Annotated in this window: 100 protein-coding genes and 2 pseudogenes (1 of these 102 running past the window's edge); 68 read left to right on the top strand and 34 right to left on the bottom strand. The window is 35.7% G+C overall.

Annotation, left to right across the window (positions count from 1 at the left end):
- The first annotated feature begins 144 nt into the window (after window positions 1–144).
- Genes BOQ64_RS05960 through BOQ64_RS05950 form a run of 3 tightly spaced genes read left to right on the top strand, consistent with a single transcriptional unit; the run spans window position 145 to window position 2,528 of the window.
- On the top strand, window positions 145–1,122 hold the full coding sequence (locus tag BOQ64_RS05960) for an acyltransferase family protein (RefSeq protein ID WP_129054194.1): 978 nt from the start codon (window positions 145–147) through the stop codon (window positions 1,120–1,122).
- A gap of 24 nt (window positions 1,123–1,146) precedes the next feature.
- Entirely contained in the window at window positions 1,147–1,902 is a 756-nt protein-coding gene (locus tag BOQ64_RS05955; RefSeq protein WP_129054192.1) for a glycosyltransferase family 2 protein, read from the top strand.
- A complete protein-coding gene (locus tag BOQ64_RS05950) occupies window positions 1,902–2,528 on the top strand; it encodes a deoxyuridine 5'-triphosphate nucleotidohydrolase (RefSeq protein WP_129054190.1) in 627 nt (208 codons plus the stop codon). Before BOQ64_RS05955 ends, BOQ64_RS05950 begins: the two co-directional genes overlap by 1 nt.
- On the opposite strand, the gene BOQ64_RS05945 is transcribed toward BOQ64_RS05950, so the two are convergent.
- The 6 genes and pseudogenes from BOQ64_RS05945 to BOQ64_RS05925 form a co-directional block, all read right to left on the bottom strand.
- Complete coding sequence (locus BOQ64_RS05945; RefSeq protein WP_129054188.1) at window positions 2,520–3,758, bottom strand: 3-deoxy-D-manno-octulosonic acid transferase; 1,239 nt, start codon at window positions 3,756–3,758, stop codon at window positions 2,520–2,522. The genes BOQ64_RS05950 and BOQ64_RS05945 overlap by 9 nt on opposite strands.
- Before the next feature lie 49 nt (window positions 3,759–3,807).
- Window positions 3,808–4,524 (bottom strand): C40 family peptidase, encoded by a 717-nt coding sequence (locus BOQ64_RS05940; RefSeq protein WP_129054186.1) that lies wholly within the window; start codon window positions 4,522–4,524, stop codon window positions 3,808–3,810.
- 86 nt (window positions 4,525–4,610) lie between these two features.
- Window positions 4,611–5,258, bottom strand: a complete 648-nt coding sequence (locus BOQ64_RS05935) for an O-methyltransferase (RefSeq protein ID WP_129054184.1) — start codon at window positions 5,256–5,258, stop codon at window positions 4,611–4,613.
- Between the two features lie 134 nt (window positions 5,259–5,392).
- Window positions 5,393–5,551 carry a CCPGW family putative bacteriocin gene (locus tag BOQ64_RS24805; RefSeq protein WP_410494430.1) on the bottom strand — a complete coding sequence of 53 codons (159 nt, stop codon included), beginning with the start codon at window positions 5,549–5,551 and terminating at the stop codon, window positions 5,393–5,395.
- Window positions 5,552–6,033: 482 nt separating this feature from the next.
- Window positions 6,034–8,528: pseudogene (locus tag BOQ64_RS05930) on the bottom strand (M1 family metallopeptidase).
- A 213-nt stretch (window positions 8,529–8,741) separates the two neighbouring features.
- Window positions 8,742–9,575 carry an OmpA family protein gene (locus BOQ64_RS05925; RefSeq protein WP_129054182.1) on the bottom strand — a complete coding sequence of 278 codons (834 nt, stop codon included), beginning with the start codon at window positions 9,573–9,575 and terminating at the stop codon, window positions 8,742–8,744.
- Window positions 9,576–9,662: 87 nt separating this feature from the next.
- On the opposite strand from BOQ64_RS05925, the gene tilS (BOQ64_RS05920) reads away from it, so the two are divergent.
- The 8 genes from tilS (BOQ64_RS05920) (at window position 9,663) to BOQ64_RS05890 (ending at window position 18,008) form a co-directional block, all read left to right on the top strand.
- Window positions 9,663–10,568, top strand: coding sequence for a tRNA lysidine(34) synthetase TilS (tilS, locus tag BOQ64_RS05920; protein ID WP_228448235.1), 906 nt, complete (start codon window positions 9,663–9,665; stop codon window positions 10,566–10,568).
- A complete protein-coding gene (gene tilS, locus BOQ64_RS23750) occupies window positions 10,565–11,011 on the top strand; it encodes a tRNA lysidine(34) synthetase TilS (RefSeq protein WP_228448234.1) in 447 nt (148 codons plus the stop codon). Before tilS (BOQ64_RS05920) ends, tilS (BOQ64_RS23750) begins: the two co-directional genes overlap by 4 nt.
- Complete coding sequence (locus tag BOQ64_RS05915; protein ID WP_129054180.1) at window positions 11,001–13,073, top strand: protein-disulfide reductase DsbD family protein; 2,073 nt, start codon at window positions 11,001–11,003, stop codon at window positions 13,071–13,073. The genes tilS (BOQ64_RS23750) and BOQ64_RS05915 overlap by 11 nt, the downstream gene beginning before the upstream one ends.
- A 133-nt stretch (window positions 13,074–13,206) precedes the next feature.
- Complete coding sequence (locus BOQ64_RS05910) at window positions 13,207–14,775, top strand: T9SS type A sorting domain-containing protein (RefSeq protein ID WP_129054178.1); 1,569 nt, start codon at window positions 13,207–13,209, stop codon at window positions 14,773–14,775.
- A 191-nt stretch (window positions 14,776–14,966) separates the two neighbouring features.
- Window positions 14,967–15,485, top strand: coding sequence for a biopolymer transporter ExbD (locus BOQ64_RS05905; RefSeq protein WP_129054176.1), 519 nt, complete (start codon window positions 14,967–14,969; stop codon window positions 15,483–15,485).
- Window positions 15,486–15,557: 72 nt separating this feature from the next.
- A complete protein-coding gene (locus BOQ64_RS05900) occupies window positions 15,558–16,340 on the top strand; it encodes an alpha/beta fold hydrolase (RefSeq protein ID WP_129054174.1) in 783 nt (260 codons plus the stop codon).
- A gap of 4 nt (window positions 16,341–16,344) precedes the next feature.
- Entirely contained in the window at window positions 16,345–17,157 is an 813-nt protein-coding gene (locus BOQ64_RS05895) for a hypothetical protein (protein ID WP_129054172.1), read from the top strand.
- 44 nt (window positions 17,158–17,201) lie between these two features.
- Window positions 17,202–18,008 carry a patatin-like phospholipase family protein gene (locus BOQ64_RS05890; protein ID WP_129054170.1) on the top strand — a complete coding sequence of 269 codons (807 nt, stop codon included), beginning with the start codon at window positions 17,202–17,204 and terminating at the stop codon, window positions 18,006–18,008.
- A 60-nt stretch (window positions 18,009–18,068) separates the two neighbouring features.
- Here BOQ64_RS05890 and BOQ64_RS05885 read toward each other — a convergent pair whose 3' ends face one another.
- Entirely contained in the window at window positions 18,069–19,073 is a 1,005-nt protein-coding gene (locus tag BOQ64_RS05885; protein ID WP_129054168.1) for a DHH family phosphoesterase, read from the bottom strand.
- Window positions 19,074–19,307: 234 nt separating this feature from the next.
- Here BOQ64_RS05885 and rpmH point away from each other — a divergent pair, with 234 nt between their 5' ends.
- Window positions 19,308–19,466: a 50S ribosomal protein L34 gene (gene rpmH / locus BOQ64_RS05880; protein ID WP_039365072.1), complete on the top strand. Its 159-nt coding sequence runs from the start codon at window positions 19,308–19,310 to the stop codon at window positions 19,464–19,466.
- Window positions 19,467–19,620: 154 nt separating this feature from the next.
- A complete protein-coding gene (locus tag BOQ64_RS05875) occupies window positions 19,621–20,331 on the top strand; it encodes a cell division ATP-binding protein FtsE (RefSeq protein WP_129054166.1) in 711 nt (236 codons plus the stop codon).
- Window positions 20,332–20,362: 31 nt separating this feature from the next.
- Here the strand turns inward: BOQ64_RS05875 and BOQ64_RS05870 are convergent, their stop codons facing one another.
- From BOQ64_RS05870 to BOQ64_RS05860, 3 genes are read right to left on the bottom strand one after another with little or no spacing between them, the layout of a single operon-like run.
- Entirely contained in the window at window positions 20,363–21,067 is a 705-nt protein-coding gene (locus tag BOQ64_RS05870) for a tRNA1(Val) (adenine(37)-N6)-methyltransferase (protein ID WP_129054164.1), read from the bottom strand.
- Window positions 21,067–22,521: a sensor histidine kinase gene (locus tag BOQ64_RS05865; RefSeq protein WP_129054162.1), complete on the bottom strand. Its 1,455-nt coding sequence runs from the start codon at window positions 22,519–22,521 to the stop codon at window positions 21,067–21,069. Before BOQ64_RS05865 ends, BOQ64_RS05870 begins: the two co-directional genes overlap by 1 nt.
- A 1-nt stretch (window position 22,522) precedes the next feature.
- Window positions 22,523–23,107, bottom strand: a complete 585-nt coding sequence (locus tag BOQ64_RS05860) for a riboflavin synthase (protein WP_129054160.1) — start codon at window positions 23,105–23,107, stop codon at window positions 22,523–22,525.
- 48 nt (window positions 23,108–23,155) lie between these two features.
- On the opposite strand from BOQ64_RS05860, the gene pdxA reads away from it, so the two are divergent.
- The 8 genes from pdxA to rocD all read left to right on the top strand — a co-directional run bounded on the left by pdxA (window position 23,156) and on the right by rocD (window position 29,732).
- Window positions 23,156–24,247 (top strand): 4-hydroxythreonine-4-phosphate dehydrogenase PdxA, encoded by a 1,092-nt coding sequence (gene pdxA, locus BOQ64_RS05855; protein ID WP_129054158.1) that lies wholly within the window; start codon window positions 23,156–23,158, stop codon window positions 24,245–24,247.
- An 84-nt stretch (window positions 24,248–24,331) separates the two neighbouring features.
- On the top strand, window positions 24,332–24,862 hold the full coding sequence (locus BOQ64_RS05850; protein ID WP_129054156.1) for a YceD family protein: 531 nt from the start codon (window positions 24,332–24,334) through the stop codon (window positions 24,860–24,862).
- 67 nt (window positions 24,863–24,929) lie between these two features.
- Window positions 24,930–25,133: a 50S ribosomal protein L32 gene (gene rpmF, locus BOQ64_RS05845; RefSeq protein ID WP_002976251.1), complete on the top strand. Its 204-nt coding sequence runs from the start codon at window positions 24,930–24,932 to the stop codon at window positions 25,131–25,133.
- A 127-nt stretch (window positions 25,134–25,260) separates the two neighbouring features.
- Complete coding sequence (gene accB / locus BOQ64_RS05840; RefSeq protein WP_129054154.1) at window positions 25,261–25,743, top strand: acetyl-CoA carboxylase biotin carboxyl carrier protein; 483 nt, start codon at window positions 25,261–25,263, stop codon at window positions 25,741–25,743.
- A gap of 98 nt (window positions 25,744–25,841) precedes the next feature.
- Complete coding sequence (accC, locus tag BOQ64_RS05835) at window positions 25,842–27,197, top strand: acetyl-CoA carboxylase biotin carboxylase subunit (protein ID WP_129054152.1); 1,356 nt, start codon at window positions 25,842–25,844, stop codon at window positions 27,195–27,197.
- Between the two features lie 74 nt (window positions 27,198–27,271).
- Window positions 27,272–27,823, top strand: a complete 552-nt coding sequence (locus BOQ64_RS05830; RefSeq protein WP_129054151.1) for a YdcF family protein — start codon at window positions 27,272–27,274, stop codon at window positions 27,821–27,823.
- A 27-nt stretch (window positions 27,824–27,850) separates the two neighbouring features.
- On the top strand, window positions 27,851–28,291 hold the full coding sequence (locus BOQ64_RS05825; protein WP_129054149.1) for a hypothetical protein: 441 nt from the start codon (window positions 27,851–27,853) through the stop codon (window positions 28,289–28,291).
- A gap of 190 nt (window positions 28,292–28,481) precedes the next feature.
- Entirely contained in the window at window positions 28,482–29,732 is a 1,251-nt protein-coding gene (rocD, locus tag BOQ64_RS05820; RefSeq protein ID WP_129054147.1) for an ornithine--oxo-acid transaminase, read from the top strand.
- Here rocD and BOQ64_RS05815 read toward each other — a convergent pair.
- Both BOQ64_RS05815 and BOQ64_RS05810 read right to left on the bottom strand, forming a co-directional pair.
- On the bottom strand, window positions 29,729–30,586 hold the full coding sequence (locus BOQ64_RS05815) for a glycosyltransferase family 4 protein (RefSeq protein ID WP_262708744.1): 858 nt from the start codon (window positions 30,584–30,586) through the stop codon (window positions 29,729–29,731). The two genes, rocD and BOQ64_RS05815, sit on opposite strands and share 4 nt — an antisense overlap.
- A 204-nt stretch (window positions 30,587–30,790) precedes the next feature.
- Window positions 30,791–31,945: a glycosyltransferase gene (locus BOQ64_RS05810; RefSeq protein WP_164975766.1), complete on the bottom strand. Its 1,155-nt coding sequence runs from the start codon at window positions 31,943–31,945 to the stop codon at window positions 30,791–30,793.
- A 39-nt stretch (window positions 31,946–31,984) separates the two neighbouring features.
- On the opposite strand from BOQ64_RS05810, the gene BOQ64_RS05805 reads away from it, so the two are divergent.
- The 6 genes from BOQ64_RS05805 to BOQ64_RS05780 all read left to right on the top strand — a co-directional run bounded on the left by BOQ64_RS05805 (window position 31,985) and on the right by BOQ64_RS05780 (window position 37,312).
- Window positions 31,985–32,281: a glycosyltransferase family 2 protein gene (locus BOQ64_RS05805; RefSeq protein WP_129054145.1), complete on the top strand. Its 297-nt coding sequence runs from the start codon at window positions 31,985–31,987 to the stop codon at window positions 32,279–32,281.
- A complete protein-coding gene (locus tag BOQ64_RS05800; RefSeq protein WP_129054143.1) occupies window positions 32,236–32,886 on the top strand; it encodes a glycosyltransferase family 2 protein in 651 nt (216 codons plus the stop codon). The genes BOQ64_RS05805 and BOQ64_RS05800 overlap by 46 nt, the downstream gene beginning before the upstream one ends.
- Complete coding sequence (locus BOQ64_RS05795; RefSeq protein ID WP_129054141.1) at window positions 32,883–33,713, top strand: glycosyltransferase family 2 protein; 831 nt, start codon at window positions 32,883–32,885, stop codon at window positions 33,711–33,713. Before BOQ64_RS05800 ends, BOQ64_RS05795 begins: the two co-directional genes overlap by 4 nt.
- Before the next feature lie 355 nt (window positions 33,714–34,068).
- The gene (locus BOQ64_RS05790) at window positions 34,069–34,668 is read left to right on the top strand and encodes a hypothetical protein (RefSeq protein ID WP_129054139.1); all 600 of its coding nucleotides are present in this window, start codon (window positions 34,069–34,071) and stop codon (window positions 34,666–34,668) included.
- A gap of 129 nt (window positions 34,669–34,797) precedes the next feature.
- The gene (gltX, locus tag BOQ64_RS05785) at window positions 34,798–36,306 is read left to right on the top strand and encodes a glutamate--tRNA ligase (protein ID WP_129054137.1); all 1,509 of its coding nucleotides are present in this window, start codon (window positions 34,798–34,800) and stop codon (window positions 36,304–36,306) included.
- A gap of 49 nt (window positions 36,307–36,355) precedes the next feature.
- The gene (locus BOQ64_RS05780; protein ID WP_129054135.1) at window positions 36,356–37,312 is read left to right on the top strand and encodes an acetyl-CoA carboxylase carboxyltransferase subunit alpha; all 957 of its coding nucleotides are present in this window, start codon (window positions 36,356–36,358) and stop codon (window positions 37,310–37,312) included.
- Window positions 37,313–37,367: 55 nt separating this feature from the next.
- Here the strand turns inward: BOQ64_RS05780 and BOQ64_RS05775 are convergent, their stop codons facing one another.
- Window positions 37,368–38,144 (bottom strand): DUF6759 domain-containing protein, encoded by a 777-nt coding sequence (locus tag BOQ64_RS05775; protein ID WP_129054133.1) that lies wholly within the window; start codon window positions 38,142–38,144, stop codon window positions 37,368–37,370.
- 143 nt (window positions 38,145–38,287) lie between these two features.
- Here BOQ64_RS05775 and tsf point away from each other — a divergent pair, with 143 nt between their 5' ends.
- From tsf to BOQ64_RS05730, 10 genes are all read left to right on the top strand, one after another.
- Window positions 38,288–39,112 (top strand): translation elongation factor Ts, encoded by an 825-nt coding sequence (tsf, locus tag BOQ64_RS05770; protein WP_129054131.1) that lies wholly within the window; start codon window positions 38,288–38,290, stop codon window positions 39,110–39,112.
- Between the two features lie 250 nt (window positions 39,113–39,362).
- Window positions 39,363–42,650: a gliding motility-associated C-terminal domain-containing protein gene (locus tag BOQ64_RS05765; protein ID WP_164975765.1), complete on the top strand. Its 3,288-nt coding sequence runs from the start codon at window positions 39,363–39,365 to the stop codon at window positions 42,648–42,650.
- Window positions 42,651–42,728: 78 nt separating this feature from the next.
- On the top strand, window positions 42,729–44,156 hold the full coding sequence (locus tag BOQ64_RS23745; RefSeq protein ID WP_228448233.1) for an IgGFc-binding protein: 1,428 nt from the start codon (window positions 42,729–42,731) through the stop codon (window positions 44,154–44,156).
- 110 nt (window positions 44,157–44,266) lie between these two features.
- On the top strand, window positions 44,267–45,544 hold the full coding sequence (locus tag BOQ64_RS23740) for a gliding motility-associated C-terminal domain-containing protein (protein ID WP_228448232.1): 1,278 nt from the start codon (window positions 44,267–44,269) through the stop codon (window positions 45,542–45,544).
- A gap of 113 nt (window positions 45,545–45,657) precedes the next feature.
- Window positions 45,658–49,053: a T9SS type B sorting domain-containing protein gene (locus BOQ64_RS05755; protein ID WP_164975764.1), complete on the top strand. Its 3,396-nt coding sequence runs from the start codon at window positions 45,658–45,660 to the stop codon at window positions 49,051–49,053.
- A gap of 193 nt (window positions 49,054–49,246) precedes the next feature.
- Window positions 49,247–50,098, top strand: a complete 852-nt coding sequence (locus tag BOQ64_RS05750; RefSeq protein WP_129054128.1) for a hypothetical protein — start codon at window positions 49,247–49,249, stop codon at window positions 50,096–50,098.
- Window positions 50,099–50,347: 249 nt separating this feature from the next.
- Window positions 50,348–51,121 (top strand): DUF6759 domain-containing protein, encoded by a 774-nt coding sequence (locus BOQ64_RS05745; protein WP_129054125.1) that lies wholly within the window; start codon window positions 50,348–50,350, stop codon window positions 51,119–51,121.
- Between the two features lie 100 nt (window positions 51,122–51,221).
- Window positions 51,222–51,899 carry a tRNA (guanosine(46)-N7)-methyltransferase TrmB gene (gene trmB / locus BOQ64_RS05740; protein ID WP_129054123.1) on the top strand — a complete coding sequence of 226 codons (678 nt, stop codon included), beginning with the start codon at window positions 51,222–51,224 and terminating at the stop codon, window positions 51,897–51,899.
- 22 nt (window positions 51,900–51,921) lie between these two features.
- Complete coding sequence (locus BOQ64_RS05735) at window positions 51,922–52,608, top strand: DUF6759 domain-containing protein (RefSeq protein WP_228448231.1); 687 nt, start codon at window positions 51,922–51,924, stop codon at window positions 52,606–52,608.
- Between the two features lie 6 nt (window positions 52,609–52,614).
- On the top strand, window positions 52,615–53,052 hold the full coding sequence (locus BOQ64_RS05730; RefSeq protein WP_129054122.1) for a DUF6759 domain-containing protein: 438 nt from the start codon (window positions 52,615–52,617) through the stop codon (window positions 53,050–53,052).
- Window positions 53,053–53,306: 254 nt separating this feature from the next.
- Here the strand turns inward: BOQ64_RS05730 and rpsB are convergent, their stop codons facing one another.
- From rpsB to rplM, 3 genes are all read right to left on the bottom strand, one after another.
- The gene (gene rpsB, locus BOQ64_RS05725) at window positions 53,307–54,068 is read right to left on the bottom strand and encodes a 30S ribosomal protein S2 (RefSeq protein ID WP_034692922.1); all 762 of its coding nucleotides are present in this window, start codon (window positions 54,066–54,068) and stop codon (window positions 53,307–53,309) included.
- Window positions 54,069–54,275: 207 nt separating this feature from the next.
- On the bottom strand, window positions 54,276–54,662 hold the full coding sequence (rpsI, locus tag BOQ64_RS05720; RefSeq protein WP_047373582.1) for a 30S ribosomal protein S9: 387 nt from the start codon (window positions 54,660–54,662) through the stop codon (window positions 54,276–54,278).
- A 6-nt stretch (window positions 54,663–54,668) separates the two neighbouring features.
- Window positions 54,669–55,124: a 50S ribosomal protein L13 gene (gene rplM, locus BOQ64_RS05715; RefSeq protein WP_027375420.1), complete on the bottom strand. Its 456-nt coding sequence runs from the start codon at window positions 55,122–55,124 to the stop codon at window positions 54,669–54,671.
- Between the two features lie 488 nt (window positions 55,125–55,612).
- On the opposite strand from rplM, the gene BOQ64_RS24690 reads away from it, so the two are divergent.
- Both BOQ64_RS24690 and BOQ64_RS24685 read left to right on the top strand, forming a co-directional pair.
- The gene (locus BOQ64_RS24690; protein WP_317127660.1) at window positions 55,613–56,317 is read left to right on the top strand and encodes a DUF3667 domain-containing protein; all 705 of its coding nucleotides are present in this window, start codon (window positions 55,613–55,615) and stop codon (window positions 56,315–56,317) included.
- A 242-nt stretch (window positions 56,318–56,559) separates the two neighbouring features.
- Window positions 56,560–56,736, top strand: a complete 177-nt coding sequence (locus BOQ64_RS24685; RefSeq protein ID WP_317127659.1) for a hypothetical protein — start codon at window positions 56,560–56,562, stop codon at window positions 56,734–56,736.
- A 40-nt stretch (window positions 56,737–56,776) separates the two neighbouring features.
- Here the strand turns inward: BOQ64_RS24685 and BOQ64_RS05705 are convergent, their stop codons facing one another.
- Window positions 56,777–57,109 carry a hypothetical protein gene (locus BOQ64_RS05705; RefSeq protein ID WP_129054119.1) on the bottom strand — a complete coding sequence of 111 codons (333 nt, stop codon included), beginning with the start codon at window positions 57,107–57,109 and terminating at the stop codon, window positions 56,777–56,779.
- 256 nt (window positions 57,110–57,365) lie between these two features.
- Here BOQ64_RS05705 and BOQ64_RS05700 point away from each other — a divergent pair, with 256 nt between their 5' ends.
- Window positions 57,366–60,713: a methylmalonyl-CoA mutase family protein gene (locus BOQ64_RS05700; protein WP_129054117.1), complete on the top strand. Its 3,348-nt coding sequence runs from the start codon at window positions 57,366–57,368 to the stop codon at window positions 60,711–60,713.
- Window positions 60,714–60,852: 139 nt separating this feature from the next.
- A complete protein-coding gene (locus tag BOQ64_RS05695; RefSeq protein ID WP_129054115.1) occupies window positions 60,853–61,293 on the top strand; it encodes a hypothetical protein in 441 nt (146 codons plus the stop codon).
- A 555-nt stretch (window positions 61,294–61,848) separates the two neighbouring features.
- On the opposite strand, the gene BOQ64_RS05690 is transcribed toward BOQ64_RS05695, so the two are convergent.
- Window positions 61,849–64,581 (bottom strand): M16 family metallopeptidase, encoded by a 2,733-nt coding sequence (locus BOQ64_RS05690; RefSeq protein WP_129054113.1) that lies wholly within the window; start codon window positions 64,579–64,581, stop codon window positions 61,849–61,851.
- A gap of 127 nt (window positions 64,582–64,708) precedes the next feature.
- On the opposite strand from BOQ64_RS05690, the gene BOQ64_RS05685 reads away from it, so the two are divergent.
- Window positions 64,709–65,419 carry a diphthine--ammonia ligase gene (locus BOQ64_RS05685; protein WP_129054111.1) on the top strand — a complete coding sequence of 237 codons (711 nt, stop codon included), beginning with the start codon at window positions 64,709–64,711 and terminating at the stop codon, window positions 65,417–65,419.
- 65 nt (window positions 65,420–65,484) lie between these two features.
- Here BOQ64_RS05685 and BOQ64_RS05680 read toward each other — a convergent pair whose 3' ends face one another.
- Window positions 65,485–66,894, bottom strand: a complete 1,410-nt coding sequence (locus tag BOQ64_RS05680) for a pyridoxal phosphate-dependent decarboxylase family protein (protein ID WP_129054110.1) — start codon at window positions 66,892–66,894, stop codon at window positions 65,485–65,487.
- A gap of 177 nt (window positions 66,895–67,071) precedes the next feature.
- Here BOQ64_RS05680 and BOQ64_RS05675 point away from each other — a divergent pair, with 177 nt between their 5' ends.
- The 3 genes and pseudogenes from BOQ64_RS05675 (at window position 67,072) to ruvC (ending at window position 69,418) form a co-directional block, all read left to right on the top strand.
- A complete protein-coding gene (locus BOQ64_RS05675; RefSeq protein ID WP_129054108.1) occupies window positions 67,072–68,184 on the top strand; it encodes a serine hydrolase domain-containing protein in 1,113 nt (370 codons plus the stop codon).
- A gap of 40 nt (window positions 68,185–68,224) precedes the next feature.
- Complete coding sequence (locus BOQ64_RS05670; RefSeq protein ID WP_129054106.1) at window positions 68,225–68,755, top strand: 2'-5' RNA ligase family protein; 531 nt, start codon at window positions 68,225–68,227, stop codon at window positions 68,753–68,755.
- 109 nt (window positions 68,756–68,864) lie between these two features.
- Window positions 68,865–69,418, top strand: a pseudogene (gene ruvC, locus BOQ64_RS05665) (crossover junction endodeoxyribonuclease RuvC).
- A 29-nt stretch (window positions 69,419–69,447) separates the two neighbouring features.
- Here the strand turns inward: ruvC and BOQ64_RS05660 are convergent.
- Both BOQ64_RS05660 and BOQ64_RS05655 read right to left on the bottom strand, forming a co-directional pair.
- On the bottom strand, window positions 69,448–70,104 hold the full coding sequence (locus BOQ64_RS05660; protein WP_129054102.1) for a hypothetical protein: 657 nt from the start codon (window positions 70,102–70,104) through the stop codon (window positions 69,448–69,450).
- Window positions 70,105–70,139: 35 nt separating this feature from the next.
- Window positions 70,140–70,598: a hypothetical protein gene (locus tag BOQ64_RS05655; RefSeq protein ID WP_129054100.1), complete on the bottom strand. Its 459-nt coding sequence runs from the start codon at window positions 70,596–70,598 to the stop codon at window positions 70,140–70,142.
- Window positions 70,599–70,798: 200 nt separating this feature from the next.
- Here BOQ64_RS05655 and BOQ64_RS05650 point away from each other — a divergent pair, with 200 nt between their 5' ends.
- The 4 genes from BOQ64_RS05650 to BOQ64_RS05635 all read left to right on the top strand — a co-directional run bounded on the left by BOQ64_RS05650 (window position 70,799) and on the right by BOQ64_RS05635 (window position 75,161).
- Window positions 70,799–71,869: a DUF4407 domain-containing protein gene (locus BOQ64_RS05650; RefSeq protein WP_129055849.1), complete on the top strand. Its 1,071-nt coding sequence runs from the start codon at window positions 70,799–70,801 to the stop codon at window positions 71,867–71,869.
- 14 nt (window positions 71,870–71,883) lie between these two features.
- Window positions 71,884–73,746, top strand: coding sequence for an AAA family ATPase (locus BOQ64_RS05645; RefSeq protein WP_129055847.1), 1,863 nt, complete (start codon window positions 71,884–71,886; stop codon window positions 73,744–73,746).
- Window positions 73,747–73,851: 105 nt separating this feature from the next.
- A complete protein-coding gene (locus BOQ64_RS05640; protein ID WP_129054098.1) occupies window positions 73,852–74,445 on the top strand; it encodes a phage tail protein in 594 nt (197 codons plus the stop codon).
- A gap of 5 nt (window positions 74,446–74,450) precedes the next feature.
- Window positions 74,451–75,161 carry a T9SS type A sorting domain-containing protein gene (locus tag BOQ64_RS05635; RefSeq protein ID WP_129054096.1) on the top strand — a complete coding sequence of 237 codons (711 nt, stop codon included), beginning with the start codon at window positions 74,451–74,453 and terminating at the stop codon, window positions 75,159–75,161.
- A gap of 50 nt (window positions 75,162–75,211) precedes the next feature.
- On the opposite strand, the gene guaB is transcribed toward BOQ64_RS05635, so the two are convergent.
- The 6 genes from guaB to BOQ64_RS05605 form a co-directional block, all read right to left on the bottom strand.
- A complete protein-coding gene (guaB, locus tag BOQ64_RS05630; RefSeq protein ID WP_129054094.1) occupies window positions 75,212–76,672 on the bottom strand; it encodes an IMP dehydrogenase in 1,461 nt (486 codons plus the stop codon).
- 189 nt (window positions 76,673–76,861) lie between these two features.
- Window positions 76,862–77,566: a hypothetical protein gene (locus BOQ64_RS05625; RefSeq protein WP_129054092.1), complete on the bottom strand. Its 705-nt coding sequence runs from the start codon at window positions 77,564–77,566 to the stop codon at window positions 76,862–76,864.
- A gap of 26 nt (window positions 77,567–77,592) precedes the next feature.
- On the bottom strand, window positions 77,593–78,093 hold the full coding sequence (locus BOQ64_RS05620) for a DUF4252 domain-containing protein (protein WP_129054090.1): 501 nt from the start codon (window positions 78,091–78,093) through the stop codon (window positions 77,593–77,595).
- Between the two features lie 12 nt (window positions 78,094–78,105).
- A complete protein-coding gene (locus BOQ64_RS05615) occupies window positions 78,106–79,386 on the bottom strand; it encodes a DUF4252 domain-containing protein (RefSeq protein WP_129054088.1) in 1,281 nt (426 codons plus the stop codon).
- A 47-nt stretch (window positions 79,387–79,433) separates the two neighbouring features.
- Window positions 79,434–80,105: a hypothetical protein gene (locus tag BOQ64_RS05610; RefSeq protein ID WP_185147065.1), complete on the bottom strand. Its 672-nt coding sequence runs from the start codon at window positions 80,103–80,105 to the stop codon at window positions 79,434–79,436.
- A complete protein-coding gene (locus BOQ64_RS05605; RefSeq protein WP_129054087.1) occupies window positions 80,080–80,589 on the bottom strand; it encodes an RNA polymerase sigma factor in 510 nt (169 codons plus the stop codon). The genes BOQ64_RS05610 and BOQ64_RS05605 overlap by 26 nt, the downstream gene beginning before the upstream one ends.
- 212 nt (window positions 80,590–80,801) lie before the next feature.
- Here BOQ64_RS05605 and BOQ64_RS05600 point away from each other — a divergent pair, with 212 nt between their 5' ends.
- A complete protein-coding gene (locus tag BOQ64_RS05600) occupies window positions 80,802–82,244 on the top strand; it encodes a DUF6794 domain-containing protein (protein ID WP_129059658.1) in 1,443 nt (480 codons plus the stop codon).
- A gap of 35 nt (window positions 82,245–82,279) precedes the next feature.
- Here BOQ64_RS05600 and BOQ64_RS05595 read toward each other — a convergent pair whose 3' ends face one another.
- Window positions 82,280–83,440 (bottom strand): putative sugar nucleotidyl transferase, encoded by a 1,161-nt coding sequence (locus BOQ64_RS05595; RefSeq protein WP_129054083.1) that lies wholly within the window; start codon window positions 83,438–83,440, stop codon window positions 82,280–82,282.
- A gap of 248 nt (window positions 83,441–83,688) precedes the next feature.
- On the bottom strand, window positions 83,689–83,940 hold the full coding sequence (locus BOQ64_RS05590; protein ID WP_027375398.1) for a type B 50S ribosomal protein L31: 252 nt from the start codon (window positions 83,938–83,940) through the stop codon (window positions 83,689–83,691).
- Window positions 83,941–84,122: 182 nt separating this feature from the next.
- Here BOQ64_RS05590 and BOQ64_RS05585 point away from each other — a divergent pair, with 182 nt between their 5' ends.
- From BOQ64_RS05585 to BOQ64_RS23730, 7 genes are all read left to right on the top strand, one after another.
- On the top strand, window positions 84,123–85,532 hold the full coding sequence (locus BOQ64_RS05585) for a hypothetical protein (protein WP_129054081.1): 1,410 nt from the start codon (window positions 84,123–84,125) through the stop codon (window positions 85,530–85,532).
- Window positions 85,532–85,858, top strand: a complete 327-nt coding sequence (locus tag BOQ64_RS05580; protein ID WP_065395382.1) for a nucleotide pyrophosphohydrolase — start codon at window positions 85,532–85,534, stop codon at window positions 85,856–85,858. Before BOQ64_RS05585 ends, BOQ64_RS05580 begins: the two co-directional genes overlap by 1 nt.
- Window positions 85,859–85,932: 74 nt before the next feature.
- Window positions 85,933–87,156, top strand: coding sequence for a 3-phosphoshikimate 1-carboxyvinyltransferase (locus BOQ64_RS05575; protein ID WP_129054079.1), 1,224 nt, complete (start codon window positions 85,933–85,935; stop codon window positions 87,154–87,156).
- An 84-nt stretch (window positions 87,157–87,240) separates the two neighbouring features.
- Entirely contained in the window at window positions 87,241–87,726 is a 486-nt protein-coding gene (locus tag BOQ64_RS05570; protein WP_129054077.1) for a hypothetical protein, read from the top strand.
- Window positions 87,727–87,739: 13 nt separating this feature from the next.
- Window positions 87,740–88,420 carry a hypothetical protein gene (locus BOQ64_RS05565; protein ID WP_129054075.1) on the top strand — a complete coding sequence of 227 codons (681 nt, stop codon included), beginning with the start codon at window positions 87,740–87,742 and terminating at the stop codon, window positions 88,418–88,420.
- Between the two features lie 238 nt (window positions 88,421–88,658).
- Window positions 88,659–89,078, top strand: a complete 420-nt coding sequence (locus BOQ64_RS23735) for a hypothetical protein (RefSeq protein ID WP_228448230.1) — start codon at window positions 88,659–88,661, stop codon at window positions 89,076–89,078.
- Entirely contained in the window at window positions 89,075–89,656 is a 582-nt protein-coding gene (locus BOQ64_RS23730; protein WP_228448228.1) for a hypothetical protein, read from the top strand. Before BOQ64_RS23735 ends, BOQ64_RS23730 begins: the two co-directional genes overlap by 4 nt.
- Before the next feature lie 167 nt (window positions 89,657–89,823).
- On the opposite strand, the gene BOQ64_RS05555 is transcribed toward BOQ64_RS23730, so the two are convergent.
- The 3 genes from BOQ64_RS05555 to BOQ64_RS05545 all read right to left on the bottom strand — a co-directional run bounded on the left by BOQ64_RS05555 (window position 89,824) and on the right by BOQ64_RS05545 (window position 96,191).
- Window positions 89,824–91,650, bottom strand: coding sequence for an alkaline phosphatase (locus BOQ64_RS05555; protein ID WP_129054073.1), 1,827 nt, complete (start codon window positions 91,648–91,650; stop codon window positions 89,824–89,826).
- Between the two features lie 118 nt (window positions 91,651–91,768).
- Entirely contained in the window at window positions 91,769–93,277 is a 1,509-nt protein-coding gene (locus BOQ64_RS05550) for a RagB/SusD family nutrient uptake outer membrane protein (protein ID WP_129054071.1), read from the bottom strand.
- Window positions 93,278–93,302: 25 nt separating this feature from the next.
- Window positions 93,303–96,191, bottom strand: coding sequence for a SusC/RagA family TonB-linked outer membrane protein (locus BOQ64_RS05545; protein ID WP_129054069.1), 2,889 nt, complete (start codon window positions 96,189–96,191; stop codon window positions 93,303–93,305).
- Between the two features lie 404 nt (window positions 96,192–96,595).
- Between BOQ64_RS05545 and BOQ64_RS05540 the strand changes: the two genes are divergently transcribed.
- The 11 genes from BOQ64_RS05540 to BOQ64_RS05495 all read left to right on the top strand — a co-directional run bounded on the left by BOQ64_RS05540 (window position 96,596) and on the right by BOQ64_RS05495 (window position 112,022).
- On the top strand, window positions 96,596–97,390 hold the full coding sequence (locus tag BOQ64_RS05540) for an SDR family oxidoreductase (RefSeq protein WP_129054067.1): 795 nt from the start codon (window positions 96,596–96,598) through the stop codon (window positions 97,388–97,390).
- 99 nt (window positions 97,391–97,489) lie between these two features.
- Window positions 97,490–99,094, top strand: coding sequence for an autotransporter assembly complex protein TamA (locus BOQ64_RS05535; protein WP_129054065.1), 1,605 nt, complete (start codon window positions 97,490–97,492; stop codon window positions 99,092–99,094).
- 281 nt (window positions 99,095–99,375) lie between these two features.
- The gene (locus tag BOQ64_RS05530) at window positions 99,376–102,534 is read left to right on the top strand and encodes a SusC/RagA family TonB-linked outer membrane protein (protein WP_129059657.1); all 3,159 of its coding nucleotides are present in this window, start codon (window positions 99,376–99,378) and stop codon (window positions 102,532–102,534) included.
- Between the two features lie 20 nt (window positions 102,535–102,554).
- Window positions 102,555–104,072, top strand: coding sequence for a SusD/RagB family nutrient-binding outer membrane lipoprotein (locus tag BOQ64_RS05525; protein ID WP_129054063.1), 1,518 nt, complete (start codon window positions 102,555–102,557; stop codon window positions 104,070–104,072).
- A gap of 84 nt (window positions 104,073–104,156) precedes the next feature.
- Window positions 104,157–106,499, top strand: coding sequence for a phosphocholine-specific phospholipase C (locus BOQ64_RS05520; RefSeq protein WP_129059656.1), 2,343 nt, complete (start codon window positions 104,157–104,159; stop codon window positions 106,497–106,499).
- A 186-nt stretch (window positions 106,500–106,685) separates the two neighbouring features.
- Entirely contained in the window at window positions 106,686–107,264 is a 579-nt protein-coding gene (locus tag BOQ64_RS05515; protein WP_129054061.1) for a hypothetical protein, read from the top strand.
- A gap of 171 nt (window positions 107,265–107,435) precedes the next feature.
- The gene (locus BOQ64_RS23725) at window positions 107,436–107,711 is read left to right on the top strand and encodes a hypothetical protein (protein WP_228448226.1); all 276 of its coding nucleotides are present in this window, start codon (window positions 107,436–107,438) and stop codon (window positions 107,709–107,711) included.
- Entirely contained in the window at window positions 107,711–108,169 is a 459-nt protein-coding gene (locus tag BOQ64_RS23720; protein ID WP_228448224.1) for a WxL protein host-binding domain-containing protein, read from the top strand. Before BOQ64_RS23725 ends, BOQ64_RS23720 begins: the two co-directional genes overlap by 1 nt.
- Window positions 108,162–110,912 carry a hypothetical protein gene (locus tag BOQ64_RS05505; RefSeq protein WP_129059655.1) on the top strand — a complete coding sequence of 917 codons (2,751 nt, stop codon included), beginning with the start codon at window positions 108,162–108,164 and terminating at the stop codon, window positions 110,910–110,912. Before BOQ64_RS23720 ends, BOQ64_RS05505 begins: the two co-directional genes overlap by 8 nt.
- Entirely contained in the window at window positions 110,909–111,433 is a 525-nt protein-coding gene (locus BOQ64_RS05500) for a hypothetical protein (protein ID WP_129054059.1), read from the top strand. The genes BOQ64_RS05505 and BOQ64_RS05500 overlap by 4 nt, the downstream gene beginning before the upstream one ends.
- Before the next feature lie 16 nt (window positions 111,434–111,449).
- Window positions 111,450–112,022, top strand: coding sequence for a hypothetical protein (locus tag BOQ64_RS05495; RefSeq protein ID WP_228448222.1), 573 nt, complete (start codon window positions 111,450–111,452; stop codon window positions 112,020–112,022).
- Window positions 112,023–112,135: 113 nt separating this feature from the next.
- On the opposite strand, the gene BOQ64_RS05490 is transcribed toward BOQ64_RS05495, so the two are convergent.
- A complete protein-coding gene (locus BOQ64_RS05490) occupies window positions 112,136–114,031 on the bottom strand; it encodes a SusD/RagB family nutrient-binding outer membrane lipoprotein (protein ID WP_129054055.1) in 1,896 nt (631 codons plus the stop codon).
- Between the two features lie 16 nt (window positions 114,032–114,047).
- Window positions 114,048–115,343, bottom strand: the end of a protein-coding gene (locus tag BOQ64_RS05485; RefSeq protein ID WP_129054053.1) for a SusC/RagA family TonB-linked outer membrane protein. The gene runs 1,611 nt beyond the window's last position; only the last 1,296 of its 2,907 coding nucleotides appear in the window; its start codon lies off the right edge, out of view; the stop codon is at window positions 114,048–114,050.

The following is a 115,343-nucleotide window of genomic DNA, read 5'->3' as shown; positions in this document are numbered from 1 at the left end:
TTTTGTGAAAAATTATTTCTTCAGCTTTTATTTATACATATTTTAAAACAGTAAGAGGTCATATTGCCTTTATTTAACAAATATTGAACATCCGAAAATCCCTCTGTTTTATTAAAAAAGTTATTTTTGTAGGAAAGAAAAAAAATGCAAAATATAACGAAAAACAATTTTGACTTCATCCGTGTTCTCCTTGCTTTTATTGTCTTTGTGGGACACTTGGGTGCTTTAAGTGCTTCTGAAAAGCTTTCATTTTTAACCCATAGCCCCGTTGAAGTTGCTGTTTTCTCGTTTTTTATCGTAAGTGGGTTCTTAATTGCAAGAAGCTATGAAAGATCTTCCAGCTTAAAAAGCTATGCTAAAAAAAGATTCAACAGGATTGTTCCCGCTTATCTGCTTGTTGTTTTTCTTTGTGCTACCCTTCTGAGCTTAGTAAGCACTTTACCTTTTTCAGAATATTTCAGCAATACTCAGGTTTATAAATACCTGTTCTGGAATTCAATATTTCTCAACTTTAAAGCCCCGTGGCTTCCGGGTGTATTTGGCAATCAGGCTGTAAATGGAGCTTTATGGACACTTAAGATCGAGATGTGCTTTTATATAGCAGTTCCGCTGATGTTTTTACTGTTTGGAAAAAACAATAAATACCGTACTATCAGCCTGATTGTGTTATATTTTCTGTCTCTGGTTTATCTGAATTATTTTGAACAGACTGGAAAAGCAGCACTTTCAAGACAACTTCCGGGTTCATTATGTTATTTTATTGGTGGGATGCTTCTGTATTTTCATTTTGATAAATTTATTCGATATAAAAACATCCTGTTTATTATTGCCATCATTACGGTTTGGATTGATCTTATTTTTGAAATAAAATTGTTCTCTCCTATAATGATCAGTATTATTGTTCTGTATATTGCTTATTCCTTTAAGTTTCTGAATAACTTTGGGAAATATGGAGACTTCACTTACGGAATTTATATCTTCCACTTCCCTATCATCAGAGTATTTGCCACTTTGGGACTTTTTGCCAACTACAACCCTTATATCATGAGCATTGTATGCATGTTTGTTGTTATTGGTGTAGGAATTGCTTCATGGCATCTCTATGAAAAAAGATTTTTATAATTTTACCGATATTTTACAACACGAATGAAAGACCTGGTCTCCATTATTACTCCCTGCTACAATTCTGCTGATTTCATAGAAGAAACAATACAGTCTGTCCTCAACCAAACCTACGAAAACTGGGAATGGCTGATCACTGATGATCTTTCTAAAGATAACACTGTTGAGATAATCAGGAAATACAATGATCCAAGAATCAAACTTCAGGTTCTGGAGAAAAATGGCGGCGCAGGAAACGCGAGAAACAACAGTCTTGAGAGAGCCCAGGGAAGATATATTGCATTCCTTGATTCTGATGACTTCTGGTATCCTGAATATATTGAAACCATGACAGATTATATGCAGGAACATAATGCAGAACTTGTATACTGCAATTATTCAAGATGTGATGAACAGCTTCAGCCTATTTTAAAAGATTTTCTTGCAGATAAAATCGTTACTTTCTCTAACCTATTGAAAACATGCCGTCTGGCCCCGGTTTCTACAATGTACGACACCAAAAGGGTTGGAAAATTCCTGTTCCCTGTAAAAAGTAAGCGAGAAGATCATGTGATGTGGCTCAATCTTCTGAAAGTAATACCTGAAGGAATGCCCATCAACAAAACAATGGCAAAATACAGAATGCGAGAGAACAGTGTCTCCAGAAAGAAAAAAAATATCATTAAAGATCAATATCTGGTATATAAAGATTTCATGGGGTTTTCCACTTTAAAATCATTGTATTATACAGCAAACTGGGCTGTAAACGGATTCATGAAATATTCAAAAATCTTCAATTAATGGAGTATTCAAAAGAGTTTAAAGCGGCATTGAGTGCTTTTTCCAGCACAGAAAAAGATAAACTTATTTTCAGACTTCTGAGAAAGGACAAATTATTATCCAAGAAACTGTATTTTGAACTTATTGATCCGGAAACCACCGACGATAAGAGAAATGCAATGGAACAAAATGTAGAGGAAAAAATTATTTTAGCCTCAAAATATATTGGCAACACTAAATATTTTCTGACCATTATCCGTAAAATAAGTGCAGAAGTCACTGAGCATATCAAAATAACAACAGACAAATTCGGGGAAGTTTCTCTGAATCTGCTAATGGTGGATAAGATTTTAGATTACAATAATGATCTGAGCAGGCAACGGTTTGATAATGTGTATAAACTTTACATTTACATCATCAACAAGGTATTTAAGTCCCTGGTTTTAATAAAAAAACTGGATGAAGATTACTGGATGGAGTTTAATGATCTTTTAAGAACGATACAGCAAAAGATATCCGAGAATCATTATCTTCAAAAGTTATGCACTAATAATGGACTTGATCTTAACTGGTTTGAATCTGACAGCATTCCTGAGAACATAGATCAGATTATGAAGGATATAAAAAGTCAGGGATTTTTAAGATAGAATCTTCTGCAGAATCATATCTGTAGAATCAGGTTTCTCATTAACGAAATTCTCTGCATTTTCAGACATTTCTGTAAGTTCCTCTTCATTATCCTTGTTGGCAAGAAATAAAACGAATTCTGCTGCTGTATATTCGTCAGAAAAAGATCGTCCACCATTCTTAGAGGTAAGATCGTCGGCTTCAGGATTCTTTTTATAATGATTTCCAAAAACAACCGGAACTCCGAATGTAGCCGCTTCCAGAATATTATGTAATCCTGCATCATGAAACCCACCACCTACAACAGCTATATCAGAATAGGAATACAGTTTTGACAACAAACCTATACTGTCAATAATTAAGATTTGAGAATTAAAATCTAAAGATGGAGCATCTTTGATTTTGCTATAAAGCAAAGCATCAGGAAATATATTTTTCAGATGTTCTACTCTCTTCAGATCATGAGGCGCTATAATGATTTTAACGGTGTTATTTTTACGGGAAACCAATTCTGCTATTTTCTCTTCTCCCTGCCATGAGCTTCCAAAAACAATTGCTTTATGTTCCCCTATAAAATCTGTAATATAATCCACATGATTATCACGACTACGAAGTTGTTTCACCCTATCAAATCTGGTATCTCCTGTTACAGAAGATTTAACAAGACCTACACTTTTAGCCAATGCAAGTGAAAACTGTGTCTGATGAAAGAACCAGTCTACATTCTTCTTAAGCTGTTTTACAAACCACTTTCCATAAGATGTAAAAAATGATTGCCGCTCATAGAACAATGCAGAAATCACGTAAGTCTTTGCTTTGTTCTCTTTAAGCACTTCAAGCAGATTATACCAATAATCATACTTAACCGTAAAAAATAGTTTAACATCAAACAATGATACAAACTCTCTTACTGTATTTTTTTTATCAAATGGCAGATAACATATTACATCTGCAATATGTTTCTTTTTAACCACATTTTCATATCCTGACGGAGAAAAGAATGTTACCAGGATTTTATAATCAGGAAAGTTATCTTTAAGCCTTTCCAATACAGGTAAACCCTGCTCATATTCACCTAAGCTTGCCGCATGCATCCAGATAACTTTATCTGTTTTTGAAAAAGCAGATTTCACCTTATCCAAAGATTCTTTTCTGCCATCAACGCCTTTTTTAGTTTTATCATTAAATAATGAAAAAACCTTCATTCCAAAAATGAGAAGACTGATAAATATATTATAAAGTAAATTCAATGCTGATGAATGTATCCGTTAGACTACAATTAATAATAGGTCGGACTTTTTAGATAACGCTTTTAAGCACTCTAAGCTTGTGAGTATGCTTATTCATTTCTTGATTGAAGATTCCGGTAGAATCTAACGTATCTATTCTCACTTTTCCTGAAGCATGAATAATCTTCTGATTTTCGAGCATAATACCTACATGGATAATCTTTCCTTCAGCATTTTCAAAGAAAGCTAAGTCTCCTGGCTTTGTTTCTTCCACAAAAGTAAGATCTTCCCCTACTTCTGCCTGCTGTGAAGCATCTCTTGGAATTTTAATACCATGAACTTTGTAAACCAATTGAGTAAATCCGGAACAGTCTACTGCAAAAAAGCTTTTACCACCCCATAAATAAGGTACATTAAGGAATTCTTTAGCGGTAAGTGCAACACTTTCTCTCACATCATGACTTCTTCTTGAAGCTACCACAGGAAATTCTACTTCAGAACCCATGGATAGTAAGGTTTTGCCATCATTCATCAATACAGAAGAGAAATCTTCTGTAACTACAGTCACTTTTCTATTGGCCAGTTCTTCATCTGTTACCGTTTTTAGCTGCTTGGTATCCATCCATCCTTCATAGCCGTCATAGTGCATTTTTATTTTAGTCCAGTTCTTACTGACTTCTAAAATATCTGCACTTTCCCCAAACAATATTTCCGTAACAATCTCTGCTCTGTCTGAACCTTCTGCACGAACCGGTGCTACTGTTACGATACAAATTCCTTTATTCATTTTATTCATTTAGAAATTAGGAAAATTAAGAGATTTAGAAATTACATTATTGTTTCATTTCCAAATCTCTTAATCTTTTCATTCAATTACTTCCTGCGTAGGAAGTTGACTCCATCCCGCAAAGGTAAAATAAGATTTTCAAAATCTTCGTCTTTTGCTGCCAAATCATTCAATTCCTGAATAGACTGTGTAGATTTAAGCTTTGGATTTTCTTCCAGCACTTTTCCATACCATAGAACATTATCAAACATCACTACTGATCCAGACTTTGTATGAGGCTTTATCAGTCTGAAGTATTCTGCATAATTTTCTTTATCAGCATCTACAAAGATCAAGTCAAAAAACTCATCTGTTTCTTTTAAATATTCTTTAGCATCCTGAAGTTTAAAATCAATCTGAGCAGCATATTCACTAGATTCAAAATATTTTTTGGGCAGATAAGCCAGATCTTCATTTACATCCAATGTGGTAATTTTACCATCTTTTGCCAATCCTGAAGCCAAACATAGGGTGGCATACCCTGTAAATGTTCCAATTTCAAGGATACTTTTCGGCTGCAGCATTTGAGAGATAATTGTCAACAATCTTCCCTGCTGATAACCGGAAATCATATGAGGTTGTGTAGTTTTCTGATAAGTTTCTCTTCTCAGCTTTTTCAGAATTTCGGATTCTGAGGAAGCGTGTGCTTCCAAATATCTATCCATTTCAGGATTCTTTTCTTCAAAAAAACTCATACCATTTTAATTTAAACAAATTTAAGGATTTTAAAACTTTTCCGAACCTTCGTTTTGTTCAATATAAGATACAAAAAAGAGAGAAATTAATTCCTCTCTTTTTCTTAGGTATATCTAATTTTATATAAAAATCATTATAAGGCTATACAATATTGTCTTATACCGGCACAAACCCATCCTGGGCAACATTTTGTCTGTGGGCTGCTACAAAATATCTGTGGATTACACCCTCTAATAGCAGCACCTTGTACAGTTTTCATTTCTCCTCTTGAAAGCTTTTTTGAATTTTTCATAATTATTTTGTTTAGTATTAATTTCCTACTCTTTTAGATTTTCGGATACCTCTGTTAATATTTCCTTTTATGGAGATTTAAATATACGCATTCTTTTATTAATCAGAATATTATATTTAAAATAAAACTTTTCAAAGAATTTAATAATCTATTACCCGGGAAAAAAACCCATATAAAATACCGTGAAAATACGGATGTTTTTCTTTTAGTATTAATGATAAGTTTGCAAAGAGAACGAAGGGGTAAAAACACTAGAAAACAGATGATTGCAGAAGATCAACCACAAACTAACCATGAGAATCAAAAAAACGCACTTCCGAAAGGGCGCGTACAACCTTCTGCAAAAAAGAACAAGACTGAAATATCCAATCATTTTTTACGACGAATTATTTCCCTTTTAAAAAAAGAAGAATTAATTTGATTAAAAAAATAAATCCCGAAGAAATTCGGGATTTACTTTTTTATTATAGTTTCATTAAGCTCTATTTATATACCTCCAAAATCTGTGTAAGAGCTGCAATCTGTTTATCTATACTGTCTTTCTTCTGTGGATTATTTTTCAAAAGCTCGTTCTTTTTATTCAATCCTGCCTCCAGCATATTATAAATAGCATTTTTTGTCTCGGCATTTTTCAACATTTCAGACTTTGCCTGATTTAAAATTCTGGCAATTCCTTCCGTAGCAACAATATTATCAGACTCCATAATCCTGTTGAATCCTTCTTCTGCAGATTTCCCCAATTCCGGATTATTAGGTTTAACTAATGGATAAAAAGCCACAATAGGAACAATATACCTCATCTGAGAATCTATTTTATTCTCAACTACAATAGGAAGCATTTTAATAAGCATATCCTTGGATGCCCCAGAAAGATCAATCTTATTAATAAGTGATTTTATTTTTGAGGAATCTGTAGTACTGATTGCAATGAGTGAGTTTGCTCTTACAGCATTAGACACCGCATCTATTCCTTTTTCAAATATTGGCAGATATTTTTTATTTTTGGTTTTTGCCAAAGCAGAAATAGCAGCAGCCTGCACCAGTGTTTTTGGATCCTGAACAGCTAATTTTTCAACCTCTGCGGCCAGGCTTTTATTATGATATGTATTGGTGAGATCTAACCTTTCTAATGCCTTAATTCTTATTCTGAAGAAAGAATCCTTTAAAGCTGCAGACAACAACTTAACGGATGCCGGATTATTCAAATCATTTTTAATTCCTGTCAATGCTTTATAGCGGCTTAAAAACTCTTTGGAATAAGTAAACTGTATTAAATTCTGTTCTGCCGTCTTTTTTCTGTAATTTCAGAAAGCAATATTCCGTCTGCATTGATATTGATCAGATCAGGTTGTCCGGAAGTATTAAAAGTGAACGCATTTTTCGTCCTGGCATTTACCCAGACATTATACCGTGTTGGTTTCCCATTATCATACACATCTATTGCCAAAGGAAATTCAAAAGGGATTTCCTGTGATTGATTAATGACTACTTCCACCTGTTTTTTAACAGGTTCAAACGTATATGAATACTCTAATTTGGGATTCCCGCTTCCATAATACCATTGGTTAAAAAACCAATTCAGATCTTTTCCTGATATTTTTTCAAATGACAATCTTAATTGTTGAGCCTCTGCATTTTTATATTCATAAGTCTTTAAGAAATCACTCGTTCCTGCAAAAAAGGCATCATCCCCCAAATAATTTCTCAGCATATGAAGAATACCACCACCTTTCTCATAAGATACCACATCAAAAACATCTTCAGGAGAATCATAGCTAAACCTTACAAGATCTTTTTTAAAATCTGCAGGACTCTTGAAATATTTATTCAGATTAGACATCAAATGATAATCAGCCTGATCTTTTCCATATTTGTATTCATTCCAGAGATATTGAGAATAGTTCGCATAGGATTCATTCAATGTAAGATTACTCCAGCTCTCCGCAGTTACCAGATCCCCAAACCAATGATGAAATAGCTCATGGGCAATATATTCTTCCCATCTATTTTCATCAATTAACTGTCCTGGCTTCTGCAAAACTCCTGTATTATGAAGGGTTGCCGTTGTGTTTTCCATCGCTACACTCGGATAATCTCTTCCGGTAATCTGTGAATATTTAGACCAGGGATAGTCATAGTTTAATTTCTTAGAAAAAAACTCCATCATTTCAGGCGTATTTCCGTAAATCTGTCTGGCATAAGGCTCATATTCCTTTTCCATGTAATAATCTATCGGAATATTTCTCCATTTATCTTTTACAACGCTATATTCTCCTACTCCCATAAAGAAAAGATATACAGCATGTCTTTTATCCATTACCCAATGATCTGTCCTCATATTACCGGACTCTTTCTGAGACTCTTTTAAAATACCATTAGAAAGAGTGATGTATTTATCCGGAACTGTCATATAAATTTCCTGCGTCGTTTTTTGATTGGGTTTATCTATCGTAGGAAACCATACGGATGAATATTCAGATTCACCATCTGTCCAGATCTGAGTGGGTTTACCAGGGTCTTTTCCGTCTGCATTAATGAAATACAGTCCCTTCGCAGGACTTCCCTGCTGCTCCACTATGTTTGGCCGGGAAGTATATTTGATATAAACCGTATACTCCTGATTTTGCCTATATGTTTTGTCAAGATTGATTTTAAGAATATTGTCAGCATAGTGATATTTTAATGGAATACGGTTACCGCCACTATCCATCGCCACGTCATGAATCAGCATTCCTTTTGCATCCAATACCAATGAATCTGATGGATAAAAATAAGGTGATGCTGTGAGCCATTCTTCACCATTCATCTGCTCCTTCTGATAATCAAAATTCACTTTCAGCTTGGTGTGCTTAAGTTCTGTTCTTTTTGTATGAGTTGCCTGATAAACTTTTTCTCTTCCGGAAGTCTCTGTCTGAGCAGTTGCCGTTCCGGATAAAGAGAAAGCTAATAAGCTTACCGATAGAATAATTCTTTTCATATGATTATTATTTTTAAGGGTAAATTCCTGATAAACCATTGCAACCACCTTCTCAGTAAAAAAACACATCTCACTGATTCACAACAGCTATATCCATTTTATTTCAAATAAGTAGAACTATCTCTTTAAAAGTTACATCCAAAACAGAACAATTCACTGCATAAAAAAAGATCCCGAAAAGTCGGGATCTTTTTATACTGTATTACTCAGTAATTATTTCTTTGGAGCAATATCCATTAGTTTCATAAATTCATCCAGCTTAGGCATAATGATGATTTCTGTTCTTCTGTTTTCTGCTCTTCCGGAAACACTCATATTGGTAGCTTTCGGATTGTATTCAGAACGACCTCCTGCTGTAATTCTTGCAGGATCTACTCCAAACTGAGTCTGAAGAACCTTAGCAACAGAAGTTCCTCTTAATGCAGAAAGATCCCAGTTGTCTCTTGGTAGGTTTGGAGAATTTAGTGCAGCATTATCAGTATTCCCTTCAATCAATACTGAATATTTATCATAATCATTGATTACTTTCGCCACTTTACCTAACACTTCCTGAGCTGCAGGTAAGATATTATAATCTCCTGTTTTGTATAACATTTTATCTGAAAGGGAGATCATTACCACTCCTTTCAATACTTTCACCTGTACATCTTCATCCGATACGTTATCTAAAGATCTCTTCAGCTTATTAGACAAAGCAAGATTTAAACTATCGTTTTTAGCATTGCTGGAAATTAACTGCTTGATATACGTGTTAGAAGCATTAATTTCTCCCACAAGTTTATCAATGTTAGCAGAGCTTTTTCCTGTATTGGAAAGACATGCATCCAATGATGATTTTAAAGCATCATGCTGGCTTTTTAATAAATTATTTTCACCTGTTAATGCTGAGTTCTGAGATTTCAAATCCTGGATTTCTCTCTGTCTTTCTCCGATATTCTCAATACACTGCTTATAGTTTGTGCTTAAGGCATCATACTGCTTCTTGCTCACACAAGAAGTCATTCCCAATGCCATTGCAGAAACTGCTACAATTTTTAAAATCTTCATAAATAATCTTTTTTAGATCAATCAAAGTTAGGAAAATTCAATTGAATTATATGGATTATCTTTGTATAAAAGAAATTCTCAACACCTATGTTGGAAAAATCAAACTTCAGAAAACAATTAGAAAATCTTATTTATCAACCTGAAAATCACACATTCCTTTTAGCAGTGAGCGGAGGTGCAGACTCTATGGTTCTAGCCTTTTTATTCAGGGATTTGAGAGATGAAAAACAATATTCAGAATACTCATTCCAGATTGCCCATATTAATTATAAACTTCGTGGAGAGGATTCAGATAGGGATCAAAAAGTAGTACAGAATTTTTGTGAGAAAAATCATATCAGGTTTCATCTGTATGAAGTTTCGGAAAAGGATAAAAAACCGGAAAATTCTATTCAGCTTTGGGCAAGAGAGCTTAGGTATGCTTTTTTTAAGGAAATTCAGGAAAAAGAAAATCTTAAATTCTTGGTTACGGCTCATCATCTGAACGATCAACTGGAAACATTTATTATCAATCTTTCCAAGGCAGCAGGAATTAATGGGCTGAGTGGCATTCCAGCTAATGACAACTTTATTCTTCGCCCTCTTCTGGAATTCTCAAAGCAGGAAATTTATCAATTTGCTGAAGAAAACAATATTGAATTCCGGGAAGATCTTTCCAATAAAAAAAGTGATTATCTGAGAAACAAGATCAGAAATGAAATTGTTCCGAAATTACAGGAAACCAACGATCATTTTCTGGAAAACTTCAAAAAGAGTGCTTCATATCTGAATCAGACCAAAGATTTTGTTCAGAAACAGATTCAGGAAATAGAAAATACGCTTACTGTATTTAACCAAGACCATAAAATCTTATCAAAGGAAAAGCTGGATCAGGAAAGCGATTTTGTTAAGTTTGAGATTTTAAAAAAATACGGGTTTAATCAGGAAGAAGAAATCCCTAAAATTTTTAAGGCAGAAAACAACAGTTCTTTTTTTCGAAAGACTATCAGTTGATTGTAAACAGAGATGAACTAATCTTTATTAATACAAATAAAAAAACTGAAAATATACACGAAATTGTACTGATTGACCGTTTTGATTTCTCGGAAAGCCATATCAGCATCAACCTTCAGGATTCTATTGAAGACATTGATGGAATCAATAAAAATATGGAATGGGATTTTGATGCTGAAAAAATTCAGTTTCCACTGCGTTTGAGAAAACATCAGGATGGTGATGAATTTTATCCTACTGGTTTTTCAGGGAAAAAGAAAGTTTCTAAATTTTTTAGGGACGAAAAATTATCTATTTTAGCGAGGCAAAAAATTTGGATATTGTCTGACAGTAATAATTCTGTACTTGGAATCATTCCTTTCAGACAGGATAGAAGATATGCAAAGGATGAGAAAACAGAACGTATTCTCAAAATTTTTAATGAAACGAAAAATGAAATTTAGAAATTGGTTTTTATTAATTCTACTCTTTTTAGCAACAGGAATTAATGCACAGATTAAAAATCCTGTAAAGTTTAAATTTACCATCAACGACCTGGGTAACAACCAGTATGAAGCGGTTTTGAATGCCACCATGGAAAAAGGATGGCATATCTACTCAAAAGATCTTCCCGAAGATACAGGAATCCCTACTGAGTACAAAGTTTCCGGAAAGAATATTGAGCTGATCGGAAAATTTACGGAAGTAGGAAAGAAACATGAAGAATTTTCTGAAGCATTCGGCGGAACCATTGTTTTTTATTCCAATACAGCGGGTTTCAAACAGAAATTTAAGCTGAAGGATCCTACAAAACCTGCAGATGTTACTTCTGAAATCACTTATCAGACCTGTGATGACAGGGTTTGTCTTGCTCCGAATACTTTAGAATTCAATCAAAAAATGACTCCAAAAGGAGCTACAGAGGAAGCTGCTACTGAAGAAACTACAGAACCTGCAAAAGATTCTGTAAAAGCTGTTGAAACAGTTACTGAAACACCTGCCAAAACTGAGGTTACCATTGCAGAAACCTCAACTCTGGATCCTAAGCAGCTGAAAATTGAGACTCTTGATTTCAAAAAACCATTAACAGATTGTGGAACAGCTTCTACAAAGGTAGATGAAAACTACTGGACTTATTTATTCTTAGGTTTCATCGGTGGATTAATCGCTTTACTGACGCCATGTGTATTCCCTATGATTCCTTTAACGGTTTCATTCTTCACAAAAGGAAGTAAGGACAAGGCTAAAGGAAAAAGAGATGCTTTGATCTATGGTTTTTTCATTCTTCTTATTTTCGTTTTATTGAGTATTCCTTTCCACATTATTGACGGAATTGCAGGAAATATCTTCAATGAGATCTCTACAAGTGTATGGCTGAATATTGCCTTCTTTATCATATTTATCTTCTTTGCCGGAAGTTTCTTCGGGTATTATGATATTACATTACCTAGCTCTATTGCCAATAAGTCTTCAAAAGCTGAGGAAGCAGGAGGTATCATCGGTATCTTCTTTATGGCATTAACGCTGGTTATTGTCTCTTTCTCATGTACAGGTCCTATCCTGGGAAGTTTATTAGGAAGTGCTGTAACCGGTTCTTCTAATGTTCCGATGTTATTAACATTTGCCTTGGCTGGGTTCGGGTTAGCATGGGCTATCATTTTCGGATTATTGGCTTTATTCCCGCAGGCATTACAGAGTCTTCCGAAATCAGGTGGATGGATGAATACGGTAAAAGTAGTGTTAGGTTTCGTAGAACTAGCTCTAGCTTTAAAATTCTTATCAAAAGCAGACCTTGTATCGAAGACTTTCTTCTTAAAAAGAGAGCTTTTCATTGCGATCTGGATCATTGTTGCTTTAGGATTAGCTTTATACTTATTCGGATTAATCAGATTTCCACATGATGATAAAAAGCCTAAAATATCAATCACCAGAAAAATATTAGGGGTATTAGGATTCGGTTTTGTGATCTACCTGATCCAGGGATTAATTCCATCTGACCGTCCAAAACTTCAGTTATTAAGCGGTATTCTGCCTCCATTGAATGTTAGCTATTTTCACGATGAAAAAGATGGAATTTTAGGAATGCATCCTGAACACGATTTCTTTAAAGCGATAGAAATCGCTAAAAAAGAAAACAAACCTATCTTAATTGACTTCACCGGTTACGGTTGTGAAAACTGTAGAAAGATGGAAGAATTTGTATGGAGTGAACCGGATATTTTACCTATCCTTCAAAATGATGTTGTCTTGGCTTCTCTGTATGTAGATGACAAAGAAGAGCTTCCTGAAGATCAAAAAACAAAGATTGATCTTGGAGACGGACAAATCAAAAAGGTTAAAACAATTGGAGACAGATGGAGCTTGTTCCAGCAGGTTAACTTTAATAACAACTCCCAGCCTCACTATGTTTTAATCACTCCTGATGGGAAAGTAATCAATACACCTGTTTCCGGATATATGCCGAAGGAAGACTTCAAGAAGTTCCTGGAATGCGGAGTGAATTACTTCAAAAAAGCAAATAAATAATTTATTAATATAAATAATGAACTCACACTTACATAGTGTGAGTTTTTTATGGTAAAATTAAAATATTAAACAATAGATTATCAAATGCATAAAATTAATTATATTTGAATAACTAATACCAAACCAAATATTTATGAGAAAACTCTACATTATTCTTTCATTCTTCATCACACTCTTACTAACCGCTCAGACAGCTCCTTCAATTCAATGGCAAAGAGCTTATGGAGGCAGTGAAGCAGATCGATTTGAATCTATCCAATCTACTACTGATGGGGGGTATATTTTTGCCGGCTCCACCTTTTCTAAAGATGGAGACATTACAAACAATAACGGAAAACGAAATGCATGGGTGGTAAAAGCAGACCCAAAGGGCATAATACAATGGGAAAAATGTATTGGCGGAAGCCTATATGATTTGGCCTTTTCCATACAGCAAACATCTGATGGTGGCTATATTTTTGTAGGTATGACAACCCCTACAGAGAAAAACCGCGGAGCAACTGACTTCTGGATTGTAAAATTAGATCATAATGGAAATATACAGTGGCAAAAATCCTTAGGTGGAAGCAATGCTGATAATGCATTAGATGTTCAACAAACTTCCGATGGCGGATATATTGTTGCAGGAACAACTTACTCTGTTGATGGAGATGTCTCCGGAAACCATGGATTAAATGATTTTTGGATCGTAAAATTAGATCCTACCGGCAATATACAATGGCAAAAATGTCTGGGCGGAAGCTCAACTGAAGAAGCCAACTCTATTCGGCAAACTTCCGATGGCGGATATATCATTGCAGGAAGCATTGGGGATGCTGCAGATGGAGATATTACACAAACCTATGGATTCTTTGATTGGTGGATCGTAAAATTAGATGCACTTGGAAATATACAATGGCAAAAAACCTTTGGAGGCCCTAATCCTGATGTTGCCAAATCCATACAACAAACTAAGGACGGAGGCTATATTGCTGCAGGGATTTACGGAAAAACTTTTATGGATTCTGATATCTGGATCATAAAGTTAAGCAGCACTGGAGATACACAATGGCAGAAATTCTTTGGAGGAAGCAAGTTGGAAATTGCAAAATCAATCCAACAAACTTCTGATAATGGATACTTCATTGCAGCAACTTCAAATTCTAAAGACCCACAAATAATGGATAATCAAAGTGATTTAAATTATTTGGTTATAAAAACGGATGACATAGGAAATCTCCAATGGCAAAAATCGCTTGGCGGAACAGGAAATGATCTAGTGTTCTCCGCCATACAGACTCAGGATAATGGATATCTTATTGCTGGAGTTTCAGATTCCAATGATGGAGATGTTTCCGGGAACCATGGAACTCAAAGTGGTGACAACGAAAATCCTAACTATCTATACCATGATGCATGGATTGTAAAATTAGGCCCAGATCCATTCAAAAAACCAGAAGAATCTCCTGTAACAAAACCCAAACTCTCTCCTATCTTATACCCTAACCCAGCAAGCGATTTCATCTATGTAGATCGTCTGCCAATAGATTTCCCTACTGAAATTATCATAACAGATATGGCGGGAAGAAAAATTTTTACACAAAAATACCAGGAAGAAAAAATAAGAATAAATACTTCTGCTTTTCCTGGTGAACTCTATCATATACAAGTAAAAATTAAGGAAGAAATGATTTTCTCTGAAAAAATAATTATCAGGAAATAAATAGGATTCAAACAACTTAATAAAAATACAACGTATTAATTTAACATCATTTAAACACAATGACGCAACAAAAACGTTAAATTATTAAATATTTTGAATTTTAGGCATCAACTTTGTATCAACTCTTCAAAATCACGATCGGATTTTCAAAGTTTTCATCAAATACCGTTTAACAATTTAAAATATGAATTATGGCCGAAGTAATCGCACAAGAGAAACAGGGTGGCAAGCAAAAGAAAAAATTAATCAGAGTAGATATGACTCCTATGGTAGACCTTGGATTCTTACTTATCACTTTCTTTATGTTCACTACTAATTTTACAAAACCCAACGTGATGGATCTGGGACTTCCTGCGAATGGAACTCCCCCAACTGGACCCGTTGTAATGAATCAAAAAAACCAGGTCACATTTATCTTGGGAAAAGACAATCGTGTTTTTTATCATCAAAGCAATGCGACGGATTTAAACACTTCAAATCTTAAAGAAACAGATTTCAGTGGTATAAAAATTTCAAAAATCATTTCCGAAGCTTATCAAAATGCTCCAAAACCGGAAATTTTCACAGTAATTATCAAACCTACTGATGAAGCCAACTACAAAAATTTTGTAGATATGCTGGACAACCTGGCGATTGCTAAAAAAGAACGTTATGGAGTGACAGATATCAAACCATGGGAAACAAAGGTTTATAAAGAATTAACTCAATAAAAAAGAAAGGGCATTTTAAAAATGCTCTTTTTTGTTTACATTTGAAAGGTTAACCTCTAAAATTTTGGAATCATGCTGAACTTTGAAAGAAAAGGAAATGGAAAAGAAATGTTGGTACTCCTCCATGGTTTTATGGAAAACCTATCGATTTGGAGTGATATGGAGCCTCATCTTTCCAAGGATTTTTCACTCTTAAAAATTGATCTTCCCGGTCACGGACAATCCGAAATTCTGGGAGAAATTCACACTATGGAATTGATGGCTGATGAAGTGAAAAAAGTATTGGATGATCAGAATGTAGAGAAAGTACATTTATTAGGACACTCTATGGGTGGCTATACTTCTCTGGCTTTTGCAGAAAAATACCCAGACTCACTGAAGAGCTTAACCCTTTTCTTCTCCACTTATTTTCCTGATGATGAAGAGAAGAAACAACAACGCATCAAAAGCTACAGAATCATTAAAGATGCCTTTGCCCACTATGCCAGAGCCGGAATTCCCAATCTGTTCAATCCTAATGAAAGAGACATTCTTGAAGGGAAAATTGAAACAGCACTGGAAACCGCACTTTCTACCAACAATATGGGAGCTCTTGCCTGCGTAAAAGGCATGGTAGAAAGAACAGATAAAAAACATATTATGCAAAATCTGGAAGCTAAAATTCTTGTTCTGGCTGGCAAGCATGACAATGCTGTAAAAACAGATATTACAATCAAAAACCTTCCAGACAGAACGAATATCAAATCCTATGTATTAGACTGTGGCCACAACGGTCACTGGGAAAAACCTGGAATCTGTGCCGAAATCATCAATACGGAACTTCTGCATAATCTTCCTAAAAAATTGGTATTGTAAACCCATGAGAATTGCACTCACTTCTATCCTTCTGCTTTCATTTTTAAGCTGTAAAAAAGATAACCAATCAACTCCTGCCCCTGCAGTAGCGGATTCTGCTCAGGTATCATCTTTAAAAACGGATACAGTAGTCAATGTTCAGCCTAAGCAGGAAATATTTAATTTCGGAACGGAGCTATGTGACAATAAAGGGTATTTCGACAGTAATAAATATTCCAGAAAAGAGCTTGAAGATACTTATAAACTTTGGTTTGAATTGAGCGGGTCCCTACTGGATACTCCTTTCGTCAATAACCTCAAAGATCTTAATGAAATAAGAAACAATAAAGATCAGATTCTTGCAAAACTGGATAAAGATTTTGCAGAAAAGAAAGCTCAGATTATGAATCTGAAAGTAGTCAATACTCCCTACTGGCAACACATTAAACAAAAGAGTTATGAAGAACTTGTTCAATCTTATGAAATGGAAAAAATTCAGATCATAGCTTACTCTGACCCTTCTATCCTTCTCAAAAATAATAATTGCTCTCATTTCTCCAAAGCATTAAATTCAACAGATGAACAGATGTTTTCAGAATGGAAAAAACTCCGTGAAAACATGAGTAAAGGAAATGCCAGCCCGGAACGTATCATGAATGAATTTAACGAACGTCTTAACTCATCAGATAAAAGAGACTTTGCGTTCATTGATCTGATTACCTTCGGTTGGGGAAACTGTGCCAACGATAAAGTCCAGAGAGTTTCCCGCGATGAAAAGATGAATAATGAATTCAACGCACTTTTCATTAAAATTGATTCTGAATGTGATGAGCCATAAACATTAAGAAAATTCCTGTATATTAGTAAGGTATAATTTTCTCAATGGGAATATTCTCGTTCAAAAAAAAGACACCACCGAAGCCGCCACCGGTTATCGGGCTTACACTTTCAGGCGGAGGAATGCGTGGAATTGCACATATTGCTGTTTTAAAAGCTCTGGAAGAATACAATCTTAAACCACACATTATTTCAGGAACCAGCGCAGGTTCTATTATCGCAGCTTTTTATTCGTTTGGGAAAACGCCGGATGAAATGATGGAAATTGTGAAGCAGACTTCATTTTTTTCACGATCAGCACTGAAGTTATCGAAAAATGGAATTTTCAGCTCTAATTTTATTTTAAAACTCTTCAAAGATTATTTCCCGGAAGACAATTTTAACATCCTGAAAATCCCTGTGTATGTAGCCACCACTGAAATGACTCATGGAATTGTGGATTTTTTCTCAGAAGGTGAACTTTTTACTCCACTTTTAGCTTCATCAAGCGTACCGTTCATCCTGCCACCAGTAAGAATAGGTGAAAAGATTTATGTAGATGGCGGTGTTCTTGATAATCTCCCTATAGAACCCATTATGGACAAATGCAATTTCCTGATTGCCTCTCACGTGAACTCAATAAGCTATGATGAATTAAACAAAATGAGTCTGATGAAAGAATTTGACAGAATCCTCCATTTAGCGATTGCAAAATCCGTCTATTCTAAGGTGAAATACTGCAATATTTTTTTAGACCCGCCCAAAATGACGAAATTCAGTCTTTTCAACAAGAAATATATGGACGAAATGTTTCAGCAGGTATACGAATATACTTGTATTGAACTTGAGGAAAAAGGATATAAAAAGGTTTGAGAGTTTAAGAGAGTTCACAAGGTTTAACTGCAATCTCTACAAAACTTTCTTTTACTCTTTCTACAAATTTTCTTCGATTAATCTTGCTTTGAATATTTCTATAGTTCCCGGCAAAGAATCCATTGATTTACCACCTGCAGCATTGATGTGCCCGCCACCGTTAAAGTATTTTCTGGAGAACTGGTTCACATCTACATCATCTTTACTTCTGAATGAAATTTTGATAAAATCTTCATACAAATCTTCCATAAAGAAGGCAGACATTTTCACTCCGGCAATACTTAATCCGTAATTTACGAAACCTTCTGTATCTCCTTTCTGGAAACCAAATTCTTTAAGTTCGTTTCTTGTAAGGCTTAGAATAGCTACTCTTCCATCATTCACCACTTCAATTCTTCCTAAAACTAAAGCCAGTAAATGGAGACGGGAAACTGTATTGGTGTCCCAGGTGTTGGAAGTAATCATCGCCGGATCTGCTCCTTTTTCTATTAAATTAGCGATAATTCTATGGGTAGTTGCACTGGTAGAACGGAAACGGAAACCTCCTGTATCCGTCATAATTCCAGTATACATACATTCTGCCATATCCAGATTCACGAGTTTTTCATCATTCATTGCTTCAATGAAGTGATAAATCATCTGTGAAGTGGCAGGAATTACAGTATCTGAATATACAAAATCAAACGGCTCTGGCTGCTGGTGGTGGTCAATAAGAATTTTCTTTCCCTGCGCCTTTACCAACCAGTCACCTAATAATCCAATTCTTGAAGGAGAATTAAAATCAAGACAGAAAATAACATCGGCAGCCGCAATCATATCAGCAGCCACTTTTCTTTTGTACTCTGCAATAATCACTTTTTTTGCCTCCGGCATCCATTTCAAAAACTTTGGAAAATCGTTCGGTACAATTACCTCTGCAAAGATTCCTTTTGCTCTTAAATAATGTTTCAATCCCAGACTGGAACCAATAGCATCACCATCCGGATTATAGTGAGTAAGAATAACTATTTTGTTTTCAGGTGTTAGTAATGTATTGATCTCTAAAAGTTCTGCTGGTGTAAACATCTTGTGTTTATTTTCGTTAAAATTAAAGTTTTCAAAGATAGAGCTTTTATATAAATCATTTAAATATTATTTTTGCATCCGGAATTTAGTTTCCTATCAGGCTTTGTAAGTATTTGATTAAAAAACATTCCAAATATTTTCAAAAAAAGATTATTAAAGTTTGTATCTTATAAAAATTTCTATATCTTTGCAACCTGAAAATTAATAGATTAATTACGATTTAAACATATAGTAATGAGTAAAAGAACATTCCAGCCATCAGAAAGAAAAAGAAGAAACAAACACGGTTTCAGAGAAAGAATGTCTACGCCAAATGGAAGAAGAGTTTTGGCTGCGAGAAGAGCTAAAGGCAGAAAGAGTTTAACTGTAAGTGCTGCACGCGCTAAGAGATAATCTTTTTATTATCATATACAAAACATGCTTGAAAAGTTCCTTTTCAGGCATTTTTTGTTGTTAAAATTTATTAAAATTAGAGTCAGATAGACTTCTTTTTTCTATTTTTAAAGATTGAAAAAATTTTGTTAGAAATAGCCTTTAAAATTAAATTATGCCACATACAAATATCTCCGGAGACAATATTATAAGTTTACAGCATGCAAAAATTGCCCAAAAAAACTTTACTGTTCTTTCTGATGTAAATCTTAATATTAAAAAAGGTAGATTCTGCTATCTTATTGGAAAAACAGGTTCCGGAAAAAGTTCCCTTCTTAAAACGCTTTATGGGCACATTCCATTAGCTTCAGGACATGGATCTGTGGTAGGATTTGATCTGGCTAAACTAAAACCATCTGACATTCCTAACTTAAGAAGAAAATTAGGAATTGTATTCCAGGATTTCCAGTTACTTTCCGACAGAACAGTTGAAAAGAACCTTAAATTCGTTCTGGAAGCTACAGGATGGAATGACAAAACCAAAATGGAAGACAGAATTAATGAAGTACTGGGAAGTGTGAACATGAAGAGCAAAAAGCACAAAATGCCACACGAACTTTCCGGAGGTGAGCAGCAGCGTATTGCAATCGCAAGAGCCCTTCTTAACCACCCGGATCTTATTCTTGCAGATGAGCCAACGGGAAACCTTGACCCTGAGACTTCCAATGAAATTATGACCTTATTAAAGCAGGTTGCCCTTGAAAACGGTGCTGCTGTAGTAATGGCAACTCACGATTACCATATGATTCAGAACTTCCCTGGTGAAGCTATCAGATGTGAAGATGGAAAAGTATCTGTATTAGATACTGCTGAATTATTTGAATAAGAATAAAGATTAGAAATTACAGACGTTTTTTCTAATCTTCACTCCCTTTAAAAATATGAAACTCCTTGGTGAGTTCAAGATATTGGTCCGAGTATTTTCTCGGACTTTTTTCTATAATAAAATCAGATTCAAGAAGTTCTTTTTCCGTTAAAGAAAACTCCAGAACCAATCTTTTTGTTTTTGAATTTTCAATACCTTGAATATTAACTCTTCTGGCCAGAAATAGATTATTTTCTTCAGCAATTGAAATAAAGGCCTCACCGGCCTCTATCGGAATAATTACTGAAAGAAGGCCATTTTCAGATAAAAAACGAGCAGATTGAGTAATAAGCTGTCTGAAATTCAATTCTACTGTCTGACGCGCAATCTTATCTTTATCAGATCCGGATTCTTCAAAATAAGGCGGGTTAGAAACAATCAGATCAAATCTTTCTTCTGTTTCAAAAGCTTTAAAGTCCTGATGAATATTTTTCAGTCTCGCATGGAAAGGAGCACTTTCAAAATTGAGCTTTGTAAGCGCAACAGCCTCTTCATTAATATCCAACCCTAAAAAATCCGCCTGCAGGTTTCTTTGCGCTAACATCAATGAAATCAATCCTGTCCCTGTACCTACTTCCAAAACACGAAAAGCAGATTCTATATCTGCTAATACCCCAAGCAAAACTCCGTCTGTTCCTATCCGGAAGACTTCTTTGGATTGCTGGATTTTAAATTGCTTAAATGTAAAAGGCTTCACTATAAATTGGTAGGTAATGTAATGATGAATGTAGACCCCTTCCCTACTTCAGATTTCACAGAGATCTCTCCTTTATAATCTTCGATCATTTTTCTCACCATAGATAACCCAAGCCCCATTCCGCTGGTTTTTGACGTAAAATTAGGTTCAAAAATTCTCTCATACATACTTTCAGGAATTCCCACTCCGTTGTCCTGAACAGAGACAATTACTCTTCGCTGATGCTGTTCTACATCAACATTGATAATTAATTTTCTCTCATCACTCTCTGCCTGCTTGGCATTGGTAACAAGGTTGGTAATGATCCTGGACAGATAAATTCTATCCATATTAATCATAATATTACTCTTGTTCGCATGCATAAAGATACTGTCATCATTGAATACACGAAGGATATCTTCAACTTCTGTATTCAGATTGATCACTTCATTATTTTTTTCAGGAAGCTTGGCAAATTCCGAGAATGCAGAAGCTACGGTAGCAATCAGATCGATCTGATCTACCATTGTTTTACTCATCTGCTTTACTCTTTCTTTGATATTCGGATCTTCCGGATCAAATTTTCTTTCAAAATTCTGAATGGTAAGTTTCATAGGAGTAAGCGGATTCTTCACCTCGTGAGCAACCTGTTTCGCCATTTCTCTCCACGCTTCTTCTGAAGCTTTAAATCTTAACCTTTCTTTTTGATCCTGAATCTGCAGGATCATTCTGTTGTAAGCTCTTGCCAGAGCATTCAATTCATCATTTTTATAATATCTGATAGGACGCATTTCATTTTCAAACAATGTAATACGGGTAATCATATCAGAAAACTTCGTAATGGTTTTTGCAAGACTGTTAGAAGTTACCCAGCTTATCCAGATACTGAACAGGATAAGAAATATATCCACTAAAAGAATATATTTTACATATTGGTGCAATACTTCCAGGTAAGCAGATTCGTTATGGTATAAGGGAATATAAACGATACCTATAGGCTCCAGTTCATTATTCTTCAGCAAAAGATAGGAAGAGGTAAGCTTGGCATCTTTGGCAGCATCATATCTGGTCATATCAACTCTTGCATCCGTAGACAGAATTTTGTTGATAATTTCCATAGAAAGTGTTTTCTGATCGATGAGGCTCTCGTCTTTGTTGGAAAGCACATAATTTCCCTTCAGATCATAAATAACAATATCATGCTGGTTAATATCCGCAATCTCAAAGATCTTATTCCCTAAAACCTTAGGCAGATCTTTTGTTTCCACCAATGTGCGGCTTACGGCATAATCCAGATACCTCATTACCGCATTGGTTTTCTCCTGCATATCAATATTACTCTGCTGCAGGGAGTTATTTCTCAATACAAAATAAGGAACCAGTGATGTTGCCACAACACTTAAAAAGCATACCAATAAGAAACCGAAAAACACACGGTTCCTTAAACTATATCCTTTATACTTATTTAACGACATCCTACTTTTTAATTAACCTAGCAATATACTTACCAATGATATCAAATTCCAGGTTCACTTTATCACCAATTTTCAGGTGCTGCATATTGGTAAATTCCCATGTGTAAGGAATAATAGCAACAGAGAACTGAGCATCCTCACTTTTTGCTACGGTTAAACTGATTCCATTTACAGTAATAGAGCCTTGAGGTACAGTTACGAAATTTCCGTCAGCTTCATATTTCATCGTAATAAAATAGCTTCCGTCTTTATTTTCAATTCCTACCACCTCTCCTGTTTTATCAACATGTCCCTGAACGATGTGACCATCCAGTCTTCCATCCATTTTCATGCAACGTTCAAGATTCACAACACTTCCTACTTCCCATTTCCCAAGGTTGGTCTTTTCAAGGGTTTCGTTAATGGCTGTTACTACATATTGGTTGTCTTTAATCTCAACCACAGTAAGGCAGCATCCGTTGTGAGCTAAGCTCTGATCGATTTTAAGTTCGTTTGTAAAAGGGCATGTCAGGGTGAAATCTATGTTGCTTCCTTTCTCTTCAATCTTTTCAATAACACCAACTGCTTCAATAATTCCTGTGAACATATTATTTTTTGCTAAATTTGTAAATTATAATCTTCAAAGATAATCAAAATGAGCCCAAAAAACCATAAAGTACGAGTAGGAATTTCAATCGGTGATTTCAACGGCATCGGTCCGGAGATCATTATGAAGTCTCTGAAAGACAAAACCATTACAGATTTTTTCACTCCTGTAATTTTTGGTTCGGGAAAATTATTCACTTATCAGAAAAACATTTTCAAGTTGAATCTTAATTTCAACTACGTAAATGAAGCGTCTCAGGCACAAGCCGGCAAGCTGAATATGGTGAATCTTACCAAAGAAAATGTTAACGTTGAGTTGGGAGTTCCTACAGAAGAATCCACTCAAATGGCGATTGATTCTTTGGAAGCAGCAACCGAGGCTTTAATGAAAGGAGACATTGATGTTCTGGTAACAGCTCCAATCAACAAGGATGAAATGGTAAAGATGGGCTTCAAACATGCCGGACACACCGGATATTTCGAAGAAAAATTCAGTAAAAAAGGATTAATGTTCCTGGTAACTGAGGATCTTAAAGTAGCTGTATCTACCCACCATATTCCTATTGCGAAAGTAGCAGAGAACATTTCCAAAGAAAAAATCAAAAAACAGATCAGAGTATTAAACCAAACGCTTATTGAGGATTTCTGTATTCAGAAGCCAAAAATTGCAGTTTTGGGACTGAACCCACATGCAGGCGACGGTGGAGTAATAGGAACTGAAGAAATAGAAATCATCAGCCCGGCTATTCAGGAACTTTCAGACAATGGAATCCTGACATTTGGCCCTTTCCCGGCAGACAGTTTCTTCCAACCGAACAAATACAGAAACTTTGATGCAGTGTTAGCCATGTATCACGATCAGGGATTAGCTCCGTTCAAAACTCTTGCTTATGAAGAAGGAGTAAATTATACAGCAGGGCTTCCATTTATCAGAACTTCTCCGGATCACGGAGTTGCCTATGATATTGCGGGAAAAAATATTGCTGATGAACAGAGTTTTATGGAAGCTATTTTCACAGCTATTAAGGTTTTCAAGAACAGAAGTGAATACAGCGAGCTGATGGACAACCGTATGCAGCCAAGAAAAATGGCTGTTGATAATGGAATTGACGAGGATCTGCCTGAGGAAACTGATGCATAAACCGTTAAAACAAATTTTAAATTAATTTGTTTTAGATTTTATTTGTTATTATAAAAAAAATGCATATTTTTGCACACTCATTTTATGGACAAGTTAAGAAACTATGACGTAAGCTTTTCCGGACTTAAAAACGGAAAACACGAGTTCAAGTTTGAGATAGATAAAACGTTCTTTCAATTATTTGACACTGAGCAGGAATTTACAAATCCTAGAATAGAAGTGGATGTCTTATTAGACAAGCACACTACTTTTCTGGAGTTTGAGATCAAGATAAAAGGTTTGGTTGAGCTAGTTTGTGATATTACAAATGAAGACTTCGACTATCCTATTGAGAATGAAATCAAGATTTTGGTGAATTTCGGGGAGGAATATGATGACAGCAATGAAGATGTTATTACGATTCCTGCCGCGGAGCATGCTTTCAACGTAGCACATTTGATCTACGAAAATGTAATGCTTTCTATCCCGATGAAAAAGATTTCACCAAATGTAAGTGATGAAGATATCAAAATTCTTGACCAGTTCAGTCCTAAAGATATTGAGGAAGCAGAAGAGGAAGAACATGAAAGTGACCCGAGATGGGATGCTTTAAGAAAATTAAGAGACAATAATTAAATAGAATAATTTAAATATGATGAGATGATGAATCTCATCGCTCATCAATTAAAAAAGTTATTAGAAAATGGCACATCCAAAGAGAAGACAGTCGTCTACAAGAAGAGATAAGAGAAGAACTCACTACAAAGCTGTAGTTCCTCAATTAGCTAAAGATGCAACAACAGGAGAGCTTCACCTATACCACAGAGCTCACTGGCATGAAGGAAAACTTTACTACAGAGGTAAAGTAGTATTGGAAAAAGAAGTAGCTGCTACTGAAGAAAACTAAGAGTCGCTTTTCATTGAAAAAGCCTCATTTTAATACAAAAACCGCCCAATTTTGATAAAATTTGGCGGTTTTTTGTTGTTTTTTGCGTTTTTTTGGTATCTTTGACATCAAATCAAATATCAAATTTATGGACATTAAAGACATACAGAATCTTATCAAGTTTGTATCTAAGGCTGAAGTTTCAGAAGTGAAGTACAAAACTAAAGATTTCGAAATCACTATTAAAACTCCATTAGCTGGAAGCGATGCTGTTTATGCACAACCTGCAGTATACCACACAGCTCCACAAGCGGTAGCTGCTCCGGCACCTGTTGCAACTCCTGCTGCTGCACCTACAGAAAAAGCTGAGGCTGCATCTGATGATAGCAAATATGTAACAATCAAATCTCCAATGATTGGAACTTTCTACAGAAAACCATCTCCGGATAAAGACGTATTCGTAAATGTAGGTGATGAAGTTTCTGTTGGTAAAGTAGTTTGCGTAATTGAAGCAATGAAGTTATTCAACCAGATTGAATCTGAAATCAGTGGAAAAATCGTTAAAATCTTAGTTGACGATGCAACTCCTGTAGAATACGACCAACCATTATTCTTAGTAGATCCATCTTAATTTAGAAGTTAGATGTTAGACATTAGATGTTAGATTAAATTCTACATTAAAATAACATTATCTAATTTTCAAATTATCTAATTTTCAAATTGAAGAAGATGTTCAAAAAAATATTAATAGCCAATCGTGGCGAAATTGCAATGCGTATTCTACGTACTTGTAAAGAAATGGGGATCAAAACCGTTGCAGTATACTCTACTGCAGATAAAGACAGTCTTCACGTAAGATTTGCTGATGAAGCTGTTTGTATTGGTCCTGCGATGAGCAAAGACTCATACCTTAAAATCCCTAACATTATTGCTGCAGCGGAAATTACAAACGCTGACGCTATTCACCCAGGTTATGGATTCTTATCTGAAAATGCTAACTTTTCAAGAATCTGCGAAAAGAACGGAATCAAGTTCATTGGAGCTTCTCCGGAGCAGATTGAAAAAATGGGAGACAAAGCGAATGCTAAAGCTACCATGAAAGCTGCTGGTGTACCTTGTGTACCAGGTTCTGACGGATTAATTGAATCTTACGAACACGCTGTAAAAGTTGCTGAAGAAACAGGATATCCTGTAATGATCAAAGCTACTGCCGGTGGTGGTGGTAAAGGGATGAGAGCTGTTTGGAAAGCTGAAGACCTTAAAGATCATTGGGAATCTGCTATTCAGGAAGCTGTAGCTGCCTTTGGAAACGGAGGTATGTATATGGAAAAACTGATTGAAGAGCCTAGACACATTGAAATTCAGGTTGCAGGAGACCAATTCGGTAAAGCTTGCCACCTTTCTGAAAGAGACTGTTCTGTACAGAGAAGAAACCAGAAATTAACGGAAGAAACTCCTTCTCCGTTTATGACTGATGAACTTCGTGAGAAAATGGGTGACGCTGCTGTAAAAGCTGCTGAATTTATTGGATACGAAGGGGTAGGAACTATCGAATTCCTTGTAGACAAGCACAGAAATTTCTATTTCATGGAAATGAATACAAGAATCCAGGTAGAACACCCTATTACTGAGCAGGTAATTGATTATGACCTGATCAGAGAACAAATTCTTCTTGCTGCAGGAACTCCTATTTCAGGAATCAACTATTACCCGAAATTACATTCAATCGAATGTAGAATTAACGCTGAAGATCCTTATGCAGACTTCAGACCGTCTCCAGGAAAAATCACTGGATTAAACATCCCTGGCGGACACGGAATCAGAGTAGACACTCACGTTTATTCCGGATATACAATCCCTTCTAACTACGACTCTATGATTGCTAAGCTTATTACTACGGCTCAAACCCGTGAAGAAGCTATTGCAAAAATGAGACGTGCTCTTGAGGAATTCTATATTGAAGGAGTAAAAACTACCATTCCTTTCCACAGACAACTGATGGATAATGAAGATTATCTAGCAGGAAACTACACTACAAAGTTCATGGAGGATTTTGTAATGGACAGAAAATATGATCATCACTAAGATTATCTTAAAATAAAAACTTTAAACTGCCTCTTATTAGGGCAGTTTTTATTTTTGTATACATTCACAAAAATATGCTGAGCAAAATTTTAAAATTTATTCTGATTGCAGGTATCTCCTGGTTCATTATTCATTCTTTTTATATTAGTTATGATGGTTTTACAAAACCAAAGCAAAAAGCAGATCTTGCGATAGTTTTCGGGAATAAAGTAAATGAAGACGGAACTCTTTCTCCACGGCTGAAAGCAAGGCTTGATAAAAGTATTGAGCTGTATCAGAAAAAACAGATTAGAGATATACTGGTAAGTGGCGGCCTTGGAAAAGAAGGTTATTGGGAAGGCACAGAGATGAAAAAATATTTGGTTGAAAATAATATTCCTGCCAGCAATATTCTTGTGGATAACTTTGGGGATAATACAGAGAAGACCATCATCAATACCATTAAAATTGCTGACAGTTTAAAGTACAACAATATTGTTTCGGTATCCCAATTTTATCATCAGACCCGAATTAAAAAACTCTTCAGAGAACATCATTTTAAAAACATTGAAAGTTCAAGTCCAAACTATTTTGAATTAAGGGACTTTTATTCCGTTTTCAGAGAGTTTTTCGCTTACTATCTATAAAAAAATTAATGTAAAATAAAACAAACCATGAACAAGACATTAAAATGGTTCCTCATCGGAATTTCAGGGGCAATTCTACTTTATTTTGCAGCTAGCTTTGTTGCTGTTTTCATGCTTACTTATTTCAGTTCATCCAAAAGAATTGAAAATAAAAGTGAAGAAAAAATATTTGAAAAAATAAAAAGAGAATATCATATTGAAGAAATAGAACGCAATCCAAAATATGAAAGAGAAATCAAAGATAAAGACACTGTAACCTATACTTTATATCTCTACAGTAAAGATTTCTGCAATTTAAAAACTGATTCCCTGACGAAAAATTCATTAAAGATTGCTAAAGAGCTCAACAGCATCAATCTGGATCCGAAATTCTATCAGTACCGACTTGTATTCTGCTGTAAGCTTTATAATCCCAACGGAACAGTAATACAATATCTGAGAAAAGATCTGATGCCTAAAAAAATGTAAGATAAACTTCTAGATATAACTTTCTTATTCCTAAAGATAGAATACCTGCAACAACTTACCCGTTAAGAAAATATTTCCCATTACAGGTTCATTCACCCCTAAAATACACTCTGATTACCCCCTTATACTCTACTCTTTTTTTGTTTATTGGTCTCATTAATATTATGTAAATTTGTAAAAAACCAACAATATGTCAACAGCAGAACAAACAAAAAACTCACAGTATTTTATTGACCTTGAAGACAAACATGGAGCGCATAACTATCACCCTCTACCAGTAGTTCTGGACCGTGGAGAAGGTGTTTTCGTTTGGGATGTAGAGGGCAAAAGATATTATGATTTTCTTTCAGCATACTCTGCTGTCAACCAGGGGCACTCACACCCTAAAATTGTAGGGGCATTAGTAGAGCAAGCACAGAAATTAGCTTTAACTTCAAGAGCGTTCTACAACTCTAAATTAGGAGAATACGAACAAAAAATCACCACTCTTTTCGGGTTTGATAAAGTATTACCTATGAACTCAGGAGCTGAAGCAGTAGAAACAGCTGTAAAATTAGCCAGAAAATGGAGCTATGAAGTAAAAGGAATTTCAGAAAACGCTGCAAAAATCATCGTTTGTGAAAATAATTTCCACGGAAGAACAACCACTATCGTTTCTTTCTCCAACGATCCTGATGCCAACCAAAACTACGGCCCTTTTACACCTGGATTCATCAAAATCCCTTATAATGATATTGTAGCCCTGGAAGAAGTATTAAGCAGAGAAGCTGGAAATATTGCAGCATTCCTTGTAGAACCTATTCAAGGGGAAGCGGGAGTATATGTTCCGGATGAAAACTTCCTAAAAAATGCTTCTGAACTGTGTAAAAAGCATAATGTTCTTTTCATTGCTGATGAAGTACAGACTGGTATTGCAAGAACAGGAAAACTGATTGCCTGTCATCATGAAAATGTACAGCCGGATATCTTAATCCTTGGAAAAGCACTTTCAGGAGGAATGTATCCAGTATCGGCAGTATTGGCCAATGATGAGATTATGAATGTGATTAAACCTGGACAACACGGTTCTACATTCGGTGGAAACCCAATTGCCTGTGCAGTAGCTGTAGCAGCATTAGATGTAGTAGCGGATGAAAAACTATCTGAAAGAGCAGAAGAACTTGGTCAGCTGTTCAGAGCGGAAATCAACAAATTGATTGAAAAAACTGATCTGATTACCAAAGTAAGAGGAAAAGGACTTTTAAATGCTATTCTAATCAACGATACACCTGAAAGCTCTACTGCATGGAATCTTTGTTTACAGCTAAAGGAAAACGGATTGCTTGCTAAACCAACACATGGTAATATCATCAGATTAGCACCACCATTGGTAATTACAGAGGAGCAATTATTAGATTGTGTAAAAATTATTGAAAAAACTATTCTGGAATATAAAGCTTAATCGCTCTTCAGAACAGATTCATAAAACTTAAGATAATTATTGGACATTGCGGTATAACTATATTGCTCTGTCCAATTTTTTATTGTCTGGCTCATTTCTTTTTCATTACTGTGATAAAGATCCATTTTCTCCTGAAACAGTTTCGCCATTAGCTTCGGTTCAAAACTATCAAAATAAAACGCCACATCTCCACCTATTTCGGGAAGACTTGTATAAGTGGAAAGAAAGACCGGCTTACCAAAAGCCATTGCTTCAATAGGCGGGATTCCAAAACCTTCTGCAATAGAAGGATGGCACATAGCCTCTGCTTGTTGAATTACCGCATATTTTTCTTCCTCTGAAAGATTTCTCAGAAAATGAACTCTTTGCTCCAAATGTAATTCTTTAATCCTTTGTCTTACTTCATCTGCATAAGGCTGTTTTTCATCGGAAGCAATAAGTACCAGATCTTCCTTTATATAGGGAAGCATTTCAATTAAAGTTAACTGATTTTTCTTATTGAAAAGAACACCAATATTTAAGATATATTTCTTTCCTTTTAAATAATCATATTTACCCAGTTGGTATTCTCTTTCTTCAGGAAGGTGGATACCGTTGTGTATTACAACAACATCTTTAAGCTTAGTAAAGTTAAAAAGTCTTTTGTTACGGATAAAACTTTGTTTTGCGTACTCAGAAATACAGACAATATAATCTGCATTCTTTACGTTACTTCTAACTTTCCCAAGCATTCTCCTCTTTTTAGCATCAGAAAGGTTCTCATATAAAAAGTTCAGATCATGAAGGGTAACAATTTTTACCGTGTTTTTATAATTTCTATGAAAATAGGAAGATAGCTGATGGCTTACATGAATGAGATCAAACTCTCCACTGAAGCGTTCGAAAAAACGGTGGGTCTTATTCCAGAAAACACAGTTAGGCTTAGGCTCAAATTCTTCAAGCTTTTCCTTTTTCCCGAAAAAAATATTTCAAATTTAGAATTCTCCTCCAGCAATCCTTTTGCCAGATTTCTGAATACATTTGCAATACCTGAATTAGGATATCTGAGACGTTCAAGATCAACTAAGATTTTTTTCTTCATACGTTTTATAAAAAATAGAATCAAGAATTTCTTTTTCTATTTCTGAATTGTGGTTTTCTTTAAAATAACAAATTCCCTGCTGCTTTACCTTTTCATAAAAAACATCATCACTCATTAGCTTAAGAATGGCTTCCGAAAATTCCACAGGATCCTGGCTTACTAAACAGCCATTGTTCTTTTTATTGACAAGCCCATCTACCCCTCTTCTGCTTGTTACTATTGGCAACCCGTAGGACAGTGCTTCCAATACTTTAATTTTTACACCTGTTCCGCTTAACATTGGACAAATTGCAACTTTTGCATGATTATAGAACTCCTGTAAATCATCTACCATTCCGTATTTAATTACATTTGGGTAATCTTCTGCAATTGCTTTACCAATCTTACCGACAATATGAATTTTAACATTCTTAAGCAAAGGTAGTACTTCTTTTAAAAACCACTGAATTCCTTTAATATTGTGTGGATTGTCACTCGCAACATAAACAATATCATATTTATACTCCGGAGCTTTATTGTTAAAATTGTCAGGAAATGAAACAGGCATCAAAGTAACCTCTTTATTAGTAAACTGATCGAATATATATTCCTCCTCAACTGAGTAAGTCCAGATATTATCATATTGCTTTAAAATAGAAATCTCATCCTGAAATAATTTTCCTATTGTAGATTTATGACGGCTCTGAGCGGTAATAAAATCATGGGTATCAATAATTTTATAACTTTCGGAAGGTACTTTACTACCAAGTCTTCCCCATGTAGCATAACTTATTAATACAATATCAAAAAACGATTCTTTAACAATATCTGAAAATTCTTTTCTGAGAATATAGCTTGTTGTATCTATAGAATTTCTTTTAAAAAGATAAGGAATTTTATATAAAAATAAATATTTAAAAAAACTCTTTTTATATTTTTTATTCAGAAGACGCAGATGGATATTAGGGAACTTTTCATGAAATAAAGCTTCCTCTTCTTTTTTCCACATTCCCCAATCCCTTAATGAAACAAAAGTTACATCAAGCTCTCGGCTTTCATTGAAGTAAGAAAGCATATAATTAAGCCTGGTGGTATTCCCTGCCTTTCCAGACATTGGATTATCAGGCATAAAATAAAGCACTTTCCGTTTCATTATATTTATTATTTTTGCGGCTACAAATATGACTATTTAATGAGAGAAATAAAAGAATTAATTATAATAATATTAAATTATAATTCCTCTAAAGAGATCATCAGACAGCTGTCAATGCTCACTAATAAAGGGGAAATCAGCAATGATTCTTTTATTATCCTTGACAATAACTCTAATGACGGAGAAGATTTAGAAGCATATTGCAATGCTCACAATTTTTTCTTTCACCAGATGGGAAATAATCTTGGATATGCCTATGCCAATAACTGGGCAATCAGGAAAGCTATTGAATGGGGGAAAAATATTTTTTTATTCTTAATCCCGATATTCATATAGAAGCCAATACCATTGAAGAGCTTTATTTAAAATTAAAATCTGATGACTCACTAGGAGTAATTGGTCCAAGGCTTCTGTATCATAATAATCCCAATATAATTTTTTCTGACGGAGGTTTATTATTTCCTGAAAAAGGATTTGAAGGAAACCATATCAATTTTCTGAAAAATGTAAAAGATACAGGATCAAAAGGGATTACTTATGATATGGCATATATCAACGGAAGCTCTATGATGTTTAAAAAAGAGGTATTGGATGATATGGGGTATATGGAAGCTGATTTATTTATGTATTATGAAGAATCTGAATGGTGCTACAGAATTAAAAAGAGCAACCGCTGGAAGATTGCCGTTGATACGGATCTGATCGCTTATCAGTCTGAAAGCTCCAGAGGAAAAGTATATGAATACTATATGACCAGAAACAGAATCTGGCTAACTAAAAAGTATTCCGGAAGTCTGTTTTTTGTGATCCGGGAACGCCTGATTGTTGCCCGTAAAAAATTCTTCTCTTCCAAAGGAAGCTTTAAAGAAAACATCTCATTTTCCAGAAATATTCTCAGAGGAATAATTCATGGGTTAATTGGAAAAACAGGAAAATTATGAATGAAATGACATCTATTATTGTTCCCTGCTATAATCAGGAGAAATACCTTGCAGAAACCTTAGATTCTGTGATCTCCCAGACTTCGGGAGCTTGGGAATGTATTATTGTTAATGACGGTTCAACGGACAATTCTGAAGCAATTATTGACACTTATTGTGCTAAAGATTCGCGTTTCATTAAACTTAACCAGAAAAATCAGGGACTTGCTGCCAGCAGAAATAATGGAATAAAAGAAGCAAAAGGTAAATATATTCTTCCTCTGGATGGTGATGACAAAATAGGGCTTCAATATATAGAATTAGCCCAGAAAGAATTTATAAAAAATCCAAATCTTAAATTAGTTTACTGTAAAGCTGAGTTTTTTGACGCAAAAAATGGACCCTGGGAACTTAGAAAATATGACTATGATGCCTTATTATTTGCCAACCATATTTTCTGTTCCGGAATTTTCAAAAAAGAAGATTACCAGAAAACATCCGGATATGATCTTAATATGACATTTGGATATGAAGACTGGGAATTTTGGATTCAGCTGTTAAAAAAAGGAGACGATGTAGTACAATTAGATTCCGTACAGTTCTTCTACAGACAACGGGAAAATTCCATGATTAAATCTTTGCATGAAAGTAAAGCACAGCAGAATCAAATGGAATGGTATATCTTCAATAAACACCGTAGACTTTATGAAGAGATCTTGGATTCTGATTTTTCTTTGGCAGAAATACAGAATGTCTTTCAAACCCGTCAGACCTTTAAAAAAATTAAAAAAACCTTTACCTATAAAACCCTTTATAAGGTTGAGCGTGCAATAAGATCTCTTTTTTAGAAAAATAAATTACATAATCCGTTGTGTATTATGACAAAAAAAAGAACAAAGCTGTTCATTTAATTGATAATCAACAAATTGTTTTCACTAAAAAACCTTTACAGAAACAACTTGGGAACAAATTAACAATGAATTTTGGAAATTTTTATAAACAAGATTGAGAGAATAGTCTATAATTGTGAAACTTATTTCCTTGTTGACAGTATGCTACTGGAAGCATTTAAAATCTCAAATAAGTGAATTTATACAAACATAAATATTCATGAAAAAGCCTATGAATAATAACAAAGTTAACATTGTTTTATTCACCAAATATAGAAATTTAATTATCTTTGCCGGAAAATTATAAATTTCCATGACAAAACTATTAAAAATTTCAACTTTAACTTTATTAACTTTAGCCATCGCATCATGCTCAAGAGAAACCGATTCAATGACGGAGCAAGCCCCTGTACAAACTGCCAGAAATATGAATGCACAGGAAAAAATTTCATTGACAAAGACTGAGGTACTTGCTGAAAGCCACAGAATGTCGAGCCTTAGTGCTGGGCAATCCTTAGTTTTAAACTACGGAAATGTAAACTTACATCTGGATCTTCAATTTGATTCTAACCTGGTACTTTATGCAAGTCCTATAAACTTTTGGGGACCGGTACCTCATCCTGTAAAATGGGCATCAAATACAAATTTGGGTAACGGAGTGGCTCAACCTTTTTTATCTGCACAAACTGATGGTAATTTGGTATTATACAAAGCACAGCCCTATGTTTCAGGAAATTCTATATGGGCAACAAATACAAATTCCGGAAACGTTTCAAATCCTAGATTTAAACTTCAAATCATTAAAAAAACTCACGCTATAAATGGCACCCGCTATTATGCAACTTTTATTCTTGAAGGAAATGATTCTGAAAGACATGAAATTGCTGTAGAGGACATTTCAAATATCTATTAAATAAAAAACTTTTCAACATAAAAAAACTATCTGTTTTCAGATAGTTTTTTGTGCTTTTCTTACATAATCAAATGAAACAATTTATTTTCAAGTTACTTTAAGTAAATTTGCACCAAAATTTTAATTGAAATGGAGAAAGTAAGAGTACGTTTTGCTCCAAGTCCTACCGGACCTTTACATTTGGGAGGCGTAAGAACTGCATTATATGATTACCTTTTTGCTAAAAATCAAGGGGGAGAATTTGTATTAAGAATTGAAGATACAGATACCGCCAGATATGTAGAAGGAGCTGAAGAATACATTGAGGAAGCTTTAGAATGGTGTGGAATCATCCCGGATGAAAGTCCTAAGAAAGGAGGAAAATTTGCCCCTTACAGACAGTCTGAAAGAAGAGATATCTATGACAGATATACTGAACAGATCTTAAAAACAGATTATGCTTACATCGCTTTCGATACAGCAGAAGAACTGGATACTGTACGTGCAGAATACGAAGCAAGAGGTGATGTTTTCTCTTATGACAATAAAACAAGAAACAGTTTAAGAAACAGCCTTGCTCTTTCTGAAGAGGAAGTTCAGAAATTATTGGATGAAAAGACGCCTTATGTGGTAAGATTCAAAATGCCTGTAGACAGAGTATTGAATCTTGAAGATATCATCCGTGGAAAATCATCCGTAAACACCAATACATTAGATGATAAAGTTCTGGTAAAAAATGACGGAATGCCAACTTACCACTTTGCAAATATCATTGATGACCACGAAATGGAAATCTCTCACGTAATCCGTGGTGAAGAATGGTTACCATCTCTTGGACTACACACTTTATTATATGAGGCAATGGGTTGGGATGCTCCACAGTTTGCTCACCTTTCTCTAATCCTGAAGCCTGAAGGAAAAGGAAAACTAAGCAAAAGAGATGGTGATAAATTCGGATTCCCTGTTTTCCCACTTGATTTCAAAGATCCTGCTACAGGAATTGTTTCTAAAGGGTACAGAGAAAACGGTTACCTTCCTGATGCTTTCATCAATATGGTCGCTTTATTAGGATGGTCTCCGGCTGACGATAAAGAAATTCTTCCTGTAGATGAAATGATTAAGGAATTTGACCTTCATAAAGTTCACAAGGCAGGAGCAAGATTCAGCAAAGAAAAAGCAGAATGGTTTAACCACCAGTATATTCAAATGAAATCGAATGAAGAGCTTCTTGAAATGCTTAAGAACTCTGATCTTGATCTTTCCAATGCTTCGGATGAAAAGCTTTTAAAAGTAATTCCTTTAATGAAAGAAAGAGCTACTTTCCCGAAAGACATCTATGAAAACGGAAAGTTCTTCTTTGAAGCTCCAACTTCTTATGATGAAAAAGCTTCTAAAAAAGCATGGAATGACGAAACATCTGCTATTTTAGGTGAATTGGCGGCTTTATTTGGATCTACAGACTTTGTTGCAGAAACATTAAAGCAAACTATGCATGATTTTGCGGAAAACAAAGGCCTGGGAATGGGTAAAGTAATGATGCCGCTTCGTTTATCTTTAGTAGGAGAATTGAAAGGACCAGATGTTCCGGACATTCTGGAAATCATTGGTAAAGAGGAAAGTATCGCCAGAATAAGCAATGCTATAAATAATTTTAAATAAAATTACCATAATTTTTCATACATTTGAAAGATTTAATTTACTTCAAGAAATGGAATATTTAAGTTTCGAACTTCCTATCAAAGAATTGATGGACCAATACCAGACGTGTTCTTTAGTAGGAGAAGAAAGTGGTGTTGATGTAAAATTAGCATGCAGCCAGATTGAGGATAAGATTTTAGAAAAGAAAAAAGAAATCTATAGCAATCTTACACCTTGGCAAAGAGTACAACTGTCCCGTCACCCGGATCGTCCTTATACACTGGACTATATCCACGGAATGGCAGATAAAGGCAGTTTCTTAGAACTTCATGGAGACAGAAATTTCGCTGATGATCCGGCAATGATTGGAGGATTGATTACCCTTGATGGTCAGAGAGTGATGATCATAGGAACTCAAAAAGGAAGAACGACTAAGGAAAGACAGCACAGAAGATTCGGGATGCCTAATCCTGAAGGATACAGAAAAGCTTTAAGATTAATGAAGCTTGCTGAGAAATTCAACATTCCTGTAGTTACTTTAGTAGATACACCGGGAGCTTATCCAGGATTGGAAGCTGAAGAAAGAGGACAGGGTGAAGCTATTGCAAGAAATATTTTTGAAATGGTTCAGCTTAAGACTCCGATCTTCACTTACATCATTGGTGAAGGAGCAAGTGGTGGAGCATTAGGAATAGGTGTAGGTAATAAAGTATATATGCTGGAAAACACATGGTATACTGTAATTGCACCAGAAAGCTGCTCTTCTATCTTATGGAGAAACTGGGATCACAAGGAAGATGCTGCTAACGCATTAAACCTTACTCCACAGGATGCTTTAAGAGAAAAGTTCATTGACGGCATTATTGAGGAACCACTTGGAGGTGCTCATTACGACCAGGAGACCACTTATTTGAACTTGAAAAATTCAATTTTACAAAATATCAAAGCTTTCGCCAAATTTACAGGACAGGAGCTTGAAACCCAGAGACAGGATAAATTCATTGCGATGGGTCAGTTTAAAGGATAAAAATAAAAAGGTTAAGAAAATTTCTTAACCTTTTTTACTTTAGTTTTCTTCCTCATTAATCAGCAACATTGAGAGCAATCTCTACATCCTGAGTAATTTTCTTTAGTGAAGAATATTTTGCATCACATACCATAGTGGTCAGCACATATTCTCCTTTATCAATTAAAATAAAGTTTTCTCCTCTGGCAGGAACACTTAAATTATAATATTTTTTACCACTTATTTTCACAATCAGATTACAGCTTGATCTGTTTTTAATATTGATGTAAGCCTCATTCTTATTAATATCATTATTAAAAAGATGGGTAAGCATCGCTGCCGTTTTCTTATTGGCTTCACTTGGTTCAGATTTAACTGAAGATCCGGCACTTTTTGCAGTTCCCGCTGAAGCATAAGTTGCCAGTCTTTCTTCTTTCAATGCATTGATAGCATTATTTACTTTATCTGTATTCTTGGTATTATTGGCTGTGGCTGATTTATTAGTTGCTTTATTTGCTGCTATTACTTTTCCGCTGTTCAGTTCATTATTTTTAACAATATTTTCAATTTTTTCCTTGCTGATTGGCTTTATAGTAGGCTTTGCTTCAGGAGAATTATCTGCCATGATGATTTCCATCAACCTTTTTTTGAAGAAGTCTGTTCGCGCGTGTCCGGGATTTTGTTTAATGAATCCTGCAATCACTCTTGTTTCCTTTGAAGTCTCAGCTTCCTGCTCGGTGTAAATAATCACAGTTTCTTTTTCAACCACAGCTTTAGATTTTGTTTTTTTCTTTTTTTGAGAAAAACCAAGAGCAAAAAGGCATACAAAAAGGAGAAGGAAGATTTTTTTCATTAATCAAATCTTTAAAATAGTATTAAATATATTAATAACGTGAAAAGTCGTTTTTTAGTTTATCATTAAAATCATTATCTTTGCACTGCTTTAAAATTAAGCTAAAAATTAATACTAATCTTAAATAAAAAATAATAGATATTATGTCTTATACACCAGTTGCTGCAGACGTAGCTAAATTAAGAAACCAAACAGGTGCAGGTATGATGGACTGCAAGAAAGCTCTAGTTGAAGCTGAAGGAGACTTCGAAAAAGCGGTAGATATCCTTAGAAAAAAAGGACAAAAAGTTGCTGCTAACAGAGCTGACAGAGAATCTACTGAAGGTGCTGTAATCGCAAGAGTAAATGAAGATAACACTTTAGGTGCTATTATCTCTTTAAACTGTGAGACTGACTTCGTTGGTAAAAACGAAGCTTTCATCGAGCTAGCTTACGAATTAGCTGAAATGGCAATCTTCGCTGCTACTAAAGAAGAATTATTAGCTACAGATTTCCACGGAATGACTGTTGCTGAAAAATTAATTGAGCAGACAGGTGTTATCGGTGAGAAAATCGAAATCGGTACATTCGAAAGAATCGAAGGACCATTCCTAGGAGCTTACATCCACGCTGGAAACAAAATTGCTGCTATCACTTCACTTTCTGCAAAAGTAGACGGAGCTGACGAAGTTGCTAAATCTGTTTCTATGCAAGCTGCTGCAATGAACCCAATTGCTCTTGACGAAACTAAAGTTTCTCAGGAAACTATCGACAAAGAATTAGAGATTGAAAGACACAAACTTACTGAAGAAGGTAAGCCTGCAAACATCATCGATAATATCTTGAAAGGTAAAATGCAGAGATTCTACAAAGACAACACTTTGGTACACCAGGATTTCATTAAAGATTCTAGTATCTCAGTTGCTGACTATGTAAAATCTGTAAACGGAGATCTAAAAGTAACAGGATTTGTAAGAGTTAGCTTATAATCCAACTTTTAAAAATATAGAATCCCGGTGAATTTTTCATCGGGATTTTTTTATGGGTTCCTTCCTCAAATATGAACATAAAATGACGTAAATTTTAAATATTCAACAATTATACTCTAAACCGGAAAACCAAACTTTTTTTCTATAAAATTGCGATTATTAATACTTAAATTTGCGGCCCTTATAGTAACGCATGAAAAAATTTCTACTCGCTTTTTGCACTTTTTTTTGTTTATTAGTTAATGCCCAATTGGATACAGAACACTGGTTTGCACCTATGTCTGCAAGTAATCTTCAGGGCACTCCAAAAGGTTATCTTTACCTGTCTACTAATGAAACAGTACCTTTCACAGTACAGATCTTTAATAATAACAATGTAATTGCTACAGTACAGCTCAGCAAAGGAAATCCTGTAAAGCAGTCTATTTCCAATAATATGATGATTGCATCTACAGCAGCCAGTCTGTTTACTCCTGTTTCAATGGGATTACATGTTAAAGGCAGTAAGAAATTTTTTGCCAGCTACAGATTTGTAGTGAAGGATCAGGCAGAATTTATTACTTCAAAAGGGCTAGCCGGTCTTGGAAAAACTTTCTTTGCTGGAGTTGTTCCCATTACATCTGCTAAACCCTATGTAAATTCCACGATTGGAATTACAGCTACAGAAGACAATACCACTGTAACTTTATCCGGATATAATCAGAATGTTGTATTTTCTGACCTACTATCTGCACCATCAAGAACTTTCACAATTAATAAAGGGAAATCTTATATTTTTGAGGCACAAAGCAACCTCAGTTCTAACAATTTAAAAGGACTGGTAGGTGCAAAAATTGTTGCTGACAAGCCCATTTCTGTAACCAATGGGAACTTTAACAGTATCTATACAACAAAAAACAGTACCAATGTTGACGTGTTGATGGATCAGGCCGTTCCTGTTGAAAGATTAGGAAAAGACTTTGTAATGGTAAAAGGAAACGGGCCTGCCAATTCAGGAATGGAAGCCGCTTTAGTAGTTGCTACAGTAAACAATACTAAACTTACAGTAAACGGAAATCTTCTTGGCAGCGTTACTCTTAATGCAGGAGATCACTACCTGGTACAAGGAACCGATTATATCAGCCAGGTTAACGGAAACTTTAATATGAGTATTTCCGCAAACAATAATATATATGTATATCAGCTCCTTGCAGGGACCTCTACGGGAAATATTTATGCTACAGGAGGCATGAACTTCATCCCACCTCTAAGCTGTTTCTTACCTACGGAAATCAATGAGATTGGATTCATTAACGAAATAGGAAATGATTCTTTCAATGCAAGGCTTAATATCATTACCCAAACCGGAGCAACAGTAACCGTTAACGGAAATCCTATTACAACTAACGGACCTGCACCTGTAACAGGAAATCCAAACTGGGTTACCTACTCTATCCCAACTGTGTCCGGTAACATTACAGTAAACTCAACCAAACCCGTCACCGCAGGCATTGCTGCAGGAAATGGTGCTGTAGGATATGGTGGATATTTCGCTGGTTTTTCTTCTATTCCGGTAATTACCAAAACTGGTGACTGTTATAATGGTGTACTTTTGCAGGTAGAGCCTGGCTATGATCTATATAAATGGTTCCTTAATGGAATTGAAATCATTGGGGCTACAGCTCCAACCATCAATCCTGACTCACACGGACCTGGAATTTACACCTGTGAAATCACTAAAAACAGCTGTGAGACAAGACTTACCGCAGAATATGATTATACCCCATGTCCGCCAATTACAACTACAACTTATGATATTGGATCTTGCAATACGAAAGTACTAACACCTGCATTTACCAGTTCAACTCAACCTGTAGTTCCTTCCAATACAAGTATTATTGTACAACCAACTAATGGAACTGTTGCCGTCAACCCAACAACAGGACAGATTACTTATACTCCCAACCCAGCTCTTACAACAGATTTTACTGATACCTTCACGTATTATATCCAGGGAAATGGTAATCCTGCAGCATTTGAATATTTCAAAATTGTAGTGAACACTCATGTGCTTACAGTAACGAATGATGTTCTATTTTCCTGTGCTGACGTGAGTGGCAACGGAACTTATAATCTGAAAACAGCAAGTATCAGTACAATTCCGGGAATTACAGTAGGCTACTTTACAAATGCTAATTTAACCGGACCTATTGCCAATCCTCTGAATTATAATGGTCCTGTCGGAACAGTATATGCCAATGTAACTTCTTATGGATGTTCTAAAGTGGCCGCCATTACTCTTAATACATTTCCTGTACCTGTAATTAATACCACTAGTTTCAATGCAAACAGCTGTGCAAGTGATATTGATGGAAGTGTGCATATCAATTTTAACAATGTTACTCCACAGATTGTGGCCAATTCAGCTATTTTCACTGTAAATTATTATCTTAATCAAGCTGATGCTATTGCAGGAAACAGTAATACACTTCCTGCCAACTGGAACTATACAGCCAATACTACAGTATACGTAAGAGCAACAGGAAATTCGGGAAGTTGCCCGCCGGTATTCGGACAAATCAATTTCACTATAGGAAATAAAGTTTCATTAATTACAAATAATGCTAAAACAGATGTATGTGATAATGATATTAACGGTTCAGAAAACATAAATCTTAATGATTATAAAGGTATGTTTACTGTTGATCCGGCTGTTATTTTATCATTCTACTCATCTGCAGCTGATGCGCAGGCAGGAACTAATCCAATATCAGCATCTCAGACTATTACATCTGCAGGAGGTATTTATTATGTAAGATTCCAAAGTAATACTGCATGTCCCAATACAGGTGTTTTAACACTTACATTAAAAACACCTAGAAAATCTACAACACTTCAGGATCAGATAATCTGTTCCAATGAAAAAATCCTTTTGGATGCAGGACCTGGATTTTCATCTTATTTATGGAGCAATGGGGCAACCACCCAAAGCATTAGTGCTTCTGCTGGTAATTACTATGTAGATCTTGGATTTAATGGCTGTGTATACCGTCAGCAGGTAAAAGTTAGCACTGCCCAGGCTCCTGTTATTTCAAAAATAGAAGTTTCAGGGACTACAGCAACTGTTTATGTAACCGGTGGAACCCCTCCTTACAGATATTCATTAAATGGTGTTGACTATCAACCTTCCAATGTTTTTACAGGGTTATCAAGAGGTACTCATAAGGTGTATGTGTTAGGTTCAGACGGATGCCGCCATGTAACCAAAAGCTTCCTGATTATAAATCTTATCAATACCATTACTCCCAATGGAGATGGAATAAATGATCTCCTGAATTATTCAGAATTAGGTATAAAACAAAATGTATCCATAGAAATCTCAGACCGATATGGAAATCCAGTATATAAATCTTCTGACAAAAATTATATCTGGGACGGAAAATCAAATGGAAGAAGTCTCCCTACCGGAACTTATTGGTATGTCATAAAATGGATTGAGCCAGATACCCAATTACCAGTTTCGTATTCAGGATGGATTTTAATTAAAAATCGGGAATAATTTTTAACTTTTATTTACATTTTATTAAAAGTATTTGATTTTTTATTTTAATTTTGTAGAAATCCTAATTCCATACACATGAAAAGATTTCTACTCAGTTTGGTATTAATTTTTTTTACAATTAATACTCTCTTCGCGCAAAGGGATACTGAACACTGGATTGCACCTTATTATACAAACCCTGTGGGTGGTTATAATAATAAGGTGTATCTATCTACTGATTCTACCACTCCCTTTCCCATACAAATATACAGTGCCAATACTCTGCTTGGTACCGTTACTATTGCTAAAGGAGACCCCAAAACATTTGATGTGGATGAAACCATTATCTCTGCCAGTGGAGTAACCGATGCTTTTGTTGTAGGCACAAAAGGACTTTATCTGAAAGCAGAAAAGCCTTTCTATTGCAGTTTACGACTTGCACAGGGCTCACACGGCGAAATTATTACCAGTAAGGGTAAAGCAGGTATCGGTAATCTGTTTTATGTAGCATCCAGCCCCAATACAAGAGAAAGTGGAGCCAGCACAGATAATTTTACAGCAGGAATTCTTGCTACAGAAGACAACACCAGTGTTACTGTAAGCTGGAACACTCCTGGAGTAAAATTCGTTAATGGTAGCCCACCTTTACAAACTCATGCTTTTGTTTTAAACAAAGGACAATCTTTCATTTTTGCGGGAAAAACTGATGATGCTCCAGGTATTAATAACAAAGGCTTCATTGGTGCTAAAATTGTTACCACTAAACCTGTAACACTTACCAATGGTAGCTGTAATGGTAACTTCTCCAGCAGCCCTGGTGGTTCCGACCCTATCTTAGACCAGTCTGTACCTGTAGACCGATTAGGGAATACTTTTGCTATGGTGAGAAGTAAGTCTGAAGACCCTACTCTAAATATGGAAGGAGGTATCGTTATTGCCACAGAAGATAATACTGATATATTTATCAACGGATCCAGTACTCCTATTGCAACCCGAAACGCCGGAGGCTGGTATAGAATTGACGAAACCAACTATGCTGTACAGGGTGGTGGAGCTCACCGTAATATGTTCGTTTCTACATCCAAAAATGCATACCTATATCAATTCGTTGGAACTGACAGTGATGCAACCAACGGATTCAACTATATCCCACCATTGAACTGTTTCTTACCGAGAAAAATTGATGAGATCGGTAAGATCAATGAAATGCCTGGTATTGCTACCACATCAATTAAATTAAAACTTAACATCGTAACTGAAGTTGGTGCAACTGTATTAGTAAACGGAGTTGCTCCTACTCCTGCTCAGGGACCGTATTTTTTAACAGGAAATACTCAATGGGTAACTTATTCTTTGGAGAACTTCCCACCAAACCTTACCATTACTTCTACTAAGGCAGTAACTGCCGGGATTAACGGTGGATACAGCTCTGCTGGATACGGTGGATATTTTGCAGGATTCTCCTCAGTTCCTGTAATTGCAAAAAATCAGGAGACTGTGTTCCTGGAATCGTTCTGCAAGTAGATGATACCTATGATACTTACCAATGGTTCCTTAATGATGTTGCCATTCCTGGCGCAACTACTTATACCTATGCACCAACACAGCCTGGTTATTATACTGTAAGAGTAACGATGGGAGCTTGTCAATCACTTACAACACCTATCTATAAAGTAGTTAACTGTTTAATAAAGACTACTAAAGAAGAGCCGGCTTGTTCTACGAAGGTTATTACTCCAGCATTCTCTTCTTCAACACAAACCCCGGTAAAGAGTACCATAAAAATCCTTACTCCTCCTAGTAATGGAACGGCAGTAATCAATGCAGACGGTACAATTACCTATACACCAAAACCTAATTTTGAAGGAACAGATAAAATAGTTTATACCTTCTGTGGTGATTCTGCAGATTTTATGGACTGTGAGGAAGTTACCCTGAACCTGGTTGTTGTACCTTTCACTGTAAAAGATGCTACTATTAAAGCTTGTTGGTATGATGTTGCACCTTATGCTTATTTTGACCTGACTAAGGCTAACGTTACAGATTATGGAAATTCAACAAAAAAATATTACCGTACTTTAAAAGATCTTACTGCGGGAATTAATGAGATAACAGCAACAACTAACTATCCAGCAACAGGAGGATTTGTATATGTAAAAATTACTACAGATCAAGGATGTACGGCGAATGCTAAAATTGAGCTTATCCCACTTCCTATCAAAAAATCTCCTATTCTTGTAGATAAATATATCTGTATTGATGCTAAAACAGATCTGGATGCAGGATCTGGATACGATTCTTATCTATGGAGCACAGGAGCTACCTCTTCAGGAATCAGAGGTGTAGGAGTAGGTGAATACAGTGTAATTCTTGAGAAAAACGGATGCTCTATTACACAGGTAGTAAGAGTAATAAAAGCACCGGACCCTGTTATTCAGCAAATTGAAATTAACAATACTACAGCTACGGTAATTGTAGCAGGTGGTAAGGCTCCTTACAAATATTCAGTTGACGGAACTACAAACTGGCAAGATTCTAACACATTCAATGGATTAACAAGAGGTCAGCATAAATTCTATGTAAAAGATGCTTATAACTGTACTCCTATTTCAGCAGAAGTTACAGTTCCTAATTTATTGAACGCTATCACGCCTAATGGAGATAACATCAATGACTATATTGATTACAGCGATCTTTCTTATAAGGATAATCTTAGCTTTGTAGTTTATGACAGATATGGAAATATGATATTTACCGGAAATAAATTCAACAATTACAAGTGGGACGGAAGACATTTCGACAAAAAGCTTGTAACTGGTACATACTGGTATCACGTTTCCTGGAATGAGGCTAACAAAGAAAAAACAGAGATCAAATATACCGGCTGGATTATGGTAAAAAACAGAGAATAATCATCCGGATGTAAAACTTTCAAAACCACGATTTCAAAATCGTGGTTTTTTTATTGTATTTTCAATATTTCAATACTTTTTATTGTTAAATTTGTGATAAATACCATCACTGAATGAAGAAAGTTCTATCTTTTTTATTTATATTTTATATATTCACCTCTACTTTTGCTCAATTAGACAGAGAACATTGGTTTGCCCCAATGGTAGACAGATCAGGAGCATCTTCTCCCTATCAGAAACTTTATTTATCTACCAGCAGAACAACACCGTTTCCGGTAAATATTTATAACAATAATATTCTGATCGGAACTGTAAATATCAGTAAAAATAATCCGCAGAAATTTGATGTTTTAAGAAATTATATTATTACCACTCAGCAGGCAGATTTATTTACACCTACTACAAAAGGGCTATACTTAAAAGCTGAATTTCCATTTTATGCGAACTTAAGGTTTTCAGTATTTAATCATGCTGAAATCATTACTTCTAAAGGAATTCCTTCAACAGGAAAAAGTTTCTTTGCAGCCTCCGTCCCTATCAGTGTAAATAATGATATTCTGAATTTTATGACCAGTATTCTGGCAACAGAAGATAACACTACTGTTTCTATTACCGGTTACAGCCCGCTTGTACAATTCTCAAACGGGACAACAGGAGCTACTAATCCTACTATAAACATTGCTTTAAACAAAGGCCAGTCCTATATTATTGACGGTATTGGAAACATTACCGGAAACTTCGATGGATTTATTGGAGCTAAAATCACATCAAATAAACCTGTTAATGTCACCAATGGAAACTTCAATGGGCAGTATGCAGGAAATTTCCCTACCAGTTCTGATATTTTAATGGATCAGGCTGTACCTGTTGACAGGCTCGGAAGTGAATTTGCTCTCGTTAAAGGCAACGGAAGTATTGGAGCCAATATGGAAGGAGCTGTGATCATTGCGACCCAAGACAATACACAGGTCTATGTAAACAATGAATTAACACCTATCGCTACACTGAATACAGGAAAATATTTTGTAATTCCAGATACTAAATACAGCCTCCAAGGTACTGGACATTATAATTTATATATCAAAACATCCAAGAATGCCTATGTTTACCAAATTTTAGCAGGAGATTCAAATCCTGGAAGTGAAGTAGCTACCGGAGGGTTTAATTTCATCCCTGCCTTAAATTGCTATCTTCCTAAACAGATTAATGAACTGGGTTTTATCAATGAAAATTTTGTTCATACCAATGTTAATCCTTCAGGAGTTCTTAATATTCCCACAAAACTGAACCTTGTTACAGAAAAAGGAGCCATTGTTACAGTAAATGGTGGTACTCCACCTGCCTCTACAGGGCCCTATGATATGACAGGTACGAATAATTGGGTTACTTATGGCATTCCTAATGTTACCGGGACAATTACTATAATTTCCAGTAAAGCCATTACTGCAGGAATCACCGCAGGAAGTGACGCTGTAGGATATGGAGGTTTTTTTGCCGGTTTTCCAACACAACCCGTAATTTTAAAATCCGGAGGGAACTGTATACCCGGAATTGTACTTACCGTAGACCCCATCATCTATGACAGCTACCAATGGTACAGAAACGGAATAGCAATTTCTGGAGCAAACAGCTCTTCCATCACTCCTACGCAATCCGGTTATTATACCTGCTCTGTAACAATGGGAAGCTGTGCCCCTTTAGTTACTGAACAGTTTAAAGTTACAAACTGTACAAAGCTGACAACTACAACTTATGATGTTTGTACTTCACAAACCATTACCCCTGTCTTCAGTAACTCACCACAAACACCGGTACCATCTACAGTAGCTATTACAACTCCACCAGCATTAGGTACAGCAGTTATAAACCCTACCACAGGGGTTATTACCTATACTGTTAATACTCCCGGTACAGCAGGAAATGATACATTCACCTATACTTTCTGTGGAAATGATCCAGACTTTCCTGATTGTGAAACAGTGACTGTAAACATCAATATTAAAGCCATCATTCCTACCAATGCAGTATTATTTGCATGTGATGTAAACGGAAAGGGAACATTCAACCTTACCACAGCCAGCGTAACAACAAGCAATCCTGTAACCAAAACCTATTATCCAACTCTGGCAGACGCACAAACAGAGAACGCCTTAGCTTTAATTACCACCCCTGACGTTTATTCAGCAGCCAACGGAACAACTGTTTTTGTTGTGCTTAAAAATACACTTGGATGTAAAAGCATTGCCCAAATAACACTGTCCCTTTATAATAAAGCAACAGTAACAGATAATTATAATGGTACATTCTGTGATGACAATTTCGATGGAACTGTAAATATCATCCTTTCAAATGTTACGCCCATTATTCTTAATAATCCCAATTATTTTACAGTCAGATACTATGCAAATTTAGCTGATGCAAATGCAGGAAATGCCAATACTCTGCCCAATAACTGGAGTTATACTACAACCACAACAATCTACATTAGAGTAGATTCTCCTGATGGATGTACCCCTGTCGTTAAGCCTCTAAAATTCAGTATTGGAGATAGAATAAAGGTAGCAAACCTGGCAGTGACGGAAAGTGTATGTGATGATGATCTGGATGGAATAAAAACGGTAACTCTTGCTCAATTCATTCCTCTTTTTACTTTGGATCCGAATGTTACTTTCACTTTTCACGGAAGTTTAGCTGATGCTCAGAATAAAGTCAGTCCATTAGCTGCAACGGCAAATATTACTACATCACAGACATTTTATGTCCGTTTTGAAAAAAATGGAGTATGCCCGGAAGTAGCTTCCCTTAAAATCACCATTAAAATTCCTAAATCATCGGCCCTTCTTAAAGACCAGATCATTTGTCCGAAAATGACAACAACACTGGATGCAGGTCCTGGATTTGATAAATATTTATGGAGTACCGGAGCTACTACACCATCCATTACTAATGTTTTTGCCGGAAGCTACTGGGTAGAGCTTACCTCTAACGGATGTACCTACAGGCAGAATGTGAATGTTACAGAATATACCATCCCAATAATCACTTCCATTGAAATTGATGGTACAACCGTAAAAGTTGGAGCAAGTGGCGGCAATCCTCCATATGAGTATTCTTTGGATGGAGTTATATGGCAAACCTCAAATACTTTCTACGATGTTCCAAGAGGTCCACATTATGTGATGGTAAGAGATTCTAAACTTTGTGGAGAAGCAAAAAAAGAATTTGCTATTATTAATCTTATCAATACCATTACCCCTAATGGAGATGGGCGCAATGAGACTATAGACTATTCTGCATTAATGTCTCATGAAAATCTTGTATTCAGAATCTTTGACCGGTACGGAGCTGAACTTTTCAGGGGCACCCGTGAAAACAAATTTACCTGGGATGGAAGAGTTGGTGGAAGATATACTCCTACAGCCACTTACTGGTACTTTATCAGCTGGACGGAATATGGATCCACAGTTTCCATAAAATATTCAAGCTGGTTATTGGTAAGACACAGATAAATAAGTACAAAAAGGCTGAAAGAAAGCAATATTCTTTCAGCTTTTTACAACATACCCCGGTTCTGTTTTGAATTTAAAATACATTTATAACATTCATTAACAATTCAATACTAAAGTTTAATATAACTTTAACCACTATTCTTTATCTAATTAAGCACAAATTGCTGTATTTCTATGTAATTTTGCCAATTATATGAAGAAACTGTTTACTCTGTTGCTACTGATTTTTCTGGCAAAAATCAATGCTCAAATATATTCCGGAGAGGTATTTCTGAGAGATAACTCTATCCTTTATCTCAACCAGGTATATGTTACCAATCTGAATACGCAAAAAACTGTACTTGCTGACTACAATGGTAATTTTAATGTTCCGGCCAACCCCGGAGATGTTATCCGTTTTACCTCTATTGTTACGGAAAGAAAAGACATTAAGATGACTCCTCAACTATTAGCACAGAAAAACCTTGTAGAACTGAAAATAGCCTATTATGAGATCCAGGAGATTGTACTCAGCAGGTTCAAACCTACAGGAAATCTCAGATATGATGTAAATTCCCTTAGAAAAGAAGATAAAGCATTGGCCATTAAAAAAGTGATCGGGCTTCCTCAACCTAAAGGAGACGGAACACCACCAGAACTTCCCGTGGCCGGATTAAGGGATGGTGGGCTTACCTTCAGCCTTGAAAGCATTTATGACATGCTTTCCGGTGAAAGAAAGAAAAAACAGCGTTATCAGGCTTACGAGAATATGAATAACTCTATTACTCAAGTCAAAAACTATTTAGGAAAGGATTATTTTACGAAGTTTAAGATTCCTGAAAATCTGATTGATAATTTTTTACAATTTGTCTATACCTCGGAAAACATACAGCCTTATGTATTGGCAGGAAACTTTGAAGCTATAAAAATTCCTATTGAAAAATATATGCCTATTTATCAGAAGAGATTAAGGAACTCTCACCTTCAGGAAGTTGTTGCCCCACAACCAACACAACCAACACAACAAGTTCAACAAACTGAACAAGCTCCACAAACTGAAAAATAACAATTCAGATTTATATAAAAATCCATGTAGTGATGCATGGATTTTTCTTTTATTCACGCCAGGAACATCTATTATCAGTCATTCAAATTTTATCGAATAAATTCCATTTATATTCAAAAATATTTTTAATTTTATATCACGATCATGTGTTTAAAATAAAAACAATACTATTTCGTTATCCTACAAAGACTAATTGCCCCAAACACAAATTAAGAAAAAGTGCTCAATTTTTAACTTAATATTATATTAATGAAAAAAATACTTTTACTTCTTGCATCGGTCTTGTTTTTCAGTGTATCTGCCCAAAAGAAAGGAAAGGATTACAGCGAAATTCTGAAAAGCAATAATATCTATGAGATCAACGCATTTTTAAGAGACGCTCATCCTGATGATCCCCGAAGATCTGTACTGAAGCCAAGGGTTATGGAAATGATGAAGGAATACATCAAAAATGCCCATCCTGAAGATCAGAAAGTAAAAGACATGCAGGAAATGCTTGCTTTATTAAGAAGACGGCCTTCCACAAAAATTACGTTTGATGAAATGAATGCTATTATCAAACAGAAACAGATCGCTAAATATAAAGCAGAACTTGCCGCCAAAAAATCAACAGAAACCTATACACCAAGCAACGCCCAAAATACCTTTGTTGTTAACACTGCAGCCAATGCAGCTATTCCCAACGCAGAAGCAGAGGAATTTAATATGCTGATGAATGTTTCCCCAGTTGAGCATCAAAACAAGACCGTTAAGATTCTTAACTCTTTATTTGATAATGATCCTAATGCTAAAGAATGTATTGTTCTTATTCAGAATCAGTCTGACTGTAATATTATTGTCAGAATGGAGGGAGTTGGTACCACTAAATACAGACTTGCAGTTCCGGCCCATAAAGACAATTCAATTGTGGTAGAAAAAGGCCAGTATCTTTTTACAAGTTTGGTCTGCGGTGCCCAGTATGCTTCACAAAAAACCATTCAGAAACCTATCATGGTTGCTTTAGGCAGCGCAACAGCAAAATAATCAAAACAATATCATAGTTTCACCATAGGTCTTTTAACTTTAAAAGATCTCAATTCTGTGTAAATTTTATTACTTTTGCAGTCATTTTATAAATGACTCAATGGGCAAGAATAAATTAGCAAGATTTGCAGAAAACAAGATATTACCGAATGTAATTCAACCTACAAGAGAAGAGGCTTTGCAAGGCTTTGAACTTAAAGGAAAATGGAGAGAAAACTTCTTTAAAAATGACAATCCAATTGTTCTGGAGCTTGGCTGTGGAAAGGGAGAATACTCTGTAGGATTAGCCAAAACATTTCCTGAAAAAAACTTTATCGGGGTTGATATTAAAGGAGCAAGATTCTGGTTTGGCGCAAAAGAGGCTGTTGAAAACAACATGAATAATGTGGCTTTTTTAAGATCACAGATTGAACTTGTAGATCATTTCTTTGCTGAAAATGAAGTGGATGAAATCTGGATTACCTTCCCGGATCCACAGATCAAATACAAAAGAACAAAACATAGATTAACCCACCCGGACTTTTTAGCCCGTTATAAAAAATTCCTGAAACCAGGTGGAATTGTCCACTTAAAAACAGACTCGGAATTCCTTCACGGATATACACTGGGATATTTACAGGGAGCAGGACATGAAATCATTACCGCTCACCACGATATCTACGGAGCTCCGGAATACGATCCTAATACACCACATTTGAGAGATATTCAAACATATTATGAAGGACTGTTCTCAGCAAAAGGAAAAACAATAACCTATATAAAATTCCGGATCAACTGATGAAATAAACTAAACACTATTGATGAAAAAAAAAATTTTGACGATTTTATTTTTCACTTTCCTTACCCCAGGCTTTACGTACGCTCAGAAAAGCAGTAAAGACATTTTAAAAAGCACAAATATCAAGGAAATTGAAGAATATCTTAAGACCGCACACCCTGACGATCCTAAAAAAAGTGTGCTGAAACCTAAGCTTATTGCTCTAAAAAACTCCGAATGGACTAAAGGAGCACGTACAGCTAAACCCATGCAATCAAGACCTGTTATTACTGATATTCCAAAAAATGCAATGAATGATCCCAACTCTAATGAAGCGGAAGAATTTAAGCGTTTAATTGCCGAAACATCTGCAGAACATAGGAAAAAGACAGAACAGCTTCTGAATACAATGCTTAATGAGGACCTTACGAAAAAAGAATCTATTCTTTTATTTAAGAATAATTCAGACTGTAATATCGTTCTCCGGATAGAAGGAAAAGAGTATTACAACCTCGCTGTTCCTGCACACGGAGAAAACTTCATTATAGTGAATAAGGGTTCTTATACCCTGAACAGTAACGTTTGTGATATGAAGTACTTCTCTCAGAAAGATATAAAAAGAAGTATATTTGTAACAATAAACAATCCAGGTCAGCCAATGGCTCAACAGGCTTCAACAAAAGGGGCTCTACCTGAAAAACCATTAAAAAAAAGAAAAGCAAAAAAATAAAAGGGTATGAAAAAGCTATTAGTTCTTACCGGGATTTCAATGATCCTTACCAGCTGTAGTGTCAATTATGGTGGTTATCCAATTAGAAATCCCTACCCTACCAATTCTGGTGGTGGCAATGCAGCTAATACAGAGCGAGAATATAATGAACTGATGAAGACTTACAAATCAGAAACAGCCGAAGTTCTTACAGATCTTCTTAATGAAGCAGATCCAACTAATCCGAAAACCTCCCTTTCGGTAGAGAATGCATCTCGTTGCAATATGGTACTTACTATTAGTGGAAACGGATATTTTAAAAAGGTTCCAATCGGTGCAGGGAAAATTGGAGCTGTTATGGTTCCAAAAAACCAAAGCTACAGATTATCAGGAATGCTTTGTAACTCATCTTATCAATCTACAAAGTATATTACAAGTTCATACAATATCAAAGTAACTAATTAAAAGACAAAACTCTCACAGTGATCTGTGAGAGTTTTTTAATATTTAAATGTAATTAATCTTATCTTCTTATAGCTTATACATTTTACCAACTAGAGAACATCAAAACGATTATTTAAAATCTCTATTGGGCTTGTATGGGGTTATAAAACGTCTTATTAATCTGCGTTATCGGCAAGATCTGCGAAACCCTATATAAAAACAAAAAACGCTGGATCTAAATCCAGCGTTTTTCCTATATTAAAGAAAATCTTTAATTATTCTGCATCGAAATCAGCATCTGTATCAGCAGATACTTTTTCTCCTTCTTCTTTAGATTTTTCTTTATCAGCTTTTCTTTGAGACTGACCTTCTTTGATAGATTCAGAAACTACGCTAAGGATCATATCAATAGACTTAGAAGCATCATCGTTTCCTGGGATAACGAAGTCAACTTTTCTAGGGTCAGAGTTTGTATCAACGATACCGAAAACTGGAATACCAAGTTTCTTAGCTTCAGTTACCGCGATGTGTTCTCTTAAGATGTCAACTACAAATACAGCAGATGGAAGTCTAACCATGTCAGCGATAGAACCTAAGTTCTTCTCTAGGTTAGCTCTTTGTCTGTCAACTTGTAATCTTTCTTTTTTAGATAAAGTTTCGAACGTACCGTCTTTTTTCATTTTGTCGATAGAGTTCATCTTCTTTACCGCCTTTCTGATAGTAACGAAGTTCGTTAACATACCACCTGGCCATCTTTCTGTAATATAAGGCATATTAAGTTCAGAAGCGTGTTTTGCAACTACTTCTTTCGCTTGCTTCTTAGTAGCTACGAAAAGAACTTTTTTACCTGCAGAAGTTAATTTTTCTAAAGCGCTGCACGCCTCATCTAATTTAACTGCTGTTTTATGTAAGTCTACAATGTGAATACCGTTCTTCTCCATAAAAATGTATGGAGCCATATTTGGGTTCCACTTTCTAGTCATGTGACCGAAGTGTACGCCAGCCTCTAAAAGGTCTTTTACATTTGCTTTTGCCATGTTTTCTGTTTTTGTTAGTTTACTTTCCGTCTTTTAAACAATCAACAACTTCTTTAGATGGGAGAAGCGTTTGGATGCTAAACGTAACGGGCAATTGGCGGTCTGCTTTTCGCTTTTAGCAATAGGCTTTTCGCCGAGATTAAGTTTAAATAAAATGTAGTACATTTCTGTAGCCAATAGCCATAAGCCATTCGCCAACAAGAAATCTTAACGTTTTGAGAATTGGAATCTCTTTCTTGCTTTTTTCTGACCTGGCTTCTTTCTTTCCACCATTCTTGCGTCTCTTGTAAGTAAACCAGCTGGCTTTAATGCTAATCTGAACTCAGCGTTGATTTCGCATAAAGCTCTAGAAATACCTAATCTGATAGCTTCTGCCTGACCTGTATTACCACCACCGAATACGTTTACGGTAACGTCATACTGACCAACAGTCTCAGAAAGGATGAACGGTTGGTTTAATTTGTAAACCATCACGTCTGTAGAGAAATATTCTTTAGCATCTTTACCGTTTACTGTAATGTTTCCAGAACCTGGTCTTACATAAACTCTTGCTACAGAAGTTTTTCTTCTTCCGATTTTGTGAACTATAGACATAATTAATTATTTAAATTCGTTAACATTAATTGTTTTAGGCTGTTGAGCTTCATGTTTGTGCTCAGTTCCTTCATATAAATAAAGGTTCTTAAGGATAGCAGCACCTAATCTGTTTTTAGGCAACATACCTTTTACAGATTTCTCTAATACCTTTAAAGAATCTTTCTTTTGAAGTTCAGCCGCAGTCATAGACTTCTGTCCACCAGGGTATCCTGTATGCCAGATATAAGTCTTATCAGCCCACTTGTTTCCGGAAAGTGTAATTTTCCCAGCATTCAAAACGATTACGTTATCACCACAATCTACGTGAGGTGTAAAGTTCGTTTTGTGCTTACCTCTCAAAATCTTTGCAACCGTAGAAGCTAGTCTTCCTAACGGCTGTCCTTCAGCGTCTACCACAACCCATTCTTTATTAGCAGTAGCTTTGTTCGCTGAAACAGTTTTGTAACTTAATGTATTCACACGTTTTAGTTAAAGATTAAACATAATTTACCCCTAAAAGGGTGTGCAAAGGTACAAATTATTTTCGTAACCCAAAAACATATTTCATTTAATCTATAAAATATCGGATAATCAACCCTCTAGCAATAGATTTTAACACTATTTATATTTTTGGCATAAAACTTGTAAAATGTTGTGGCGATGAAAAAAAACGTTTAGAAGGTTCTGAAAACACAGAGATGATAAAGCAAGAGTTTCTTCCCTCAACTCTTTCTTTATTGCCTTTTACTAAAATTTTCTGCAAAAGTTTTTTTTCTGTTTATTTCTGACTATACCTAATATACAGTCTCTTTATATTCATTAAAAAGACATCACTGGATAATCTACTACTCCTCTTTTACGACTAATTGTTCTTCAATTTTAATTTTTCTTTAAAGATTTCTTCAAAAGATTATTGATATCGTTATTTATTTCCTGAAATATTTATCTTTGTCTCACAAACAAGTACCATGAGCCACGGAAAGATCCGAGAAGACAAAACCTGCCTGAACTGCGGGCATCAAGTAGAAGAAAGATTCTGCCCTCATTGCGGACAGGAAAATACTGAACGCAGACAACCTTTCTATTTCCTCTTCACCCATTTTATTGAAGATTTTACTCATTATGATGGTCAGTTTTGGGGAACCGTAAAAAATCTGTTATTTAAACCCGGTAAACTGACAAACACTTACCTTGAAGGAAAGAGACAAACGTTCGTACCTCCTGTAAAACTTTATATTTTCGTCAGTTTTATTACATTTTTCCTATTTGCACTGTTTCCTCCTTTCAATATTAATTATGGTGATAAAGGGAAAGATGAACACAATGGAGCATCAGCCAATCCTCCGAAAAAACAAGTTGTACAAAACATCATTAAAGGCATTGAAGCAGAAAAAACAAATTCAAAAGACTCAGCAAAAATTACAAAACTCAATAAAGCACAAGTTTATATACAAGACTCGCTGAAGGCAGACAGCTTTGAAGAAGGTCTTATAAGCACAATGGATACCAACAATAAAATAGCTGATGATTCAGGTGTTTTAGGATATAAAACTCAAGAGGAATATGATAGAGGAACAGCCAATAAAAAAATATCTTTAGTTTTATCAATGATCCTTTTGCTCATAAATTCTTTAAACTTAAGGAAGAAGGGGTTAAAAAAGGAGATATTCTGAGAAATCTGGTACAAACATCATTTCATAATCTTCCGAAAGCTCTATTTATTTATCTTCCCGTATTTGCATTCTTTTTATGGATATTCCACAAGAAAAAGAAATGGTGGTATTTTGATCATGGTATTTTTACCTTGCATTATTTTTCTTTCCTATTAGTCAGTATTTTAATTTTAGGAATTTTACTTAAGCTCACGAATGTATTAGCTGATTACGCATTCTTTAATCCTATAATAGTGTTTGCTATGATTATAATTCTAGTATATGCTCTTATCTATTTTTTTATTGCACATCGTAGGGTTTACAAATCCCATGGTATGGTAAGCATCATCATTGGTGGTATTATATTCTTCTTAAATCTGATTGCATTTACATTCTTAGTTACCGGATTGGCCGTAGTAAGTTTTCTAATGCTTCACTAAATAATAAATAAGGCTGTCAAATTTGACAGCCTTATTTATTTTATTTTCTTAATGACTTAGTTGCCCTGAAGCTTGCTATTACATAATAGGCTACAAACACCATAGAAAATTTCAAAATGGATGGAATAGCCAGCTCAAGTTTAAAAATTAAAGTGCCTATAAAAACAAGAATAGCCATCACTATAAAAGACAGTCCCAGTTTTTTAGGCAGTGCAATATCCGGCGTATCCAAATAATAAGCAACACCCCACGCAGCTCCGAAGGCAATGGCATAATAAAATTCCAGTCCAATATTATCTGAACTTAAAAAGAAGTAATTGATTAGGAAGCTTACTACGGTTCCCAACGCGAAATATATCAGGGCTTTTTGCATGACTGTAAAATATGGTGCAAAAGTAGAGATTTTAATTTGAGAAACTATGGATATATCAATTTCTAAACGAAATCTGCAAGTCGTTTTTAATTCTGTAACTACCGAACCATTACTCTTTCAAATTCTCAAACCTAAAAGTGGAGACATTTTATTAAATAACCCATTTTAATAAGTTAATAATCAATACTATAAATTCAAACACAAGGTTCTTTTTTTATTATTATATTTGAAAACTTAGAAACTTTCTAGAATTTTTATGGAAACCCAAAAATATACTCCAACCAACAAGGTAAGAATCGTAACAGCTGCGTCATTGTTTGACGGACATGATGCTGCGATCAATATTATGCGTCGTGTCATTCAGGGAACTGGATGTGAAGTGATTCACTTAGGACATGACAAATCAGCAGAGGAAGTTGTAAACACAGCGATCCAGGAAGATGCCAATGCCATTGCATTAACTTCATATCAGGGTGGTCACAATGAATATTTCAAATATATCTATGACCTTTTAAGAGAAAAAAACTCTCCACAGATCAAAATTTTTGGTGGTGGTGGTGGTGTGATCCTTCCGGAAGAGATTAAAGACTTAATGTCTTATGGAATCGATAGAATTTATTCACCGGATGACGGCCGTGAACTGGGACTTCAGGGAATGATTGATGACCTGGTAAACAGATCAGATTTTGCTACAGGAAAAGAAGTTACAGCAGAAGACCTGAATTCAATCAGTTTTGAAAACTCAACAAGTATTGCCAGAATTATCTCTGCTGTTGAAAACTTTTCAGATGAAAAACCTGAATTGGTAAAGGCAATTGACGAAAAATCAAAAGATTTAAATATTCCGATCATTGGTATTACAGGAACAGGAGGTGCCGGAAAATCATCTTTAACGGATGAATTGGTAAGACGTTTCCTGCGTTCCAACACTGATAAAAAAATTGCGATCATCTCTATTGACCCTTCTAAAAAGAAAACAGGAGGTGCTCTCCTTGGAGACAGAATCCGTATGAATGCCATTAATGACCCTAGAGTTTATATGCGTTCAATGGCAACAAGAGAGAACAACGTTTCGGTTTCTCCGTTCATTCATTCAGCATTAAATGTACTGAAATTGGCTCATCCAGATGTTATCATCCTTGAAACTTCAGGAATTGGACAATCAGGATCAGAAGTTTCTGACTTTGCAGATGTTTCTATGTATGTAATGACTCCTGAATATGGTGCCTCTACTCAGCTGGAAAAAATTGATATGTTAGATTATGCTGACCTCGTTGCGTTAAACAAGTCTGATAAACGCGGAGCTCTTGATGCCCTTCAGGCAGTAAGAAAACAGTTCCAGAGAAACCACCTTCTATGGGAAAGCCCATTAGAGGATATGCCAGTATACGCTACAAAGGCTTCTCAGTTTAACGACCACGGAACTACAGAACTTTACAACAGATTGGTTTCAAAAGTAAATGAGAAATTTGCTGATCTGGGCCTTAACACTTTTGTGGAACAGGAAATTACAGATGAAGTAACCATCATTCCACCCAAAAGAGTACGTTACCTTTCTGAGATTGTTGAAAATAACAAACAATATGATACCAATGTTCAGAAACAAGCTGAGCTTGCCAGAAAAATGTATCATATTGAAGGGGTTAAAAATATTATTTCCAACGAAGCTTTAGATACTGAATATCAAAAAGCAGAAAAGGAACTTCAACAGGAAAATATTGATTTCCTGAGAACATGGGACGACACTAAAAAAGCTTTCCACGCAGAGTTTTATTCTTATTTCGTAAGAGGAAAAGAGATTAAGGTAGAAACATCTACAGAATCTTTATCTCACTTAAGAATCCCGAAAATTGCCTTACCAAAATATAACGACTGGGGTGATCTGATTCAATGGAAAGGTCAGGAAAACCTTCCGGGAAGCTTCCCTTATACTGCAGGAATCTATCCGTTCAAAAGAACAGGTGAAGATCCAACAAGGATGTTTGCAGGAGAAGGTGGCCCGGAAAGAACCAACAGAAGATTCCATTACGTATCTGCAGAAATGCCTGCAAAACGTTTATCCACAGCATTTGACTCAGTAACGCTATATGGGCAGGATCCAGCTTTACCACCAGATATCTATGGTAAAATTGGTAACGCAGGGGTTTCTATTGCAACATTGGATGATGCTAAAAAACTATACTCAGGATTTGACTTAGTGAATGCATTGACTTCTGTTTCCATGACGATTAACGGACCTGCTCCAATGCTCCTGGCTTTCTTCATGAATGCTGCTATTGATCAGAATGTTGAGAAATACATCAAAGAAAACGGATTAGAAGCTAAAGTTGAAGCTAAGCTTAAGGAAAAATTCGACAATAAAGGTTTAGAGAGACCAAAATATAATGGTGAACTTCCTCCATCCAACAATGGATTAGGATTACAGCTTTTAGGATTAACAGGTGATGAGATTATCCCTGCTGATGTTTATGCTGACATTAAAGCTAAAACCATTGCTACCGTTCGTGGTACCGTTCAGGCTGATATTTTAAAAGAGGATCAGGCTCAGAATACCTGTATCTTCTCTACTGAATTTGCTCTAAGACTAATGGGTGACGTTCAGGAATATTTCATCAAAGAAAAAGTAAGAAACTTCTACTCTGTTTCTATTTCAGGATATCATATTGCTGAAGCTGGAGCTAATCCTGTTTCTCAGCTTGCCTTCACATTGGCAAACGGATTTACCTATGTAGAGTACTATCTGTCAAGAGGAATGGACATCAATGATTTTGCTCCAAACTTATCTTTTTTCTTCTCCAACGGTATCGATCCTGAATATTCTGTGATTGGACGTGTAGCAAGAAGAATTTGGGCAAAAGCTATGAAACTGAAATATGGTGCAGACGAAAGAAGCCAGATGTTGAAATACCACATCCAGACTTCAGGACGTTCGCTTCACGCACAGGAAATTGATTTCAACGATATCAGAACTACGCTTCAGGCACTTTATGCCATCTACGACAACTGTAATTCTCTTCACACCAATGCTTATGATGAAGCAATTACCACTCCTACAGAACAGTCTGTAAGAAGAGCAATGGCGATTCAGTTAATTATCAACAAAGAATTAGGTCTTGCTAAAAATGAAAACCCACTTCAGGGATCTTTCATTATTGAAGAGCTTACTGATCTTGTGGAAGAAGCTGTTTATGCAGAATTTGACAGAATTACTGAAAGAGGAGGTGTATTAGGTGCTATGGAAACCATGTATCAGCGTTCTAAAATACAGGAAGAATCTATGCATTACGAATGGTTGAAGCACACCGGAGAATATCCAATCATCGGAGTAAACACCTTCCTTGGAAAAGACGGTTCTCCAACCGTACTTCCAGGAGAAGTTATCCGTTCTACTGAAGAAGAAAAACAGGCACAGATTGAATCTCTTCACAACTTCCAGAAAGCTAATGAAGGAAAATCTGAAGAAGCCCTAAGAAAACTTCAGCATGCAGCTATTAACCAGCAAAACTTATTTGAAGTAATGATTGATGCGGTTAAATTCTGCTCTTTAGGACAGATCACTAATGCTTTATTTGAAGTGGGCGGTAAGTATAGAAGAAATATGTAGTACGGTACTAGCTACAAGAATTATAATTCAAACCTCAAGGAATTTCTTTGAGGTTTTTTTGTATTTTTAATCTAACAAAACTAACACTCATGAAAAAGGAATTTCAAATTAAAGAACCTTGCTCTGTTTCCCGGGAAATATGCAGGAAATTCCTGGTGGAAGCCTTTGTGAGCGTTGTTCAAAGAAAGTGTATGACCTTGCGGATAAAACAAATGATGAAATTAAAACTTTATTGCAATCCAACTCATCCATCTGTGGGAGAATCCAACCTCATCGATTATATATTCCGGAAGAAAAAACAGAAACCCAATACCATTTTTTCCATTTCCCTTTTAGAAAAATAGCCGGTGGAATCTTCCTATCCATTTTATTTACATCCAATCTCAATGCACAAAAAAAGAAAATTGATACTTTAGTAACCCGTGAGATTCAGGGAATGGTAATGATTGCTCTCAAACCGAAGAGTGAAGATTATGTTTATCCTGAACCTGCAGTGATCAGAAAACTGGAAATAAAACCTTCAGGAGATACTGGAAACCTCATCCAGTATCAGTTTATTACAATTCTTACCCCCTTCTAAAAAGTTTACATCCGCTTATGCATTTAAAAACCATATCAATATTCCTGCAGATGATCTCAGGCTGAGCAATATATTTGTTTTTGAAAGAACAGATCCTCAGAATGGAGAATTAAATGCAAATAAATACTTCTTCTTTGTTAATAAAAGGCATATTAAAGATGATAATACACTGAGTCTAAATTTAGATCAGGCAAAAAAATTACCTTTTATTCCTAAAAATAATGACTTCATTTATTTTCTGGATGGTGAAGAAATCACAAAAAAGAATTTGAACAATATCAGAAGGAAAATAAGATTCATTTCTATTTTCTACCAGAAATCTACGCAGAAGAACTATTTGGTTCTGATTATTATTTTGAAAACGGAGCTATTGTATGCTATCGGAAATAAGTTTCTAACCTATCATTACAAACAATAGCGATTTCAAAAGGTTTTTATCTGTATTAGCCCTCTTCTTAATAGTTTTTTAGACTGCAAGTTTCTTTTAGTTATATCATCCTTAAAAAATAAAAAACCGCAGAATCATCTGCGGTTTTTTTATATAACTATTTGTATTTATTTCTTATTGAAATCGCCTGCAAAAACAGAAGTCAGTTTATCTTCGCTGATATATTTCTTAAGAACATCATTCACCTGGCCTACTTTTAAAGCTGAAACTTTCGCTTCCAGTGTATCATAGTCTTCCAAAGGAATACCATACTGAAGCTGAGAATTTACAAGTCCCATCAGTGTACTGTCATTACCTAAACTTGTTTTTCTTGAAGTTAACCAGGAAGTAAGGTTAGATTTAAATTCTTCTTCAGTAAAGCCTTCTTTTACAGCTTTATTCACTTCTTCTTTTAGAGCCTTATCCACTGCATCTTTTTTCGTTGGGTTAAAGAAGGCATACCAACCCCATGATGCAACATTATTATCTGCCGGTACTCCCATGTATGAACCTGCTCCATAACTGATTCCTTCTTTTTCACGAAGTCTCATAGGAATTCTTGCCGTCATAAATCCACCGCTGCCTAACATTTCATTAGCGATCAGTAATGCCGGATAATCCGGGCTCTTTCTATCCATAGAGAAGCTGATTTTTCCGACAGCAGCTCCGTTTTCTTTATCCGGTGTTAAATAAACTTTATCTTCTTTTTTAGTCGCAAAAAATTCAGGCTTGATTTGTTCATAATTTGATTTGGAGTTCCATTTTCCAAATGTATTTTCCATTAGTGAAGATGCAGTTTTAGAATCTATATCTCCAATCATAGTTCCTACTCCATTATTACTTCCTATAATTTTATTGTAAAAATCTACAAGTTCCTGTCTTTTGATGGTTTTATTAGCCTCAATCTGCTCTTTGAAAGATGGGGTGTAATAAATACTTTCTTTAGGATAGTTTTCCGTAATTTTTCCAATTTCCGTAAATGCTAATGCCTGCGGATCATTTAAAGAACCTTCCAGGTAAGTATTGTATTCATTAACAGTTTTTGCCAACTCTGCTTCAGGGAAGTTAGATTCTGTAAGAATCTCTTTCATCAGATCCATTACTTTCGGTAAATGCTCTTTGTAAGTACTTATGTTTGCAGACAATGTCTGTCCTTTAAAAGAGAAACCGATAGACGACTTCCACTGATCCAGCATATCCTGAATCTGCTCTTTCGTATGAGACTTAGTTCCGGTTTTCATCACCTGAGCCATTAATGCTCCAATCTGAGATTTTCCACTTAAATCTTTAGCATTACTTACAGGGAAACGGAAGCTTCCCAATACTTTTCCACCTTTAATTTCTTTCTTAATCACTCCGAATTTCATTCCGTTGCTTAGTTTCCCTTCAGAAAGATTCGCTTTTAGGTTTTTAATACTTGCTTCAAAAGGAGCAACTTCTTTTTCTAAAGCTTTTCCTTTATAATCTTTCGTTAAAGTAGCAATCTGGCTATCAGAATATTCAAGGTTTTTAACTCTTACCTCATCTTTAGCAGGTACAAATACACCTACTGTTCTGTTATTCGTTTTAAAATATTTATCCGCAACTCTTTGGATATCCGCTAAAGTTAGTTTTTCAACATTATCACGATACAGCATTCCCAGCTTATAGCTTCCGGCTCCTACAATCTCAGTAAGCCCAATTGCAAAGTTGATTGTATTGTTTTTCGTGTTTTCAATTTGTTTTAAAATTTTAGCCTTAGCTCTTGCAACATCCTGTTCTGTATACTTAATGGTTGATACTTTATCCAGTTCTGTTCTGAATTCTCCTTCTACAGCTTTTACATCTTTATCAGCAGGAACTTCCAGACCAAAATACATGAATGCGGCATCTCTTACCGTTGGCTGATAAGAATAAACAGAAGCTGCTTTATGAGAATCAATCATTGCCTTATATAAATATCCTGAAGGATCTGCCGTTAAAATCTCTGATAACGCGTCCAGTGCTGCATAATCTTTATCTGCATAAGGTGCCGTATGATATAATGCACCCACAATTTTACTGTCTCCTGAACGTTTCAATTCTACAAAACGTTCACCATCCTGAGCTGGTTCTACAGTATAGGTCTGATCCAAAACTCTTGAAGGTCTCGGAATCACTGAGAAATACTGAGAAATATAATTTAAAGCCTGTTTTTCATCAAATTTACCTGCAACAACAAGGGTTGCATTGTCCGGCTGATAATGTTTCTCGTAGAATTTTCTAAGCGTTGGTGCTTTTACTCTTTCAATATCTTCTTTGCTTCCAATCGTACTGTTTCCGTAGTTATGCCATAAATAAGCTGTAGATACAATACGCTCCATTAGAACTGAGCCCGGATTATTCTCACCAATCTCGAATTCATTTCTTACTACGGAAAATTCTTTATCCAGATCAGCTTGAAGAATTGTAGCATTCACCATTCTGTCTGATTCCATTTCTAAAGCCCATTTCAGGTTTTCATCACTGGAAGGGAAAATTTCATAATAATTTGTCCTGTCGTACCAGGTTGTTCCATTGGCATCTCCTCCTTTGTCCGAAAGTTGTTTTTTAATATCACCTAATTTCTTAGTGCTTTTAAATAACATATGCTCCAGTAAGTGAGCCATTCCTTTTTCTCCATACCCTTCGTGCTTAGAACCAACATTGTAAATAATGTTCACTACCATGTTACTTTGTGAAGCATCGGGAATTAAAAGGACTTTCATCCCATTACTCAAGGTGTACTCTTTTACTCCTTCTGTATTGCTTACAAATTTGGGAGTTTCAGCTTTCTGCGAAAATAAAGGGGTTGCGATTCCTGTAAAAAATAGGACAGCTGTCCCTACTAATAGATTTTTCATGTGTTTTATTTTTAAATCTGTTTAATTTTAAGTGTCTTCTGGTTTATTATACTAATTAGACTCTATAAATCACTGAAATGTTACAAATTTTGTCATAAAATTGCATTATTAACAGAAACTGACAGTAATGAAGCCTAAAGCCTTATTCAACTGGAGCAGCGGAAAAGATTCCGCATTGGCTCTTTACAAAATAATACAGGAAGATCAATATGAAGTATGCACTCTATTAACCAGTATCAACAAAGAGTTTCAAAGAATTTCCATGCATGGTGTTCATGTTCATCTATTGGAACAGCAAGCTTCTCTTCTTGGCATTCCTCTTACGAAAATGGAACTTCCAAAGGAACCTTCCATGGAAGAATATCAGGAAATTATGAATACCACAATGACTGAGATACAGGCTCAGGGCATTACCCATTCTATTTTTGGGGATATTTTCTTGGAAGATCTCCGCCAATACAGAGAAAAACAATTAAACTCTATCGGTATGAACGCTGTATTCCCTCTTTGGAAACAAAACACCTCTGATCTTATTCAAGAATTTTTAGCGTTAGGATTTAAAACTATTGTAACCTGTGTAAATGGAACTTATTTAGACAAAAGTTTTGCCGGAAGAATTATCGACCAACAATTCCTTGATGAACTCCCTGAAAATGTAGATCCTTGTGGAGAAAATGGGGAATTCCATACATTTACTTTTGATGGGCCTATTTTTAAAAGCCCGGTTCGGTTTGAAATTGGAGAAACAGTTAAAAAGACATACCCTAAACCGAAATCCAATCCGGAAGATCAGGATGAAGAATATGTTTTCTGGTTTTGTGATCTTATCCCCAAATAAACTATAAATGATATTTTTAGCCACGAATGCCTTTAGGTTTTCAAAAGGCGTCCGTGGCATTAAATTTACTTTAATTCTGTAATAACAGTATTCATGGTTTCAAATATCAGCTGTACATCTGTTTCATTGGTTTTCCAGTTTACAAAAGCAGCCCGGATACCTTTATGCTGATTATAGAAAGTAGGGGTCATGAAAACTTTTCCTGTAGCATTCAGTATTTCAAGGAATTTTCCTACCTCATCCTGTTTTGTACCATCTTTCAGAGTGAAACATACTGTATTCAGACGTACTGGTGCTAAAAGCTTAAAGTCACTGCTGTTTTCAATAAGTCTTCCAAAATTTCTGGCTAATGAAACATTATTTTCTATAATATCCTTATAGCCTTCTTTTCCATAAGCCATTAAAGAAAACCATGCCGGAAGAGCTTTTAATCGTCTTGAGTTCTCAGGAAGGAAATTTAAATAACTGAAGTCTTCCAAAGGATCTCCTAAATAAGGTGCATTGGAGTTCTGAAAAGTCTCTACCTGTAAGACGTTATATTGTTCTTTTACCAGAAATAGGGCACTTTCATAAGGAACGTTCAACCATTTATGACAGTCTATAGTAATACTGTCTGCATGTTCCCAACCTTCAACAAGATGTTTATAGTGCTCTGAGCAAGCAGCAAAACCACCGAATGCGGCATCAATATGCCACCAGAAGTTGTATTTTTCTTTTAACTTTTTGATTTCTGTGAAGTCATCGAAATCAACAGTATTTACGGTTCCGCCACTGGAGATCAATATAAACGGTTCATTATTCAATTTTATGATCTGTTCTTCCAAATCTTTAATAGAAATGGCTTCACGATCATTCCCATCTGTTTTAATCTTGATAATATTATTGCTGCCCATTCCTAAAAGAGACAGTGATTTTATAGAGGATGAATGAGGTGTTGCCGTCAGAACTTTAAATGCTTCAGAAACACCTTCTTTAGCAACATCTCTGCCTTTTTCTTTTCCTAACCATTGGCGGGCAACTGCAAGACAGGTAAAATTAGACATTGTTGCTCCGGTTACAAAACCACCCAGAAAGTTATCCGGCAGCTCCAGAAGTTCCAGAATAAGTTTAATAGTCTCAAATTCTACATTCGCAGAAATATCTCCCTGTCCTTTTCCAGACTTAGGGTTCTGGTCATAAATCGTCGTAAGCCAATCTCCTGCAATAGATGCTGGTGTAGAGCCTCCGGTTACAAACCCGAGATATCTTGGTCCGGAAGAACCTACCATGATAGGTTCAAACCTTTCATTAAATATCTTGATTACATCCTCTGTTCCGTGACCATATTCCGGAAGATTTACCGGTTCTGAAACAAAAGGGTCATTAATCGTTGTGGGTCTGTCTGCAAGAGAATTCAGGTATTCTGTTCCCTGCTTTTTTATAATGTCCAATAGATGGCTTATGTTTACTGAATCATTTTTCAGATGTTCTTTCATGATGTTTAGGATTAAATGATAATCTGTTCAAATGTATTGAATAGTCTTCAAAGAACCATTAAATATAGATTAAATACCCTAAATATCCCTTCTTAGCACGCATTTTGCATCCTACAATACTCTTAAAAATTTCAGTATCTTTAAGAATATCAATTTAATTTCAAAAAATAAACACCCGTGATCAAAAATTTAATGTTCCTTCTTTCTTTTTGTTTTTTAGTATCATCATGTAAAACAGAAACCCCATTACCTCCTCCTGTTGATAAAAAAGCTATTGTTGACTCCACCATCACAGCTTTTCAGAAAACACTTTTAGAACAGCAGATTGATTCTGTATTCAAAAAGTATCATTTCAATGGAAGTATTGCAATTTTTAAAGATTCTCTTCCCCTTTACAGAAAAGAAAACGGGTATTCAGATTTTAAGAGAAAGGCTAAAATTGACAGCAGTACCATCTTTGCGATAGGCTCTGTAAGCAAGCAGTTCACTGCCGTTATGATTTTACTTCAGATGGAACAGGGAAAATTAAATGTTACGGATAAAGTTTCTAAATATTTAAAAGAATTTCAGATCAAAGAATATGAAAATATTACTATTCATCAGCTTCTGAATCATACTTCAGGTTTAAACTTAATGGGTGGAAAACTGATGTTTAAAAGTGGATCAGATTTCTTCTACTCTAATGATGGGTTTAATGCGCTGGGAAAAATCGTAGAAACCGTTTCCGGCAAATCATATGATGACAACGCATTGGAATTGTTTAAAAAAGCAGGCATGGCTCAGTCCTCAACCGGAGATATTTTTAAAGGGAATAATTTCGCATCGGCTTATTTGGGAAATGCAGGCAAATTTCAGGAAGTACCTAATATGCCTAAAAGATTAGGTGGAAAAGAAATAGGAACTCCTGCCGGTGGAATCCTTTCTACAATCCAGGATCTTCATACATGGAATAATGCATTATATGGTGGAAAAATCCTGAAACCGGAAACACTTAAACTGTTTATGGCAAAAAGTGCAGAAAGACACCATGCAATTTTTGGAAAAATGGGCTATGCCTACGGAATCATGCTGAACATCGGCAAACCTAATTCTTACTTTCACAGCGGGTATGTAAAAGGCTCACCTTCTCTGAATATCTATTATCCTGAAACCAAAACTTCCGTGATTATTCTATCTAATATTGCAGATGAAGAAAAAGGAAAAGGCTTAGTCTTCAAACCACATATTGAAGTGAAAAAGATTACAGATCATCTTGAAAATACTATTAATCAACTTAGATCAGGACATTAGTTTTTTGTACTTTGCGATACATTAAGTTATTTTTATCTTTATGAAAAAGATGTACTTCATTGCCATCTATCCATCTAAAGAAATTATTGAGGAGATCAGGGCTTTCAAAAGAGATATGGCTATTAACTATAATAACTCTAAGGCATTAAAAAATGATGCTCATATTACTCTTTTTCCCCCTTTTTCCAGAGAACTGGAATTAGAAGAAGATATTCACATTGCTTTTCAGAAAATTGATACTCAGCTTGAACCTTTTGAAATTAATCTGAATGGCTTTGGATGCTTTCCTAATCCTAAAAACCCGGTCATCTTTGTACATCCCGAAGATAATATCCACTTAACAGATCTTTATAACAGAGTAAAACAGCAGTTCAATTTTGCTAAATACTCTTTTACTCCTCATATGACAGTAGGATACAGAGATCTAACCTGGGGAAATTATCTTAAAGCCTGGGAAAAGTATCAACACAAAGAATACAAAACGAAATTTTTAGTTGATAAGATTTTACTTTTACGCCATGATAGTAAATGGGTTCCTATCGCTGAGAAAAGCCTTACAGAAACAATATAAAATCTTCCCTATTTTATTCTCTAGCTCCTACAGACATCTATTATCTATTCGTCTATCATCTCTTCGTCTTTACCTCATTATTATTTTATAAAGTTCTATCTTTGTCCCAATGATTGCAGAGAAAATAATTTTAGGTATTGATCCCGGAACTACCGTAATGGGATTTGGTCTTATTTCCGTTAAAAAAGGTAAAATGGAGATGATTGCCCTTCATGAACTGATTCTAAAAAAGTACCCTAACCATGAGACCAAACTAAAATATATTTTCGAAAAACATTAGCGTTAATTGACGAATATCATCCTGACGAAGTAGCTCTTGAAGCTCCTTTCTTTGGGAAAAACGTACAGAGTATGCTGAAATTGGGACGTGCACAGGGCGTCGCAATGGCAGCCAGCTTATACAGAAATGTTCCCATCACTGAATATTCACCTAAAAAGATCAAAATGGCCATCACCGGAAATGGTAATGCCAGTAAAGAACAGGTAGCGGGAATGCTTCAGAATCTCTTTAAGCTAAAGGAATTTCCTACCAAATATTTAGATGCCTCTGATGGTCTTGCTGTTGCGGTATGCCACCATTTTAACTCCGGAACTATTGTAGATACGAAGTCGTATTCCGGATGGGAGAGCTTTTTGAAGCAGAATCCGGATAGGTTGAAGTAGATATTTTTGTGGGATAACATTGAAAGTACTCAATCTAATAGTAATGGAATTTTCTTTGTTTTTAGAATACCATGAAATATTTTAATATTGTTTTTCTTCAAAGAGTCTAATTGTTCTTCCGGCAGGTATTTTTTTATCTCAGTAGTATCAAACTTTAATTCTATCTGAATAAAATACTCCTTATTTTTCTCAAAAGTATAATAAATACCTGAAGACTCTAGGTCCTTTTTAAAAATTGAAATTTTCTTTGAGATTTTCTTTTGATCATCAGGAGCCAAAACAAATTTTGATTTTGTAATCACCTTATAAGCCTTTGCTCCCCAATAATCGACCTTAACACCCTGAGTCAAAAGTTTTTTCCATAGTAAAGAATCATTGTGCGCATTACATATAAATTGATCCATTTCTTTTCCTCTGGGCTGCTCTCTATCAATATAAACTGTATTCACGGTAGGTTCTTTACCATCTTTATCAGTTATTAATATAGTTCCCCCTAAATATCCCCATCCTCCGCTATTAATAAATGAAGGTGGATAAAAAATATACTTTATATCTGTATTATTTCTGAGCACAAGACAGGAGTTTTTATTTGTGTCATATGCTGAATCGCAAAAATCAAGAGTTATGCCTTTTGGGGTACAGCTTAAGCACATTATAAAAATTATTAGGACCAGGATCTGTTTCATACTTTATTTTCGGAATTGTAATGGAAATCAATTTATCATCTTTTAAAGTAAATCCAGTCGCTACTTATATAGTCACAATTTTTACAAACTCTTGTTTCTAAGGAAACCTTAAAACGATACCATTTATTTTTTTCCAGAGAATAAGTACTGCTTAACAGGCTGAATTTATATTGCTTTTTTTCATTCTTTTTCAGTAAAAACCTGTAAGGAAAACATGGTTCTGTAAAGCAGTCAAAATGATTCCTTGGAAAATCTATATCATCATATACTCCGGCTTCAGCATCACTTTTCTGAAACGCAGTTACCACCAGAGCATTATTGTCAATCTGCTCCGGAACTTTAATCGAACTTTTATCAGGATTTGTGATTTCAAGAATAACTTCTCCTGTATTGATGTTATCAAGATTCAGTATATAGGTATATTTTGTATTGGCTTCCTGCCCAAAACAGGAAATAGAGAGCAGAACAAAAAAGGAGATAATAATTGATTTCATAAATCTATAAAAAACTAGAAAATAAACTGATCAGATACAAAACCATACTCGATAGAAATAAAGTTAAGCATTTTTTTAATTGCCAAAACCACAATCTCAGCAACCTATTTAAAGCCAAAGTTTAAATTACTTGGTAAAACATAATACTATCTTTTACATTGGTATGATTTTTAATACTACCTTTGTATAAATTTTCTATGATGAAAACAAACCAACAAACTATAAATCAAACGAATCATACAATAAACTGGTTCCAGAAGTTCCTGATGGTATGCTCCGGCGGGAACATTCATATTTTAAGAAAAACCCCAAGTGAATGGAATAAATTTTCCGGTATTGGGGGCATCGTACTTTTCACCGCAGTATTTGCCACTTTGTCTGCAGGCTATGCCATGTATACCGTCTTTGATGATATCTGGGCTGCTGTAGGCTTTGGGATTCTGTGGGGATTAATGATCTTTAACCTCGACCGATATATTGTGTCTTCCATCAAAAAAACCGGAACATGGTGGAATCAGATCCTGATGTCTATTCCCCGTTTAATCCTTGCAACATTTTTAGGAATTATTATCTCTAAACCTTTAGAGCTTAAAATTTTTGAAAAGGAAGTCAATAAACAACTGAATACCATTATTCAAAGGAATAAAAAACAGCTTCAGGGTGAAATGACCGGAAGAATTCTTCAACAAAGCGGACCTTTTGAAACGGAAAAGAAACAAATCGCAGAAAAAACCGCCCTATATCAACAGTCATATGATTCAGCTTCTGTAGAACTTGAAAAGGAAATCTTGGGAAAAGAGTCCGGCTTAACCAGTGGAAAAGAAGGATTCGGACCGAATGCCAAGCGTAAACAGCAATTGAAAGAGCAACGAAGACAGGATCTTGAAAACTATCAGAAACAGGTTGCTCCAAGACTGGAATATCTGGATCAGGAAATTTCAAAAGTATATACCAACCTGGAAACCGAAAGAAAATCTACAGAAACCTTTGAAGATAAATTTAACGGTTTTGCTGCCCGGCTTCAGGCTTTGGACGAGCTTGGTAAAAATTCTGCCATCATAGGGCTGGCTGCCACTTTTATCATGGGCTTATTTATCTGTCTTGAAATCTCACCGGTTCTGGTGAAACTGATTTCTCATGTGGGACCTTATGATTATCTGTTAGAAAAAACTGAAAATGATTTCAGACTCTATTCCAAGGAAAAAATTGAGAAGGGAAATGCCCTCACTGATTTCAGAGTCGAGGATTTCAAGGATAATCTAAAAAAATAGTGTATTTTTCATCCATGATTATTGATAAAGAAGAAATCCAGAAGAAAAAGAAAAAGCTGGACGATTGTAAAGCTTATCTTAAAAAAGAATTTATCGGAATAGATAAGATCATCGATGATATCATGGAATATATCCAGATCTGGTATCTGATGCCTGAAATTCTGACCCGCCCCGTAGTGATCAACCTATGGGGAATGACCGGAGTGGGAAAAACAGATCTGGTAAGGAAAATGGTTCGCTTTCTTGATTTTCAAAACCGTTTTGTGGAAATTGAATTAAGCAATACGGATGAAACATCATGGAGCAAAAGTGTTTCCGACATCTTACAAAGTAATGGGTTAAGCGATGAGAAGCCCAGCATTGCTCTTTTCGACGAAATCCAGCGTTTCAATACCATAGATCCGGACGGAATACCCGTTCCACAAACCAAATTCACAGATTTTTGGGAGCTTTTAAGTGATGGGCGTCTGAGTAAGAGAGAACGTGAAGATCTTGAGCATTATTTATTCTCATATCTCTTCCGTAAAAAAGAAAATGACAGACGAAAGCTGAACGGAGAAACAGAACTGGATGAAAATCCATATCTGAACCTATGGGATGCTAAGGAATTAAAGAAATACCTCAGCATGGAAGATGATGTGATGAGCATTATTGATATGAAAGAGGAAGACATGATTAAGCTTATCCGCAAAAAACAGAAGGAAAAGAAGATCTATGAGCCGGTGGATTACAGTAAAATGCTTATCATCATCAGTGGTAATCTGGATGAAGCTTTTCAAATGTCAAGGGAAACCAGTGAAGCAGATGTGGATGCCAATATTTATCATGCATTTACCAAAAAAATAACTGTAGTTGATATTAAAAATGCTTTAGCCAGAAAATTCCGTCCGGAACAGGTGGCCAGATTCGGGAATATTCATCTGATTTATTTTTCATTAAAAACCGAAGATTTTCATACACTGATTCAAAGGGAGATCAATAACCTGAAACATAGTACGAAAACGAAGTTCGGAGTTTCTTTAAAAATAAATAAGCCCATTAATGAGCTTATCTACAGAAACGGAGTATTTCCCGTTCAAGGAGTTCGTCCTGTATTCAGCAGCGTAGTAGATATTCTAGATACTAACCTCAGCAAGTTCCTTTTTGAAGCTATTATTCATGATGATAAGAATATCGAAATCAATTATCTTCAGGATGAAAAGATCATTACCGGAAAGATTGGTAACAGAATTATAGAGATTCCTTACCTGGGAAGAATTGACAGCATACGACAGGCTAACCAACAGGATGCTGTAGCCAACATCAGTGTTCATGAATGTGGACACGCAGTTTCTTATATGTTATACACGGGTTTTGCTCCACTACAGCTTAAAAGTAAGGTAGCCAGCAGTTATGCAGCCGGTTTTACTTTTCCACATCAGATTCATGATACCAAAGAAAGCCTTCTTAACAGAGTCAAAATCTACCTTGCCGGTGGTATTGCTGAAGAAATTATTTTTGGAGACCAGCACGCCAGCATTGGCAGAAGCCATGATAGGGAGCAGGCGACGATTTTAGCCATTGATTTTATCAGAAAATATGGCTTTGAAGAAGATTATCAGGCAGCTTATAATCTGGAAGCATATCCTCACCGCATGCAGCAGCACATCACAGACGTAAGAGTTGAAAAACTGATGCAGGAGCTTGTACAAAAAACAAGAGAAGACCTGATTCTACATCTTGATCTGCTTAAACATATGAGCAAAACCCTTAGCGAAAAAGGAAGTATGTCACCCAAAGAGATCTATGATATTGCAGTGAAACACCAGTTAGAAGTAAGTATTAAGGAAGAGGGATATCTGCATATTACCAATTATCATGACTTACTTACTATTTAGAGAATGTATCTATAGAAATGGTAAAAGTCATAAATAAATTCTAACCTTTTAGTTCAATCTGAAAGGTTTTTCTTTTTAAATTTATACTAGTAAAAATCGATTATCATGAAAAATTTACTTTATGCATCTACACTGCTTATGATCAGTGTATTTTCTCCTACGCTAAAAGCTCAGGCATCAGAACCTTTTTTAGGACAAATAGCTTTTGTCCCTTATACTTTCGCCCCAAAAAACTGGGCAGAATGTAATGGTCAAATTATGTCAATTGCCCAGAATCAAGCTCTTTTTTCTCTTTTAGGGACCACTTATGGTGGAAATGGTGTTACAACATTTGCTTTACCTGATATGAGAGGAAGGATGCTTGTACACAATGGACAGGCTCCCGGTGGACCTACCACTTACACGATGGGACAGATTGGCGGAGCTGAGAGCGTAACCTTAACAGTAACCCAAATGCCTGCCCACAACCACACCGTAAATGCAGTAACTACCGACGGGAACCAAAATGATCCTACCGGAAGCCTTCCTGCCAATACAAAAGTTTTGGATAAAGAATATTCTGACGCGGCAGGAAACACTACTATGAAAGCTACAATGCTGAACAACACCGGAGGAAACCAGGCTCACGAAAACAGGCCACCATTTATTACTCTGAAATGTATTATTGCATTAGCTGGAGTATTTCCATCACAAAACTAAAAACTATGAAATTTCTCTACTTACTATGTCTGGTGCTTGCAGGCTCAGCTTCAGCTCAGACAATTACTTTTAACGGATGTCATAATCTGTTTGAAGATCAGAATTTTACATTCAACAAAACAGGAGTAGATGCTTTTAATAAAAACATTTATATAACAACCCCAATCAATGATCAGCAGCCTTGCGGCGGATTGGGTAACTGTGAATTTAAAATACAGTGGAATAATGCGCTTACAAGATGGGAATTTCTTGGGGATGAAGGAAACGGAACTTTTACCACCCCTTATTTAATTTATTATAATTCAACGGGGAATAATTCTCTTTCTATACCTCCGGGCAATAATGCCGGAACCTGGATTGAAAATACGGCTGTAACAAACGGGGATTGCAGTGGAAATCTTACAGCTGGTAATTCTACAATGACCGGTGATGTACAGGGGCCTGCACTGGGAACACAGGAAGTTTCTAAAAGCAGAATTCAGATTTTCCCTAACCCTGTTTCGGATTATATTCAAATTTCAGGAATTAATGATGGAAAAATGATGCAGATTTACAATATTGACGGCCGTCTTATAAAATCTGAAGGATTTGATTCAAAAGTGAATGTTTCAGAACTTACTCCTGGGGCTTATGTATTAAAAATTACAACCCGGGGATTACAATCTCATGAATTTAAATTCATGAAAAATAAAAGGAAAATTTTTACAATTGAATAAAAAAAGACTGCCTTGTGATAAGGCAGTCTTTTATATGTTATGGATACTCTTTATAAAGAATAGTTAGGGGCTTCCTGAGTGATAATCACATCATGTGGGTGTGATTCTTTCAATCCGCTTCCTGTAATCATTACCAATTTGGAATCTTTCTGTAAAGTTTCAATATCTTTAGCTCCACAGTATCCCATACCGGCTCTTAAACCTCCAACTAACTGGAAAATAACTTCTTCCAATTTACCTTTACTTGGAACTCTTCCTTCAATTCCTTCCGGAACGAATTTTTTAGCTTCACTCTGGAAATATCTTTCTTTTCCACCTCTCTTCATAGCAGAAAGGCTTCCCATCCCTTGATATGTTTTGAATTTTCTACCTTGGAAAATAATTTCTTCACCCGGAGCTTCATCAGTTCCTGCTAAAAGAGATCCTAACATCACTGCTCCTGCTCCACTAGCAATTGCTTTTACGATATCTCCTGACAGTTTAATACCTCCGTCTGCAATTACTGCGATATTTTTAGTCTGAGCATATTCGTAAACGTTATAGATCGCTGATAATTGAGGAACTCCAACTCCAGCAACTACTCTTGTTGTACAAATAGAACCAGGACCAACACCTACTTTCAGAACGTTTGCACCAGCTTCAATAAGATCTTTTGCAGCTTCAGCGGTCACGATATTTCCACCAACGATATCCAGATCCGGATATACTTGTCTGATTTCTTTGATCTTATTTAAAACTCCAATAGAGTGTCCGTGAGCAGAATCAATACCAATGATATCAACTCCTGCTTTTACAAGAGCTTCGATTCTTTCCAATGTATCTTCACCAACTCCAACACCTGCACCAACGATTAACCTACCGTTTTGATCTTTGTTTGCATTTGGATATTCAAGCTGATTATCAATATCTTTAATGGTAATTAAACCAACCAATTTGTTTTCAGCATCTACAATAGGAAGTTTTTCAACTCTATTTTTAAGAAGAATTTCTTTTGCTTTCTCAAGATTGGTATTTTTATCAGAAGTGATCAGGTTATCTTTAGTCATGATCTCTTCAACCTTTACCTCAAGGTTTTCCTGATATTTTACGTCTCTGTTTGTGATAATTCCGATTAATACATTATTTGCATCAACCACTGGAAGGCCAGATATTTTATATTTAGCCATTAATTCTCTAGCTTCACCTAAAGTATGATCTTTTGAAAGCGTTACAGGATCAGAGATCATTCCGTTTTCGGAACGTTTCACACGGTTTACCTGTGCTGCCTGCTCAGCAATTGTCATGTTTTTGTGGATAAAGCCTAAACCTCCAACTCTTGCCAATGCAATTGCCAAATCTGCCTCTGTAACAGTGTCCATTGCAGCGGAAACTATCGGAACATTCAGCGTGATTTTGTCGGTAAGTCTTGATTTTAATGAAACCTGGTTAGGTAAAACTTCTGAATAAGAAGGGACTAGAAGAACGTCATCGAAAGTGATGGCTGTCTCTACAATTTTGTTATGAATAGACATCTTTACTTTCTTTGCAAAATTAGGTTATTTTTACGACATATGAAAATCATTTTTAATAGTTTAAATAAAAATTAATAATCAATAAGTTAAATCGAAAAACCGCCCTTTTTAAGAACGGTTTTCCTTCACAAAATAAATTTAGTATGTCCGAAACTACTTGTCTGATATCAATATTTTGAATAATAAAGCCTATTTCACCACATTTCCATTCTCATCCAGATTTTCAATATGGGTTTGGTTATTTTTATCTATATACAGTTTTAATCTCACTTTTCCTTTGGTGTCACGAATAAAAACACCTACATCTCCATCTGCTGTTTTTCCTGCAAAGAATCGTTCATTCGTTAATTTGCCCTGTTCTCTAAGCATTGCATAGGCTTTTTTACTTGCAACAGGGTCATTCATTTTTTTCAGAGAGTCTTCAAACTTAATGATATCCTCTAATGGAAAATTATCAGGGCGATCCCAGAGTTTTAAACCATAGACTCTTTTTTTATCTTTTCCAGCCTGTTCAAGATACTGCAGCTGCATAATCTGATCGGTATTTCTCTGATCTACGGAATACACCATCCCGGATTCTTTTTCATTAGCATCATATACAAGTCCTCCACATTCGTCTCCTAATGAATTAAAGAAAATCAGCCCGGCATCCCGTTCTCTCTGCTTCATATTTTTATGATTCACCATTCCCGGATGCTGACGTTCTTTATTGCTGATAACCATTTTCAATGTTCCGTCTTTTTCAACAATATTAATACGTTCTACATCTATTTCTTTAAAATGTTCAACAGAAGGATTGGACTTAAATGCCAATATAAAAAGCAAAATACAAACTACAGTAAGCGAAGCTGCATATATTTTCAAAATACGAACTTCTTTGATCAGCTTTTCCATATGAAGATTTTTAAATTGAAATCTAATTATTTATCAGAAACCGCATTAATCATTTTTGAAATATCATCAGGCGTAAAACTCCCCTTTACATCTACAAAAACTAGCTCTTTATCTGAATTTACAGTTATCAGCATATTCTTAATGGTCTCTCCATTTTGCTTTACCCGCAGATTTACGTTTTCTCCGTTGTGTTTGATGGTAGCCCAGTCTTCATAATTATTCTTATTCAGAAACTTAGCATAATCATTCAGCATTTCTTTGCTTCCGTTTTCTACGGTAAGAACCTTTATTTTGGAAACCTTTTTGATAAGGCTGATAAGTTCTTCACTTTCTCCGTCTTCTCTTAAAGCCTTCTTTATATATGGCTTTGCCAACAATAACGGTACATTAAAACTTGTAAACTTGGCATCCTTAAAATTATATCCGGAGTCTGAAAAAAAGTCCATATTAGGTTTTTCAGAAACAATACAGGACTGAAGGGCACCTACTACCAGAAGGGAAAAGAAAATAATTCTGAGTGTTTTCATGGTGATTATTTTTTAGTCCATTGGTCTTAGCAATCCTCCTGATGTCTTGCTGATGTTGGCATCTATTTCCGGTCTGCCTTTATATCTAACAGATCCTCCCGAAGACGCTCTCACTTTAAGTTTATCTGAAACATTTACGGTAAGGTTACCTCCTGAAGTTGCTTCCGTTTCAAGATAGGTGAACTTCAGATCATCTGCTTTGCATAATGCTCCGCTACTGATATCAATCGTTCCGGAATCTGCTTTTCCACTCAGACTGATATTAGAACCGCTTGAACTTTTAATTCCAATATTTCCAGCTGTGATACCTGCTCTGATATTTGATCCTGAAGAGACAGAAATATTAGCTGTATTTGAAATTTTGAAATCTCCGGTAATATTAGATCCTGATGATGCATCAATTCTCATATCTTTTTCCTGAATAGAATTTACAATTGTAAGATTTGAACCTGATGATGCCTCAACACTTTCCATTCTTGGAGAAGATACATTCACGCTTAGGTTTTTAAATCTCAGATTTCTTACTCCTTTGTTATCAATATAAATTTTCAAAACTCCATTTTCTACCTTAGTAATAATGTATTCTAATTTGTCTGAATCAGCAATCACTTTTACACTGGTTGGTTTTTCCTGTTTAAAAATTACGTTTACCCCTGTACTTACCTGAATTCCTGAAAACTCTCCTACATTTCTGGCTTCACCATTAAGGTAAGATGAATTACTATTTGAAGTTACATTACTTCTTGTATTGGAAATTGGGCTTTTTTTAGTCTCACTGGAGTTAATAATCTTACTTACATCATCCATAGACAATTTCCCATCAAGCATAACAAATATACTTTCTCCGCTTCCACCATCGATGCTTAGCAGCAGATCATCCAAAATACCATTTTTAGCTTCCGCAGAAAGGAATTTCACTTTAGCTCCTGCATTATTTACAGACATGATCTCATTATAGTTCAGATTCTTTAAATAAGAGGAGATATCTTTACTCAGCTGAGACATATTGGTTTGAATTTTACGTCCCTCAGCAGTATTTCCTTTTTCCGGATTTTCTGTAATCAGAATCTTAAGTCCGTTGATTTTTGACAATAACGGTTTGATCTGATCCAGCTGAGAATCATCAATATTAAGACTGCTGAGCATCCCGAACATAGGTTTAGCAATTTTAATAGAGGTTACTCCTTCTACTTCCTGATATTTGTCAAATAGCTGATCAAATTTATCTTTTTGTCCATATACATTAAAGAAATGGGAAAAAGCAAGAGCGAATATTATGAATAGTTTTTTCATGAGTCAATTTTTAATTTTTAAGTTAATGATAGCAGCTGTTGTTCTGATTAATAATCATCTTCTACCACCGTAGGCTGTGCCAATTTTTCACTAACGTTATTTGCAAATATCTGGAATGAGTATTTTGTTACATTAATAGCTTCTTCTACGTTATCAATTCTTTTCCCGTTTACAATGACGTAAGAATTTTCATAGCCTGTAGAATCTTTAGATTTATTATTTTTAAAAGAGAAATTATCAGCATATCTTGGCTTTTTTTCCTTTTTAAGCCTTCCTCTTTTCGGTAGGATTTCATCCATAACATCTTTTTCAGCTACATTATTCTCCTGGAAGATAGAATCTTTTTTAGCACCAGAAATGGAATCGGTATGATTTACTGCCACCTGTTCATTATGGTTATTATTTTCTTCAATAAAACCGGACTTCTGTTTCAGCACTTCATTTTTCACCAGACTTTCCTTATTCTGAACTCCTGTTCCAGAATTATTTTTAAGGAAAAATCCGATCCCGAAGACCAGCATCACACTGGCGGCCATCCAGAACCATTTGGGAAATGAGGGCTTTTTACTTTCCCCCAATGGAATAACAGGTGACGTATTTTCTTCAGGTTCCGCATTTTCTGTCTGCTGAAGAAAATCATCAAAGCTCCATTCCATTTTATCTTCCTTTATCTCCCGGAAGATTTCATCGTATTTATCTTGTAATTGATCTTTTTTCATAGCTCATCAGTTGTGAGATTTGTTCTTTTACTTTTTGTCTTGCCCGCATAAGGTTTACCCTTACTGCATTTTCCTCCATTTCCAGCATTTCAGAAATTTCGGAAACATCGTACTCTTCTACATCTTTCAAGTGGATTACCAACTTCTGTTTTTCGGGGAGCTGATTGATAAATCCTACAATATGTTCCTTAAGGTTATCAACTTCCATACTGTAAAGCTCAGACCGGTGAAGCTGCATATCCGCAAAGCCTATCCTCACATCGTGATGCTTCAGGCGGTTCAGACATTCGTTCCGGACTGACTTCAGCGCATAGGATTTTAAGTTCCCAAACTGCTCAAGTTCGTCCCTCTTCTGCCAGAATTTCATCATGATATCCTGCACTACATCTTCTGCCTCATCACTACTCATGACGAATCGCTTCGCAAAACGATACATCTCGTCTTTGAGAATAAACACCGTATTCTTGAAAGTTTCTTGGGTCATGAGTTTTGTTTCTTATAGGTAAGACAACCAGTCTTTACAATCTATTACATCAAAAATAAAAAAACTTTGAAAAATTTTGAATTTTTATTTTCAACAGATTCCTAATAGATTATATCTTTTTATAAAAGTATTAATTTACTCAGTATTCACCATTGTTTACCAACATACATTTCTCATATTTGAGAATTAATAGGGAATTTTTATATTTGCTCATGAAAAAAATATTATTGATTCTCATTTCTTTTTTATTTTCAATTTTTAAATCTCAGTCTTCAACGGAAAGCGTACCTATCTCTTATACAAATTCTCCTAATTCAAAGTTCAATCTTAAATCTATCTCTTACGATGAAACTTTCCCGACATTAAGAGGAGAATCTATTATAACATATAATCATGAATATGAAAGTTTAGGTGTTAGGAAAACCTACTACAAAATTAATAGATCTTTTGATTTATATAATGACTATCCCTTTTTTCTAGCGATTAGTAATGATGGCAGAAAAATAGTTTACATTAAAAATCGAACGTATTTTAAAGATGAAGAGCATAAAAATGTAACATACTATTTAGATGGGAATCTTGTACAATCATATGATACGGATGAATTTATAAATTGTAATAAGGACAAAGAAAAATGTGAAATGTTCTATGAGAATACCAATAGTATATTAGACTATCGGAAAAGCACATCGACTGTGAAAGTCTACAAAGATAATATAAGTGATAAAGAAAGATTTCTTAATCGAAATTTCGTCTTTAACAAAAATGATACAATCTATATCGTAGACTCCAGAAAGATGGTCACTTTATTTGATCTAAATACCAATAGGATCTTAAAAACAAAAATTGATTTTGATTCTCTATATCCAAAAGTAAAAAATATTGAAAGTATTAAAAGCCAGATTTCATATTATAAATATCCTTATAAATATATTAATGACATTCAAAATAATGTAAGTAATGAAAAATTGTCTGAAACAATAAGCAAATTTTCAGGATTAAAATTTATTTCTATAGATGATGCAACCTATCCTAAATATAAACTAAATGAAGTACAAATAACAGGTTATTTAAACAGAAATGGAAAATTTGAAATTGAAATTTTTAAAGCCGATGAGGCATTCAACTATAAGAAAATAAAGGATTATTTGGAAACCACAATTTTTATGACAGATTTTATTCCTAAAGAGGTTGACAGAATTTATTTAGGACATTTTTTTGGAGGCTATAGAAGTTTTGACGATAAAATCGCAGAGATAGAAACTATAAAGGAAAAAAACAGACAAAAAGAAGAATTCAAGAAACGTCTTACACTAGAAAAAATTAATGATATATACATTCCTAAAAATCTTTATGAATGTATGAGGGAGTTAGATAAAACATTAAATTTTGAAAGTAAAAAAAAGCTAAAAGAAGCCGAAAATTCTTTTGAATATAGTTCTCATTTGGGCGGACTTGGAATGTGGATAAGAAATAATTGGGGAATAAATGGAGGTTCCAGGCTATTAAAATATTTTAATGATCGTGGGGTTGGTAAAGAAATATATGGAAACGAAACTATTTCAGGTTTAATTATCGAAGAATATATTAAATGGTTGAAAGGAGACAAAGATTCTTGGGAAAAATGGGAAAATATACATCCTATTAAAAAATAAAACCTCAGAAGATTCTGAGGTTTTTATATTCCATTTTAATACGTTTCAAAAACATGTTTCAAAATCGCTTTATCTTCTTCTGTTAAAGCTACTTTTCTTCTGGTCATTGCCCTTTCTGCTACTTCATAGACCTTATCTAATCTGAATCTTTCATCATCTTTTAAGCCACCCCATGAAAAGTTTTCCACAAGGTTGGGTGGAAAACCAGGTTTGAAGATATTGGAGGCAACTCCAATTACTGTTCCGGTATTTAGTTGCGTATTGATAGCCGTTTTGGAATGATCTCCCATAATAAGGCCTGCAAACTGTAAACCTGTATCTTCAAAAGCTTTGGTTCTGTAATTCCATAGCTTTACATGGCTGTAATTATTTTTAAGGTTAGAAGAATTGGTATCTGCACCAAAGTTACACCACTCTCCTATTACAGAATTTCCTACAAATCCTTCATGTCCTTTACTGGTATACCCAAAGATCACAATATTATTTACTTCTCCACCCACTTTACAATGTGGACCTACAGTAGTTGCACCATAAATTTTAGATCCTAAATTAAATTTAGAATCATCTCCGAGAGCAATAGGTCCTCGAAGATTACAACCTTCCATTACTTCTGCATTTTTACCGATATAGATCTTTCCGGTTTTGGTGTTGATTGTAGAAAATTCAATTGAAGCGCCTTCTTCAATAAACAGGTCTTTTTTATCTCCTAAAAATCCGTTTGTAGAAGATAGTTCCTGAGAAGTTCTTCCTTTAGTAAGCAAATCAAAATCGAAATTAATAGCGTGATGATTATAAGTAAAAAGATCGGTTGGTTTTTTAAAGAAAATAAGGTCTTCTTTAATATCTGTCATCTTTTCAATCTGGTGAAGGGAAAACCCTTTCATATTGATTCTTGCTGCAACCAATTCATCTTCATATACCAAAGCTTCACCTTGCTTAAGATCTTTGATCTGTTGAATAACAGCTTCTGTAGGAATAAAGTTCGGCACTATAAAAAGACTTTCCTTTTCTTCCGGTGTTTTAAATTTATCCTGAAGATACATTTCTGTAAAATAAGAAACCTCTGTATTCTCCAGAATTTTCTGCCATCTTTCAGAGAAAGTAAGGATTCCGCATCGCATGGCTGCAACTGGTCTGGTAAAGGTAAGCGGAAGAAAATCTTCCCAATATTGTGCGTCTGAAAATACTAACTGCATTTTTTATTTTTTAGTTGGAGATTTTATACTCCAGAAGTTACATTTGATTGATAAGTCTGTTTCAAACAAAAATACAAAAAGATAGGAGAAGTTGGGAGAGAAGAGAAAAGATAATAGACGGATAGATGATAGACAAGGAATGGAAGACTAAATATCTAGCTGATAGTTTCTTTATAAGAGTGATAAATTCTAAATACAAAAAAGCCTCCCAAAAATTGGAAGGCTTTTATATTGTGAGTATACAAAAATTACTTAGCGAATTTTTTGTATTTGTTCATGAACTTATCAACTCTACCTGCAGTGTCAACTAGTTTCACTTTACCAGTGTAGAAAGGGTGAGAAGTTGAAGAGATTTCCATTTTGATTAGAGGATACTCTTGTCCTTCGAACTCGATAGTGTCTTTTGTTTCTGCAGTAGATTTGCAAAGAAACACCTCGTCGTTACTCATATCTTTGAAAACAACAAGTCTATAATTTTCTGGGTGGATTCCGTTTTTCATAATGCTATTTTTAAAAAATTAAAGTTTGCTTTCGAAATAGTAATGGATATTTCTCTGCTAATTTTAGGTTGCAAAAGTACAACTTTTTTTCTAATATCCAAATACTGGATTCAATATTTTTTTCTTGATAAGAAATTCAAAGTATTTTCGTTAAATTTGGAACTTACTAAACATTAATTTCAATGAAATTCAAATTATTACTGGCTTTTTCTTTCTGGATGCTCCTGGTAGCAGTATCATGTAATAAGGATGATATTACTTTTGATGCTCCTTCACAACAGCTGAGGTTTTCAAGAGACACCGTATTCTGTGATACGGTTTATCATCAGGTACGTTCAGAAACCTATGTAGTAAAAGTATATAATAATGAAGATAAGGATATTCTGATCCCAAGGGTAAATCTTGAGAAAGGAGCTACATCATTATACAGAATTAATGTGGATGGAAAACCGGGATATGATTTTAAAGATGTTCCGCTAAGAAAAAAAGACAGTCTCTATATATATGTAGAGATTGCTCCTCAGGCAACAGGACCAGAGGCTATTGCTGAAGATAAAGTAGTTTTCTCCGGACCTGCCGGACAGCAGCATGTTACTTTGTTCTCGGTAGTTCAGGATGCTGAGTTTTTTATTCAGACTCCAACTAATCCTAATATCATTACAAGTTCTACAACATGGACTAATAATAAAGCGAAGATTATCTACGGGAATCTTACGCTGGATAAGAATGTAACACTGGATATAGATCCCGGTACAAAGGTATATTTCCATAAAAACAGTGGGATGAAAGTCTCTTCTGATGCTGTTTTAAATATCAACGGAGCTCTGGATAAACAGGTTATTCTTCGTGGTGACAGAAATGATCCTTATTATGATACGATTTCTAAAAACTGGAATTCTATCAAAATGGAACCTAATTCTATTCTGAATATGAACCACGCAAGACTATTCGGAGGAACAAGAGGTCTTGAAATGAAGCAGACCACAGCCAATATTTCCAACTCTTTCATCCATACTTTCTTTGAATATGGACTGTATGCTGTAAATTCTACTGTTACTGCCAACAATTTAGTAATGAACAACTGTGGTTTATCATGTATCGGTATTTTCAAAGGTGGAAAACACAACTATACCCATGCTACGATTGCCAACTATTCTAAATCGATGCAAAGCTTTGACAGAAAAGGAATTTTTGCAACGAATGAATGGAAAAATGATGCCGGACAATCAGAACAAGCAGCTTTACAACAGTTTAATTTAAGAAACAGCATTGTGTATTCTGACAGGGATAATGCAGTTCAGTTTGAACAGACACCAGGGCAGCAATTTGAATATTTAATTCAAAACTGTTTATTAAAGTATTCAGGTACATCTGAAGCAGGTTTTGCCTTCGATAATAATGTAAATGTAGTACAGAGTATCAAAAATACAGATCCTCAGTTCATGAACTATTTCATGGCCAAAATGAACCTAAGAGTAAAAACCACTTCTCCGGCTAAAGGAAAAGGAAATGTTACCGTAGCAGGAAATGTACCATTTGATATTGTGAATGAACCAAGAACCACTAATCCTACTATCGGAGCTTATCAATAATGGAAATCACTCAATTACAACAGCAGGTTGACGAATGGATTAAAACCATCGGTGTAAGATATTTTAATGAACTCACCAATATGGCGATGCTTACTGAAGAAGTGGGTGAAGTAGCCAGAATCATTGCCAGAAGATACGGGGAGCAGAGCGAAAAGGAAAGCGACAAAAGCAAGGATCTTGGTGAAGAGCTGGCCGATGTACTGTTTGTAACCTTATGCCTGGCAAACCAAACAGGAGTAAATCTACAGGATGCCTTTGACAGAAAAATGAAGATCAAAACAGATCGCGATAAAGATCGGCATCAGAATAATGAAAAATTAAAATAAGATTCCTTTGCTCAGATTTCAAATACAGATAAAAAGATTTGAAATCTGACCTAAGGTTTAAATATGAAGAAATAATGAAGAAGTTAGAAAAATCAACATTAATCGGAAATAAAACAGTACAGATCAGCGGTTCGAAAAGTATTTCGAATCGTTTATTGATTCTGGAAAGTCTGTTCAGCAATATAAAAATCGGGAATTTATCCAATTCCCAGGATACGCAACTGCTTAAAAAAGCTTTATCTGAGATTACGGATGTGGTGGATATTCACCATGCAGGAACAGCTATGCGCTTTCTTACGTCCTACTACTCCATCCAGGAAGGAAAGACAACGATCCTTACCGGTTCCGGGAGAATGAAGGAGAGACCTATTAAAAATTTGGTAAGTGCCCTGAAAGATCTTGGTGCTGAAATCGAATATATGGAAAATGAAGGTTTTCCACCTTTGAAAATTACAGGAAAAAAAATTACACAGACTTCTGTAAATGTTCCGGCGAATATTTCCAGCCAATTTATCACTTCCTTGCTTCTTATCGCAGGAAAACTTGAAAATGGTCTTGAGATTAATCTTGTAGGAGAAGTTACTTCAAGGTCTTATATTGAAATGACACTTGATATCCTGACAAGATTTGGAATTAACAACAGTTTTGAAGGCAATACTATTAAAGTAGAACCTTTCACTTCCAATAATGAAGATACAAAAAGCTATGAAGTGGAAAGTGACTGGAGCTCTGCTTCCTATTTCTACTCGATCTGTGCATTGGGAAGAGAAACCATTCATCTGAAAAGCTTTTACAAAGAATCTACTCAAGGGGATTCTGCCATTGCAAAAATTTATGAAGATTTCTTCGGGATTAAAACAACATACTCTGAAGCTGAGCACCAACTTACTTTGGAACCTCAGCCTGATTTTTCTTTCCCTGAAAAAATCATCCTGGATATGAACAACTGTCCGGATATTGCACAAACCCTTTGTGTAACAGCTGCTGCATTGAAAATTCCTTTTGAAATTTCGGGATTGGGAACGTTAAGGGTAAAGGAAACAGACAGACTTCAGGCTTTATATAATGAACTGAAAAAATTGGGTACTGAAACAGAAATCACTGATCTAACCATTAACTCTGTGAGTTTCGGAGAACCGGAAGATCATATTTCAATCAAGACGTATCAGGATCACAGAATGGCGATGAGTTTTGCTCCTTACTGCCTGATTGGGGAACTTACTATTGAAGATGAAGATGTAGTGGAAAAATCTTATCCAATGTTCTGGGAAGATCTTTCCAGCGTAATGACGAGATAATTTGAAAATCTGAAAATGCAGTAATTTGAAAATGGGTTAATCACCTTATTTCAAATTACTGCATCTATATAAAACATCATAGCCATGAAATATTTATTCTTACTCTTATTCTCTATTCCTTCTGTTCTTTGGTCACAATATCTAAGATCTAATGAAGAAGTTATTTATTCCTTTGATACCAAAGCCGGAAAGAAATTGGTATTGGTAAAAGACAAAGGGAATGAATATATTCAGTATCGATTCGGGAGTAAAGACCGTGTAGAAATGGAATTTCCTTCAGAACGAAATAAAGAAAGCTGGAAACAGTTCAGGTATAAATCCTATCACAGAGGTGGCGGAAAACAAAATGCAGGAATGGATTTAGAATATCTTACCTTTTTAAATAAGGGTTACAGTTATACACTTTTCAAATCTTACTATGCTGAAGATAGCTCCCATTCTACAGGAATTACAGTCATAGACAACAAAGGAAAGTCAACTGATATTACAGGAATTTACAAGAGTATCAAAGGCTGCCTTTGTAACCTGGAAGATATAGAATTGATTGAGAAAGACGACTCCGGTCTGTAATTTTACCACTCTCATGAAGAAACTTCTTTCTCTTATTACCATTTTTCTTATCACAGGTGTGTATGCTCAAAGCCTGAAGAATTTTTCCGTACCAAAAGGTTATAAAAAAGTAACTGAAGTAAAAGGAGATTTGGATAAAGATGGAAAAGATGAAACTGTTCTTGTATTTGATACAGACAAAACAGCATCCGATGATGAAAGACCTTCAGGAAAAAAAGATTATAAAAGAGTTTTCTATATTCTAAAAAACGAACAGGGCCAATTTAAGACCTGGAAAGAAAATTTTACTCTACTTAATTCAAGCGGACTGGGATTTTATCCTGAGGATAATATTCTTGATATTAAAATAAAAAACAACTGTCTGGTAGTGGAACAACGTTTTTCTACCAATTCAAGGCATACCCAGACAACTAAACATACTTTCAGATTCCAAAACGGAGATTTTTACCTGATAGGCTCCTATGATAATTTTGCAGATACCTGTGAATTTGATATTACCCATGAAATTAATTTCTCTACAGGCAAAGTAATTATAGACAGAGAATATTCATCATGTGATGATGATGCGAAAGTACCTGAAAACTTTCATAAGGAATTCGTCCATAAACTTAAAGTTCTTATTAAAATGAATGATTACAGAATGGGAGAACACAAGTTCAAAATTCCGGGCTTGAAGGAAGATTTTGTTTTTTAAGAAGGAAGTGGGATGATGGAGGCTGGAGGTTATATCCAGCAAAAACTCTCCTAATCCTTTGTTTCGGTATTAAATTTACAAAAAAAGAAGCCCATTCCCTTTCCGGTTTAAAGCTCCTCCCTCTTCCATCATTCAGCTTCCCGCCTCACCACACAACAACTTAATCATCTTTTAAAGTTAAATTAACTCCTGGTTGCCAGACATATTCTTAATTTTAAATACAATTAAAAAATAAACTATGTTCAAGCACCAAATTAAACATGTAAAAAACTTTACGCTTAGTATAGCGACTGCAACCGTTTTCTTTTCCTGTTCGGAAGGAGTGGTAGAAAGAGATTCCGGTGAAGCAGGTCTTACTTCTGTTAATAAAGCAAGCTATAAAATGGCAGCAGCCGTTCCTGTACAAATGAACAGCTGGATGGCTGGCCTGCAGGATAACATTTCACTTTCAAAAATTTCAATTCCCGGTACCCATGACTCCGGAGCGCGTATAGATGCTCCCGTAGTATCAGGTACAGCGAAAACACAAGACCTCAGCATTGCTGAGCAGCTGAATGCAGGAGTCCGATTCCTGGATATCCGCTGCAGACATATTGATAATTCATTTACCATCCATCATGGGGCTATTTATCAGAATTTAAATTTTGATGATGTTTGAATGCCTGCTATGCGTTTCTTGAAAGCCATCCGTCTGAAACCATCATCATGTCTGTAAAAGAAGAACATGATGCTTCTAATACAACAAGATCTTTCGAGAGTACTTTTGATTCCTATATTCAAAAGAATCCTTCAAAATGGGATCTGGGAACCAATATTCCTACTCTTGGAGAGGTAAGAGGAAAGATCAGGCTACTCAGAAGATTTTCAGCAGGAACAGCAAAAGGAATTAATGCCACTTCATGGGCAGACAATACAACTTTTGAAATCAATAATCCAGGGGTACAACTTAAGGTTCAAGATTATTATAAGGTAACTAATAATGATGATAAATGGAACGGAATTTCCAATCTTTTCAATGAAGCTAAAAACAGCAATAGCAACAGACTTTTCATCAATTTCACGAGTGGTTATAAACCGGGAATATTCGGAATTCCGAGCATTCCTACCGTTTCCAACGCTATCAACCCGAAACTTAAAACGTTCTTCCAAAGCAATACAAAGGGACCTTATGGGATTATGCCTGTTGATTTTGTAAATGCAGAATTGGCAGAACTGATCGTAAAAACCAATTTCTAGTGTAGTTAGATATAAATTGTCACCATGAAGCTGTCTCTCTTTTTGAGGCAGCTTTTTTTGTTCTCGCAGATTACGCGGATTACGCAGATTTTAAATCAGTGAGAGAATAACAAATAAAAATGTCGCCTTTCGTAAAGGCGACATATATTTTAAAAATAAATATCCTACTATTTTTCAATGCCGTAAGCAGCCATAATTTTGTTGAAAATTTCTGTATTTTCAAATAGTCCTGTAAACTCTTTGGAATTTGGTCCATAGGCAAAAACACTTGACGGAATAGAGGTATGGTCATTGGTACTGAAGTTTCCAAATATCCAACCGTCTTTCAAACTTCCATCCAAAAGCGTTAAACCACCTGTCTCGTGATCTCCCACTACTACAACCAATGTTTCTTTGTTTTCATCTGCAAATTTCATTGCTTTTCCTACCACATGATCAAAATCCAGTAACTCAGTAACCAGTTGTTCTATATTATTACTGTGTCCGCCGCCATCGGTTTGGGAAGCTTCCACCATCATAAAGAATCCTTTTTTATTATTTTTCAGATCATTTAAAGTCAGATCGAAAGCATCTGCCAGCCAGTTTCCTCTTCCGTTGGTTATTCTCTGTGAAGCTAAAGGATCAATAATCAATGTTCTGTTATTTAGTTTTACTGCTGATTTCAGGCTGTTATAAATATCCACTTTGGCTTCTTTCAATTTTTGTTCAGTTTCCTGAGTCAATCCACTGGTTGGGCCACCAATAAGAATTTTAGCTTTAGAAGCGGCAAAATCTTTCAGGATAGGTTCGGAGCTGTTTCTGTTATCAGAATGGGCATAAAAATCTGCTGGTGTTGCATCGGTTACATCACCGGTAGAGATTAATCCGGATACCAGTCCTTTAGAAGCAATAATATCAGGGATCTGGGCCAGGGCTTTTCCCATATCATCGACACCCACAAATGTATTTTTAGTCTTTATCCCGGTTGAAAATGCTGTAGATCCCGGTGCTGAATCGGTAATATAAGCATTGGATGAATTGGTTTTGGATAATCCTGTAGACTTCATATTGAACACATTCAGCTTTCCTTTATTGGCTGTAAAGGCTGCATAATATTGTGGTAAGGAAGTTCCGTCCGGAATCAGAAGAATTACATTTTTTACTTTTTTGCTGATACCATCCGTTTTATAAGTTGGAGTGTAAGTAGTATATTCTTTGGTATTTTTATAGAAATTCCTTGGAATGGTATTCATGAATTTTTTAAGATCCGGAATATGATCTGTATTGATATAATCCACTCCCATATCCATCAGGTTTACCCAGGCATTAGGAAAATCAGGGGCACCGTAGAAACGCATAGGTTTTTGTTGAGCGTGTGCTTTATCCACTGCTTTTTTGATCTTCTCTGTTTCTTCATCTCTTGGAATTCCTTTTCCATTCCATTTTACGAGTTCCGGTAAATCTGCACTGAACATTCCAATCCTTTTTAACTGATCGGAAGAATACCCCTTGCTTAGATCTCCATCAAAATAAAGATAGTTGGGATAATTTTTAAAATCAGCAGACTCAGGTCTTCCGCCTGTAATCACTATTTTCACTCCTGAATTACCGGTAATTTCAGGATATTTTTTCAATGTATTGACTAATGCCGCCAGTGTTGTCTTATAATCCTGCTTAATATCAATCAACAGCTGTAGCTTTTTACTCGTATCCTTATAAATATTCCCTTTGTTCAGTTTGATCTGTTTTGAAATATTATCCAGATAAAGATTTTCCAGTGTTCTGTCTGCAGAAAGCTCTTTTTCTGTATGAGCTACCCAAAGCTTACCTTTTACCAGGAAAACATCTGCTTCAATAGAACCAAAATTGGCATAATATGCCTGCCAAAAAGGGATTTCCTGCATATAATCATTATGAGAATGGGCATTCCCTACATTATAATTCAGATAGTTCTGTGCCTGATTTTCAGAAAAAATGGCAAGAGCCAACAAGCCCAATATTTTTGATAGTTTCATTGTTCAATTTTTATTATTGTATAGATTGATAGAATTGCATTCTACCTACCCTTTTAAAAAGACTATATCATTACAGAATTCCTGCAATGATATAGCATATAGTGACATGGTTATAATTTTACCAACCTTCGTTTTGCTTAATAACACCGTGGCTGTTTACAATCTCCACCTGCGGAACTGCCCAAACATTATGAACAGCCGGATTGAAGTTTCTTGGGGCCCAAACCACATTTCCTTCCATTCCGTGAAGAGGTTTGGCGTATGTTGCCTGTGCATCTCCCCAACGTACAAGATCTCTGTGTCTGTCTGCCCATTCACCAGCTAATTCACAACGTCTTTCATGTTTCAGATCAGCCAATGTACAGCCTGTTTTTGGAGCTAAGCCTGCTCGTTTTCTGATCATGTTAATTTCGGTATCTGCAGACTGTCCTTTCATCAATAAAGCTTCTGCTTTGATAAGAATTACCTCAGCATAACGCATAATCGGGACTGCAAGGTCTGTACAGGGATAATCTCCGTTGGAATTTACATGTCCTTCTTTTAATGAGTATTTGAAGGCATCCATATATTTATTAAACTGAGCTTTTGTAACTGAGTTGGGTGTAGTATAAGTTCTTGTTGTTCCATTAAAGGTAAACTGATCTCCTTCTTTAAGAATGGTTACACTTCTCCTAAGGTCTCCAGCCTCATATTCATCATACAATTCTTTTGTAGGCTGGAAATATCCCCAGCCATTATATTCTCCCCATCCTTTATTTTCAAGCATTACACCAGGAAGAATACTTCCCCATCCTGTAAATTTGGTTGTACCTGGAACAGACCAGATATATTCTGTACTGTAGTTATTTTCTGCTTTAAAAACGTCTGCAAAATTTCCCAGAAGAGTTCTGTTTCCTTTCGTCATTACTTCATTGGCCCAGAATGCAGCATTATCCCAATCCTTCATAAACAGGTATACTTTTGCCAACAATGCCCAAGCTGCTGCTTTGTGAGGCCTACCATAATCACTTGCAGGAAGTTCTGCCTGACTTGGTAATAATTCGGCTGCTTTTTTCAGGTCTGATACGATGTAATCATAATTCATTTTAACATTAGCAGTCCTTGGAATAGGGTTTGGATCCGGTTCTTTAGTACGGTCTATAATAGGAATTCCTGCTTTTTCATTACCATAGTTAGAAGCTAATTCAAAATACATTCTGCTGCTCATGAATAGAGCTTCACCCAAATATTTATTTTTAACCGCTTGAGAGGTCTGAATATTATCAATATTACGGATCACACGATTGGCCACCCCAATTACATTGTATCTTTTATTCCATTGGGTTTCAAGATCACCGGATGCGATATAGTTGCTGCTGAAGTTTTTCGCGTTATCTGCTTCCCCTCTGTTTCTTCCGGTTACCATATCATCACTTGCATTGATGAACCAAAAAAGTCCTCTTCCATAAAACTCACTATCAAACAATGGTTTATACATGGCATTAGCTCCTGTAATAAGGTCATTTTCTGTTTTCCAGAAGCTGGCTTCCGTAGGCGTTCCTTCGGGCTGAACATCCAGTTCTCCTGTACATGACAAAAGCATTGCGGATATTCCTGATATTAAAAATATTTTATTGAAAAATTTCATTTTTTAACTTTTTGTTGATTGTAAATTATAAACCGATTTCCACTCCGAATATGAATGAACGGGCCTGAGGATATCTTCCAGTATCTACACCGTAAGAATTCATTCCCACTTCAGGATCAAAACCTGTATATTTTGTAATGGTGAATAAGTTGTTAGTCGTTATATAGATTCTCACTTTATTCACATCCAGTTTTCTGTAAAGTTCCTGTGGTAATGAATATCCAATCGTAAGGTTTTTAAGTCTTAAGTAAGAACCGTCTTCCACATAGAAGTCTGATACCTTGGAGTAATTTCCGGACGGATCACCCTGAACCACTCTTGGAATATTGGTATTGGTATTTTGAGGCGTCCATGCGTTAAGGATATCTTTTTCCATGTTGTAGTTCTGCCCTGTTCCACCTGGGTTCAGCGTAATAAACTTCAATCCGTTGAAAATCTTATTTCCGTATACTCCCTGGAAGAATACATTCAGGTCAAAGTTTTTCCAGGTCATATTATAAGAAAATCCATAAGAGAATTTAGGATAAGGGCTTCCCAGATTTACAAAATCATTGTTATTAAGAGTTCCTGTATTTCCTTCTTTTTTCAGAAATTTAATATCTCCCGGTTTAGCATTCGGTTGGATAAGCTGCCCGTTTGCGTCTTTATAGTTTTTAATTTCTGCTTCAGACTGAAATATACCGTCTGTTTTATATCCATAGAAAGAATAAAGAGGGTCCCCGATCTTTACACGGGTTGGTTTCAATACTCCTCTCACTCCATTGTCATTGATAAATATCTCATCTACACCAGCTAACTGATTCACCGTATTTTTTAGTTGACTAAAAGTTGCTCCGATGGAATAAGTGAAATCTCCTGATTTTTTACCGTTATAATTGATTCCCAATTCATATCCTTTGTCCTGAAATAATCCGGCATTTACATACTGATTATTGTAAGTAGACGTACTTGGTAAGCTTACATTAAAGATCTGATCTTTGGAATTTTTCACAAAGTAATCAAACTGTAAAGAAAGGCTGTTGTGCAGGAATGAAGCATCCACCCCAAAGTTGGTTTGTTCAGATTTTCCCCATTTCAAATCCGGGTTAGGACGCGTGGTGGCGTAGTAAGCAATATTCTGAGAAGGATTCTGTCCGAAAATAATATTATTTTCTCTGGTCATTAAAGGATTTACCGCCTGTGGAGAAATACCGCCTAAGTTCCCCAGAATACCATAACTTCCTCTTAATTTCAAACTTGAAAGCCATGAAATATCCTGCATGAAACTTTCTTTAGAAACGACCCATGCTCCGGAAAGTGCATAATAATTAGCAAAACGGTTCTGTTTAGCTACCAAAGAAGAACCATCTCTTCTTCCCAATACACTCACAATATATTTACCGGCATAATCATAGTTTACTCTTGCCAGATAAGATACCAATGCCTGTCTGTATTTATAACTGGATACTTCCTTATTCGTATCTGCTGCATTTTGTAGGTGTTGGAAGACTTCTGCTTCACTTCTGAAATCGTAAGATTTTGCCAGGAATCCTTCTTCAATCGTTTTCTGGAAAGTAAAACCACCCAGGAAATCAAAATTGTGTTTACCAGCTGCAATTTTATAAGTAAGGAGCTGCTCGGCAAGAGCGGTAGAGGAATTATTAGACTGATATTCCAGATTATTGGTATCAAAAATCTTCCCGATCTCAAGAACCCTGTACGTAAAGTTCTTTACATTTCCCAGTTTAAAGGTTTGTGAAAAATTAGACCTGAATTTTAAATCTTTTGCTAAAGTAATCTCTGCATAAGGATTGATCAAAATCTCATGAGTAGGGTTTCTCAAGTTGATTCTTTTAAGATAAGCAACCGGGTTAATCATATCTCCATATCCTCCCGCTACATCAATCGGTAATCCTGAAAAAGCGCCGGATGGAGTATAAACAGGTACATTGGGTGGATAATACATTGCAGCTACTACGGCTCCAGTATATCCGCTCTTGGTATCTGCAGTATTACCATCTGAGTAATTGTAATACATATTTTCTCCAATCGTTAACCAGTCTTTTATTTTATGTTCAGAATTAACTCTGAAATTATAGCGTTTTGCCTGTGTATTTAAAAGAATTCCTTCCAGGTTTCTGTGATTCATCCCTACAAAATATCGGGACTTCTCATTTCCACCACTAAGATTCATATTATACTCCTGAATAGTTCCTGTTCTGAAGATTTCCTTCATCCAATCTGTTCTGGTCATTCTTCCGTCCGGATACAGAGTAGGATTGAATGCCTTCGGTAAACTTGAAAGCTTACCAGCATTGTTGAATGCCTGGTACATTACATCCTGAAATTCAGCAGCATTTAAAGACTCTTTCAGTCTCCATGCCTGGTTAATTCCGTATTTCACATCAAAATCTACCGTAAGAGCTCCTTTTTTCCCTCTTTTAGTGGTAATAAGAATAACCCCTCCTGAAGACCTTGCTCCATAAATGGCAGCAGCAGCATCTTTAAGAACAGAGATATCCTGAATATCATTCGGGTTAATGGATGGGGTTCCGTTAAAAACCACTCCGTCTACTACATAAAGAGGTGTTTCTCCGTTAATACCTCCTAAACCACGGATATTTACTTTAGGTGAACCATTGGGATCTCCACCTTCATTCACAACAGTTACTCCGGGAGCTTTTCCCTGAAGAACTTCTCCTACTCCGGATAAAGATCTGGAAGTAAGCTTGTCCAATGAAGCCTCCGTAACAGCACCGGAAACTTTACTTTTCTTCTGTGTTCCGTATCCAACAACAACAATCTCGTCAATGGATTTTTCTTTTAAACTGTCTTTTTTTTGAGAGAGGAACATCGGCGAAGCTGAAATTGCACCAATAAGTAATACCCTACCCGTTAAGTATGTTACTGAGACAGGGATTTTAAATACATTCATGACATCCTTTTTAATTAGACGCAAAATTAGAACAGCCTTCCCCCCCGTTACATTAAGGTTTCCTTATGTTTTTATTAAGAAATTTTGGTTTTTCACCTCTACTGGATTCTTTTTATCCACAATTTTTCAATACTATAAAATGAATAAAATAATTATTCCGTTAGTATTGTGTACAAAAGTGATATTAACTTTATTTTAAGTTTATAACTCCATCGGAGACAATAAACAGGTGTAAAGTGACCGATTTCCTTTTTTCTACTGAAGTATTCCAGACTAATAAATGGCAGACTTCCCTTTTCTTTTTTTACATTTGCTGAAAATAGATTTTCCTTCCTCGTGAATAATCAAAAACAAATTATGAACGGAGTTAGAAAAATGAAAACAATAAAAATCTCACGAATTAAATGACCATTATCATTACAGGAACCTCATCAGGAATTGGATTTGCTTTGGCCGAATACTTCGGTAAAAAAGGGCACAAAGTATATGGTTTAAGCCGAAAACATACAGAAAGTCAATATTTCACGTCCATCCCTACAGATGTTACAGACAACTCTGCTGTTCAGAATGCCATTGCTGAGGTCCTGAAAACCGAAACCAGAATTGATGTTCTTATCAACAATGCCGGAATGGGAATGGTAGGAGCAGTGGAAGATTCTACCAAGGAAGATATCCTTAAACTTTTCAGTCTTAATCTGGCTGGCCCAGTTCAGATGATGAGCGCAGTTCTTCCAACGATGAGGACTCAAAAATTCGGAAAAATCATCAATGTATCCAGTATTGGGAGTGAAATGGGCTTACCGTTCCGTGGGTTTTACTCTGCTTCAAAATCTGCTTTGGACAAAGTAACGGAAGCTATGAGATATGAAGTGTATCCCTGGAATATTGAGGTATGTTCACTGCATTTAGGTGATATTAAAACCAATATTGCAGATAACAGAGTGATTGCACAGGTCTCTCAGCCATATAAAAATGTTTTTGATAAAGTGTACGCTTTAATGAATTCTCATGTAGATGAAGGAACAGAGCCTTTGGAAGTGGCAGAATACATTGAAAAACTTTTAGGAAAGAATAAATGGAAAGCTCATTATTATTTTGGTAAATTCGGGCAGAAAATCGGAGTACCTTTGAAATGGATTCTTCCTCAGGGAACTTACGAGAATTTAATGAAGAAATATAATAAACTGGATAAAAATTAGTTGATTGATAGAATGCATTGTCATTCTGAACGGAATGCAGTGCAGTGAAAAATCTTTTGTATTTTTCATGAGCCTTCAACTTATATTCGGAATCACCTATTGAAGTTATTTTTTAAAATATTTTTTGTTCTGTTCTGCGTTTTTACACAAGCGCAGAAAAAACAGTATTGGCTGATTGATACTGAGACTAAGGTTAGAAAAAAGGTAAAGGATTCAACTTCTGCTGTAAAATTCCTGGATTCTCTGGCTCAGAATAATTATTTTTTCACTCAGCTGAAAGACGTAAAAGTAAAAGGTGACAGCACAGAAATTTTCTTTGACAAAGGGAAAAATTTTAATGAAACCTATGTGAATCTTTCCGATTCCATTGTTCAGAAACTGAAAGTTCAGAAGGATTTTTTTACGAAAAATTTAGATTCCACCAAGAAAAGCATCAATAAAAGTTATATTGATGACGGATATTCTTTCAGCAGAATAAAATCAAAATACAAAGGGCAGAAAAACGGATTTCCTGTCATAGAACTTGACATCAACAAAAATGATAAAAGAACGATCAACGGTTTTGTCATCAAAGGATATGATAGGGTTCCCAAAAGATTCATCAAAAACCTTGAAAAAGAATTTAAAGGAAAGAACTATGATGAAAAGAACCTGCTGGCCATCAATAAAAATTTTCAAAGCCATCCTTTCGTGATGCTTGACCGGCAGCCACAAACTTTATTCACCAAAGATTCTACCAATATCTATCTGTTTTTACAGAAGAAAAAGACCAATACCTTTGATGGAGTTATTGGTTTTGGAAATGATAAAACGGATAAGTTCACTTTAAATGGTACCATGAATGTGAATTTCAGAAATATGTTCAATGGTTTTGAGACGATTAATTTATACTGGCAGAGAAATCCTGATAAGGGACAGAATTTTGATCTTCAGGTAGACATTCCTTATCTGTTCAAATCCAATGTAGGGATGAATACAAAGGTAAATATCTACAGACAGGACTCTACGTTTGCCAATGTAAAATTCCTTCCTGCATTTTATTACCATATCAATAACCGTAACAAAATTGGTCTCCGCGCCACTCTGGAAACCTCAACTGTTATAGATTCCCTGTATGCTATCGGAAAAGATTACAACAAAAAAGGGATCGGGATCTGGTTTGAAATGACTGAGCCTACCGATATTGATCTTTTTATGTACAAAACAAGGATCAATGCGGGATACGATTATTTAACAACAACGTATACCAAAGGAAATATAAAAGCAGCCCAAAACCAGTTTTATTTCTCCGGAGAGCATAATTACCATATTTCAGGGAACCATTTCCTCAATATCAAGGGAGAAGGAGCCATGATGGATTCTAAAATTGAATTTTCCGCTAACGAACTTTACCGTTTTGGAGGCTGGAACTCCATGCGGGGGTTTAATGAAAACTCTCTGGCAGCCGACTTTTATTATTACGGAAGTCTGGAATACCGGTACCTCATCGGTAATCAGGCATTCTTCGATCTATTTGGCCAATACGGACAGCTCAATAATAAATCACTGAATGTGAAACCCAAACTCTACAGTGTGGGACTTGGTTTCAATTTCTTCATTCCAATCGGGTTGATGAGCTTCCAGCTGTCGAATGGTAACGAGTTTGGAAATCCGTTTAAGTTCAATGACATCAAGATTCACTGGGGAATTCTGAGTAGATTTTAAAGAGAAAGGATGCTGCTTTAAGTTACTATTTTAAGTAGTAACCCTGTGATTAAAAGCTACTAGAATATGTTCCAGTTATTTTTTTAACTTCAATCATTCCCAGCTTCTGACTTCCCGCTTCCCGCCCTATATAATAAAACAAAAGTGCCTACATAAAGACAAACTTCCATTTTACCATTCTGTTAATTATTTATGTTAAAAAATACATAAATCGTATTTTTATTTTAATATGAACTTAAAATTTACGTAATAATACCCGGCTAAATTTGCATTCAAAAAAAATGAAGAAAACTTTAGCTACGTTTGCAGTTTTTTTACTTCCCTTATACATTACAGCTCAGGAGATTGCTGTTTCCGGAAATGTAAAATCTGAAAATGGCACCAGTGTTTCAGGGGTAAATATTACCGACAAAAACACCGGAAAAACCGCTACAACAGATGAAAATGGGAATTTTACCATTTCAGCTAACCCAAAAGATATCCTGGAATTCTTTTCTCCTGATTTTTCTGTGTATACTGTGGAAGTTTCCTCAAAAAAACAGTATTCCATTGTGCTAAAGAAAACCAATGAAAAACAGATTGAAGGGGTTGTTATTACCGCTCTGGGAATCGCCAAGAAAAAGGAAAAGATTGGATATTCTACGCAGGAAGTAGGAACCAAACAGTTTGAAACTATTACCACTCCAAGTATCGGTAATTTATTCTCAGGACAGGTAGCGGGTCTGAATGTTTCCAACCCAACAGGAATGCAGCAGGCTCCTCAGTTTACCTTAAGAGGAAATTCCAATCTGGTATTTGTGATTGATGGAGTGATCGTAGAAAAAGAGGTTTTCCAGAACTTAGATCCCAACAATATAGAAAACATCAACGTACTGAAAGGAGCAACCGCTTCTGCATTGTATGGTTCAAGAGGACGGTACGGAGCGATTCTGATTACCACAAAAAGCGCTAAGAAAAAAGGATTCTCTGTAGAATTTTCTCAAAACACCATGATTACAGGTGGATTTACCAATCTTCCAAAAACCCAGACTGAATACGGGAATGGTTCTCAGGGGAAATATGAATTCTGGGACGGAGCTGATGGTGGAGTGAATGACGGAGATATGATTTGGGGGCCGAAATTTGTTCCCGGATTAAAAATAGCCCAATGGAACAGCCCGATCAGAGATAAAACAACCGGACAGGTTATTCCCTGGTATGGAGCCGTAACAGGTACACAATATAATGACAAGTCAAGATATGAAAGGGTTCCGATTGACTGGAAATACCACGACAACCTGGATACTTTCTTAAAACCTGCCATTATCAATAATAATAACTTCGCAATCAGCTATAGAAATAATAAAGATATATACAGGTTTTCAGGAAACTTCATGAATTACGATGACAGGGTTCCCAACTCTTATCTTCAGAGATACGGGATCAACTTCTCTTCTGAAAATCACCTGGGAGACAAGTTCATCTTTGATACTAAATTTAATTTCAACCAGACTTTTACTCCTAACGTACCCAATTACGAATACAATCCAAGCGGCCACATGTATACTATTCTGATCTGGATGGGTGCCGATGTAGATGGAAAAGCCCTGAGAAATCACATGTGGATTCCCGGAAAAGAGGGTGTAGCACAGGCTAACTGGAATTATGCATGGTACAATAACCCATGGTTCGGTGCTGAGTATTATAAAAATCAGAACAGAACCAATATTATTAATGCACAAACCGGATTAGAGTATAAGGCTACAAAAGATTTTTCGGTAAAAGGAAAAATTTCCATTATTGAGAATCATAGCAAATCGGAAATATTCAGTCCTTATTCTTATTTCAATTACAGTGCCCCAAGAAGTGGTGGATATATTCTGAATGATATGAAAACATGGAACCTGAACTATGATGTACTGGCCACTTATAAAAAGAAAATATCTGATAATTTTGATTTCACTATTAATGCCGGAGGTTCAGCTTTTTATTATAAGAATAACAGGAATGAAAGATCTACAGATGGTTTAAAAATTCCGGAAATCTATACTTTTGAAAACTCTATCGGAGCACTTAAAAATTTCAGCTACCTGAAAGAAAAACTGATCTACAGTGCTTATTCTACGATTGATATCGGGCTATACAATGCTTTCTTCATCAATATTTCCGGACGTAATGACTGGTCTTCTACTTTACCGAAAGCCAACAGATCTTACTTCTACCCTTCTGCATCCATCAGTGCTGTGATTTCTAATCTGGTAAAGATGCCGGAGGCTGTTAATATGTTAAAGCTTTCTGCTTCATGGGCAAAAGTGGCTTATGATTTCCAGCCTTATTCTATCAGAAATTATTACTCAAATAATAAAGGAATTAGCTTCAATGGTAACCCAACTTATTTATATCCTACCACTTTAAATGTTGAGAATACTTTAAAACCTGAACAGACTAAGTCTTATGAATTGGGGTTAAGTGCCGGATTATTTAATAACAGAGTTACTTTAGACGCCACTTACTTCAGAACACTGGATTATAACAACATTCTGGAGTTTCCAAGTGCTGAATCTTCAGGGTTCATCTCCCAATATGTGAATGGTAATGAATACACCACAAAAGGTTTTGAAATTTCCCTGGGAATTGTTCCGATAAAGACCAGTAACTTCACATGGAGAACATTAATCAACTGGAGTACTTATGAACAAAAACTGACTTCTATCTATAATAACATGCCTAATTATAAAAATATTAAGCTTGGAGAAAGAATGGACAGTTATTATGATTACACATGGCAAAAATCTCCAAACGGACAGGTAATTCTGGATGCTAAATCCGGTATGCCGACAAGAGCCAACACGCAAAGTAATTTAGGGCATTTCAATCCGGACTGGACTTTTGGTTTCAACAATACCTTCAAGTATAAAAAAGTATCCTTAAACATCGGAATCGACGGAAGCATCGGGGGAATCATGAGATCTCAGGTAGTTGAGAAAATGTGGTGGGGCGGAAAACATCCGAATTCCGTTGCTTACAGAGATCGTGAATATGCTAACCCGGGAACCTATTACTTTGTACCGAACGGGGTAAACTATGATCCGGCAACAGGCAAGTATACTCAGCATACTACACCTATCAATTTCCAGGATTGGGCACAGAACTATCCGTATCAGGCCAGGGTAACCCAGGATGAAAGTGAAGAGTTCGCTAATGTTTTCGACAGAACTTTTATCAAGCTAAGGTCTGTAGTTCTGGAATACGATTTCTCTTCTTTACTGAATCCAAAAGGAATGATTAAAGGATTTACTGCCAATATCTCTGCTTATAATCTGGCGATGTGGAAAAAATCTAAAAACCTTTATTCAGATCCTGATTTCCAGATCAAAACAGGCAGAACAGATGATATCACCAATGATATTCAGGATCCTTCAAGCAGATGGTTCGGGGTCGGATTTAATCTTAAGTTTTAATTAAAAAGTACGTCAATACAATGAAAAATAATATACATAAGAATGGGTTGAAAGGCAAAACAGCTAAATGGCTGATTAAATCAGTATTTGCAGCAGGACTGTTAACCTTCGCTTCCTGTGAATCCAACCTTGATAAAATCAATGAGAACCCTAATGACCAGGCCAGCATTGATCCCAAATATCTTTTAACCTATGTATCAAGATCTACTTTTCAGGTGGATGGTGATAATATGTATGCATCCAGAATGATGATTGGTACCGATGGGGAAAATAAATACCAGTACATGAAGTGGAATGATGCTTCCTTTGAGATCTATACTAAAGCTCTCTTGAATACCACAAAAATGATGCAGGAAGCAGAGAAGATCAAGAATAAAAATTATATAGCAATCGGTAAATTCTTAAGAGCTTATCACTTCTTTACTACCAGTTTAAGAGTGGGAAGTATTCCTTATACTGAAGCTGTAAAAGGTGAATCTGGCATTACACAGCCTAAGTATGACAGTCAGGATATCGTAATGGCCGGAATTTTATCGGAACTAAAAGAAGCCAATGATCTGATTAATACCAATGATAAAATTGAAGGTGATATTGTTTTCAACGGAGATGCAGCGAAATGGAAAAAATTAATCAACTCATTCCGTCTGAAAATTCTCATCACCTTATCTAAAAAAACAACAGTCGGAAGCTACAATATTGCAACGGAATTTGCATCTATTGCAGGAAGCCAGCCTTTGATGACTTCTATATCAGACAACGGTGAGCTTAAGTTTGCAGATGCTGCAGACAGCCGATATTCTATGTTCAACAACAGTGGATATGGATCAAGTTTGTATATGGCAGACTATTTCATTAATATGTTTAAAGACAGAAAAGATCCACGTTTATTCACATTTGCCTCTCAGACTACCGGAGCTAAAGAAGCTGGAAAAGCCATTACAGACTTTACAGGTTACAATGGCGGAGATCCTGTTTCTGCCTATTCTGAAAATGCTAAATTAATTACAGCAAAAAATATATCTAAGGTAAACGACCGTTTTTATAAAGACCCTACCAATGAGCCTTCTTCAGTGTTAAGCTATTCAGAACTTGAATTTATTCTGGCTGAAGCAACTGCAAGAGGATGGATTTCGGGATCTGCAAAGACTCATTATGATAATGCGATTAAGGCTAGTTTCAGTTTTTATCAGACCTATGTAAAAAATCCGGGACAGTATTTTACAGGCTTTGATGTAAATCAGTATCTGGCAACACCATTAGTAGTGTACAATAACGCAGCTCCATTACAGGAACAGGTGGAAAAAATTATCACTCAAAAGTATATGACTATGTTCCACCAGTCACAATGGACTTCTTATTATGATTATTTAAGAACAGGATATCCTAATTATCCTTTAAAACCTGGCGTGCCAGCTCCATTCAGATTCAGGTATCCTCAATCTGAATACAATTACAACAGCACCAATTTAAAGTCAGCTCTTACCGCTCAGTATGGCGGGAATGATGATATTAATTCCAAACCTTGGTGGTTACAATAGAAATCTGACTTATTTTTATACCTAACAAAGAAATCGCAGGAAAATCCTATTAACTTGCGGTTTCTTTCTTTATTACGATTGATCATGAACAGAAGAGAATTTTTAGAAAAATCAAGTATTTTATTAGCAGGATTGGGCACTTCAAGTGTTTTACATCCAGCTATCCTAAAGGCTTTGGCTATAGATCCGGCTGCACAGTCTACTTTTTATGATGCAGAACATGTGGTTATTCTGATGCAGGAAAACCGTTCTTTTGATCATGCTTTTGGAGCTCTCAAAGGAGTTCGTGGGTTTCTTGATAAAAGAACTTTTATTAAACAGGACGGGCATTCTGCTTTTTTTCAGAAAGAGAAATCCGGAAAATATGCTGCTCCCGCCCGTCTGGATCTGAGAAATACCAAATCAACCTGGATGAGTTCCCTTCCGCATTCCTGGGAAAATCAGCAGCAGGCTTTCAATAAAGGAAAGTACGACCAGTGGCTTCAGGCAAAAGCTTCAGGTAACGAAAATTATAAAAACATTCCGCTTACATTAGGGTATTATAACCGTGAGGATCTTCCGTTCTACTATCAGCTTGCAGATGCCTTTACCATATTTGACCAATATTTTTGTTCTTCCATGACGGGAACTACTCCGAACAGACTTTTCCATTGGTCCGGAACTTTGAGGGAACAGCAAAACGGTAAATCAAAAGCGAATGTAGTAAATGATGATATTGATTATGATAAAGCCAGACAGGCTAAATGGAAAAGCTTCCCGGAAATTTTAGAAGAACAGAATGTTTCATGGCGTATTTATCAGAATGAAATCAGCCTTCCTAAAGGATTATCCGGAGAGCAGGAGGCATGGCTGAGTAACTTTACAGATAATCCAATTGAATGGTTTTCAAAATATAATGTGAAGTTTTCAAAAGGATATTATGAACATATTCCTAAAATGATTGCTTCATTGAAACAGGAAATCCTGAAAAAGCCTGAGCAGAAAAAGAGACTTGAAGCCATTATTACAGAGCTTCAGGAAGATGAGGTGAAATACCACCCGGATAATTACGCAAAGCTTTCTCCAATGGAAAAAAATCTCCACGAAAAAGCTTTTACAACCAATTCCAATGATCCTGATTATCACAATCTGGAAATTGGGAAAGATGAACACGGAGAAAGACTGGTTGTTCCGAAAGGGGATGTATTATTCCAGTTCCGTAAAGATGTGGAAGAGAAAAAACTCCCATTGGTTTCCTGGCTGGTAGCTCCGGAGCATTTCTCAGATCACCCCGGATCTCCCTGGTATGGTGCCTGGTATATTTCTGAGGTTCTGAATATCCTGACCAAAGATCCTGAAATGTGGAAAAAAACGATTTTTATTATCAATTATGATGAAAATGATGGGTATTTTGATCACGTCATTCCTTTTGCTCCGCCATTGAATCCAAGCCAGCCGGTTGATATTAATGGAAAAAGCGGTGTGGAATATGTAAGCAAAGATCAGGAATATATGTCTGATCCTACTTTAAAAGATTATGAAAAAGCAGAAGGAACAGTAGGATTAGGTTATAGAGTTCCCATGATCATTGCTTCGCCATGGACGAAAGGTGGTTTTGTAAATTCTGAAGTTTCAGACCATACTTCTGTACTACAGTTCCTTGAGAAATTTATCATGAAGAAATTCAATAAGAATGTTCATGTAGATAATATCAGTGAATGGAGAAGGGCAATCTGCGGAGATCTTACTTCAGCTTTTAACGCATCCAATATCAAAGTTCCTCAAATGAATTATCTGGATCAGAAGGATTATGCCAAAACCATCAACGCAGCTAAAAATAAACCTGTTCCTCAATTAAAATGGTACACTGAAGGTGAATTGAAAAATGATTTGCTTGAAATTCAGGAAAAAGGAATGAAGCCTTCCAATCCTCTGCCTTACAACTTCCTTGTGAATATGGAAGGCGGGAAAATTAAAATGACCAATCTAAAAGAGAATGGTGTTCCGCTTCATCTTTATGACAGAACTCAACTGAACGGAAATAATTATTATTTTTCTTATGCTCTATACTCCGGAAAGGAACTGTCTCATCCGGCAACCCAATCAGGAATGTATGATTATGAAGTTTTTGGTCCTAATGGTTTTTTCCGAAAGTTTAAAGGGAACAGTATTTCAACCACAGAAGTTATTTTAATTAATAATACTTCAAAAAATGAGGTTGAGATCATTATTAAAAATGGTAAAAAAGGAAATATTACCCTTGAAAACGGGTATGAAAAAAGTAAGAAAACAATAAGTATTCAGAAACCGGAAGAGAAAATAGTGATCAACGTAGCTCCATTCAAAGGCTGGTATGATATCATTGTAACATCTGGTGAGCAAAGTTGGCATTTTGCAGGAAGAATAGAAACAGGAAAGGTTTCTGTTTCAGATCCACATTGGGCATAAGACTTTTCTTCTATAAAACATGATAAATCCTGTACAAACGTATGGGATTTTTTTTGGCCGAAAAGTGAAATATTTTTCAAAAAAAATCCATTACGAAAGCAAAATAGTCATCAATATAAAAATTATCATATATTTATTTCATAGTTTGTTGATTTTTATTATTTTCACTCTACTAATATTAAGATCATGAATAAATTAAAATTAACGGTTGCAATGTCTTTATTTGCAGCAGCCATATGCGGAAATCTGAATGCACAGGATACCAATACGGACAACCATACGATCACTATTTCGATCCCTGAGGTTGCCCTGGTAGACATTGAACCTGCCGCTACAAAAAATATTACATTAGGATTTACAGCTCCTACAGAAGCTGGAAACCCTATTCTACCTAGTGCGGCTAATACAACTTTATGGCTTAATTATTCTTCTATCAAATCAGTAGCAGATCCTACCCGTAATGTAAGTGTAAAAGTTAATGCTATTATTCCGGGAGTAGACATCCATGTAACTGCTGCAGCTGCAACAGGCTCTGGAGCTGGTACGTTAGGAACATCTGCAGGTCTTTTAACATTAAGTGCTGCTGACCAGACGATTATTTCCGGTATCGGAAGTGCTTATACAGGCAATGGTACTAATAACGGACATAATCTTACTTATGCACTTGCTGCAGGAAGCGGACCTGGTGGTGTAGCTGCTTATGCAGACTTACAGGCAACTGCCACTACTGTAGCTACCGTTACTTACACAATATCAGATAACTAGAATTTTTCAATAAAATTCAATTTTGCATTTCAAAAACAAGAAGAAATTGTATCCCAGTTTCTTCCTGTTTTTATATTATAAATAATAAACCTATAAACTTTATATGATGATAAAGCGTATTCTTCTTTTAATCACTCTGATTTTGCAGTTCAGTTTTTACATGCCGGCATTGTGGTTCTGAATGGGCTTACGCATTCCTACAAAATAGAAAACGGAAAAGTTTATAAAGGAAAGGTAGCGATTGAAAATACGGGAAGCACCCCACAAACTGTAAAATTATTTTTACAGGATTTTACTTATCATGCAGACGGAACAATTAATTACACGGAATTGCACACCCAAAAGAGGACTAATGGAGACTGGATAAAATTCAACACCAATCTGGTTACTTTAAGGGTAAAGAAAAGACGGAAGTCCTGTATGAGATTACCGTTCCTAATCAAGTAATGGATCCTGGCAGCTATTGGAGTGTTATTATCGTTGAACCTGTAGAAGATATAAAGCCAAGCGACAAACAACCTGGAGTAAGCATTACCTCTGTTATACGATATGCTATTCAGGTTATTACAGATTATGATACAGAAAAGGCCAAACCGGACCTTAGATTTGAAAATATCAAAGTAGAGAAAGAAGAAGGAAAACAAACCGTGAAAGTAGCAATAGCCAACAATGGAAATCTTTACTGTAAACCCACAACAGCTATTGAGATTTACAACCGTAAAACAGGAGAAAAAATAGGAACCTTTTCCAGTTTAAAAATGGGATTACTTCCTTCTACTTCTAAAACCTTTTACATTGATATCAGTAAAGTACCCCCTGCACAGTACAAAGCAACTGTAATAGCAACGGATGAAGACGAGAACGCATTTGCGCTCAATGTGGAACTAGAAGTAAAAAATGATTAAAACCTGGATATTATTTATTGTTATACTATTCCCGTTATTAGCTTTTTCTCAACAACAGCCAACCCGATTGGTCAGTAAAAAAGATAGCTTAATGCCGGGAATGTCTACTTCTATTCCCTTCAGTCTGCAAAACAATTCTTCTGAGAATAAAGTATATGATATTTCAGTTACTACTTCAAATCCGCTTATTACCCCTATTTTAGAAAAAGGGGAATTTCAGATCTCATCACAGGAAAGCTCGGTATATCTCGTTCCTTTACGTATTTCAGCAGAAGCTACGCAAGGGGAATACTCTATCACATTAAATATTACAGACCGCTCTAGTGGATTAGCTTCCACAAAGACTTCATCTATTACAATTTCTGCAAACAGAAAGCTTTCCCTTACAGCCCTGGAGTCTCCGGAGTTTACAAGAGCAGGAGAAACGATACGTGCCTCTTTTCTTCTAAAAAATAATGGGAATGTAACTGAAAACCTTACTCTCCAAAGTAAAAATGCGATTGTAGATCATGATCCTTCCATCACTCTGGGTCCAAATGAGTCAAAGATTATTACCATACATAAAGCTACCAGTCCTGAATTGGGACAGAATGAATTTCAAAACCTAAATCTTTCGGTAAGTTCAAAAGATAATCCCAAAGAGGATCAAACGGTTTACATAAGTACCCAGGTTATATCTGTACATCCTGCCAATCAGGATATTTATCACAGACTTCCGGTTGTTGCCTCATTATCCTTTATCGGAATGAAGAATATGGGAATATACAATGATGGCTTTCAGGGCGAAATCTATGGTAAAGGCTCATTGGATAAGGAAAATAAAAATCAGATTGAGTTTCATGCTGTAACCCATAATCCTATTGAATTAAACACTTTTACTCAGTATGAAGAATATTTTATCAACTATAAAAGGGATAATTTATTTCTACACTTAGGAGATAAAACCTACTCTTCATCATATTTAACTGAGTTTGCCAGATATGGCCGTGGTGCAGAAATCAGGTATGATTTTAATAGAGTAAGTGTGGGAGGTTTTTATAACCGTCCAAGGTTTTTCAGAGATATTAAAGATGAGTTTAATATCTATACCGCACTCAAAATCCGTAAAGAGTCTGAAGTTTCAGTTGGGTATCTGTACAAAATGCCCATGAAAGAAGAATCTGACATTAGAAATATAAGTGCAAACGCTGAAGCTCACCTTCCTTACACAAAAGGAAAGTTTAAAATTTCAAAGCACATCAATCTTTCCGGAGAATTTGCCTACAGCACAACAAAAAACGCTGAAGGAACCGCTTATATGGCACAGGCTGAGGTAAATTTCAATAAATTCAATGGGAATTTAGCTTACATGAAGGCAAGCCCTCAGTTTGCAGGATATTTTACCAATACCAATACTTTCAGCGGGTATCTTCAATACAGGCTGACGAAAAAAATCAGTGTTCTCGCCAATTATATGCAGGATGCTAAAAATTTCCAGAGAGATACTTTATTTCTGGCTGCTCCTTATAGAAAATATCTGCAGTATGGGATCCAATATAAATACCTGTCCAATGGTTCTATCATTATCAACCATGGTTTTCAGAAATATCAGGATCGTTTAGAACCTAAGCAGTTTGATTATTATGAACGTTTCTTCAGAGTAAGCATAGATCAGCGTATCGGAATATTTCAGGTTAATCTTGAAGGACAGTTTGGAAATACAGACAATTATCTGACTGGATTTAATGGACATTCCAGTTTATATGCAGCCAATCTCTCATTTGAAAAGTTTAAGACCTCTTTTAGTCTCTTTGGTAGCTATGCGATTACTTCCAGATATCAGCTTCAAAACCAAAAACAGCTTTATTATGGAGCAAGAGTCTTCAGTAAGTTCTCTGATAAAACCAGCTTAAGTCTTTTTTATCAAAACAATTATATTCCTGAAGAATATTTTAAAGACAGAAACTTATTTGAACTTCTGTTTCATCAACAACTATTTCCGGGAAATGAGCTAGATCTTTCAGGGAGATATTCATTACAGAGAGGCCAGCTGGGAGATAAAGATTTTATATTTTCTATGCGCTATACATGGCGTCCCAATATTCCGGTACAGAGAACTGCCGAATACGTTTCTCTCTCCGGAAATGTTGGTAACCTTGGGATAAAAAAAACAGAAGGTATAAGATTAATGCTGGGTAATTATCTATCCGTTACTGATAAAGATGGAAATTATATTTTTAAAAATGTACTCCCCGGTAATTATTTCCTTGAGATAGACCGTTCAACAACAGCTATTAACGATATTCCTACAGTTGGCTTTCCAGCTACAATGTCTCTCCTTAACAAAGAAAATATTTTCAATTTCGGATTAACTGCTGCAGCCAATGTACAGGGAAAGGTTCAACTTTCGGAAGCAGAGAAAAAAGATCAAACAGATATTGATGCATTACAGACTAAAAAAGGTAAAAATAAAAGAGAAAGCATCATTATAGAAGCAATTAGTAACGATCAGACGTATCGTAAAGTATGTTTTATCGGAGAAGATTTTGATTTCACTTATCTCCGACCGGGTGACTGGACCATTAAGCTTTATAGAAATGGTCTTGATAAGCGTTATAAAATTCTGAACGATAAATTTCAGTTTACGTTACAGCCTTCGGAAATAAAGAAACTCAACATCCAGATCGTAAAACAACAGATAGAAATTAAATACCAGCAGGAATCCTTAAAAGTAGGATATAATGTAATAAAAAATAAGAAATGATTCTGAAACGCACCCTATTATTCGCATCTTTTATTTTGTCCGGTTCATTATATTCTCAAACTAATGCTACCTTAACTTTACCTGTGGTTACTTTAATGGATATAGAACCTACAGGAAATATCACTTTAAATTTTACAGCACCTACCGAAGCTGGAAACCCTCTTACGAATCCAACTCCCAATACATCAAAATGGGTTAACTATACTTCTGCTATTACCAGCGGAGGACTTACCCGAAAAATTACAGCAGCTATTAGCGGTACTCTCATTGCCGGAGTAGATATCAAATTACAGGCAGCAGCAGCTTCCGGAGCAGGAGGAGGTACATTAGGAACGCCTTCGGCACAAGTTACCCTAACCAACACTCCGGTTACCATCATCAGTGGAATTGGTGGGGCTTTTACTGGGAACGGAGCCAATAATGGACACCGACTTACAATTTCCCTGGTTCCCAATACTTATGCCAACTTAGCCACCAAAGCCAGTACTACCCTTACCATTGTTTATACCATCACAGAATAAAAAATGAAGCATGAGAATGAATCACCATCTTTTCAGAAGAATCTGCATAAAAAGACATTTATATATTTTCCTTTTACTCATCGGTAGCTGTATGAATGCACAGGTTGTAAATGTATCCGGAAACTGGACAGCCACTATACCAGCTATCACCGAAGCCGGGAGTAATTATGCAGGAACTTATGATAATTCCGTTAGTAACGGCAGTAATCAGATCACTTTATCCGGTACACTACCAGGGTCTTTCCTCAATCTTCTTTCAGGTTCAGGAGCAAAGATGACCATGCGTTATACCCCAAACCCTTGGAACAATGCTCTGACTCTTTCTGCTAAAAGAACCGGCGGAACAACAACAATACATGGAGTCTGTGTTCTTTGTACTTCCTCTATTAATGGTGGAACTACTTATATCCCAATATCCCAGACCGCTGATACAACTTTTGTCACTTTTACTTTTAGTGGTGTTCTAGGACTGGGTAATAGTGTAACTTTTGCAGATATCAACTTAATATTGCAGCTGGCTGGTGTTTCTGTAACAGTTCCAACAAATACTTACAGTGCACGAGTAGTTTTCACCATCGTTGCGAATTGATGCAGCGTATTACTAAAAATAATAAGTTTGGAGAAATAAGACTCTACTCTAAAAAAAGAATCCTTTCCAAAATTTGGAAAGGATTCTTTTTTACAATAAATTCAGTATTTAATTTAGTGTTTTGCCCACCAAAGAGGGGTAAGTACTGCATCTTGTCCGCCCAGTAGCTGTACGGCTTTCGTATACCCATCCTGATCTGTATTTCTAAAGGTACTTGGATATCTTAACCTTTGAGGGAAATTCTGAATAGAATTGGTCATATAATTTCCTGAATTCAGATTGGGTAAATTAACCAACGGTGTTTCTATCGCAGGATTTTCAAAGAAAGGTAACCCTAGTCTTCTTTGATCACTCCATGATTCCAACGGAAGCCATGGCATATTGGCAATATATTTTTGAGTAATGATTTTCGTAAGCTTATCATTTCTCACTGAACCGTTTTTGTAAATCGTATTTACTGGATATTTAATTTCAACAGAAACCATATTACCCGTAGAAGGATCTTTATAGTTCATAGTATGGCTGGCTCCCGGCTCTGTTACATGCGTATAGGCAACAGAAGTTCCGTCACGGTTATAATCTGTTGAAGCAATATACTGTGTATAGAATTGAGACACTCCATTATATGCGAAACTATCCTGAATTCCTTTATTATAGGCTGCTAAATCACTCATAGGAACAGACCAGCCTTTTAAAGCAGCTTCTGCCATCAGAAAATAAGTTTCCCAGCTTGCGAAGAAAATTCGGGAATTTTTACCTTCTCTATATTGTTTTCCTAAGGCCGGCATACATCCGATAACCCCTCTTAATCCGTTTCTCTGACCTTTTACACCCCAGTTTCCTATTGTTGTGGTATTCCAGGTATTTACGGTATTAATTGTAACCTTAGAACCGTTGGCAAAAGTAAGGTCTCCTTTATTGGTAGTAGCCTGGCTGGTATAGGTAGGATAAAGTGAATAAATCGGGTTGGTAAGATCTCCCGGAATATAAAATGTTTTATAAGCTCTTGGATCTATTTTATTAGGAAGTCCATCCAGCCAATATCCTGCACTAGGATCATTCGTCATTGTAGAAAATTGTTCATCATATTTTATTCCAATATAATCGGAAGCTTTTACCGCGGTATGCTGTGCGGCCGGCAATTGATCTGTAGAATTAACCCCACCTAAACCGATATACATATTATTAAGTGTAGCTGATAAAATCTGAGAGTTCCATTCTCTGGACATTACTCCTGATAAAGGATTCCAGCCGGTATCTTCTTTAACCTTAAAATTATCATCACTTGTACTGATGAACATATTAGAATTGGCAGCACTTTCAAACTCAGCTTTTGCTTTTGCAGGATCTACCTCTGAGATTCTCATAGCAACTCTCATTCTCATGGAGTTGGCATACTTTACCCATTGGCTCCATTTAAATCCATAGGCCATGTCATAAGCACTGGGATTGGAAGGAGCAGGCTGACTGACATCTATTTTAGCTGCTGCATCCTTCAGCTCATCTAAAATAAAATAGTACACTTCTTTTTCAGAATTAAAGCCAGGATTTACTTTTTTAAATGCCTGAATAGGCTGTGGACCAAAATTATCAGAGAATTCACTCATTAAATAAGCTCTCCAGATTCTAGCTACCTGTGTAAGATTATCATAGTAAGGTTTACCCTGTCCTATTGCTTTCTTTTCGTTAACGATATCAATAGTTGCATTGGCATTATTCAGCCATTCTGAAATTCCTTTCCAATATTCTATGGTCCAGGAATCATCGTATGACCCACCTGCAATTCCTGTTGTCAGATGCTGTCTTGATGCAGTTTTCCAATACAGAACAAAGGTACGTTCAGCAATATTGGGATCCTGTTGGGCACCCAAAATAGAATTGTTTAAGAAATATTCCGGTTCAGCACTGTTAATATCAACAGCATAGGGGTCATTATTCATGTCTTCAAAATCGCTGCATGAAGCAAGAACCGCAGCAAGTGCTATGAAAGATAAAATATACTTTTTCATAATATTATTATTGATATTAAAAGCCTAATGTTATTGTGAATAAATAAGATCTGGTAGTTGGAAATGAAAGATTTTCAAACCCTACAGCATTGGAGTTGATAGCAAATACGGACTCAGGGTCTATGCCTTTTGCTTTACTATATAACATCCATACATTATTTGCTGTGAAAGCAACCTTTGCACTTTGAAGGGCAAATTTTTGAAACAGGCTTTTAGGAAAACTATAGGATACCTGAATATTTCTTAATCTGATATTGGTTGCATCATAAATATTCTGTTCTGTAATACCTAAATTTCCTACTGTTACAGCTGCCCAATAATCCTGTTGGGTGATTTCCTTGGTATTAGATGCATATCCACCACCAGGCTGCTGTACTACTGCATCAAGAACAAAATTATCTCTTCTTCCTCCAGGAGCCGTATCAGATGCAAGGCCTACTTTCTGCAAAGCCGATTGTGTTGCTGAATAAAATTTTCCACCAATACGTCCATCAATCTGAAAAGAAAGTCCAATATTTTTATAACTAAAGCTATTGGTAAGTCCAAATAACATTCTCGGATTTTGATCTCCTAAATAATACTGATCGGGAGTTGCCTGAGGTAATCCGTTTGCTCCTACAATCAATTTTCCAAAATTAGGATTATTAGGATCTTCTACTCTTAAAAATTTAGTTCCATAAATAGCTCCATAAGGTTTACCTACTTCAGCAAAAAATGTAACATTATCATAACCGCCCAAAGGATATTTAGAAAGAGGGCCATAAATCTCTTTTATCTCACTTTTTAATTTTGAAAAATTGGCATTTACATTCCAGTTAAAGTTTTCATTTTTAAAAATATCAGTGTTCAAAACCACTTCAATTCCACTATTTTGAAGTTTCCCCCCATTAATTTTCATATTCTCATACCCTGAAAGAGGATTCATAGGTAGATTAATTAATTGTTTTGTTGCTGTGTTCACAAAATAACTTACATCCAGAGAAACTTTGTTAAAGAACTTAAGATCTGCCCCTACTTCAAAACTCTTTAATTTTTCAGCTTGTACCCCAGCATCATATAGAATTTTTAATCTACTTAAAATTGCATGTCCTGTAGGATCAGCAGCAAGTCTGTAAGTATTGTATAACTCATAAGGATTTAATCCGTTACCAGTTACTGCATAAGCAGCGCGAAGCTTTGCAAACGTTAATACTTTAGAAGTTGTACCATTTAGTTTATGTAACATATCTGTTAAAACCAAAGATGTACTTAGAGCAGGATAAGAATAGGATCTGTTTTCTACATTTAAAGTGGAAGACCAGTCATTCCTGAA

Source organism: Chryseobacterium sp. CH25, from assembly GCF_004119455.1.
In the GTDB taxonomy this organism is placed as follows: Bacteria; Bacteroidota; Bacteroidia; order Flavobacteriales; family Weeksellaceae; genus Chryseobacterium.
Note: the sequence above shows the minus strand (reverse complement) of the source record. Positions and strands in the feature narration are given on the sequence as shown.

What these genes read in the sequence shown, in the direction of transcription:
- BOQ64_RS05775 (WP_129054133.1), bottom strand. Translation starts at nt 38,144, where the DNA reads ATGAAAAAAATCTTCCTTCTCCTTTTTGTATGCCTTTTTGCTCTTGGT.
- rpsI (WP_047373582.1), bottom strand. Translation starts at nt 54,662, where the DNA reads ATGTCTATAGTTCACAAAATCGGAAGAAGAAAAACTTCTGTAGCAAGA.
- BOQ64_RS05850 (WP_129054156.1), top strand. Translation starts at nt 24,332, where the DNA reads ATGGACAAGTTAAGAAACTATGACGTAAGCTTTTCCGGACTTAAAAAC.
- BOQ64_RS05755 (WP_164975764.1), top strand. Translation starts at nt 45,658, where the DNA reads ATGAAGAAAGTTCTATCTTTTTTATTTATATTTTATATATTCACCTCT.
- BOQ64_RS05700 (WP_129054117.1), top strand. Translation starts at nt 57,366, where the DNA reads ATGGAAACCCAAAAATATACTCCAACCAACAAGGTAAGAATCGTAACA.
- BOQ64_RS05915 (WP_129054180.1), top strand. Translation starts at nt 11,001, where the DNA reads ATGAAATTTAGAAATTGGTTTTTATTAATTCTACTCTTTTTAGCAACA.
- BOQ64_RS05625 (WP_129054092.1), bottom strand. Translation starts at nt 77,566, where the DNA reads ATGGAAAAGCTGATCAAAGAAGTTCGTATTTTGAAAATATATGCAGCT.
- BOQ64_RS05670 (WP_129054106.1), top strand. Translation starts at nt 68,225, where the DNA reads ATGAAAAAGATGTACTTCATTGCCATCTATCCATCTAAAGAAATTATT.
- rpmH (WP_039365072.1), top strand. Translation starts at nt 19,308, where the DNA reads ATGAGTAAAAGAACATTCCAGCCATCAGAAAGAAAAAGAAGAAACAAA.
- BOQ64_RS05605 (WP_129054087.1), bottom strand. Translation starts at nt 80,589, where the DNA reads ATGACCCAAGAAACTTTCAAGAATACGGTGTTTATTCTCAAAGACGAG.
- BOQ64_RS05690 (WP_129054113.1), bottom strand. Translation starts at nt 64,581, where the DNA reads ATGAAAAATCTATTAGTAGGGACAGCTGTCCTATTTTTTACAGGAATC.
- gltX (WP_129054137.1), top strand. Translation starts at nt 34,798, where the DNA reads ATGGAGAAAGTAAGAGTACGTTTTGCTCCAAGTCCTACCGGACCTTTA.
- trmB (WP_129054123.1), top strand. Translation starts at nt 51,222, where the DNA reads ATGGGCAAGAATAAATTAGCAAGATTTGCAGAAAACAAGATATTACCG.
- BOQ64_RS05900 (WP_129054174.1), top strand. Translation starts at nt 15,558, where the DNA reads ATGCTGAACTTTGAAAGAAAAGGAAATGGAAAAGAAATGTTGGTACTC.
- BOQ64_RS05530 (WP_129059657.1), top strand. Translation starts at nt 99,376, where the DNA reads ATGAAGAAAACTTTAGCTACGTTTGCAGTTTTTTTACTTCCCTTATAC.
- BOQ64_RS05865 (WP_129054162.1), bottom strand. Translation starts at nt 22,521, where the DNA reads ATGTCGTTAAATAAGTATAAAGGATATAGTTTAAGGAACCGTGTGTTT.
- BOQ64_RS23745 (WP_228448233.1), top strand. Translation starts at nt 42,729, where the DNA reads ATGAAAAGATTTCTACTCAGTTTGGTATTAATTTTTTTTACAATTAAT.
- BOQ64_RS05585 (WP_129054081.1), top strand. Translation starts at nt 84,123, where the DNA reads ATGAAATTCAAATTATTACTGGCTTTTTCTTTCTGGATGCTCCTGGTA.
- BOQ64_RS24805 (WP_410494430.1), bottom strand. Translation starts at nt 5,551, where the DNA reads ATGAAAAATTCAAAAAAGCTTTCAAGAGGAGAAATGAAAACTGTACAA.
- guaB (WP_129054094.1), bottom strand. Translation starts at nt 76,672, where the DNA reads ATGTCTATTCATAACAAAATTGTAGAGACAGCCATCACTTTCGATGAC.
- BOQ64_RS23735 (WP_228448230.1), top strand. Translation starts at nt 88,659, where the DNA reads ATGTTCAAGCACCAAATTAAACATGTAAAAAACTTTACGCTTAGTATA.
- BOQ64_RS05575 (WP_129054079.1), top strand. Translation starts at nt 85,933, where the DNA reads ATGAAGAAGTTAGAAAAATCAACATTAATCGGAAATAAAACAGTACAG.
- BOQ64_RS05810 (WP_164975766.1), bottom strand. Translation starts at nt 31,945, where the DNA reads ATGAAACGGAAAGTGCTTTATTTTATGCCTGATAATCCAATGTCTGGA.
- BOQ64_RS05830 (WP_129054151.1), top strand. Translation starts at nt 27,272, where the DNA reads ATGCTGAGCAAAATTTTAAAATTTATTCTGATTGCAGGTATCTCCTGG.
- BOQ64_RS05525 (WP_129054063.1), top strand. Translation starts at nt 102,555, where the DNA reads ATGAAAAATAATATACATAAGAATGGGTTGAAAGGCAAAACAGCTAAA.
- BOQ64_RS05540 (WP_129054067.1), top strand. Translation starts at nt 96,596, where the DNA reads ATGACCATTATCATTACAGGAACCTCATCAGGAATTGGATTTGCTTTG.
- BOQ64_RS05780 (WP_129054135.1), top strand. Translation starts at nt 36,356, where the DNA reads ATGGAATATTTAAGTTTCGAACTTCCTATCAAAGAATTGATGGACCAA.
- BOQ64_RS05545 (WP_129054069.1), bottom strand. Translation starts at nt 96,191, where the DNA reads ATGAATGTATTTAAAATCCCTGTCTCAGTAACATACTTAACGGGTAGG.
- BOQ64_RS05730 (WP_129054122.1), top strand. Translation starts at nt 52,615, where the DNA reads ATGAAAAAGCTATTAGTTCTTACCGGGATTTCAATGATCCTTACCAGC.
- BOQ64_RS24685 (WP_317127659.1), top strand. Translation starts at nt 56,560, where the DNA reads ATGATTATAATTCTAGTATATGCTCTTATCTATTTTTTTATTGCACAT.
- accC (WP_129054152.1), top strand. Translation starts at nt 25,842, where the DNA reads ATGTTCAAAAAAATATTAATAGCCAATCGTGGCGAAATTGCAATGCGT.
- BOQ64_RS05935 (WP_129054184.1), bottom strand. Translation starts at nt 5,258, where the DNA reads ATGAGTTTTTTTGAAGAAAAGAATCCTGAAATGGATAGATATTTGGAA.
- BOQ64_RS05750 (WP_129054128.1), top strand. Translation starts at nt 49,247, where the DNA reads ATGAAGAAACTGTTTACTCTGTTGCTACTGATTTTTCTGGCAAAAATC.
- BOQ64_RS05590 (WP_027375398.1), bottom strand. Translation starts at nt 83,940, where the DNA reads ATGAAAAACGGAATCCACCCAGAAAATTATAGACTTGTTGTTTTCAAA.
- BOQ64_RS05645 (WP_129055847.1), top strand. Translation starts at nt 71,884, where the DNA reads ATGATTATTGATAAAGAAGAAATCCAGAAGAAAAAGAAAAAGCTGGAC.
- BOQ64_RS23720 (WP_228448224.1), top strand. Translation starts at nt 107,711, where the DNA reads ATGGATCCTGGCAGCTATTGGAGTGTTATTATCGTTGAACCTGTAGAA.
- BOQ64_RS05940 (WP_129054186.1), bottom strand. Translation starts at nt 4,524, where the DNA reads ATGAATAAAGGAATTTGTATCGTAACAGTAGCACCGGTTCGTGCAGAA.
- BOQ64_RS05655 (WP_129054100.1), bottom strand. Translation starts at nt 70,598, where the DNA reads ATGAAATCAATTATTATCTCCTTTTTTGTTCTGCTCTCTATTTCCTGT.
- BOQ64_RS05790 (WP_129054139.1), top strand. Translation starts at nt 34,069, where the DNA reads ATGACAAAACTATTAAAAATTTCAACTTTAACTTTATTAACTTTAGCC.
- BOQ64_RS05860 (WP_129054160.1), bottom strand. Translation starts at nt 23,107, where the DNA reads ATGTTCACAGGAATTATTGAAGCAGTTGGTGTTATTGAAAAGATTGAA.
- BOQ64_RS05620 (WP_129054090.1), bottom strand. Translation starts at nt 78,093, where the DNA reads ATGAAAACACTCAGAATTATTTTCTTTTCCCTTCTGGTAGTAGGTGCC.
- BOQ64_RS05495 (WP_228448222.1), top strand. Translation starts at nt 111,450, where the DNA reads ATGAATCACCATCTTTTCAGAAGAATCTGCATAAAAAGACATTTATAT.
- BOQ64_RS05905 (WP_129054176.1), top strand. Translation starts at nt 14,967, where the DNA reads ATGGCCGAAGTAATCGCACAAGAGAAACAGGGTGGCAAGCAAAAGAAA.
- rpmF (WP_002976251.1), top strand. Translation starts at nt 24,930, where the DNA reads ATGGCACATCCAAAGAGAAGACAGTCGTCTACAAGAAGAGATAAGAGA.
- BOQ64_RS05735 (WP_228448231.1), top strand. Translation starts at nt 51,922, where the DNA reads ATGAAAAAAAAAATTTTGACGATTTTATTTTTCACTTTCCTTACCCCA.
- BOQ64_RS05660 (WP_129054102.1), bottom strand. Translation starts at nt 70,104, where the DNA reads ATGAAACAGATCCTGGTCCTAATAATTTTTATAATGTGCTTAAGCTGT.
- BOQ64_RS05910 (WP_129054178.1), top strand. Translation starts at nt 13,207, where the DNA reads ATGAGAAAACTCTACATTATTCTTTCATTCTTCATCACACTCTTACTA.
- BOQ64_RS05885 (WP_129054168.1), bottom strand. Translation starts at nt 19,073, where the DNA reads ATGTTTACACCAGCAGAACTTTTAGAGATCAATACATTACTAACACCT.
- BOQ64_RS05795 (WP_129054141.1), top strand. Translation starts at nt 32,883, where the DNA reads ATGAATGAAATGACATCTATTATTGTTCCCTGCTATAATCAGGAGAAA.
- BOQ64_RS05570 (WP_129054077.1), top strand. Translation starts at nt 87,241, where the DNA reads ATGAAATATTTATTCTTACTCTTATTCTCTATTCCTTCTGTTCTTTGG.
- BOQ64_RS05960 (WP_129054194.1), top strand. Translation starts at nt 145, where the DNA reads ATGCAAAATATAACGAAAAACAATTTTGACTTCATCCGTGTTCTCCTT.
- pdxA (WP_129054158.1), top strand. Translation starts at nt 23,156, where the DNA reads ATGAGCCCAAAAAACCATAAAGTACGAGTAGGAATTTCAATCGGTGAT.
- BOQ64_RS05515 (WP_129054061.1), top strand. Translation starts at nt 106,686, where the DNA reads ATGAATAAATTAAAATTAACGGTTGCAATGTCTTTATTTGCAGCAGCC.
- BOQ64_RS05555 (WP_129054073.1), bottom strand. Translation starts at nt 91,650, where the DNA reads ATGAAACTATCAAAAATATTGGGCTTGTTGGCTCTTGCCATTTTTTCT.
- BOQ64_RS05875 (WP_129054166.1), top strand. Translation starts at nt 19,621, where the DNA reads ATGCCACATACAAATATCTCCGGAGACAATATTATAAGTTTACAGCAT.
- BOQ64_RS05955 (WP_129054192.1), top strand. Translation starts at nt 1,147, where the DNA reads ATGAAAGACCTGGTCTCCATTATTACTCCCTGCTACAATTCTGCTGAT.
- BOQ64_RS05890 (WP_129054170.1), top strand. Translation starts at nt 17,202, where the DNA reads ATGGGAATATTCTCGTTCAAAAAAAAGACACCACCGAAGCCGCCACCG.
- BOQ64_RS05640 (WP_129054098.1), top strand. Translation starts at nt 73,852, where the DNA reads ATGAAAAATTTACTTTATGCATCTACACTGCTTATGATCAGTGTATTT.
- BOQ64_RS05595 (WP_129054083.1), bottom strand. Translation starts at nt 83,440, where the DNA reads ATGCAGTTAGTATTTTCAGACGCACAATATTGGGAAGATTTTCTTCCG.
- tsf (WP_129054131.1), top strand. Translation starts at nt 38,288, where the DNA reads ATGTCTTATACACCAGTTGCTGCAGACGTAGCTAAATTAAGAAACCAA.
- BOQ64_RS05825 (WP_129054149.1), top strand. Translation starts at nt 27,851, where the DNA reads ATGAACAAGACATTAAAATGGTTCCTCATCGGAATTTCAGGGGCAATT.
- BOQ64_RS05650 (WP_129055849.1), top strand. Translation starts at nt 70,799, where the DNA reads ATGAAAACAAACCAACAAACTATAAATCAAACGAATCATACAATAAAC.
- BOQ64_RS05500 (WP_129054059.1), top strand. Translation starts at nt 110,909, where the DNA reads ATGATTCTGAAACGCACCCTATTATTCGCATCTTTTATTTTGTCCGGT.
- BOQ64_RS05610 (WP_185147065.1), bottom strand. Translation starts at nt 80,105, where the DNA reads ATGAAAAAAGATCAATTACAAGATAAATACGATGAAATCTTCCGGGAG.
- BOQ64_RS05950 (WP_129054190.1), top strand. Translation starts at nt 1,902, where the DNA reads ATGGAGTATTCAAAAGAGTTTAAAGCGGCATTGAGTGCTTTTTCCAGC.
- BOQ64_RS05615 (WP_129054088.1), bottom strand. Translation starts at nt 79,386, where the DNA reads ATGAAAAAACTATTCATAATATTCGCTCTTGCTTTTTCCCATTTCTTT.
- BOQ64_RS23740 (WP_228448232.1), top strand. Translation starts at nt 44,267, where the DNA reads ATGGGAGCTTGTCAATCACTTACAACACCTATCTATAAAGTAGTTAAC.
- BOQ64_RS05635 (WP_129054096.1), top strand. Translation starts at nt 74,451, where the DNA reads ATGAAATTTCTCTACTTACTATGTCTGGTGCTTGCAGGCTCAGCTTCA.
- BOQ64_RS05550 (WP_129054071.1), bottom strand. Translation starts at nt 93,277, where the DNA reads ATGAAATTTTTCAATAAAATATTTTTAATATCAGGAATATCCGCAATG.
- BOQ64_RS05520 (WP_129059656.1), top strand. Translation starts at nt 104,157, where the DNA reads ATGAACAGAAGAGAATTTTTAGAAAAATCAAGTATTTTATTAGCAGGA.
- BOQ64_RS05685 (WP_129054111.1), top strand. Translation starts at nt 64,709, where the DNA reads ATGAAGCCTAAAGCCTTATTCAACTGGAGCAGCGGAAAAGATTCCGCA.
- BOQ64_RS05505 (WP_129059655.1), top strand. Translation starts at nt 108,162, where the DNA reads ATGATTAAAACCTGGATATTATTTATTGTTATACTATTCCCGTTATTA.
- BOQ64_RS05565 (WP_129054075.1), top strand. Translation starts at nt 87,740, where the DNA reads ATGAAGAAACTTCTTTCTCTTATTACCATTTTTCTTATCACAGGTGTG.
- tilS (WP_228448235.1), top strand. Translation starts at nt 9,663, where the DNA reads ATGTTGGAAAAATCAAACTTCAGAAAACAATTAGAAAATCTTATTTAT.
- BOQ64_RS05705 (WP_129054119.1), bottom strand. Translation starts at nt 57,109, where the DNA reads ATGCAAAAAGCCCTGATATATTTCGCGTTGGGAACCGTAGTAAGCTTC.
- BOQ64_RS05580 (WP_065395382.1), top strand. Translation starts at nt 85,532, where the DNA reads ATGGAAATCACTCAATTACAACAGCAGGTTGACGAATGGATTAAAACC.
- BOQ64_RS05680 (WP_129054110.1), bottom strand. Translation starts at nt 66,894, where the DNA reads ATGAAAGAACATCTGAAAAATGATTCAGTAAACATAAGCCATCTATTG.
- rpsB (WP_034692922.1), bottom strand. Translation starts at nt 54,068, where the DNA reads ATGGCAAAAGCAAATGTAAAAGACCTTTTAGAGGCTGGCGTACACTTC.
- BOQ64_RS05800 (WP_129054143.1), top strand. Translation starts at nt 32,236, where the DNA reads ATGGGGGAAAAATATTTTTTTATTCTTAATCCCGATATTCATATAGAA.
- accB (WP_129054154.1), top strand. Translation starts at nt 25,261, where the DNA reads ATGGACATTAAAGACATACAGAATCTTATCAAGTTTGTATCTAAGGCT.
- BOQ64_RS24690 (WP_317127660.1), top strand. Translation starts at nt 55,613, where the DNA reads ATGAGCCACGGAAAGATCCGAGAAGACAAAACCTGCCTGAACTGCGGG.
- BOQ64_RS05805 (WP_129054145.1), top strand. Translation starts at nt 31,985, where the DNA reads ATGAGAGAAATAAAAGAATTAATTATAATAATATTAAATTATAATTCC.
- rocD (WP_129054147.1), top strand. Translation starts at nt 28,482, where the DNA reads ATGTCAACAGCAGAACAAACAAAAAACTCACAGTATTTTATTGACCTT.
- BOQ64_RS05895 (WP_129054172.1), top strand. Translation starts at nt 16,345, where the DNA reads ATGAGAATTGCACTCACTTCTATCCTTCTGCTTTCATTTTTAAGCTGT.
- BOQ64_RS05695 (WP_129054115.1), top strand. Translation starts at nt 60,853, where the DNA reads ATGCAGGAAATTCCTGGTGGAAGCCTTTGTGAGCGTTGTTCAAAGAAA.
- BOQ64_RS05600 (WP_129059658.1), top strand. Translation starts at nt 80,802, where the DNA reads ATGAAAAAAATATTATTGATTCTCATTTCTTTTTTATTTTCAATTTTT.
- BOQ64_RS05925 (WP_129054182.1), bottom strand. Translation starts at nt 9,575, where the DNA reads ATGAAGATTTTAAAAATTGTAGCAGTTTCTGCAATGGCATTGGGAATG.
- BOQ64_RS05745 (WP_129054125.1), top strand. Translation starts at nt 50,348, where the DNA reads ATGAAAAAAATACTTTTACTTCTTGCATCGGTCTTGTTTTTCAGTGTA.
- BOQ64_RS05490 (WP_129054055.1), bottom strand. Translation starts at nt 114,031, where the DNA reads ATGAAAAAGTATATTTTATCTTTCATAGCACTTGCTGCGGTTCTTGCT.